General features: G+C 60.0%; 99 protein-coding genes, 2 tRNA genes, 4 rRNA genes and 5 pseudogenes (2 of these 110 cut by a window edge). 46 read left to right on the forward strand and 64 right to left on the reverse strand.

Features of this window, described 5'->3' with window-relative positions:
* The 6 genes from NVV94_RS00305 to zur form a co-directional block, all read right to left on the reverse strand.
* On the reverse strand, positions 1–134 hold the start of the coding sequence (locus tag NVV94_RS00305) for a methionine ABC transporter permease (RefSeq protein WP_258445296.1). 538 nt of this gene lie to the left of the window's left edge; only the first 134 of its 672 coding nucleotides appear in the window; the start codon lies at positions 132–134; the stop codon falls past the left edge of the window.
* Positions 134–1,141: a methionine ABC transporter ATP-binding protein gene (locus NVV94_RS00310; protein ID WP_258445297.1), complete on the reverse strand. Its 1,008-nt coding sequence runs from the start codon at positions 1,139–1,141 to the stop codon at positions 134–136. Before NVV94_RS00310 ends, NVV94_RS00305 begins: the two co-directional genes overlap by 1 nt.
* Positions 1,142–1,313: 172 nt before the next feature.
* A complete protein-coding gene (locus tag NVV94_RS00315; protein ID WP_258445298.1) occupies positions 1,314–2,033 on the reverse strand; it encodes a PA5502 family lipoprotein in 720 nt (239 codons plus the stop codon).
* Between the two features lie 143 nt (positions 2,034–2,176).
* A complete protein-coding gene (znuB, locus tag NVV94_RS00320; protein WP_258445299.1) occupies positions 2,177–2,959 on the reverse strand; it encodes a zinc ABC transporter permease subunit ZnuB in 783 nt (260 codons plus the stop codon).
* Positions 2,952–3,731, reverse strand: coding sequence for a zinc ABC transporter ATP-binding protein ZnuC (gene znuC, locus NVV94_RS00325; RefSeq protein ID WP_258445300.1), 780 nt, complete (start codon positions 3,729–3,731; stop codon positions 2,952–2,954). Before znuC ends, znuB begins: the two co-directional genes overlap by 8 nt.
* Positions 3,731–4,213 carry a zinc uptake transcriptional repressor Zur gene (zur, locus tag NVV94_RS00330; protein WP_258445301.1) on the reverse strand — a complete coding sequence of 161 codons (483 nt, stop codon included), beginning with the start codon at positions 4,211–4,213 and terminating at the stop codon, positions 3,731–3,733. Before zur ends, znuC begins: the two co-directional genes overlap by 1 nt.
* Positions 4,214–4,279: 66 nt before the next feature.
* On the opposite strand from zur, the gene NVV94_RS00335 reads away from it, so the two are divergent.
* A complete protein-coding gene (locus tag NVV94_RS00335) occupies positions 4,280–5,200 on the forward strand; it encodes a zinc ABC transporter substrate-binding protein (protein WP_258445302.1) in 921 nt (306 codons plus the stop codon).
* Positions 5,201–5,317: 117 nt separating this feature from the next.
* Here the strand turns inward: NVV94_RS00335 and NVV94_RS00340 are convergent, their stop codons facing one another.
* A complete protein-coding gene (locus tag NVV94_RS00340) occupies positions 5,318–6,268 on the reverse strand; it encodes a homoserine kinase (RefSeq protein WP_258445303.1) in 951 nt (316 codons plus the stop codon).
* A gap of 64 nt (positions 6,269–6,332) precedes the next feature.
* A complete protein-coding gene (locus NVV94_RS00345; protein WP_258445304.1) occupies positions 6,333–6,620 on the reverse strand; it encodes a DUF2782 domain-containing protein in 288 nt (95 codons plus the stop codon).
* 74 nt (positions 6,621–6,694) lie between these two features.
* On the opposite strand from NVV94_RS00345, the gene polA reads away from it, so the two are divergent.
* The gene (gene polA, locus NVV94_RS00350) at positions 6,695–9,457 is read left to right on the forward strand and encodes a DNA polymerase I (RefSeq protein WP_258445305.1); all 2,763 of its coding nucleotides are present in this window, start codon (positions 6,695–6,697) and stop codon (positions 9,455–9,457) included.
* Between the two features lie 280 nt (positions 9,458–9,737).
* Here the strand turns inward: polA and yihA are convergent, their stop codons facing one another.
* Positions 9,738–10,370 (reverse strand): ribosome biogenesis GTP-binding protein YihA/YsxC, encoded by a 633-nt coding sequence (gene yihA, locus NVV94_RS00355; RefSeq protein ID WP_258445306.1) that lies wholly within the window; start codon positions 10,368–10,370, stop codon positions 9,738–9,740.
* A 193-nt stretch (positions 10,371–10,563) separates the two neighbouring features.
* Here yihA and NVV94_RS00360 point away from each other — a divergent pair, with 193 nt between their 5' ends.
* The 7 genes from NVV94_RS00360 (at position 10,564) to NVV94_RS00390 (ending at position 17,790) form a co-directional block, all read left to right on the forward strand.
* Positions 10,564–10,854, forward strand: coding sequence for a cytochrome c5 family protein (locus NVV94_RS00360; protein WP_258445307.1), 291 nt, complete (start codon positions 10,564–10,566; stop codon positions 10,852–10,854).
* A 46-nt stretch (positions 10,855–10,900) separates the two neighbouring features.
* Positions 10,901–11,506, forward strand: coding sequence for a cytochrome c (locus NVV94_RS00365; RefSeq protein WP_258445308.1), 606 nt, complete (start codon positions 10,901–10,903; stop codon positions 11,504–11,506).
* A gap of 201 nt (positions 11,507–11,707) precedes the next feature.
* Positions 11,708–12,340, forward strand: coding sequence for a thiol:disulfide interchange protein DsbA/DsbL (locus NVV94_RS00370; RefSeq protein ID WP_258445309.1), 633 nt, complete (start codon positions 11,708–11,710; stop codon positions 12,338–12,340).
* 12 nt (positions 12,341–12,352) lie between these two features.
* Positions 12,353–13,234: an endonuclease/exonuclease/phosphatase family protein gene (locus tag NVV94_RS00375; RefSeq protein WP_258447843.1), complete on the forward strand. Its 882-nt coding sequence runs from the start codon at positions 12,353–12,355 to the stop codon at positions 13,232–13,234.
* Positions 13,231–15,207, forward strand: a complete 1,977-nt coding sequence (locus tag NVV94_RS00380) for a diguanylate cyclase (RefSeq protein ID WP_258445310.1) — start codon at positions 13,231–13,233, stop codon at positions 15,205–15,207. Before NVV94_RS00375 ends, NVV94_RS00380 begins: the two co-directional genes overlap by 4 nt.
* 110 nt (positions 15,208–15,317) lie before the next feature.
* Positions 15,318–16,094 (forward strand): N-acetylmuramoyl-L-alanine amidase, encoded by a 777-nt coding sequence (locus NVV94_RS00385; RefSeq protein WP_258445311.1) that lies wholly within the window; start codon positions 15,318–15,320, stop codon positions 16,092–16,094.
* Between the two features lie 76 nt (positions 16,095–16,170).
* Positions 16,171–17,790: an EAL domain-containing protein gene (locus NVV94_RS00390; protein ID WP_258445312.1), complete on the forward strand. Its 1,620-nt coding sequence runs from the start codon at positions 16,171–16,173 to the stop codon at positions 17,788–17,790.
* A 10-nt stretch (positions 17,791–17,800) separates the two neighbouring features.
* Here NVV94_RS00390 and NVV94_RS00395 read toward each other — a convergent pair whose 3' ends face one another.
* On the reverse strand, positions 17,801–19,585 hold the full coding sequence (locus NVV94_RS00395; protein WP_258445313.1) for a KinB sensor domain-containing domain: 1,785 nt from the start codon (positions 19,583–19,585) through the stop codon (positions 17,801–17,803).
* Positions 19,582–20,928 carry a sigma-54-dependent response regulator transcription factor AlgB gene (algB, locus tag NVV94_RS00400; protein WP_258445314.1) on the reverse strand — a complete coding sequence of 449 codons (1,347 nt, stop codon included), beginning with the start codon at positions 20,926–20,928 and terminating at the stop codon, positions 19,582–19,584. The genes NVV94_RS00395 and algB overlap by 4 nt, the downstream gene beginning before the upstream one ends.
* Positions 20,929–21,444: 516 nt before the next feature.
* Here algB and NVV94_RS00405 point away from each other — a divergent pair.
* From NVV94_RS00405 to NVV94_RS00415, 3 genes are all read left to right on the forward strand, one after another.
* On the forward strand, positions 21,445–21,585 hold the full coding sequence (locus NVV94_RS00405; RefSeq protein WP_258447844.1) for a DUF1328 domain-containing protein: 141 nt from the start codon (positions 21,445–21,447) through the stop codon (positions 21,583–21,585).
* A gap of 890 nt (positions 21,586–22,475) precedes the next feature.
* Entirely contained in the window at positions 22,476–23,807 is a 1,332-nt protein-coding gene (gene gltP, locus NVV94_RS00410) for a glutamate/aspartate:proton symporter GltP (RefSeq protein ID WP_258445315.1), read from the forward strand.
* A gap of 104 nt (positions 23,808–23,911) precedes the next feature.
* Positions 23,912–25,141 (forward strand): nucleoside recognition domain-containing protein, encoded by a 1,230-nt coding sequence (locus tag NVV94_RS00415; protein ID WP_258445316.1) that lies wholly within the window; start codon positions 23,912–23,914, stop codon positions 25,139–25,141.
* 36 nt (positions 25,142–25,177) lie between these two features.
* Here NVV94_RS00415 and NVV94_RS00420 read toward each other — a convergent pair whose 3' ends face one another.
* The 6 genes from NVV94_RS00420 to NVV94_RS00445 all read right to left on the reverse strand — a co-directional run bounded on the left by NVV94_RS00420 (position 25,178) and on the right by NVV94_RS00445 (position 32,654).
* Positions 25,178–26,218: a DUF2914 domain-containing protein gene (locus NVV94_RS00420; RefSeq protein ID WP_258445317.1), complete on the reverse strand. Its 1,041-nt coding sequence runs from the start codon at positions 26,216–26,218 to the stop codon at positions 25,178–25,180.
* A 67-nt stretch (positions 26,219–26,285) separates the two neighbouring features.
* Positions 26,286–27,680 carry a pitrilysin family protein gene (locus NVV94_RS00425; RefSeq protein WP_258445318.1) on the reverse strand — a complete coding sequence of 465 codons (1,395 nt, stop codon included), beginning with the start codon at positions 27,678–27,680 and terminating at the stop codon, positions 26,286–26,288.
* 82 nt (positions 27,681–27,762) lie between these two features.
* Positions 27,763–29,421 carry a Na/Pi cotransporter family protein gene (locus NVV94_RS00430; protein WP_258445319.1) on the reverse strand — a complete coding sequence of 553 codons (1,659 nt, stop codon included), beginning with the start codon at positions 29,419–29,421 and terminating at the stop codon, positions 27,763–27,765.
* A gap of 232 nt (positions 29,422–29,653) precedes the next feature.
* Entirely contained in the window at positions 29,654–30,421 is a 768-nt protein-coding gene (locus NVV94_RS00435) for a TerC family protein (RefSeq protein ID WP_258445320.1), read from the reverse strand.
* Positions 30,422–30,517: 96 nt separating this feature from the next.
* Positions 30,518–31,825 (reverse strand): CitMHS family transporter, encoded by a 1,308-nt coding sequence (locus NVV94_RS00440; protein ID WP_258445321.1) that lies wholly within the window; start codon positions 31,823–31,825, stop codon positions 30,518–30,520.
* Between the two features lie 577 nt (positions 31,826–32,402).
* Positions 32,403–32,654 carry a hypothetical protein gene (locus NVV94_RS00445; protein WP_258445322.1) on the reverse strand — a complete coding sequence of 84 codons (252 nt, stop codon included), beginning with the start codon at positions 32,652–32,654 and terminating at the stop codon, positions 32,403–32,405.
* A 165-nt stretch (positions 32,655–32,819) separates the two neighbouring features.
* Between NVV94_RS00445 and NVV94_RS00450 the strand changes: the two genes are divergently transcribed.
* The gene (locus NVV94_RS00450; RefSeq protein WP_258445323.1) at positions 32,820–33,221 is read left to right on the forward strand and encodes a GFA family protein; all 402 of its coding nucleotides are present in this window, start codon (positions 32,820–32,822) and stop codon (positions 33,219–33,221) included.
* Here NVV94_RS00450 and NVV94_RS00455 read toward each other — a convergent pair.
* The 11 genes and pseudogenes from NVV94_RS00455 to NVV94_RS00505 form a co-directional block, all read right to left on the reverse strand.
* Positions 33,218–35,179: a DUF4105 domain-containing protein gene (locus tag NVV94_RS00455; protein WP_258445324.1), complete on the reverse strand. Its 1,962-nt coding sequence runs from the start codon at positions 35,177–35,179 to the stop codon at positions 33,218–33,220. The two genes, NVV94_RS00450 and NVV94_RS00455, sit on opposite strands and share 4 nt — an antisense overlap.
* On the reverse strand, positions 35,176–35,496 hold the full coding sequence (locus tag NVV94_RS00460; protein WP_258445325.1) for a DUF2388 domain-containing protein: 321 nt from the start codon (positions 35,494–35,496) through the stop codon (positions 35,176–35,178). The genes NVV94_RS00455 and NVV94_RS00460 overlap by 4 nt, the downstream gene beginning before the upstream one ends.
* A gap of 26 nt (positions 35,497–35,522) precedes the next feature.
* Positions 35,523–35,675 (reverse strand): annotated as a pseudogene (locus NVV94_RS00465) (DUF2388 domain-containing protein); the annotation flags it as partial.
* Positions 35,676–35,749: 74 nt separating this feature from the next.
* A complete protein-coding gene (locus NVV94_RS00470; RefSeq protein WP_258445326.1) occupies positions 35,750–36,067 on the reverse strand; it encodes a DUF2388 domain-containing protein in 318 nt (105 codons plus the stop codon).
* A gap of 111 nt (positions 36,068–36,178) precedes the next feature.
* Entirely contained in the window at positions 36,179–36,391 is a 213-nt protein-coding gene (locus NVV94_RS00475) for a DUF1127 domain-containing protein (RefSeq protein WP_258445327.1), read from the reverse strand.
* Positions 36,392–36,658: 267 nt separating this feature from the next.
* Positions 36,659–36,874, reverse strand: a complete 216-nt coding sequence (locus NVV94_RS00480) for a DUF1127 domain-containing protein (RefSeq protein ID WP_258445328.1) — start codon at positions 36,872–36,874, stop codon at positions 36,659–36,661.
* 309 nt (positions 36,875–37,183) lie between these two features.
* Positions 37,184–38,677 (reverse strand): acetyl-CoA hydrolase/transferase family protein, encoded by a 1,494-nt coding sequence (locus tag NVV94_RS00485; protein WP_258445329.1) that lies wholly within the window; start codon positions 38,675–38,677, stop codon positions 37,184–37,186.
* Positions 38,678–38,855: 178 nt separating this feature from the next.
* The gene (locus NVV94_RS00490) at positions 38,856–40,292 is read right to left on the reverse strand and encodes an NAD(P)(+) transhydrogenase (Re/Si-specific) subunit beta (RefSeq protein WP_258445330.1); all 1,437 of its coding nucleotides are present in this window, start codon (positions 40,290–40,292) and stop codon (positions 38,856–38,858) included.
* Positions 40,289–40,648: an NAD(P) transhydrogenase subunit alpha gene (locus NVV94_RS00495; protein WP_258445331.1), complete on the reverse strand. Its 360-nt coding sequence runs from the start codon at positions 40,646–40,648 to the stop codon at positions 40,289–40,291. The genes NVV94_RS00490 and NVV94_RS00495 overlap by 4 nt, the downstream gene beginning before the upstream one ends.
* A gap of 15 nt (positions 40,649–40,663) precedes the next feature.
* Positions 40,664–41,785: a Re/Si-specific NAD(P)(+) transhydrogenase subunit alpha gene (locus NVV94_RS00500; protein WP_258445332.1), complete on the reverse strand. Its 1,122-nt coding sequence runs from the start codon at positions 41,783–41,785 to the stop codon at positions 40,664–40,666.
* A gap of 429 nt (positions 41,786–42,214) precedes the next feature.
* Positions 42,215–43,117, reverse strand: a complete 903-nt coding sequence (locus NVV94_RS00505) for a LysR family transcriptional regulator (protein ID WP_258445333.1) — start codon at positions 43,115–43,117, stop codon at positions 42,215–42,217.
* A 157-nt stretch (positions 43,118–43,274) separates the two neighbouring features.
* Between NVV94_RS00505 and NVV94_RS00510 the strand changes: the two genes are divergently transcribed.
* The 8 genes from NVV94_RS00510 to rrf (NVV94_RS00545) all read left to right on the forward strand — a co-directional run bounded on the left by NVV94_RS00510 (position 43,275) and on the right by rrf (NVV94_RS00545) (position 51,644).
* Complete coding sequence (locus tag NVV94_RS00510; RefSeq protein WP_258445334.1) at positions 43,275–44,456, forward strand: acyl-CoA dehydrogenase; 1,182 nt, start codon at positions 43,275–43,277, stop codon at positions 44,454–44,456.
* 15 nt (positions 44,457–44,471) lie between these two features.
* On the forward strand, positions 44,472–45,692 hold the full coding sequence (locus NVV94_RS00515) for a CaiB/BaiF CoA-transferase family protein (protein ID WP_258445335.1): 1,221 nt from the start codon (positions 44,472–44,474) through the stop codon (positions 45,690–45,692).
* 575 nt (positions 45,693–46,267) lie between these two features.
* Positions 46,268–47,806, forward strand: a 16S ribosomal RNA gene (locus NVV94_RS00520).
* Between the two features lie 86 nt (positions 47,807–47,892).
* Positions 47,893–47,969, forward strand: a tRNA-Ile gene (locus tag NVV94_RS00525).
* Positions 47,970–47,974: 5 nt separating this feature from the next.
* Positions 47,975–48,050: transfer RNA gene (locus tag NVV94_RS00530), tRNA-Ala, on the forward strand.
* A 226-nt stretch (positions 48,051–48,276) separates the two neighbouring features.
* Positions 48,277–51,168 (forward strand): 23S ribosomal RNA (locus tag NVV94_RS00535).
* Between the two features lie 135 nt (positions 51,169–51,303).
* Positions 51,304–51,419, forward strand: a 5S ribosomal RNA gene (gene rrf, locus NVV94_RS00540).
* Positions 51,420–51,528: 109 nt separating this feature from the next.
* Positions 51,529–51,644: ribosomal RNA gene (rrf, locus tag NVV94_RS00545) — 5S ribosomal RNA — on the forward strand.
* Together the 16S, 23S and 5S rRNA genes with 2 tRNA genes alongside form the textbook arrangement of a ribosomal RNA operon.
* A gap of 100 nt (positions 51,645–51,744) precedes the next feature.
* Here rrf (NVV94_RS00545) and NVV94_RS00550 read toward each other — a convergent pair.
* The 6 genes from NVV94_RS00550 to NVV94_RS00575 form a co-directional block, all read right to left on the reverse strand.
* Positions 51,745–52,926 (reverse strand): PepSY domain-containing protein, encoded by a 1,182-nt coding sequence (locus NVV94_RS00550; RefSeq protein WP_258445336.1) that lies wholly within the window; start codon positions 52,924–52,926, stop codon positions 51,745–51,747.
* Positions 52,927–53,013: 87 nt separating this feature from the next.
* Complete coding sequence (locus NVV94_RS00555; protein ID WP_408733441.1) at positions 53,014–55,386, reverse strand: TonB-dependent siderophore receptor; 2,373 nt, start codon at positions 55,384–55,386, stop codon at positions 53,014–53,016.
* A 259-nt stretch (positions 55,387–55,645) separates the two neighbouring features.
* Positions 55,646–56,638, reverse strand: a complete 993-nt coding sequence (locus NVV94_RS00560; RefSeq protein ID WP_258445337.1) for a FecR domain-containing protein — start codon at positions 56,636–56,638, stop codon at positions 55,646–55,648.
* Complete coding sequence (locus NVV94_RS00565; RefSeq protein ID WP_258445338.1) at positions 56,635–57,141, reverse strand: sigma-70 family RNA polymerase sigma factor; 507 nt, start codon at positions 57,139–57,141, stop codon at positions 56,635–56,637. Before NVV94_RS00565 ends, NVV94_RS00560 begins: the two co-directional genes overlap by 4 nt.
* A gap of 82 nt (positions 57,142–57,223) precedes the next feature.
* Positions 57,224–57,901, reverse strand: coding sequence for a thioesterase II family protein (locus NVV94_RS00570; protein WP_258445339.1), 678 nt, complete (start codon positions 57,899–57,901; stop codon positions 57,224–57,226).
* Between the two features lie 62 nt (positions 57,902–57,963).
* Positions 57,964–58,671, reverse strand: a complete 708-nt coding sequence (locus NVV94_RS00575; protein WP_258445340.1) for a GntR family transcriptional regulator — start codon at positions 58,669–58,671, stop codon at positions 57,964–57,966.
* Between the two features lie 227 nt (positions 58,672–58,898).
* Here NVV94_RS00575 and lapG point away from each other — a divergent pair, with 227 nt between their 5' ends.
* Together lapG and lapD are read left to right on the forward strand one after the other, a co-directional pair.
* A complete protein-coding gene (gene lapG, locus NVV94_RS00580) occupies positions 58,899–59,669 on the forward strand; it encodes a cysteine protease LapG (protein ID WP_408733442.1) in 771 nt (256 codons plus the stop codon).
* A gap of 9 nt (positions 59,670–59,678) precedes the next feature.
* Positions 59,679–61,625 carry a cyclic di-GMP receptor LapD gene (gene lapD, locus NVV94_RS00585; protein WP_258445342.1) on the forward strand — a complete coding sequence of 649 codons (1,947 nt, stop codon included), beginning with the start codon at positions 59,679–59,681 and terminating at the stop codon, positions 61,623–61,625.
* A 5-nt stretch (positions 61,626–61,630) separates the two neighbouring features.
* Here lapD and NVV94_RS00590 read toward each other — a convergent pair whose 3' ends face one another.
* From NVV94_RS00590 to bcsQ, 10 genes are all read right to left on the reverse strand, one after another.
* Positions 61,631–61,969: a tryptophan synthase subunit beta gene (locus NVV94_RS00590; RefSeq protein WP_258445343.1), complete on the reverse strand. Its 339-nt coding sequence runs from the start codon at positions 61,967–61,969 to the stop codon at positions 61,631–61,633.
* Between the two features lie 38 nt (positions 61,970–62,007).
* Entirely contained in the window at positions 62,008–63,186 is a 1,179-nt protein-coding gene (locus NVV94_RS00595) for an alginate O-acetyltransferase AlgX-related protein (RefSeq protein WP_258445344.1), read from the reverse strand.
* Positions 63,186–64,601 carry an MBOAT family protein gene (locus tag NVV94_RS00600; RefSeq protein ID WP_258445345.1) on the reverse strand — a complete coding sequence of 472 codons (1,416 nt, stop codon included), beginning with the start codon at positions 64,599–64,601 and terminating at the stop codon, positions 63,186–63,188. The genes NVV94_RS00595 and NVV94_RS00600 overlap by 1 nt, the downstream gene beginning before the upstream one ends.
* 18 nt (positions 64,602–64,619) lie before the next feature.
* Entirely contained in the window at positions 64,620–65,285 is a 666-nt protein-coding gene (locus NVV94_RS00605) for an alginate O-acetyltransferase AlgF (protein WP_258445346.1), read from the reverse strand.
* Positions 65,285–65,950, reverse strand: coding sequence for an SGNH/GDSL hydrolase family protein (locus NVV94_RS00610; RefSeq protein ID WP_258445347.1), 666 nt, complete (start codon positions 65,948–65,950; stop codon positions 65,285–65,287). The genes NVV94_RS00605 and NVV94_RS00610 overlap by 1 nt, the downstream gene beginning before the upstream one ends.
* Before the next feature lie 18 nt (positions 65,951–65,968).
* A complete protein-coding gene (locus NVV94_RS00615; protein ID WP_258445348.1) occupies positions 65,969–69,904 on the reverse strand; it encodes a cellulose biosynthesis protein BcsC in 3,936 nt (1,311 codons plus the stop codon).
* A complete protein-coding gene (gene bcsZ / locus NVV94_RS00620; RefSeq protein ID WP_258447587.1) occupies positions 69,880–71,034 on the reverse strand; it encodes a cellulose synthase complex periplasmic endoglucanase BcsZ in 1,155 nt (384 codons plus the stop codon). The genes NVV94_RS00615 and bcsZ overlap by 25 nt, the downstream gene beginning before the upstream one ends.
* Before the next feature lie 109 nt (positions 71,035–71,143).
* Complete coding sequence (bcsB, locus tag NVV94_RS00625) at positions 71,144–73,441, reverse strand: cellulose biosynthesis cyclic di-GMP-binding regulatory protein BcsB (protein ID WP_258445349.1); 2,298 nt, start codon at positions 73,439–73,441, stop codon at positions 71,144–71,146.
* Positions 73,438–75,663, reverse strand: coding sequence for a UDP-forming cellulose synthase catalytic subunit (gene bcsA, locus NVV94_RS00630; RefSeq protein ID WP_258445350.1), 2,226 nt, complete (start codon positions 75,661–75,663; stop codon positions 73,438–73,440). Before bcsA ends, bcsB begins: the two co-directional genes overlap by 4 nt.
* Complete coding sequence (gene bcsQ / locus NVV94_RS00635; protein WP_258445351.1) at positions 75,660–76,877, reverse strand: cellulose biosynthesis protein BcsQ; 1,218 nt, start codon at positions 76,875–76,877, stop codon at positions 75,660–75,662. The genes bcsA and bcsQ overlap by 4 nt, the downstream gene beginning before the upstream one ends.
* Before the next feature lie 592 nt (positions 76,878–77,469).
* On the opposite strand from bcsQ, the gene NVV94_RS00640 reads away from it, so the two are divergent.
* Positions 77,470–78,303, forward strand: a complete 834-nt coding sequence (locus NVV94_RS00640) for a tetratricopeptide repeat protein (protein WP_258445352.1) — start codon at positions 77,470–77,472, stop codon at positions 78,301–78,303.
* A gap of 118 nt (positions 78,304–78,421) precedes the next feature.
* Here NVV94_RS00640 and NVV94_RS00645 read toward each other — a convergent pair whose 3' ends face one another.
* Both NVV94_RS00645 and NVV94_RS00650 read right to left on the reverse strand, forming a co-directional pair.
* Complete coding sequence (locus NVV94_RS00645; RefSeq protein ID WP_258445353.1) at positions 78,422–79,180, reverse strand: slipin family protein; 759 nt, start codon at positions 79,178–79,180, stop codon at positions 78,422–78,424.
* Positions 79,181–79,182: 2 nt separating this feature from the next.
* Entirely contained in the window at positions 79,183–80,568 is a 1,386-nt protein-coding gene (locus tag NVV94_RS00650; protein WP_258445354.1) for a nodulation protein NfeD, read from the reverse strand.
* 239 nt (positions 80,569–80,807) lie between these two features.
* Between NVV94_RS00650 and NVV94_RS00655 the strand changes: the two genes are divergently transcribed.
* From NVV94_RS00655 to NVV94_RS00665, 3 genes are all read left to right on the forward strand, one after another.
* Complete coding sequence (locus NVV94_RS00655; protein WP_258445355.1) at positions 80,808–81,269, forward strand: aminoacyl-tRNA deacylase; 462 nt, start codon at positions 80,808–80,810, stop codon at positions 81,267–81,269.
* Between the two features lie 63 nt (positions 81,270–81,332).
* The gene (locus tag NVV94_RS00660) at positions 81,333–81,572 is read left to right on the forward strand and encodes a DUF2789 domain-containing protein (RefSeq protein WP_258445356.1); all 240 of its coding nucleotides are present in this window, start codon (positions 81,333–81,335) and stop codon (positions 81,570–81,572) included.
* A gap of 66 nt (positions 81,573–81,638) precedes the next feature.
* Positions 81,639–82,274 (forward strand): NADH:ubiquinone oxidoreductase subunit N, encoded by a 636-nt coding sequence (locus NVV94_RS00665; protein ID WP_258445357.1) that lies wholly within the window; start codon positions 81,639–81,641, stop codon positions 82,272–82,274.
* Position 82,275: 1 nt separating this feature from the next.
* On the opposite strand, the pseudogene NVV94_RS00670 reads toward NVV94_RS00665, so the two are convergent.
* From NVV94_RS00670 to NVV94_RS00680, 3 genes and pseudogenes are all read right to left on the reverse strand, one after another.
* A pseudogene (locus NVV94_RS00670) lies at positions 82,276–82,494 on the reverse strand (aromatic-ring-hydroxylating dioxygenase subunit beta); the annotation flags it as partial.
* 29 nt (positions 82,495–82,523) lie between these two features.
* Positions 82,524–82,862, reverse strand: a pseudogene (locus NVV94_RS00675) (Rieske 2Fe-2S domain-containing protein); the annotation flags it as partial.
* A 71-nt stretch (positions 82,863–82,933) separates the two neighbouring features.
* Positions 82,934–83,374, reverse strand: coding sequence for a CBS domain-containing protein (locus tag NVV94_RS00680; RefSeq protein WP_258445358.1), 441 nt, complete (start codon positions 83,372–83,374; stop codon positions 82,934–82,936).
* 306 nt (positions 83,375–83,680) lie between these two features.
* On the opposite strand from NVV94_RS00680, the gene NVV94_RS00685 reads away from it, so the two are divergent.
* Positions 83,681–84,967, forward strand: coding sequence for an FAD-binding oxidoreductase (locus tag NVV94_RS00685; protein WP_258445359.1), 1,287 nt, complete (start codon positions 83,681–83,683; stop codon positions 84,965–84,967).
* Here the strand turns inward: NVV94_RS00685 and NVV94_RS00690 are convergent.
* The 3 genes and pseudogenes from NVV94_RS00690 to NVV94_RS00700 form a co-directional block, all read right to left on the reverse strand.
* Positions 84,964–86,397 (reverse strand): mechanosensitive ion channel family protein, encoded by a 1,434-nt coding sequence (locus NVV94_RS00690; protein WP_258445360.1) that lies wholly within the window; start codon positions 86,395–86,397, stop codon positions 84,964–84,966. The genes NVV94_RS00685 and NVV94_RS00690 overlap by 4 nt on opposite strands.
* An 86-nt stretch (positions 86,398–86,483) precedes the next feature.
* Positions 86,484–87,975: pseudogene (locus tag NVV94_RS00695) on the reverse strand (YifB family Mg chelatase-like AAA ATPase).
* Positions 87,976–88,272: 297 nt separating this feature from the next.
* Entirely contained in the window at positions 88,273–88,533 is a 261-nt protein-coding gene (locus NVV94_RS00700) for an accessory factor UbiK family protein (RefSeq protein ID WP_258445361.1), read from the reverse strand.
* 414 nt (positions 88,534–88,947) lie between these two features.
* Here NVV94_RS00700 and glnK point away from each other — a divergent pair, with 414 nt between their 5' ends.
* From glnK to sutA, 4 genes are all read left to right on the forward strand, one after another.
* Positions 88,948–89,286, forward strand: a complete 339-nt coding sequence (gene glnK, locus NVV94_RS00705; protein ID WP_002555808.1) for a P-II family nitrogen regulator — start codon at positions 88,948–88,950, stop codon at positions 89,284–89,286.
* A gap of 33 nt (positions 89,287–89,319) precedes the next feature.
* The gene (locus NVV94_RS00710; RefSeq protein ID WP_258445362.1) at positions 89,320–90,654 is read left to right on the forward strand and encodes an ammonium transporter; all 1,335 of its coding nucleotides are present in this window, start codon (positions 89,320–89,322) and stop codon (positions 90,652–90,654) included.
* Positions 90,655–90,865: 211 nt separating this feature from the next.
* Entirely contained in the window at positions 90,866–91,291 is a 426-nt protein-coding gene (locus tag NVV94_RS00715) for a secondary thiamine-phosphate synthase enzyme YjbQ (protein WP_258445363.1), read from the forward strand.
* Between the two features lie 103 nt (positions 91,292–91,394).
* Positions 91,395–91,718, forward strand: coding sequence for a transcriptional regulator SutA (sutA, locus tag NVV94_RS00720; protein WP_258445364.1), 324 nt, complete (start codon positions 91,395–91,397; stop codon positions 91,716–91,718).
* Positions 91,719–91,922: 204 nt separating this feature from the next.
* Here the strand turns inward: sutA and NVV94_RS00725 are convergent, their stop codons facing one another.
* The 6 genes from NVV94_RS00725 to lptM are packed head-to-tail and all read right to left on the reverse strand — an operon-like array spanning position 91,923 to position 96,506.
* The gene (locus tag NVV94_RS00725) at positions 91,923–92,618 is read right to left on the reverse strand and encodes an HAD family hydrolase (protein ID WP_258445365.1); all 696 of its coding nucleotides are present in this window, start codon (positions 92,616–92,618) and stop codon (positions 91,923–91,925) included.
* Positions 92,615–93,514 (reverse strand): tyrosine recombinase XerC, encoded by a 900-nt coding sequence (gene xerC, locus NVV94_RS00730; protein ID WP_258445366.1) that lies wholly within the window; start codon positions 93,512–93,514, stop codon positions 92,615–92,617. The genes NVV94_RS00725 and xerC overlap by 4 nt, the downstream gene beginning before the upstream one ends.
* Before the next feature lie 2 nt (positions 93,515–93,516).
* A complete protein-coding gene (locus tag NVV94_RS00735) occupies positions 93,517–94,254 on the reverse strand; it encodes a DUF484 family protein (protein WP_258445367.1) in 738 nt (245 codons plus the stop codon).
* 13 nt (positions 94,255–94,267) lie between these two features.
* Positions 94,268–95,098 carry a diaminopimelate epimerase gene (dapF, locus tag NVV94_RS00740; RefSeq protein ID WP_258445368.1) on the reverse strand — a complete coding sequence of 277 codons (831 nt, stop codon included), beginning with the start codon at positions 95,096–95,098 and terminating at the stop codon, positions 94,268–94,270.
* Positions 95,099–95,102: 4 nt separating this feature from the next.
* On the reverse strand, positions 95,103–96,350 hold the full coding sequence (lysA, locus tag NVV94_RS00745; protein WP_258445369.1) for a diaminopimelate decarboxylase: 1,248 nt from the start codon (positions 96,348–96,350) through the stop codon (positions 95,103–95,105).
* 9 nt (positions 96,351–96,359) lie between these two features.
* Positions 96,360–96,506 (reverse strand): LPS translocon maturation chaperone LptM, encoded by a 147-nt coding sequence (gene lptM / locus NVV94_RS00750; RefSeq protein WP_258445370.1) that lies wholly within the window; start codon positions 96,504–96,506, stop codon positions 96,360–96,362.
* A 288-nt stretch (positions 96,507–96,794) separates the two neighbouring features.
* Here lptM and cyaY point away from each other — a divergent pair, with 288 nt between their 5' ends.
* The 3 genes from cyaY (at position 96,795) to rnk (ending at position 97,918) form a co-directional block, all read left to right on the forward strand.
* On the forward strand, positions 96,795–97,127 hold the full coding sequence (gene cyaY, locus NVV94_RS00755) for an iron donor protein CyaY (RefSeq protein WP_258445371.1): 333 nt from the start codon (positions 96,795–96,797) through the stop codon (positions 97,125–97,127).
* A gap of 4 nt (positions 97,128–97,131) precedes the next feature.
* Positions 97,132–97,374 (forward strand): DUF1289 domain-containing protein, encoded by a 243-nt coding sequence (locus tag NVV94_RS00760; RefSeq protein WP_258445372.1) that lies wholly within the window; start codon positions 97,132–97,134, stop codon positions 97,372–97,374.
* A gap of 133 nt (positions 97,375–97,507) precedes the next feature.
* On the forward strand, positions 97,508–97,918 hold the full coding sequence (gene rnk, locus NVV94_RS00765; RefSeq protein ID WP_258445373.1) for a nucleoside diphosphate kinase regulator: 411 nt from the start codon (positions 97,508–97,510) through the stop codon (positions 97,916–97,918).
* A 19-nt stretch (positions 97,919–97,937) separates the two neighbouring features.
* Here rnk and NVV94_RS00770 read toward each other — a convergent pair.
* From NVV94_RS00770 to NVV94_RS00780, 3 genes and pseudogenes are all read right to left on the reverse strand, one after another.
* A pseudogene (locus NVV94_RS00770) lies at positions 97,938–100,187 on the reverse strand (class I adenylate cyclase); the annotation flags it as partial.
* A gap of 180 nt (positions 100,188–100,367) precedes the next feature.
* Positions 100,368–100,616: a TIGR02647 family protein gene (locus tag NVV94_RS00775; protein ID WP_258445374.1), complete on the reverse strand. Its 249-nt coding sequence runs from the start codon at positions 100,614–100,616 to the stop codon at positions 100,368–100,370.
* A gap of 210 nt (positions 100,617–100,826) precedes the next feature.
* Complete coding sequence (locus NVV94_RS00780) at positions 100,827–101,135, reverse strand: hypothetical protein (protein ID WP_258445375.1); 309 nt, start codon at positions 101,133–101,135, stop codon at positions 100,827–100,829.
* Between the two features lie 124 nt (positions 101,136–101,259).
* Here NVV94_RS00780 and NVV94_RS00785 point away from each other — a divergent pair, with 124 nt between their 5' ends.
* The gene (locus tag NVV94_RS00785; protein ID WP_258445376.1) at positions 101,260–101,919 is read left to right on the forward strand and encodes a glutathione S-transferase family protein; all 660 of its coding nucleotides are present in this window, start codon (positions 101,260–101,262) and stop codon (positions 101,917–101,919) included.
* A 61-nt stretch (positions 101,920–101,980) separates the two neighbouring features.
* On the opposite strand, the gene argH is transcribed toward NVV94_RS00785, so the two are convergent.
* A complete protein-coding gene (gene argH / locus NVV94_RS00790) occupies positions 101,981–103,375 on the reverse strand; it encodes an argininosuccinate lyase (RefSeq protein ID WP_258445377.1) in 1,395 nt (464 codons plus the stop codon).
* Between the two features lie 167 nt (positions 103,376–103,542).
* Between argH and NVV94_RS00795 the strand changes: the two genes are divergently transcribed.
* From NVV94_RS00795 to rsd, 8 genes are all read left to right on the forward strand, one after another.
* Positions 103,543–104,610 (forward strand): sensor histidine kinase, encoded by a 1,068-nt coding sequence (locus NVV94_RS00795; RefSeq protein ID WP_309304291.1) that lies wholly within the window; start codon positions 103,543–103,545, stop codon positions 104,608–104,610.
* Positions 104,607–105,353 (forward strand): LytTR family DNA-binding domain-containing protein, encoded by a 747-nt coding sequence (locus tag NVV94_RS00800; RefSeq protein ID WP_258445379.1) that lies wholly within the window; start codon positions 104,607–104,609, stop codon positions 105,351–105,353. Before NVV94_RS00795 ends, NVV94_RS00800 begins: the two co-directional genes overlap by 4 nt.
* Positions 105,354–105,470: 117 nt before the next feature.
* The gene (hemC, locus tag NVV94_RS00805; RefSeq protein WP_258445380.1) at positions 105,471–106,412 is read left to right on the forward strand and encodes a hydroxymethylbilane synthase; all 942 of its coding nucleotides are present in this window, start codon (positions 105,471–105,473) and stop codon (positions 106,410–106,412) included.
* On the forward strand, positions 106,409–107,176 hold the full coding sequence (locus NVV94_RS00810; protein WP_258445381.1) for a uroporphyrinogen-III synthase: 768 nt from the start codon (positions 106,409–106,411) through the stop codon (positions 107,174–107,176). Before hemC ends, NVV94_RS00810 begins: the two co-directional genes overlap by 4 nt.
* Positions 107,177–107,225: 49 nt before the next feature.
* Entirely contained in the window at positions 107,226–108,350 is a 1,125-nt protein-coding gene (locus tag NVV94_RS00815; protein WP_258445382.1) for a uroporphyrinogen-III C-methyltransferase, read from the forward strand.
* A complete protein-coding gene (locus NVV94_RS00820; RefSeq protein ID WP_258445383.1) occupies positions 108,347–109,585 on the forward strand; it encodes a heme biosynthesis HemY N-terminal domain-containing protein in 1,239 nt (412 codons plus the stop codon). Before NVV94_RS00815 ends, NVV94_RS00820 begins: the two co-directional genes overlap by 4 nt.
* A gap of 203 nt (positions 109,586–109,788) precedes the next feature.
* A complete protein-coding gene (locus tag NVV94_RS00825; protein ID WP_258445384.1) occupies positions 109,789–110,292 on the forward strand; it encodes a disulfide bond formation protein B in 504 nt (167 codons plus the stop codon).
* A gap of 229 nt (positions 110,293–110,521) precedes the next feature.
* Positions 110,522–110,998, forward strand: coding sequence for a sigma D regulator (gene rsd, locus NVV94_RS00830; RefSeq protein ID WP_258445385.1), 477 nt, complete (start codon positions 110,522–110,524; stop codon positions 110,996–110,998).
* A gap of 50 nt (positions 110,999–111,048) precedes the next feature.
* Here the strand turns inward: rsd and NVV94_RS00835 are convergent, their stop codons facing one another.
* Positions 111,049–111,714: an FKBP-type peptidyl-prolyl cis-trans isomerase gene (locus NVV94_RS00835; protein ID WP_258445386.1), complete on the reverse strand. Its 666-nt coding sequence runs from the start codon at positions 111,712–111,714 to the stop codon at positions 111,049–111,051.
* Between the two features lie 238 nt (positions 111,715–111,952).
* On the opposite strand from NVV94_RS00835, the gene NVV94_RS00840 reads away from it, so the two are divergent.
* Positions 111,953–113,062: an AlgP family protein gene (locus tag NVV94_RS00840; protein WP_258445387.1), complete on the forward strand. Its 1,110-nt coding sequence runs from the start codon at positions 111,953–111,955 to the stop codon at positions 113,060–113,062.
* Here the strand turns inward: NVV94_RS00840 and NVV94_RS00845 are convergent.
* The gene (locus NVV94_RS00845) at positions 113,059–113,523 is read right to left on the reverse strand and encodes a TIGR02444 family protein (protein WP_258445388.1); all 465 of its coding nucleotides are present in this window, start codon (positions 113,521–113,523) and stop codon (positions 113,059–113,061) included. The two genes, NVV94_RS00840 and NVV94_RS00845, sit on opposite strands and share 4 nt — an antisense overlap.
* 50 nt (positions 113,524–113,573) lie before the next feature.
* Here NVV94_RS00845 and NVV94_RS00850 point away from each other — a divergent pair, with 50 nt between their 5' ends.
* Positions 113,574–114,344, forward strand: partial view of an ATP-binding cassette domain-containing protein gene (locus NVV94_RS00850; protein ID WP_258445389.1) — the 5' end (the start) only. 1,140 nt of this gene lie beyond the right edge of the window; the window shows 771 of its 1,911 coding nt (coding positions 1–771); it begins with the start codon at positions 113,574–113,576; its stop codon lies off the right edge, out of view.

Below are 114,344 nucleotides of genomic sequence, written 5' to 3' on the forward strand. Positions count from 1 at the left end.
AACAGCAGCACGCCCAGCGGCAAGCCGAGCAGGACGGTAAACAGCAGCGAACCGCCCAGCATCATCAGCGTGTCGAGGGTCGCCAGCCAGATCTCGCTCCAGTCGACATTGGCAAAGAAATTCAGGGCTTCCATCAGCGCAGCACCTCCATATGAACGTCCGCCGAGGTGAAGCGTGCAAACGCTGCCTCCATGTCGCCGCCGGTAATGGCCAGGGTCAGTTGGCCGTAAGGGGTGTCTTTGATCCGGTCGATCCGTCCGGCAAGGATGCTGTAATCCACACCCGTTTCACGGGCCACGGTGCCCAGTAGGGGGGCGTAGGTCGCGTCGCCCTGAAAGGTCAGGCGCACGATGCGGCCTGGCACATGGGCGAAATCGTCGCGCTGCTCGTTTTCGTCGATCTGCTCGTCTTCCTGCACGAAGCGCCGGGTGGTCGGGTGCTTGGGGTGCAGGAACACATCGGCCACCGGGCCTTCTTCCACGATAATACCGGCGTCCATCACGGCAACCCGGTCGCAGACCCGGCGGATCACGTCCATTTCATGGGTAATCAGGACGATGGTCAGTTTCAGCTCGCGATTGATCTCGGCCAGCAACTGCAGGACCGACGCCGTGGTTTGTGGGTCCAGGGCGCTGGTGGCTTCGTCGCACAGCAAAATCTTCGGTTTGGTCGCCAGGGCGCGGGCAATGCCGACGCGCTGCTTCTGGCCACCTGACAATTGCGCCGGAAACTTCTTCGCGTGCTCGGACAAGCCGACGCGGTCGAGCAGCTCGGCAACGCGCCGGTCAATCTCGCTGCGCGACAGTTCACCGGCCAGGGTCAAGGGCAGCGCGACGTTGTCGGCAACGGTCTTGGACGCCAGCAAATTGAAGTGCTGGAAGATCATCCCGACCTGTTGGCGGAAACGGCGCAAGTCATCGGCGTTGAAGGCGGTAACGTCTTCGCCGTCAACGATGATCTTGCCGCCGCTGGGCGCTTCCAGACGGTTGATCAAGCGTAGAAGTGTGCTTTTGCCCGCGCCGGAATGGCCGATCAGGCCGAATACCTGACCGTTTTCGACACTTAGGCTGGTCGAATGCAACGCGGGGATATCTCTACCGGCTACGCGGTAGGTTTTATGGACATTTTGAAACTCGATCACTTAGCGAACCTTGTGGGGCGCAGGAAAGGGGGCAGCGGTTAGCCGACCGCGCATTTTAGCCTGTTCGTATAGAGGTTTTTAGCATTTATTTTGAGTAGAACCAGCCAATGAGTAATAACGCGATCAATGGTCAATGTGATGGAACGGCTCTGCCGTGTGCACCTGTTGGCAATCAGGGTTTGCGCGGGCTGAGCACGACCTGGGCAGGTAGCTGGCGGTGAATTTCACGGCTCAATTGCAACTCGAAATCCGGGTCGAGCTTCGTCACGCGCTTGGTCAGCAGTGTCGACAGCCAAGGGTAATCGTCTTTGCGTGGCACTTGCAGGTCGACGGTACACTGATAGTTCACGACATCGGCGGCAATATCATCGAGTTGTCGACGCAGCTGCGCCATATCGCCAATTTTCAACGCAACAACGGTTCTTTCTGCCGTGGGGTCGATCACTTTTGCTCTGGGTTTGGCTTCCGCCTCCTTGAGCGCCGCTTCGGCCTTGTCCAGTTCGGCCTTGCGGGCCTGGGTGATCGCACCATTGACCCCGCCGGTTAGTGCCGGCGCCTTGGGCATCAGGGCGCGGGCCCTGGCCAAGGCCGTGGCGGCAGCATTCATATCGCCTTTTTGCAGCACGATCTGGCTGCGTTGCAGATAGGCCTCGGCCAACTGCCGCTGGTACTGTACCAGGCGACTGTCGCTTGGCGTTTGCACCTGCAAGGCTTGCAGCTGATCTTCGGCGGTGGCCAGTTCGCCGCTGGCAATGCTTTGTTCCAATTGCTGGTAGGCATCGGGCGTGGCAGGCGCAGTTGCAGTTGCAGTGTCGACCGGGCTGCTTTGGCAAGCAACCAGCAGTAGTGAAAATGCGGCCAGGAGCAGATAACGGGAGGCGAACGGCTTCATTCCTGCGGCTCTCTAATTTGCGCAAAAAACGAGCGAGTTTACACCCGGTCAACCGACTCGAAAATAACTCATCACGCTGAACGAGTGGTTTCAGTGTCGCAGGGTGTGACCGGGATAGGTCGCACCCTGCTCCCATCAAGGCCTCAGCGCCGGGGCAGAGCAAAGCTCAGTAAGAATAGCACCGCGGCTGACACCACGATGGAGGGACCGGCCGGTGTGTCCTTGAACCAGGACAAGGCCAGACCGCTGCAGACGGCCAGAACGCCCAGCAGGCTGGCACCCAGGGCCATCTGTTCTGGCGAGCGGGCATGACGCTGGGCCGCGGCGGCGGGAATGATCAACAAGGAAGTAATCAACAGCACACCCACGATTTTCATCGCTACGGCAATCACCACAGCGATCAGCAGCATCAGGGTCATGCGCAAGGCCGTCACCGGCAAACCTTCGACCGTGGCCAGTTCCTCATGCACGGTGATCGCCAGCAACGGGCGCCACAGGGCGACGATCAGCAGCAGTACCGCAGCGCTGCCGCACAGTATCCAGGTCAGGTCAGTCGGGCTGATGGCCAGGAGGTCGCCGAACAGATACCCCATCAGGTCGATGCGCACGTCATGCATGAAGCTCAGCACCACCAGGCCAAGCGACAGGGTGCTGGGCGCCAGGATCCCCAGCAGCGTATCTGAAGCCAGCGGCTGACGTTGCTGCAGGGTCACCAGCAGGATGGCCAGCAGCAGGCAGCCGACAGTGACTGCCAGGGCGGGACTCACATCCAGCACAAACCCCAGGGCCACGCCGAGCAGCGCGGCATGGGACAAGGTATCGCCGAAATAGGCCATGCGCCGCCAAACCACGAACGAACCCAGAGGCCCGGCCACCACGGCCAGGGCCAGGCCTGCGAGCAGGGCGTAAAGCAGAAAATCAGCCATGCTTGCAGTTTTCCCCGTGTACATGCCCGTTGGACGGCTGTTTGACCACCGAGCCATGCAGGTCGTGGGCATGGTCGTGGTGGTGGTGATAGATCGCCAGGCTCGGCGCGTTCTTGCCGAACAGTTCAACGAAGGCCGGATCACCGCTGACCTGTTCGGGGTGGCCTGAGCAACAGACATGGCGATTGAGGCAGACCACTTGGTCAGTGGTGCTCATCACCAGGTGCAGATCATGGGAAACCATCAGGACGCCACAACCATGGCGGTCGCGTAGCCGAGTGATCAGGCTGTAGAGTTCGGCTTGCCCGGCGACATCGACGCCTTGAACCGGCTCGTCGAGTACCAGCAGCTCAGGCTCGCGCAACAGTGCCCGGGCCAGAAGCACACGCTGCATCTCGCCGCCGGAAATGCCCTGGATCGGGCTGTCTATGACTTGCTCGGCACCGACTTCCTTGAGCGCAGCCAGCGCCCGTGGACGATCGACGCCCGGGACCAGGCGCAAAAAGCGCAGGACCGAGAGCGGCAGCGTCGGGTCTACGTGCAGTTTTTGCGGCATATAGCCGATGCGCAGCCTGGGTTTGCGCCAGACTTTCCCGCTGTCGGGCTTGAGCAGGCCGAGTACGGCTCGCACCAGCGTGGTCTTGCCCGCGCCGTTGGGCCCGATCAGGGTAACGATCTGGCCAGGCTGGACACTGAGTTGAATGTTATCCAGCACATTTTGCCCGGCGAAGGTGACGGCGACCTTTTTCAGCTCGATCAACGCAGTGCTCATCAGGCCTCCCGACAGCTCGAGCAGAGACCCACCACCTCGACGGTCTGCCCCTCGACAGAGAAGCCGACGTCTTGCGCACTGGTGACGATGGCGCTGCTGATGGTTTTTTGTTCAAGCTCGATGGCCACATGGCACTCACGGCAAATCAGGAACTGGCCCTGGTGCGCATGCCCGGGGTGATTGCAGCCGATGAATGCATTGAGCGAGGCAATGCGGTGGACCAGCCCATTGTCCAGCAGGAAATCCAGTGCCCGATACACAGTCGGCGGCGCGGCGCGGCGGCCATCCTGTTCGCTGAGCACGGCGAGGATATCGTAGGCACCCAGCGGCTTGTGGCTTTGCCAGACCAGCTCCAGCACCCGCCGACGCAGCGCAGTCAGGCGCAGGCCCTTGTGAGCGCATAGGGTGTCGGCCTCGGCCAGGGCACTGTGCACGCAGTGAGAGTGGTCGTGGGGAAGATTGGCCAGCGGGGTTTTAGGCATGGGCGGCGACGGTTTCTGTGAGAGACGTTATTATGTTACCTGTTCCTGCCTCCTTGAGTGGTCATCGTGTCTCGACTTTTTGCTCTTTTTGTCGCTTTTTTCTCCTGTGTCGTCGTGATGAACTCCGCTCAAGCCGAGGTTCGCGTGTTGACCAGCATCAAGCCATTGCAGTTGATCGCCGCGGCAGTGCAGGACGGTGCCGGTAGCCCGCAAGTCCTGTTGCCGCCGGGCGCTTCGCCGCACCACTATGCCTTGCGCCCTTCCGATGTTCGGCGGGTTGGCGAAGTCGACTTGCTCTACTGGATCGGGCCGGACATGGAAGGATTCCTGCCGCGTGTGCTGCAAGGCCGCAGCAAGCCTGCGGTGGCGGTGCAGCAATTGCCGGGCCTGCATTTGCGTCATTTTGCCGAAGACAGTCCTTCCCACGACGAGGGTGAGTCGGATCATGACCACGACCATCGCCCCGGTACCGTCGATGCGCATCTATGGCTGGCGCCGGCCAACGCCCGGGTAATCGCCGCGCGAATGGCGGGTGACCTCAGTGCTGCCGACCCGGCCAACGCGGCGCGTTATCAAAGCAACCTGAAAGCGTTCAACGAGCGTCTCGATGCCCTTGATGGGCGCATCAAGGCGCGTTTGGCGGGTATTGCCGGCAAGCCATATTTCGTTTTCCACGAAGCGTTTGATTATTTCGAGGAGGCTTATGGCCTTAAACATACTGGGGTGTTCAGTGTGGCAGCCGAAGTACAGCCTGGCGCGCAGCACGTAGCGGCCATGCGCACCCGCCTGCAGCAAGTCGGCAAGACGTGCGTATTCAGCGAGCCGCCGATTCGCCCGCGGCTGGCTGAAACCTTGACCGCGGGTCTGCCGGTGCGTCTGGCTGAGCTGGATGCGCTGGGCGGCAATGCGCCTGTCAATGCGCAGGGGTATGAGCAGTTGCTGGAGAAGCTGGGGGATGATTTGGCGGGGTGTCTGGAGCAGCTTTAATTGGCAGGTCTGGCCTCATCGCTGGCAAGCCAGCTCCTACAAGTATTGTGTGAACCCTGTAGGAGCTGGCTTGCCAGCGATGGGGCCCTGTCAGGCGACACAGGGCCTGCAGGCTCCTCAGAGCGCGAACGGCAACGGAATATCTATTCGCTGCCGCGCCGCCAATCGCACCTCGAACTCTTTCGGATCATGGATCAACACATCCATGCCGGCAAAGGACTCGGCGGCGATCAGTCGTGACAGCCAGAACCGTACGCACGCCACGCGCAGCATGATCGGCCACAACTCGGCCTCACCGGCGGTGAACGGTCGCAGCGTGGAATAGGCGCCGAGCAGTGCACGGGCGTGAGCCCCATCGATGATGCCGGCTTCATCGCAACACCAGTCGTTGAGGGCGATCGCCAGATCGTAGAGCATCGGCCCGGAACAAGCGTTGTAGAAGTCGATCAAGCCGGTCAGGTGCGTGCCTTCGAACAGCACGTTGTCGCGGAACAGGTCGGCGTGCAGGTTGGCCCGCGGCAACGCGAGGATCTTCGCGTGGTGGTGGGCGATTTCCTCCAGGCTGTCCTGCAGCAGCTTGGCTTGCGAGGGTGCCAGGCGTGGCATCAACCGGGGCCCCTCTTCGAGCATCCAATCCAGACCGCGGTCGGTCTTGCGCTCCAGCACATGCTCGCGCGTGGCCAGGTGCAAGTGCCCGAGCAACTCACCGACCTGGGCGCAGTGCTGGTTGTTGGGTTGCTTGATGTGTTTGCCCGGCAAGCGGGGCTGCAGCAGTGCCGGCTTGCCGGCCAACTCGCGCAGGGCCACGCCATCGGTGGTGCGCAAGGCGTAGGGTACCGGCAGATCGGCGTCATGAAGGACATCGAGCAGTTCGATGAAGAACGGCAGGTCCTGGACCGGCCCACGCTCGACCAGGGTCAGGACATACTCGCCCTGCTCCAGGCTGACGAAGAAGTTACTGTTCTCGGTTCCGGCGGCAATCCCCTGGAAATCACGCAGGCGGCCGAGGCCGTAGGGGGCAAGGAAGGCTTCCAGCTCAGGCCGGGCCAGGGGGGTGAAGACGGACATGGTCAAATATTGCTCATACTGGCACTGCCCGAAGCAAGTGCCGGGTTAAAGTAAGGGTACGCTGTTACCACTCGAAGATTTTCCAGGCCGGAATCAACATGTCCGGCTCGTCCGAACGAATGAAGTTCCCCTCCGAGCCGTCGGCGCGTACCAGAAAATAAGGCTTGCCATTCTTGGGCGTAATCTTGATCGCGTACAGAAACCCATTCTGGCGGTATTCCTGAATGGTTTTGTCGCCTTCCTGGCGAATGGTCACATCCGGATCAGCCGACGGGGCATCGTCCGCAGCAAAAGCCACGACCGGCGCGACCATCAACAAGCTGGTCAGCAACAGGCGATTTAATGTGCGCATGATAACCTTGTCCCTTTGTCGTCAATGTTCCGGTCATTCTAGCGCCGGGCCCGTCGAAAAGGTTGATTCTGCTCATGAGCCAAGCTCCCCTCGTCCTGGTGGACGGTTCTTCCTATCTGTACCGCGCCTTTCACGCGTTGCCGCCGCTGACCACGTCCAAGGGGTTGCCGACCGGTGCCGTCAAGGGCGTGCTGAACATGCTCAAGAGCTTGCGCAAGCAATATCCCGACAGCCTGTTCGCGGTAGTGTTCGATGCCAAGGGCGGTACGTTCCGCGATGAACTGTTTGCCGAATACAAGGCCAATCGTCCGAGCATGCCCGACGACCTGCGCGTGCAGATCGAGCCGTTGCACGAAAGTGTACGCGCGTTGGGCTACCCGCTGCTGTGTGTCGATGGCGTCGAAGCCGACGACGTGATCGGCACCCTCGCGCGCAGTAGCGCGGCAGCTGGTCGCCCGGTGATTATTTCCACCGGTGACAAAGACATGGCGCAGTTGGTCGATGGTCACATTACGCTGGTCAATACCATGACCGGAAGCGTGATGGATGTGGCTGGCGTGAAGGAGAAATTTGGCGTCGGTCCTGAGCATATCATCGATTTTCTCGCGCTGATGGGCGACAAGGTCGACAACATTCCCGGCGTGCCGGGTGTGGGCGAAAAGACCGCTGTTGGCCTGCTGGTCGGCGTTGAGGGTGGTCTGGACGTGCTCTATGCCAACCTCGACAAAGTCCCGAGCCTGCCGATTCGCGGCGCCAAGACCCTGCCGGCCAAGCTGGAAGAGCATCGTCAAGCGGCATTCCTGTCTTATGAACTGGCAACCATCAAGATCGACGTGCCGCTGGATGTGGAAGTGGACGCGCTGGTGTGCGGCGAGCCGGATCGCGAGGCGCTGTTGGCGCTGTATACCGAGCTCGAGTTCAAAAGCTGGGTCGACGAACTGCAACGTGAAGCCAAGCGCGTCGGCCAGGAAATCGTTCAGCAAGAGCCGGAGCCGGTCGCCGAGGTCAAGTATGAAACCATCCTCGACCAGGCTCGTTTCGACGCCTGGCTGGAAAAGCTGAACAAGGCCTCGCTGATAGCCTTCGATACCGAGACTACCGGCCTGGATGCCCAGCAGTCCCAGTTGGTGGGCTTGTCTTTCGCCGTCGAACCGTTCGAGGCGGCCTATATTCCGCTGACCCACTCCTACATGGGCGTCCCCGAGCAACTGGACCGCGATACCGTGCTGCGCGCACTCAAGCCGCTGCTGGAAGATCCGACCAGGCTCAAGGTCGGCCAGCATGCCAAGTACGACATGAACATTCTGGCCAATTGCGCCATCGGTGGTGATCAGGCCAATGGCATAACCGTCCGCGGTGTCGCCTACGACACCATGCTCGAGTCCTATGTGCTCGACTCCACGGCCACCCGCCACGACATGGACAGCCTGGCCCTCAAGTACCTGGGGCACACCACCATCGGCTTCCAGGACATCGCCGGCAAGGGCGCCAAGCAACTGACCTTCGATCAGATCGCCCTGGAGCAGGCCGGCCCCTATGCTGCCGAGGATGCGGACGTGACCTTGCGCCTGCATCAGGTACTGCAGGAAAAACTGGCGAAGACGCCAAGCCTGCAGTCGGTGCTCAATGAGATCGAAATGCCATTGGTGCCCGTGCTGGCGCGGATCGAGCGTCAAGGCGCCCTGGTCGACGCCAAATTGCTTGGCATCCAGAGCGTCGAGTTGGGTGAAAAGCTGGTCGCGCTTGAGCGTGAAGCGTTCGAGATCGCGGGTGAGGAGTTCAACCTGGGCTCACCCAAGCAGTTGGGTGTGATCCTGTACGAGAAACTCGGCATGCCGATTCTCAACAAGACCGCCAAGGGCCAGGCTTCCACTGCCGAGGCGGTGTTGGCGGAGCTCGCCGAGCAAGACTTCCCGCTACCCAAGGTCCTGATGCAATACCGCTCGTTGAGCAAGCTCAAGAGTACCTACACCGACCGCCTGCCGGAACAGATAAACCCGCGCACGGGTCGCATTCATACTTCCTATCACCAGGCCGTGGCCGCCACCGGCCGCTTGTCGTCCAGCGACCCGAACCTGCAGAACATTCCGATCCGCACCGCCGAAGGTCGTCGCATTCGCCAGGCGTTCATTGCGCCGCCAGGCTACAAACTGCTGGCAGCGGACTACTCGCAGATCGAGCTGCGGATCATGGCGCACCTGGCCAAGGACGAAGGGCTGTTGCATGCCTTTCGCAACGATCTGGACGTGCACCGGGCCACGGCAGCTGAAGTCTTTGGCGTTGAGCTGAGCGAGGTGACGACCGAGCAGCGGCGTAGTGCAAAAGCGATCAACTTCGGTCTTATCTACGGCATGAGTGCATTTGGCCTGGCCAAACAGATCGGCGTCGACCGCAAGCAATCGCAAGCCTATATCGACCGCTACTTTGCCCGTTATCCAGGCGTCCTGGACTACATGGAGCGAACCCGGGCCCAGGCGGCAGAGCAGGGCTTTGTCGAGACCCTGTTCGGCCGGCGCCTGTACCTGCCGGAAATCAACGCCAAGAACCCCGCATTGCGCAAAGGGGCCGAGCGCACCGCGATCAACGCACCGATGCAAGGTACTGCGGCCGACATTATCAAGCGCGCCATGGTGGCGGTGGACACCTGGCTGAACGAGTCGGGGCTCGATGCCCGGGTGATCCTGCAGGTGCATGATGAATTGGTGCTGGAGGTGCGCGAGGATCTGATTGATCAGGTTCGCGAGCAGATCCGTCCCCACATGAGCGGGGCGGCGCAACTCGACGTGCCCTTGCTGGTGGAAGTGGGCGTGGGCTCGAACTGGGACGAAGCGCACTAAAATTGTCAAAACAAGCTGCGGCATAGTGTCGCGGCTTACGGCCATTAGTTCCGGTTTTTTTAACGCTATCGCAAATAGTTTTAAGCAACCCGGAACTAAACCTGTGAATCCCTACTCAGATTATCTGAATGGCTGGTGAAGCCCTTCGATGCTCCTATGTTGTGTTAAGTGTTGGCAGATATCTGGACCCCGCCCTAGCGGTCCGGAACCTTAAACCCCGAACTTCCCCCTCCCCATACGAAGTCCGGGGTTTTTTTTGCCTGCAATTTGGCGCAAAGCCTTATTCGGCGGGCTTGTCCGGCAGTTCCATCCAGCGTGCCAGTACCGCATAGGCATCTTCCAGGCCCAGGCGTTTCGGAGCCGAAAACAGCTGGATGCTGACCGCGTCACCCCAGCCCTTGCGGATTTCCGACTGCACCTTGAGCAGCGTGTTCTTGGCCGCACCGTAGGTGAGTTTGTCGGCTTTGGTCAGCAGAATGTGCATTGGCATCTTGCTGGCGACCGACCAATCGAGCATCAATAAGTCGAAATCAGTCATGGGATGACGGATATCCATCATCAGAATCAGGCCCTTGAGGCTTTCCCGGCTGCCCAGATAGGCTTCCAGGTGGCGCTGCCAGTGCTGTTTCAGCGGAATCGGTACCTTGGCATAGCCGTAGCCAGGCAGGTCCACCAGACGCCGTTCTTCGTCCAGGTTGAAGAAGTTCAGCAACTGGGTGCGCCCTGGTGTTTTCGACGTACGGGCCAGGCTGGCGTGGGTCAAGGTGTTCAGCGCACTCGACTTGCCGGCGTTGGAACGCCCGGCGAAGGCGACTTCAAAGCCTTCGTCGTCGGGGCATTGGTCGACTTTGGCGGCGCTGAGCGAGAAGGTAGCCTGTTGGCACAGGCCGAGGATGGGGTTTTTGACTTGCATGTGATTTCCGGTGTGGGCGGTGCCAAGTGTTGACTCGGCAAGCAGTGTCGTTTCCGTTTCGGTAACGGGAGTATATAATGCCGCAGATTTTGTGTGCGCTTTGTCCCAGCGTAGGATGAAGTTCACGGGGGTGTCAGATTTAGATTGCGCATTAGAATGCAGTACACACCCTCAACCCTGAAAAGGTCGTTTTATGACGAAATGGCTGCTAGCTGCTGGTGTCTTGATGCCGTTTTTCAGCGCTCAGGCTACACAGGATCCGGAAGCTGTGTACAACCGCACTTGCGGGGCTTGTCATGCCGGGCAACTGCCGATGGCGCCTAATGTGGGCGATCAGGCCGCTTGGTCGCCTAGGCTCGCTCAAGGCATGGAGACGCTGGTGCAACACGTAACCCAGGGTTTCAAGGCTATGCCGCCGCGTGGATTGTGCATGGACTGCAGTGCCGAGGATTACCGTGCCGTCATCCAGTGGATGAGCCAATAGTCCCGATACATAAATCTTTCACCCTTAGCCGTAGTTGGATTAGCTGATGAACAAAATAATCGTGAGTCTGCTGTTGACCCTGGGCATCACAGGAATGGCCCACGCAGCAGGCGATGCTGCTGCCGGTCAGGCCAAAGCTGCTGTGTGTGGCGCTTGTCATGGTCCGGACGGCAACAGCATGGCGCCGAACTTTCCAAAGCTTGCCGGGCAAGGCGAGCGCTACCTGACCAAGCAACTGCACGACATCAAGTCGGGCAAGCGTCAGGTGCTGGAAATGACGGGCATGCTGACCAACATCAATGATCAGGACCTGGCTGACATCGCCGCGTATTTCGCCAGCCAGAAAGGCAGTGTCGGCGCTGCAGATCCGAAGGTCGTGGCCAGGGGTGAAGCGTTGTTCCGTGGCGGCAAGCTCGAACAGGGCATGCCTGCCTGCACCGGTTGCCACTCGCCTGACGGCACCGGTAACGCCGCTGCCGGCTTCCCGCACCTGGGTGGTCAGCACGCGCAGTACGTGGCCAAGCAGTTGACCGACTTCCGTGAAGGCAACCGCACCAACGATGGCGACACTCAAGTGATGCGCAGCATCGCGGCCAAGCTGAGCAACAAGGACATCGAAGCGGTGTCCAGCTATGTTCAGGGCCTGCACTGAGACCGGCTTGATTGACGTTGCGTGAGGCTTACAACTTTAGCAACGTTAATGTTCGATTAATCCGCCTGTACAAATATAAAAAGGGTAGCTTTGGCCGCCCTTTTTTATGGCGGCTGCCGTTACACTAACGAACTCAAGCCCGTCATGACCTGTCTGATTGCAGGTCGCGCGAGGCGACCTTTTTCTGCTCAGGAGTAAAGCATGCGTAATCTGATTCTCAGCGCCGCGCTCGTTACCGCCAGTCTGTTCGGGGTGACTGCTCAGGTTGCGGCTGAACAGCTCGAAGCCGGTAAACAATATATCGAGCTGAGCCAAGCCGTGCCGGTTTCCGAACCGGGCAAGATCGAAGTGGTGGAACTGTTCTGGTACGGCTGCCCACATTGCTACGCCTTCGAGCCGACCATCAATCCCTGGGTCGACAAGCTGCCCGCTGACGTGAAATTCGTTCGCATTCCGGCCATGTTCGGCGGCATCTGGAACGTCCACGGCCAGTTGTTCCTGACCCTGGAAGCCATGGGCGTCGAAAGCAAGGTCCACAAGGCAGTGTTCGAAGCTGTCCACGCTGGCAAGAAACTGGCGACCCCGGAAGAAATGGCCGAGTTCCTGGCGGGTGAAGGTATCGACAAGGACAAGTTCCTGAGCACCTACAATTCGTTTGCCGTCGCTGGCAAGGTGAAGGACGCCAAGGAAAAAGCTGCCAAATATGACGTCAAGGGCGTACCGGCCATGGTCGTCAACGGCAAGTACCGCTTCGACCTGGGCACTGCCGGCGGCCCTGAGGGCGCCTTGAGTGTTGCTGACCAGCTGATCGCCAAGGAGCGCGCCGCGAAGTAAGCGGCGCCTGCCATCATGCGGCGCTGGAGAACCGAACGTGTCGCTGGCCTGTGTGATCCCCGGGTCAACGAACACCATCTACAGGCAAGCGGCCTACCGCAAGATGGCCGCCTGCGTCTGCTCAGCTTCAATATTCAGGTCGGCATCAGCACCGAACGCTATCGCCACTACCTGACCCGCAGTTGGCAGCACCTTTTGCCGCACACTGGCCGCGCCAGCAACCTGCAAAAAATCGGCGATCTGCTGAGTGATTTCGATTTGGTCGCCTTGCAGGAAGTCGACGGCGGAAGCCTGCGCTCGGGCTACGTCAATCAGGTTGAACACTTGGCGCATCTGGGCGCGTTTCCCTATTGGTATCAGCAGCTCAATCGCAATCTCGGGCATATGGCCCAGCACAGCAACGGTGTATTGAGCCGGCTCAAACCTACGGGGCTGGAAGATCACCCGCTGCCGGGCCCGGCCGGGCGCGGTGCGATCCTGGTGCGCTTTGGTGAAGGCGACGATGCGTTGGTGGTGGTGATGATGCACCTGGCGCTCGGGGCACGAACCCGTACCCGGCAGCTTGCGTATATCCGCGAGTTGATTGGCGGCTATCGCCATCAGGTGCTCATGGGGGACATGAACACCCATGCCACCGACCTGCTGCAACATTCGCCATTGCGTGGCCTCGGTTTGCTCGCGCCACAGCTGGAGGCAACCTTCCCCAGTTGGCGGCCACAGCGGTGCCTCGATCATATTTTGCTCAGCCCAGGCCTGACGCTGGAACGCGTCCAGGTCCTGGCTCAACCGATTTCCGATCATCTGCCGGTAGCGGTGGAGATCCGTTTACCCGATTCCTTTGCGGCCGATGCGTACCCTGCCTTGAGCTCGCCCCCTCGCGGACCCCAGGCATGACCGAAGAAGCCCAGCGCTGGAAAGAAAAGTACCTCAAGAGTATCGAACAGCAAGAAAAACTGGAGCGTCGCTGGGAAGCGCGTCTGGACTTGCTGCGCCAAGGGCTGGTGCGCAGCACCCTGGCCGCCGAGGGCAGCGACCGGGCCGTCGACCAATGCATGAAGGAAGTGCGCGAAGTCATTCGCACCGACAACATGGACGCGGCCTTGTCCGCCTTGATTCCTCGCCTGGAAAAGGCGGTGCTGGATTCCGAGCAGCGTCGCGAGATCCGCATTGGTCAAATCAGCACCGCATTGACCTCGCTGGTCACGCAATTGCAGGCCTTGCCGCTTCCTGGCGACGTCAGCAAACCCCTGAAGAAGTTCGCCAAACAACTGGATAGCCGCGCCAGCCAGCCGCGTGAAGTGCCCTTGTTGCTTGGGGAGTTGAGCGGTTTGCAAGGGCGAGCGCTCGCGTATCTGGAAGAGCCCGAGGAGCCGGCGCGACCGGGTTTGTTTCAGCGTTTGTTCGGAGCCCGCGAGGCCGAGGTAGCCGTGCTCGAAGCTGTAGCCAGCCCGGTGCCGGTGCCGGTGCCGGTGGCAGTGCCAGTGGTTGTCGCTGCGTCGTTACCCGTGATGCCCTCGGCGGCGGTTGCGGTTGCGGTTGCGGTCGATGTGGATGAGTTGGTGCCCCAGCCTGAGTCAGCGACTGAGCCTTCCATACAGCCCAATCAACCTGCAGAGGCTGCGCCGGCGATAGTCGAGGCGTCGGTTGCAAACGAATCTGCCTCGACTCCCATCGACTCGGTCGATAGCGTTGACGCGGCCGAAACAGCGAAAGTGTCGACACCCCCGCCGTTGCCTGCAGTGATAGACGAAACCAACACGCCCGAGCCGCAGCCATCAGCCGAACACGCCCAGTATGCCCTGCCCGATGGCATCGAGCCCTCCTACAGTTCGGTCGCTGAGCATATCGAAGAAACCCTGTTGGGGTTGCTTAACGACTTGACCTTGCCCGAGCGTCATCAGGAGCAGGCCCAGTCCATGCGCGAGCGCCTCGAACACGGGCTCAACTGGTATGAATTATTGCCGATCCTCGACGACCTTGCGGTGTTGATGCTGGCAATCAACGACAGTGGCCAGCATGAGTTCGAGGTCTACCTCAAGCAACTCAATGAGCGCCTGGAGTCTTTTCAGAGCCATTTGCAGGATGCAAGCGAAGGACATGCCGGCAATAGCTCGGCGGCCCGCGACATGGACAACCAGTTACGCGAGCAAGTCGACGGTTTGCAGAGCAGTGTTCAGGATGCGGCAGATCTGGACAGCCTGAAGCACATTCTTGAAAGCCGGCTGGAAGGACTACTCGGCACCATGGACCAGCATCAGCAGCAACGCGATCAGCGTGAGCATGAGGTCGCGGCCCGCCTGCAAAGCCTGGCCGAGCGTGTCGCCAGCATGGAACAAGAAGCGCTGGGTTATCGCGAGCATCTTGAAGAGCAGCGACAGAAAGCTTTGATCGACCCTTTGACCGGCCTGCCAAACCGGGCAGCCTGGTCAGAGCGCCTCGACCAGGAGCTGCAGGGTTGGCAGCAGTCGGGAGGCGACTTGTTGCTGGCCGTGCTTGATCTCGATCACTTCAAGCGCATCAATGACAATTATGGACACCTGGCCGGCGACAAGGTCTTGAAGATTATCGCCAACGAGTTGCGCAAGCGCTTGCGCCCCACGGATTTCATCGCCCGCATTGGGGGTGAAGAGTTCGTCCTGTTGGCCCCGGCCACGCCGCTGGGCACGGGTGTGAAATTGGCCGAGACCCTGAGGGCGGCTATCGAAGCCTGCCCGTTTCACTTCAAGAGCGAGCCTGTCACGATAACGGTGTCTATCGGGATCACTGCATTCAAGGCAGGCGAGCGCAGCGAGCTGGTCTTCAAGCGGGCAGACCAGGCGCTGTACCGGGCGAAAAATGCCGGACGCAATCGGATCGAGGCAGCCTGAACCTGGGGCAGGAACTTTCAGACATCGTTAGCACCGGTTTAATTCGGCACCCGCCGAGACTGTACGTTATGCTATTGCATTACAGCCTACCCAGACGTGTACTTTTTTCCATGAAACGACTCACTAGCGCCCTGCTGCTATTGTTGTTGGCCGGTTGCGCCAGCGGTCCACGCATCGATCGAAGCCACCCCTCGGTCGGTCATGACAATCGCATCCAGTTTGTCGTCCTGCATTACACCAATGCCAACCAGGAGCGCTCGCTGTCCCTGCTGACCCAGGGCGAAGTCAGCAGCCATTACCTGGTCGGTGACAATCCGCCGACAATCTACCAACTGGTCGATGAAAGTCGACGTGCCTGGCATGCGGGCGACAGCGAATGGCAGGGGCGTACCTGGCTCAACTCCAGCTCCATCGGCATCGAGATCGTCAACCCCGGTTTTGACCAGACCCCGAACGGTCGCGTCTGGTACCCCTACCCCGAAGAGCAGATCAAGGCCTTGGTGGTGCTGCTTAAAGACATCGTCAAGCGCAACAATATCCAGCCTCGCAATATCATTGGTCATAGCGATATCGCCCCGTCGCGCAAGCTTGACCCGGGCCCGTTGTTCCCCTGGAAGCGCCTGGCCGAGGAAGGCGTGGGCATATGGCCCGATGCCAATGCAGTGGCCCGGCAGCAAGCGTACTTCGAGGTCAACCCGCCGGGCATCGCCTGGTATCAGCAGCAATTGTCGCGCCTGGGTTACACCATTGCCCACACCGGTGAGTCCGATACGACCACCCGGCATGTGCTGGCCACGTTCCAGATGCACTTCAGGCCTGAGCGTTTCGACGGCGAGCCGGATGCCCAGAGCGCGGCGATCCTGCAGGTTCTGAACACGAGTAAATGATGAACTCCGCCCAACGGGCAGGCTGAATGTTCCGCCAGTTGCTATACCTCATGGGATTCAACTGGATATTTTATTGATGGCATCTGCCCTCCTGCTGCTACGTAGTGTCCTTTATCGTCCTTGGTTGTTGGCGACGCTTGCGGCTGCGGCGAGTGCGACCCTGTTGTTGCTGGCGAGCCTGGGCGTTGCCATGCATCAGTTGCAGCAAGGCGAGAGCGAGCAGATGAATGCCAGGGGCGAGCGTTTTCTCGAGCGCCTGGAGCAAATATTCGGCCAGTTGCGCGAAGGGGTCGACCAACTCCAGGCGCAGCCACTGCGTGGTTGCAGTCCGAGCATGGTGGAAACCCTGCAGCAAATTGGCTTCAATTACCGGTTTGTCTATGAAGCAGCCTATATCGATCGGAGCCAGTCCTGCTCCAACCGGTTCGGCGAGCGGGCGCGAGATCCGGTGCGCCCGCCGGATATCCAGGGGCCAACCTACAGCTACTGGTTGAACACCACCACGCAACCCAACGATAACCTGGCCGCGCTGATGCTCGGGAGCGGTAATTTTCGTGTCTCGACCTCACGCGGGCATCTGACCGACGTAGTCGACCTGCCCGCCAATGGCAGCCTGCTGGTCGTCCTGGACAAGGGCACCCGCGCCGTACCGGTGCTGGGTTCACCGCAGCCCTGGCCGCCGACCAGCGATTGGCCGCCGGCAACGACAGATGCTTTGCTGGCCACGCCCAGCCAGCTGATTTATCGGATGCCGACTCAGTCACCGGATTATCAGTTGGTCCTGATTACCCCGCGAGCCGATTCCCAGCTGAAGATGAACATGGTCCTCTGGCTACTGTTCCCGGGCAGCCTGTTGTTGGCATGGTGTATTGGCTGGCTGGTAATGCAATTGGTGCGGCAGAGGCGATCGCTGAGTGCCGAGTTGCAAGGCGCACTGCGTCGAGGCGAATTGCAGGTTCTTTACCAGCCCATTTTCGAGCTTACCAGCCGACGATGCGTCGGCGCCGAGGCTCTGGTGCGTTGGCGTCGACCAGATGGCACATTGACCAGCCCGGACCTGTTCATCCCATTGGCAGAAAACACCGGGCAGATTCGCCAGATCACTGATTTTGTTCTGCAACAGTTGTTGGAACAACTTGGCCAGATGTTAAGGGCCAATCCGCACTTGTACATTTCCGTCAACCTGGCCGCGTGCGATGTCATGGTGCCGCGCATCGGCCGGGTTGCAGCCCGGTTGCTGGCCTTGCACCGGGTTGCCGCCAGCCAGATCGCCTTTGAAGTCACCGAACGGGGTCTGATAGACGTCGTGGTCGCACGCGACAACCTGCAGGCGTTACGTGATGTCGGGCATCAGGTGCTGATCGACGATTTCGGCACGGGGTACTGCAGTCTGGCTTATCTGCAGACCTTGCCAGTCGATTGCCTGAAAATCGACAAGACGTTCATCGATGCCCTGGGGCATGACGCCGCGAGCAGTGGCGTGGCACCACATATCATCCGTATGGCGCATGCTCTGCAGTTGCGGGTCATTGCCGAGGGTATCGAATATGAAGCCCAGGCCCTGTTGCTCAACAGCGAAGGGGTGAACTACGGGCAAGGCTGGCTATTCGCGCACCCGCTCAATGCCCGTCAATTTACCGAACTGGTCACTCGAGGGCGGCGGATGGCCAAGCGCCGCTTCGACGATGAAGCATGATGGCCGGCAATCAGATCGGCAGCGCCATATAGAACTGGGTGCCTTGCCCCGGTCTTGAATACACCCCCATTCGACCCCCATGCAGTTGCACGATCTCCTTGCACAGCGCCAGCCCCAGCCCTGCCCCGCCTTTTTTCCGGCCCACCTGGACGAAGGGTTCGAAGATACGCCCCTGCTGCCCGTAGGGGATGCCTTCGCCGTTGTCCTCGATGCTGATAATCACCCGTTCGGCATGCCGTCTGGCATGCAATCGAATGCGCCCGGATTTCGGTGTATGCCGGATCGCATTGTCCAGCAGGTTATCCATGACCCGATCGAGTTGGGCCAGGTCGCCCTGGACATGGGGCAGGGGCTCCTCAAGCTCCAGCAGCAGTTCGATGCACTTGTCTTCGATGGTATCACTGACGCGTTGCTCAGCCCGCTTGAGCAGATCATCAATGGCGCAGGGCGCGAGGGTGAGTTTCTGCAGGCCGTTCTGGTAGCGGGAGAAGTTCAACAAGTCGTTGATCAACTGCATCAGTCGCTGCATTTCTTCATTGATGGTATCGAGCAGGTCGGTTTCACGAGATTCGGCAGGAAAGTGCAGCCGCTCGCGCAGTAGGCCAAAGGCCATGTGCATGCCCGTCACTGGCGTGCGCAACTCGTGGGAAGCACGCAGGACGAATTCGCTGCGCACCTGTTCGAAGGCGCGTTGTTCGGTAACGTCGTGCAGTACCATCACCGCTCCCAGAATGGTGCCGTGTGACGGGCTGACGGGAGTAAGGCTGTATGAGAGCAAGCGCACCTCGCCATCGATCTCGAAACTCAGATCTTCCGGTACCCGCTCCAGGGTGCCGCCACGCAGAATCAGATGTAGCTGGTCATCGAGCTCTGGATATTGCAAGGCTTCGCCCAGTCCCATGCCCAGCCGCTCGTCCTCCCAACCGAGCTGACGCTGGGCGACCGGGTTCAGATGCTCCAGCCGGCCCTGGCGGTCAATCATCAGCAGGCCGTCATCGATACTGTCCAATACCGCTTGCAGGCGCTGTTGGCTGGCAAGCAACTCATTGACGTTGATGGCCTGATGCTCACGTAGCGCGTCGGCCATGCTGCCGAAGCGTCGCGTCAATTGGTTGATTTCCACCGCTGAAGAAATTGGCAAGGTGATATCGAAGTTGCCCTGGCCGATTTCGTCGGCCGCTTTGGCCAGGGCTTCGATTGGGTGGCCGAAACGCCGGGCAATACCATGGGCGGTGACAAACCCGATGATCAGGATTGCCAGCCCGACCAGCCCCAGCAAACTGGAAACCAGTAGCGCCCGCTCCCGGACGCGGCTTTGCATTTCATTGATATTGGCCAGGGCTGACTTTTGGGCATGGAGCAACCCAGTGCGTAGCACATTGAAGGCGGCATGCAGTTGGCTGTCTTCGCTCAGGTTGCGGGCCCCCTGAGCGTTTTCGTAAGCCAGCAGAAAGCGCTGGTAGTCGGCACTGGTCTGGTTGAAACCATCATTCACACCATGGTGCTGCTCATGGGCAACACCCTCGGCCAGCAGCTGCTGAAAGTTCGCCTGGGTCGCTTTCAGGGTTGCCGTATCCGCTGACTCAATGAGCATCATCATCAACTGGTCGCCCAGGTTCTGACGCAGCTTCACGCTCAGGTCGAGGGTGATGAAGTTGTCGCGGATCAATGATTCCTGGGTACTGGTCGTTTGCAGGACGCTGACCAGGCTCAGCAACAACCCCAGAAGCGCGACGGTAATCAGCGCCGAAATGCTCAGGAAGAGCCGCGTGCGCAGCTTCATTGCCCATTTCATAAATTGTACTGTTTACGTTTGCGATAGAGCGTCGAGGCATCGATGCCCAGTGTCCTGGCTGCCTGGTCAAGGGTCTCGCTGGCGGCCAGAATGGCGCCGATATGGGCTTTTTCCAACTCGTCCAGGCTCAACGCAGCACCGATGCGGGGTGCATTGTTAACCGACTGCTCGGCCATGCCCAGATGGCTGATTTCCACACGCTCCTGGGTGCAAATGATGCTGGCGCGCTCTATCACGTTGCGCAATTCGCGGATGTTGCCTGGCCAGCGATAGTTGAGCAATGCGGCGCGTGATTCGTCGCTGAAAACCCGTGCCGGTCGTGCATATTCCTTGACGAAGCGGGCTAGGAAACGATCGGCAAGTGTGAGGATATCCTCGTTACGCTCTCGTAATGGGGGCAGGTGCAAGGTGATCACATTCAATCGATAGAGCAAGTCTTCACGGAACCGTCCGTCCTGGACCATATCCTCGAGGTTACGGTTGGTCGCCGCCAGGATGCGGACATCGGCCCGACGGGTCATCGCATCACCGACGCGCTCATATTCCTTGTCCTGGATAAAGCGCAGCAGCTTTGGTTGTAGTGCGAGGGGAAAGTCGCCGATCTCATCGAGAAACAAAGTTCCACCATCAGCCTGGTTCACCCTTCCCAAGGTGCTTTCGCTGGCACCGGTAAAGGCCCCGCGGCTATGACCGAACAGTTCGCTTTCCATCAATTCGGTGGAGAGCGAAGGGCAATTGATGGTTATGCAGGCTTTCTTCGCCCGTTTGCTCCAACCGTGGATTGCACGCGCAAGCTCGCCCTTGCCCGTGCCGGACTCGCCGAGGATCAGGATGTTGGCGTCGGTATTGGCGACTTGTCGCGCGGTTTCCAGCACTACCATCATGGCGGGGCTGTGTGAGTCCAGGCCATCCTTGGGTTTACGGATTTCGCCCTCGAGCGCTTCCAGGCGAGCAGAGAGTTGGCGCATTTCCAGTTGCTTGGCCGTTGCCAGGCGCAATTGATCGGGGCTGCAGGGCTTGACCAGATAGTCGGCAGCACCGGCCTGGATCGCATCGACGGCGGTATCGACCGCCGAATGCGCGGTGACGATCACTACCCGCATCCATGGCGCCTGGATACGCATTTGCGCCAATACATCCAGACCGTTGTCCTCGCCCAGGCGCAGATCGAGGAAACACAGATCGAACACCTGACGTTGCAGCAGTGCATCGGCCTGGGCCGCACTGCTGGCAGTAGCGACGCTATAGCCCGCATCTTCGAGGCAGTAACGGAAAGTGCGCAGAATGGCGGTTTCATCGTCCACCAACAGAATGCGGCCTTGATGCTCCACGGCTAATTCCATTACTTGCGCTCCTTTGAGAGTTGTCTTGGTTAGTCTCGCAATAATCGGGCAAGTTGCATGGTCGATTTTGCTCGATTCGTCGGTTTGCAGGGTGGCTTTGCCCGAAGATATCGATAACAGTTTGAAAAACAACTGGTTTTATTTTTTGAAGTAATGTGCATAAGGCCTGCGATGGTACTTGGTCAACGCAGTGCAAAGGTCAACGGCGCTCGCCATCGTGAGTCGCCGGACGGAATCCGGCAGCGATCGTGCAAAACGCATGGGCTGGTTGGCTGCATCGTGCAGGACGCGTATCTATCAGTTCGATACACTTAAGCTAACTAGATGATTTTAAAAGGTTTTATTTAGGTTTCTGGGCTGGCATGCGCACTGCAGTGACCCTATTGAAAGGCTTACAAAACGATCAACGGAGTGGGAGGAGTTACAGGATGAGTCGTCAACGAGTCGCCCAAAAGCAGCGTTCTCCCCTGCCAGCAAGCCAAGGCCTGTGCGCCACTCTGGCATTGCTACTCATTCCTGATCATCGCCATTGTCGCTGCGGTACTGGGCTTCGGTTGTATCGCTGGCACCGCTACGGGTATCGCGAAGATTCTCTTCATCATATTCCTGGTGCTATTTGTGGCTTCGTTCTTTTTTGGCCGCCGCGGGCGAGGTTGAGTCTGTAGAACATGAACTTCAATGCGTTCGCTACTGCCCTGGTGATGGGTGGTAGCGTGAAGGCGACCAGCGAATATCGCCGAGCAATTGAAGAAGGATCCGAAGGGTGATCAGTGCCTTGGCACACAAGAACCTATATAGAAGCTGAACCTTTCACCGAAACAAGCTTCTATCTGCTGCGCCGCCCGAGGAAGGTGGGCGCATGATCAAGGGGTCGGGACGTTCTGATTGTTTCAGGATCGGAGTGACCTAGGGGTACAAGGAGTGCCCGCGATGAGGGCCGGATCAGGCAAAAGCTACGCCGGAAGTCCGGCCTGGTCAGTCGACGATCCCACCATCGACGCCTGGCTCTCGGACTTCCGGCGTAGCTTTTTTGCAGACAGGATTCAGGACGGGCGTCCACGGAGTCGCAGATTCCACGCTCGCTGTTTTCACACACCCGACGGTAAAACCTCTCCTTCTCGGTGACCGTATATCGAGAAATTTTCCTCCTCTCTTCTACTCCTTTTACCCCTGCCAATGCATTCGGATTGTCGAACGCCGCCTTTTTCCACTCAGCTGGATACGTTCAATTCGGCCGTTAAATGGCGCTTTGGTCACTATCGGAATTCCGAACGGCCGAAATGCCGTCTTCTGAAATGGCTGTTTTAGCTCGAAAACATCATGCCGATTCGGCATAGGGTAGGCACTTACGGCATTAGACGGAGTGCAGGCGCATCGGAATAGTTGCGCCTTTTTTCGCTGGCCAAAGCGTTTCGTCGCTTGCTTGCGGTGACCTTCTACGGCGCTTTTTTCAGGCGGCCAGACGAGTTGGAAAAGAGCTGGAAACAGCTCTGGCTCGCAGGTGTCAGGGAAAAGGTCGTGTCCACTTCGAATAAAAGGGTAATGACATGAAGAAGGCAAAACTGAGCCTCGCCTGGCAGATCCTCATAGGTCTGGTACTCGGGATTGCGATCGGGGCACTGCTGAATCATTTCAGTGCAGAAAAGGCATGGTGGATCAGCAATATCCTGCAACCTGCCGGTGACATTTTCATCCGCCTCATCAAGATGATCGTCATCCCAATCGTGATCTCCTCGCTGATCGTCGGCATCGCCGGTGTCGGCGACGCGAAAAAGCTGGGCAGCATCGGCCTGAAAACCATTATCTATTTCGAGGTGGTCACCACCATCGCGATCCTGGTCGGCCTGGTGCTGGCGAACCTGTTCCATCCCGGAGCCGGTATCGACATGAGCACCCTGGGCACTGTGGATATCTCCAAGTACCAGCAGACCGCCAATGAGGTGCAGCATGAACACGCCTTCATCGAGACCATCCTCAATCTGATTCCGTCCAACATCTTCGCCGCCGTCGCGCGGGGTGAGATGCTGCCGATCATTTTCTTCTCGGTCTTGTTCGGCCTGGGCCTCTCCAGCCTGCAGGCCGACCTGCGCGATCCGCTGGTGAAAGTGTTCCAGAGCGTATCGGAGAGCATGTTCAAGGTTACTCACATGATCATGGGCTACGCGCCGATCGGTGTTTTCGCCTTGATCGCAGTGACCGTGGCCAACTTCGGCTTTGCCTCGTTGCTGCCTCTGGCCAAGTTGGTGATCCTGGTTTACGTGGCCATCGCGTTCTTCGGCCTGGTGGTGCTGGGGCTGGTCGCTCGCCTGTTCGGTTTCTCGGTGATCAAGCTGATGCGCATCTTCAAGGACGAGTTGGTCCTGGCCTACTCCACCGCCAGTTCCGAAACCGTGCTGCCACGGATTATCGAGAAGATGGAAGCCTACGGTGCGCCGAAAGCCATCAGCAGCTTCGTGGTACCGACCGGCTACTCCTTCAACCTTGATGGTTCGACCCTGTATCAGAGCATCGCGGCGATCTTCATTGCCCAGCTGTACGGCATCGACCTGTCGATCGGCCAGCAAGTGATGCTGGTGCTGACCCTGATGGTCACCTCCAAAGGTATCGCGGGTGTACCGGGTGTGTCTTTCGTGGTGCTGCTGGCTACGCTGGGCAGCGTCGGTATTCCGCTGGAAGGCCTGGCGTTCATCGCCGGCGTGGACCGGATCATGGACATGGCCCGTACCGCACTGAACGTGATCGGCAATGCCCTCGCGGTACTGGTCATCGCGCGTTGGGAAGGCATGTACGACGATGCCAAGGGCGAACGCTACTGGAATTCGCTGCCACACTGGCGCACCAAGTCAGAAGTCACGGTCGGCAAGTCCGTCACCGAGTAAGCTGACAACTCAAAAACAAACCCCGACTCGTCGGGGTTTGTTGTTTCTGGCGTCGGGCCGTCCACCCCCGCTATCATTCGCCGCAACTTGAGGGGGAACGACTGATGCTCAACGGCCTTTGGCTTGGCTTTTTCGTAGTGGCGGCGGTGTCGGCACTGACGCAATGGCTGGTGGGCGGGAACGCCGGAATCTTTGCGACCATGGTCGAGAGTATCTTCGCCATGGCAAAGCTTTCGGTGGAGGTGATGGTACTACTGTTCGGTACCCTCACCCTCTGGCTCGGCTTTCTGCGCATCGCCGAGAAGGCCGGGGTCGTCGAGTGGCTGGCCAAGGTGCTCGGGCCGTTGTTCAAGCACCTCATGCCGGAAGTACCGCCCGGCCATCCGGCGCTGGGCTTGATTACCTTGAATTTCGCGGCCAATGGCCTGGGCCTGGACAACGCGGCCACGCCTATCGGCCTCAAGGCCATGCGTGCGCTGCAGGACCTCAACCCCAGCGCGACCACTGCCAGCAACGCGCAGATCCTGTTCCTGGTCCTCAATGCCTCGTCGCTGACCCTCTTGCCAGTGACTATCTTCATGTACCGCTCCCAGCAGGGTGCGCTGGACCCGACCCTGGTGTTTCTGCCGATCCTGCTGGCTACCAGTTGCTCGACCCTGGTCGGGCTGCTGTCGGTTGCCTTCATGCAGCGCCTGCGCCTGTGGGATCCGGTAGTACTGGCTTATCTGGTGCCCGGTGCCTTGTTGCTGGGCGGCTTCATGGCGTTGTTGGCCGGGCTGTCGGCCACGGCACTGGCCACACTCTCTTCACTGCTGGGCAATCTGACCCTGTTCGGGCTGATCATGCTGTTCCTGCTGATTGGCGCGTTGAAGCAGGTCAAGGTGTATGAAGCGTTCGTGGAAGGCGCCAAAGAGGGCTTTGACGTTGCCAAGAACTTGTTGCCGTATCTGGTAGCGATGCTCTGCGCAGTGGGTGTGTTGCGTGCCTCAGGTGCGCTGGAGTTCGGCCTGGATGGCATTCGCCATGCGGTTGAATGGCTGGGGCTCGATACCCGGTTCGTCGATGCGCTGCCCACGGCGCTGGTCAAACCCTTTTCGGGCAGTGCCGCGCGGGCGATGCTGATCGAGACAATGCAAACCCATGGTGTCGACAGCTTCCCGGCGCTGGCAGCAGCCATCATCCAGGGCAGTACCGAGACCACGTTCTACGTGCTGGCGGTGTATTTCGGCGCCGTTGGCATTCAGCGGGTACGGCACGCCGTGGGCTGCGCGCTGCTCGCAGAACTGGCGGGCGTCATCGCCGCCATCTACGTTTGCTACTGGTTCTTTGGCTGAACCTGTCGCTTTCGTAGTGGCCGGCCAGCACCTCGGTTATTTTGTTCGTGCCGCTTGTTCCGCACCTTGACCGGGGTCTGTCACGTTGAAGCGCAGCACCCCGATGACCTGGCCGTCTTCGGTCAGCACCCTGACCTGCCAGCGCCCTGCCGGGTTTTCCGGGAGGTTCTGCTTGTGGGTCCAGGCCCGATAGCCTTCCTTGCGTCCACCATGGATATCCAGGGCAATGCGGTCGACCTCTTTGCCGTTGAACTGCCAGACATGGTAAATCCGCTCGTTCAGGCCGCGCGGCGCGTTGATCGCGGTATAGGCATACAGGCCTGTGCCGCGCACCTGGGTGGTAGTGACTTCCTTCAGTTTCTTGCCAGGGGTGCGATTGACGTTGTCCATCTCGGTGCTGATCGCCACATCGGTCAGCCACAGGGTTGCCGGTGGCACCCAGGAACGCAGCAACCAGCCACTGGCGCCCACGGCCAGGGTCATGACCACCAGCATCACGCCCCTTCGCCAGTGGGCGATGGGGAAGCTGCTGGCCAGGCTCGGGAAGGACAGCAGCATGGCCGTGCCCAGCGCCAGCTTGTAACTCTGCGCGGTCGTCAGGTGCAGAATGATTGGCAGCGCCGTGAGCATGGCGGCGAACAGGGTCAGGGTATGCAGTGCCAGAAACAGCCAGCGCCGTGGTGCCAGCCACTTGTAGTAGAGCGGGTCGACGATCGAGATCAGCCCAGCCAGGGCCAGCAATCCGGTAAACACAAGCTGGCCGCTGTTCCAGGTGGTGGTGATGAAAAAGAACGGCAGTACGAAGAACAGACTTTCCTGGTGGATCATTTGCGTCGCGTAGCGCAATAGCAGCGGTGGTATGTCGCGCTTGAACATGCGACTGAACAGTTTGGTGAAACTGTTTTCCAGCATCAGCCAGACCCAGCTCGCCAGCATCACCACCGCAATCCAGCTGGCCAGGCTTTCCTGGCGATCTACCAACATGAAACTGCCAATGCCGGAGATAAAACCGAGGAGGGCAATCACTCCCGGATAGCGCTTGATCAATTCGAGTATGCGCTGGACGTAGATAGGCATTTGGACAGTTCACAAGGTCGTAGTAAAAACCCTCACACAATACGCCCTTGGCAATCGCAATGCGCGTCTAGCGCATGCCTGTGCGGCGGTGCTGGCGCCAGGCATGCCAGCCCAGCCCGGCCACCAGGATCAGCCCCAGTATCACGGCGATCAGTGGATACAGGTCGTCATAGCTGAACAGTGGTTTCTCGATGCGCAGGTAACCGGGCTGGGCAAACAGTTGGCGCATGGCCTGGTTGGCATCCTTCAGGGTGACCTTCTGCAACAAGCGTGAGGTATTGCTGAAACGGCCGTCGGCATAGTCGTTCAGGGCGCCCCAATAGTAATCCGCCAAGGCGCTGTTACCCTGCGCCGCCCAGGCCTGGCGGGCAATCGCGGCTTGTTTCACGCGGGCAAAGGTGGCGGGATCGAGCCCGTCCTGTTGTAGCCGCTGGATCATATCGCGAAGGATCTGTTCGGCATCCTTGAGCATGTCGCGGTCCAGGTCGGCATTGAGGCTCAACATGCCGCTGTCGCCAAAGGACTCGCGCTGGCTCGAGGGGCCGTAGGACAAGCTGTGCTTGAGTCGCAATTCGCTGTACAGCGCCCATTCCAGGTAGCTTTGCAGCAGATCCCAGGTCTGCTCGTGCTCGTTCTCAAGAGGCGGCTCCAGGAACAGCCAGTGCAGCTTGGCGCTGTTGCCCAGCCAGCCGCGGGTCAACTCGCGTCTGATCGCGGCATCCTTGTGAACGCTATCGAGCGCGCGGTGTTCGATGGGGTCGACGGGATCGAGCTGGGCATAGGTACGCTCCAGGTAGGCTGGCAGCAGCTTGTCCAGGCCGCCGACGATGATCAGGCTCATGTTGTTGGGGGCATACCACTGCTGGTGAACCTCTTTGACCTGTTCCAGGGTCATGTCGTGGAGCGATGAGCGCTCGGCACATTTGAGCCCGAGTTCCACTGCCAGCTGGTCGCTGGCACCGTGCCCGAGATCCTGGCGGTCCAGCCAGCGCTGCAAGGGTGAGTAGTGCCCGCCATCCTCGCGCTCGACGATTTGCCTGGAGAGCGCCAGGGCCGCATCGTCGATACGGGTCTGGGTAAGGACGGCCAGCAGCAGATCGAGGACCTTGCGCTGGTTGCGGGCCGGGGCCTCGATCACGAAGGTCGTGTCGGCACCGCTGGTGTAGGCATTCCACTCGCCACCCAGCGCTTGCATACGTTCTTCCAGGCCGCCCTCGCCGCTTCCATCGATGCCGCTGAACAACACGTGTTCGAGTAGGTGCGGCAATTCCCGCTTGTCGCAGGGGAAATCATCGAGGCCGACGCCGATTACCAGTCGAATCGCGACGTGGTCGCGCTCATGGCCGGGCTTGAGTATGACTTGCAGGCCATTGGGCAGCAGGTACCCCTCGACCTGGAAACGGTCGAGAGCAAAGCTTGGGGTGCAGCCGAGCAACAGGTAGATGAATATCAGGCAACGCATAACAAGCTTCCTTGCGGCGACCGTAAGAGCTTACCCAAAGCGGGCCCTGTCTGAACAACAGACTTCGCTCCGTCACCATTGATCAAGGCGAATGCGCATCGTCAGGGACGCCATCGACCACCAGGGCACCAGTGTCGGCACTTCCCAAAACCACATAGGCGCTGCTGCAGAACAGGGAGTTCAAGCGTTTCATGTCAGCGATCAACTCCAGGTGTAACGAACTGGTTTCGATACTTTGCACCACTTTGCGTTGCAGTCGGCTGACATGGGCGTGTGCCAGGCGCCGTTCCTGAGCACGGAACCGGCGTTTTTCCCGAAGCAGTTGTCGCGCACTTTCCGGGTCTGCACTGAGAAACACCGACAGGCCCAAACGCAGGCTGGCCAGCAGCTGGCTATGCAGACCGGTCAGCTCTTCCAGGCCCACTTCGGAGAACTCCCGGCGCTGGGAGGTTTTCTGCTGTTGCACCTTGCGCAGCATGCGTTCGATCATGTCGCTGGCCAATTTGAGGTTGATGGCCAATTCGATGATTTCTGCCCAGCGCTGGCTGTCCTGGTCACTGAGGTCCTCTCTGGGCATCTGCGCCAGGTACAGCTTGATGGCATTGTAGAGCGACTCGACATCGTCGCTCAGGCTGCGCATTTCCTGGGTCATGGCCGTTTGTGTGCCGCGCAGCACATTGAGCATGGCCGTCAACATGCTGTCGATCAGATCACCCATGCGCAGCGTTTCGCGCACGGCATTGGCCAGTGCCAGGCTGGGCGTGGCCAGCGCCGTTGGATCGAGGTGGCGCGGTCGCGCCAGGCCATTGGTTTGCGGACGCTCGGGCAGCAGCCAGGCACAGAGCCGGGCCATGGGCGTGACGCTGGGCAACAGGACCAGGCAGCGCAGGCTGTTGTAGAGCAAATGAAAACCGATCACCAGGCCTTGAGGGCTGTAGGTCAGGCTGTCCATCCAGCGAACCAGCGGGTCCAGCACGGGGATGATCAGTACCAGCCCGATCAACTTGTAGAGCAGGCTGCCGAGGGCTACCTGCCGACCGGCGGCGTTTTGCATGCTGGTGCTGAGGAAGGCCAGCAATCCGCTGCCGATGTTGGCGCCGATTACCAGGCCGATGGCCACTGGCAGGCTGATCAATTCCGCGCCGGCCAAGGTCGCGGTGAGCAGCACCGCTGCCAGGCTCGAATAGGAAATCAGGGCGAACAGGGCACCGACCAGGGCGTCGAGCAGGATGTCGCCGGTCAGCGATGCAAACAGGACTTTCACGCCTTGTGCATGGGTGATGGGCGTGGCGGCTTCGACAATCAACTGCAGGGCCAGGATGATCAGGCCCAGGCCGATCGCGACGCGGCCCATCTGGCCAACCCGGGTCTGCTTGCGCGAGAGGAAAAAGATCACCCCGAGAAAGATCAGCAGCGGTGACAGCCAGGACAGGTCGAGGGTCAGTACCCGCGCCATCAGGGCGGTACCGACGTCGGCGCCAAGCATGATTGCCAGGGCCGGCGTAAGCTCCATCAGGCCCTGGCCGACGAAGGATGTCACCAGCATGGCCGTGGCGTTGCTGCTCTGCACCAGGGCGGTTACCAGAATGCCGGCGATGAACGCCATCGGCCGCTTCGACATGTTCTGGCTCAACACACGCCGAAGGTTGGAACCGTAGACCCGCAGAATCCCGGTACGAACGATGTGCGTGCCCCAGATCAGCAGCGCGACGGCAGACAGTAGATTGAGCAGGGTCAGCATGAAAAAGGCCCCCTGGGACAAGGCGCCCCAGCGGGGCAAGGTCAATGCTGCAGCGAGACTGAATTGAGTGCAGGAGAGGTTGTTCAGTGCTCACTTAAGCTTTAGTCGGCCAACGGCCTGACCGCCAGCTTCGCACAGGCATTAGCTGCCTTGAAACAAAGCTGTCATGAAAAGTGATCGTGAAGACGAAAAAAAGGGGCAGTCCCCTGCCCCTTTCCTTGCATCGTCTGGCTTACTGCCCAGGAATGTCCTTGCGCAGCTTCAATGGCTCGCTTAGTGTTTTCTTCCTCGCAATGGCGGTACGCATGCGAATGTTGATGGCTTCGACGGCCAGCGAGAAAGCCATGGCGAAGTAGACGGCGCCTTTGGGCACATGAACTTCGAACGATTCGGCGATCAGCACCGTACCAACCACGATCAGGAACGACAGCGCGAGCATTTTCAGCGACGGGTGCTTGTCGATGAAGCTGCTGATGACGCCCGAGCAGAGCATCATGACCAATACGGCCACGACGATGGCTGCGATCATCACCGGAACGTGGGAAACCATACCTACAGCGGTAATCACCGAGTCCAGCGAGAAGACGATGTCGATGATCGCGATCTGGATGATGGTATAGATGAAACTCCCGCCTTTGCCGGTTGGCTGGTCAGCGCTTTCATCCTCGCCTTCCAGGCCGTGGTAAATCTCCTGGGAGCTTTTCCAGAGCAGGAACAGGCCACCGAAGAACAGGATCAGGTCGCGACCGGAAATGCCTTGGTCGAACACGACGAACAGGTCGGCGGTGAGGCGCATGACCCAGGTGATCGACAGCAGCAACAGAATCCGCGTAATCATGGCCAGGGCCAGGCCGAAGATCCGGGTACGCTGCTGCAAATGCTTGGGCATGCGGCTGACCAGGATCGAGATCATGATGATGTTGTCGATACCGAGAACGATCTCAAGTGCAGTCAGGGTAAAAAAGGCAATCCAGATCTCTGGATTGGTCAGCCATTCCATGTGTATTCCTTCGAACGTTTGTCGATCGGCATCGGGCCCGGGCCTGGCGGTGCAGGTCGGGCCGTCGAAGCGATATCGGTGGTTGATACTCTTGCTTTATAGACTGCTGAACAGCGGAAAGATCCCCATCAGCAGCGCAGCGATCATTATGCACACGCAAACCAGAACTGCCCACTTCAGGGTGAAGCGCTGATGGTCGCCGAACTCGATGCCGGCCAATGCGACCAGCAGGTAAGTCGATGGTACCAGCGGGCTGAGCAGGTGTACCGGTTGGCCGACGATCGACGCGCGGGCCATTTCCACAGGTGAGATGCCGTAGTGGCTGGCCGCCTCGGCCAACACCGGCAGCACGCCGTAGTAGAAGGCATCGTTGGACATGAAGAAGGTGAACGGCATGCTCACCAGCGCAGTGATCACTGCCAGGTAAGGGCCCATGGCCTCGGGGATGACGGCCAGCAGGCTCTTGGACATGGCTTCGACCATGCCGGTACCCGAAAGGATGCCGGTGAAGATACCCGCGGCGAAGATCAGCCCGACCACTGCCAGCACGCTGCCGGCATGCGCCGCGACGCGCTCCTTCTGTTGCTGCAGGCAGGGGTAGTTGACCACCATGGCGATACTGAAGGCGATCATGAACAGCACCGGCAATGGCAGCAGGCCGGCAACCAGAGCGCCCATCAGTGCCATGGTCAGGGCGCCGTTGAACCAGAGCAGTTTCGGGCGACGGGCGTCGGGAAACTGGGAAACGCTGATTTCGCTGTGGTCCACTTCATCGCCAGGCAAATGCAGTTCGCCCAGGCGAGCACGCTCGCGCTTGCCGTACATATAGGCAATGGCCAGGATGGCAAGCACGCCGAACAGCATGGCCGGAATCATCGGTACGAAGATATGCGAAGGGTCCACGTGCAAGGCGCTGGCAGCACGGGCGGTCGGCCCGCCCCACGGCGTCATGTTCATCACGCCACCGGCGAGGATGATCAGGCCGGCCATGATCCGTGGGCTCATGCCCAGTCGGCTGTACAGCGGCAGCATTGCCGCCACGCAGATCATGTAGGTGGTTGCACCGTCACCGTCCAGGGACACCACCAGGGCCAGCACGGCAGTACCGACCGAGACTTTCAGCGGGTCACCCTTGACCATCTTGAGGATCTTGCGCACTGCCGGGTCGAACAGCCCGGAGTCGATCATCAAGGCGAAGTACAGAATGGCAAACATCAGCATTACCCCGGTAGGGGCCAGCTTGCTGATGCCTTCGAGCATCATTGGGCCGATCTTGCCGGAAAAGCCGCCGAACAGGGCAAACAGAATCGGCACCAGGATCAGAGCGATAAGCGCGGACAGGCGCTTGGTCATGATCAGGTACATGAAGGTGATGACCATGGCAAAGCCGAGGAAGGTCAGCATAGGAATACTCCAGGCGTAGCGCGACGAGGGAAAGACGAACCGGGCGGATCAGCGCGGGACGGGCGGCGCGTGGAATATTGGCGGGCGTGTAGCAGGAAGGCGGGGGCTGGAAAGCATCAGATTCACCATTGTTGTTGTTTACTGGGCCGGACGCGCGTTGTACGCGGGTGTCCTGGCTGACCGGTCTGTTGCCGGCGGTGAGGCGATGCTAATGGCCGAAGCTTTCAGCCAGCTTTCGCTGGCTGAAAGGCGACGAGATGTGTGTACGCCGAAAGGATGTATCGGTCAGACGCCTTTAGATGTGTCTGGGTCGTGCATTCAAAGTATTGACGCATCAATCAAGGCTTTTGCCCTTTGGGGCAACTGTAATCCCGCTTGGAACAGGGAGTGTACGAGAGGCCGATCGGAACTTGTTGCTTAGACAGTCTCAATTCAAAGCATTGGCTCAGATGTCAGTTCCAATGGCGGCGCTGCACCAATATTGTGGCCTTCTGATTTATTCATTTTGCCAACAAAAGAAGACTTTCATCAAAGTTGATGCTGGGCTTGGGTTTTATTCTGCGCGGAATGCTGTTATTTAATTAAAGAGTTTGACTGCGGCATTGGCCAAGTGCACATAAAACACATCGTCCTGAGCATCAAAAGCCGGGTCCGCTTCATCATCGCCCTTGGCTTGTATTTTGTCATAAACGCCATTTTCCATTGATGCGGACACAAATGCGGAGAAAACGCGCGTCTTATTGATATAGCGCTCAATCAACATTTTTGGACGCCCATCACCATTACGGTCTTCAAAATATAGACGAATTTCTTCTTTATCTACCTTCATGGCGCCTTATCCATCAAGTTCAAGTGAAGGCTGTGCTTCACTAATGGGATGCCGAGAGGCCTAATGTATGTGCATGAATAAATGATCGTCTACTATCAGAACTGACAGGTGTGTATTTAGCCAGTATTTTTATCGAGCCTGGTTTCCCCGGCTGGAGGACAAGACATGGTCGATTTTCATGAGGGCGGTTGCCACTGCGGCGCGGTGCGCTACCGATTTTCTGGCCCCTTGCGTGACATCGCCCACTGCCATTGTTCGATTTGCCGACGCGTCAGTGGCGGCACGGTAACGACCTGGATCACCCTGCTCTCCGGCGCTTTTCAATGGATTGCGGCAAAGCCTGCGCGGTACGCCTCGTCGGCGAGTTGTACGCGCTACTTCTGCCAGAACTGCGGGGCCCAACTGGCCTTGATCACGCAGTTGAGCCCGGAGACGGTCGATGTGACCATCGCGACGCTCGACCACCCCGAACATGCGGTGCCGCAACGGCATATCTGGACCGCCAGCCGCCTGCCCTGGCTGCACCTGGACGAGCATCTTCCAGGTGAGCCCGGCGAAACCCTTTAAGGCAGCTCCAGGCCACCGGCGGCCTTGTGCAATGTGCGCAAGTGTTCGCCGAGCTGCTTGAGGTTGGTTTCGCTGGCGGCAATTTCGGCGGAACGATTGGGGGCGAGCAAGGCCCGTGCTTCCTTGTCCAGGTCGCCGGTCAGTCGTTGGAGCTGTCGCTGGCGCTCGCTGCTCTGTGCTTCCAGCCGCTGCCACTCGCTGGTTTGTGGCAGGCCATAACCGGTGCTGCCGAGCAACTCGGCCGGGCGACTGAGGAAGCCACTTTTGGCGAGAATTTGCTGCAATACATCGTTGGCCTTGTCCAGGCTGGCGTCTTTACTCTCGCGACCACCCAGATAACGCTGCTTGACTTCATCCTGGGCAAGCAACAACTGGCGGCGGAAACTGGCCTGCTCCAGCAGCAGCAACGCGGCACTGGTACGCAAGTCGGCCCGGGCGAACCACTGGCGGCGCTGTTCGGCCGAGAGCTCCATCCACTGCTCGACGGCCGTCTGGGGGATGGGCAGGTGCTTCTTGAGGACATTGAACATGGCCTGGTAGCGATCCCGGTAAGAATCGAAGCGATAGCCCAGGCGCAGTGCTTCGCGCGGGTCGTCGAGCACGCTGACATCGGCCAGGTCACGGGCCTTGAGTACTTCCAGCAGGCCATTGGGCAAGATGTTGTCCAAGCCGATCAGCTTGCTGTTATCGGTACCGCTGCGCATCAACTTCAGGGTTTCCACGGCGCAATTGTTCGACAGGAAGAAATAGTGGCCGTCATAACTCCAGTGCATCTCGGCGGCCTGACGCACGAGGTCTTCGATTTCGCTTCGGCTCAGCTTGAGGGGGACCGATGCAAGGCTGCGAAGCTCGGTCTTGGTGTACTCATCGATAACCTGAGCCAACGGCAGCACGAACAGGCGCGAGGGATAGGCGCCGGTCAGGCCGTCCCAGCTGGAAAGTTGGAGGTCATTGACGAAGGCCCGGTATGACAGCACCAGGTGTTGGTCAAGGTCGAGACGGCAGTCCGGCCCACGCGGCCGCCCGGGGGCGCAGATGACCAGGCGCAACATGCTGTGGCCCCAGCGGCTGACCAGGTTCTGGTTGGCTTCGGCCAGCAGGTAATCGACGGCGTACACCCGCTCCGGGTCAATCTTGCCCAGGGGCTCCTTGGCAAAATCGTTACCGGCATTGAGGAATGGAAACGCCTGCGGGCAGCTTTGACCGGTCGCTGGGGCCCAGCCAAAGTGCTCCTTCAGATAGGCATGCATTGCCGGGCGTCGACAGGCATAGCTGGGGTCCAGCAGGAAGTACTCCATGTTGACTGCCACAAACTCCTTGGGGCTACTGAGTTCGTAGGTGTCCGGGCTGCGGGCGATCTGCCGGTTGTGTTGCTCGCGCTCGCCGCGCCGCCCGACGTACTGCGGCCAGCCGGCCAGGTCCAGAAACCTCGGGTCGTCGCTCAGCGTGAAACGGCGCTGCGCCTGGCCGCGGCATTGGTCCGGCAGCCCGACCTTGCCCATGCTTGCGTTCTGCCGGTCGCAGCGCGTGATCAACTTGCGCTCAGGAGCAGACCAAAGTCGGGCCCGGTCATAGATGTGGGTCAGTTCATGGAGTACGGTGGCGAGCAGCTCCTGGCGCACGGTGCCATGGGGGCGCGTGGTTTTAGTGGTGGCGGCGCTGCCATCGACAAGGCTTGGGAGCAGATTGCTGTTTAGGTCCAGGCTGGAAACCAGAGAAGCCTGGCCGTAGGCGTTTTCCGGCATGTTTGCTGTCCAGCTGACATCGATCCGCCGATCCAGATGCTCGACGAAGCTGGGCGGCAGCGCCCCCATGGCTTCATCGAGCAGCGCCTGACTGGCCTGCTGTTGCGCGGGGCTGAGACTGTCGGCCTTCAGGACCAGGCGCAAACCGGCTGCTGCAGGGTCGCCAAGCAGCAGTAGTGCACAGGCCAGCAGGCAGGCGCATAACTGCTTCACAGAGCGAGAATGGCTTCGGCAAGCACCTGGTCGCTGGCGTCGCGCGCCTCGGGAACACGCTGACGCAACGTTGCGAAGGCGGCTTCCAGCTGTGCCCCGCGAATATCGCCTTCGCTGGCGACGTAACTGGCGGCATCGTCCTTGGCCTGGACGATGATCTTCGAGTCACGGATCGATGTCGTTGTGTCGGACGTGAAGTCGAGCGTGCGGTCTACGGCATTGATGATGATATTACTGGTGGCTCGAAGGGTTTGTGCCTGGCCCACGCCGGCAAACAACAGCAGGCCCAGGGTAACGGCGATCAATGGGGTGCGCATGGAGAGTCTCCAGAAAACGGAATTAATCATTTGACGAGAATTGCTTGCGCCAGTTCAAGGTCGCCGACATGAAGTGCCGGTTGGGTCTGACGCAGATAGTGCAGGGCGACTTCCAGCTTCGCTGCGCGCAGCCGGCCGTCGCTGGCAACGAACAACGCGGCGTCATCGCGAGCGGCAAGGCTAGTGCAATGCGCGGGCCGGAGCCAGCGCAGGCAAAGCGGGCGCAGGGCTGCACCCGACGGTGAAAGAGCGGTCAGATCGCCAGGATCGCCTGGGCGAGCTGTGCGTCGGTTGCCTTGAGCTCGGGAGCTTGCTGGCGAATGTGAGCGAACGCGCTTTCGAGTTTCACGCCGCGAGTGTCGCCCTGGCTGGCAACGAAACTGGCAGCGTCATCGCGGGCCGCGCGCACGATCTTGTCGTCGCGAAAGGACGACGTCACATCGGAAGTTGCATCGGTGGATGCCGCGACGCCACGAACGATCGTATCGGTAGTCACCACGAAGCTGGTGGCGTTGGCGGTCGAAGCGAGGGCAAGCATCAATGCTGCGCCGAGCAAGCGTGGACGGAACATGGTCAATCTCCTTTGCAGACGTAAGGTCACAGTGTTTACGAGTATCAGACGCACGCCCAGCCGTCCAAGTTCCGTAGCCTACCCCGCCTACTTACGGCATTCCATGGCGGCTTAACGCCAGAATGGTCTGTCCAGTTCGGCAATCCGATCACTGTGGCTGATTCCAATGTCCGCCAGTTGTTGATCGGTGAGCTCCGCCAGCTGCTGTCGAGTGCGCGCCCGTTCGAACATCAGGTCGATGCGCGCGACAACTACACGGAACAAGCGCTTTGCAGAGTGGGTATGCAGTCTGGAGCCTGCCTGTACGGCTACGAGACGGTCCATGGTGCTCTCCTTTCGGCTGAGCCGAATCAAGGGACTGGAGACCTATCTTCCCGCGTGCGGCCAGGGTGCAACAGATACAGGGCAGTACAATTGTACTGGTTCAGATTTATTTAATTTGCAACTGTACCTGTGCTTTTTGAGGGGCTCTGTGTCATTCAAAAAGCGACCCTCTGAAACGACAAAACCCGTCACGGTTACCTGTGACGGGTTTTGGGAAATCGAGGCGCTGGTGCCGGACTTAAGGTCCGTAGGCCAGCTAGCGCTGCATCAACGCCAGAACGGCTTGCTCAGCTCTTCGAAGCGTTGTGCTTCGCTGATCCCGGCGTCAGCCAGCAGACGCGAATCCAGACGAGCCAGTTGATGGCGGCTGGAGATGCGGCGCTGCCACAGCATCAGGTTGGCGAACAGGCGCAGAGGCAGAGAAGTGTTCGAGGTTTCAGAGCTGTTCTGGAAAAGCAGGTCGGAACTGAGTGTACGTTCCATGATTGACATCCTTCCGCTTATGGCGGGATTAGGTAGTGGTTTAACTGATGCCAATGATCCTCTTCCGAGGCAAGACTCTCCAGATACAGTTCACCTGTATTGTGATGCTCCAGTTAACTGTTTAGAGGTACTGTTGTGCTAGAATTTGAGGAAACTGTACTGGTAAGCACCAATAAGGTGCATTTATTGGTGGTATTGAGGGTTGAAGGGGTAAAAACCCCGTAAAAATACCAGTACAGAAGTACAGTTTTTGCGTGGTTTGATGCTGAGGGATGTCAGTCGGGCTAAATCAGGTTTCAACTGTATGGATCAGTCGGCGAGCATGCGGCCGGTTTCGTCCAGGTTCATGTGCCAGGCCAGGGCCTCGCGCAGAATATGCGGCGTGTGACCGCCACGGGCGCAGGCAGCGGCGAAGTACTCGTTGAGGGCGTCGCGGTAGGTCGAGTGCACGCAATTGTCGATGATCGCCCGGGCGCGCTCGCGTGGTGCCAGGCCGCGCAGGTCGGCAAGGCCTTGTTCGGTGACGAGGATGTCAACGTCATGCTCGGTGTGGTCAACGTGGCTGACCATCGGCACGACGCTGGAGATCGCGCCGCCCTTGGCGATGGACTTGGTGACGAAGATTGCCAGGTGGGCGTTGCGGGCAAAATCTCCAGAGCCGCCGATGCCGTTCATCATCCGCGTGCCACATACGTGAGTGGAGTTGACGTTGCCGTAAATGTCGAACTCCAGCGCGGTGTTGATGCCGATGATGCCCAGGCGCCGAACCACTTCAGGGTGGTTGGAGATTTCCTGTGGGCGCAGGACCAGTTTGTCCTTATAGCGCTCCAGGTTGCCGAACACGTCGGCGTTACGGCGGGTCGACAAGGTGATTGAACTACCCGAGGCGAAACTCAGTTTGCCCGCGTCAATCAGGTCGAAGGTCGAATCCTGTAGTACTTCGGAGTACATGGTCAGGTCTTCGAACGGCGACTCGATCAGGCCGCACATTACCGCGTTGGCAATGCTGCCGATGCCGGCCTGCAGCGGGCCGAGCTTGTTGGTCATGCGTCCTGCCGCAACTTCTTCCTTGAAGAAGTTGATCAGGTGATTGGCGATGCCCTGGGTTTCGTCATCCGGTGGCAGCACAGTGGACGCTGAATCCGGCTGATTGGTGATGACGATACCGACAATCTTCGCCGGATCGATCGGGATCGCAGTGCTGCCGATACGGTCATCGACTTTCACCAGCGGGATCGGCGTGCGGGTCGGCCGGTAGGTCGGGATGTAAATGTCGTGCAGCCCTTCCAGGTTGGCGTTGTGCGCCAGGTTGATCTCGACGATCACCTGTTTGGCAAAAATGGCGAAGCTGGCCGAGTTGCCCACCGAGGTGGTCGGTACGATATGGCCTTGCTCGGTGATTGCAACGGCTTCGATGACCGCGATATCCGGCAGCTTGAGCTGTTGGTTGCGCAGCTGCTCGACAGTCTCGGACAGGTGCTGGTCGATGAACATCACCGTACCGTCGTTGATCGCCTTGCGCAGTGTGCTGTCGACCTGGAACGGCATGCGCCGGGCCAGCACGCCGGCTTCGGTAAGCTGCTTGTCGAGGTCGTTGCCCAGGCTGGCGCCGGTCATCAGGCTGATTTTCAGGGGCGTCTGTTTGGCGCGTTCGGCCAAGGCATGGGGCACGGCCTTGGCTTCCCCGGCGCGGGTAAAGCCGCTCATGCCGATGGTCATGCCATCCTGAATCAGGGCTGCGGCATCAGCCGCACTCATCACCTTGCTTTGCAGAGAGGGTAAGCGAATACGATCACGGTACATGGGTTTGATATCTCAGGCAGCGGAAGCTAGATGCGCAGTCTAGAGATTTCGAAAATTTTCGTCCCACGACCAAGGTCGTATGCGAGCCCCTGCTTTAGAGCCTTCTGTCGGGTAAGCAGGCAATAAAAAACCCCAGCCTTTATAGCGCTGGGGTTTTTTCGACAGCCTGTTTAAAGGCTTAGTCGACGGCCTTGACCATGTCCTCAATGACCTTCTTGGCGTCACCGAAGACCATCATGGTCTTGTCCAGGTAGAACAGTTCGTTGTCCAGGCCTGCGTAACCGCTGGCCATCGAGCGCTTGTTGACGATGATGGTCTTGGCCTTGAAGGCCTCCAGGATCGGCATGCCGGCGATCGGCGACTTCGGATCGTTCTTGGCGGCCGGGTTGACCACGTCGTTGGCACCAAGCACCAGCACCACGTCGGCCTGGCCGAACTCGGAGTTGATGTCCTCCATCTCGAACACCTGGTCATAAGGTACTTCGGCCTCGGCCAGCAGTACGTTCATGTGCCCTGGCATCCGCCCGGCAACCGGGTGGATCGCGTACTTCACGGTGACGCCACGATGGGTCAGCTTCTCGGTCAGCTCTTTCAGCGCGTGCTGTGCACGGGCTACGGCCAGACCGTAGCCAGGCACGATGATCACGGTGTCGGCGTTGGTCAGCAGGAAGGTCGCGTCGTCGGCCGAACCGGTTTTCACCGGACGAGCCTCTTTGGCGCCCGCTGGGCCGGCTGCATCTGTAGCGCCACCGAAACCGCCGAGCAGTACGTTGAAGAACGAACGGTTCATCGCCTTGCACATGATGTACGAAAGGATGGCACCGGACGAGCCGACCAGCGAGCCGGCAATGATCAGCATCGAGTTGTTCAGCGAGAAGCCGATACCGGCCGCCGCCCAGCCCGAGTAGCTGTTGAGCATCGACACCACCACCGGCATGTCGGCGCCGCCGATCGGGATGATGATCAGCACGCCGAGCACGAAGGCCAGGGCCAGCATCACGCCGAAGGCGGTGAAGTCACCGGTGAGCATGAAGGTAACGCCCAGGCCAAGCGTTGCCAGGCCGATAATCAGGTTCAGCTTGTGCTGGCCGGAGAACTGTACCGGTGCGCCCTGGAACAGGCGGAACTTGTACTTGCCAGCCAGCTTGCCGAAGGCAATGACCGAACCGGAGAAGGTGATCGCACCAATGGCCGCACCCAGGAACAGCTCCAGGCGGTTACCGGCCGGAATCGCGTCACCGAGATTCTTGACGATACCCAGCGACTGCGGTTCGACCACCGCCGCCACGGCGATGAACACTGCAGCCAGACCGATCATGCTGTGCATGAAGGCAACCAGCTCAGGCATCTTGGTCATTTCGACGCGCTTGGCCATGATCGAACCGGCAGTGCCGCCGATCAGCAGGCCGACGATCACGTAGACGATACCGTCCTGGGCGAGCTCGGCACCGAGCTTGTAGATCAAGCCCACGGTGGTCAGGATCGCCAGGCCCATGCCGAGCATGCCGTACAGGTTGCCGCGACGGGACGTGGTTGGGTGTGACAAACCCTTGAGCGCCTGGATGAAGCAGACCGAAGCGATCAAATACAGGGAGGTAACCAGGTTCATGCTCATGCTTTCTGCACCTCAGCCTTGACTGCGGCGGCCTTGGCTGCGGGAGCTGGAGCTTTCGCAGGTGCCGCTTTCTTCTTGAACATTTCCAGCATGCGCCGGGTTACCAGGAAACCACCGAATACGTTCACCGCGGCCAGGGCCACGGCCAGGGTGCCCATGATCTTGCCCAGCGGGGTCACGGTGAGGGCGGCGGCGAGCATGGCGCCGACGATCACGATGGCCGAGATGGCGTTGGTCACGGCCATCAGCGGAGTGTGCAATGCAGGTGTTACGTTCCAGACCACGTGGTAACCGACATAAATCGCCAGTACAAAGATGATCAGGTTGTAGATACTGGGGGAGATGAACTCTTCCATCGACTGAACTCCTGCTTAGGCGTTTTTACGGATGACCTGGCCGTCGCGGCAAATGAGGCACGCGGCGACGATGTCGTCTTCGAGGTTGATCTGGAACTGCCCTTCCTTATCGAAGAGCAGCTTCATGAAGTCCAGCAGGTTGTGTGCATAGAGTGCAGAGGCGTCGGCTGCGACGGCGGCTGCCAGATTGGTCGGGCCGACGATGGTCACGCCGTGCTTGATCACCACCTGGTCGGCCTCGGTCAGCGGGCAGTTGCCGCCTTGTGCCGCGGCCAGGTCGATGACCACCGAGCCCGGTTTCATCTGGGCGACGGTTTCGGCGCTGAGCAGCACCGGCGCCTTGCGGCCCGGGATCAGTGCAGTGGTAATGACGATGTCGGCCTGCTTGGCGCGCTCGTGCACGGCCACGGCCTGACGCTGCATCCAGCTGGCCGGCATTGGCCGCGCATAGCCGCCGACGCCGACAGCGCAATCACGCTCTTCATCGGTCTCGTAGGGCACATCGACAAACTTGGCGCCCAGCGATTCGATCTGTTCCTTCACCGCAGGACGCACGTCCGAGGCTTCGATCACCGCACCCAGGCGCTTGGCCGTGGCAATGGCCTGCAAACCGGCCACACCGGCGCCGAGAATCAGCACGCGAGCGGCTTTGACGGTACCGGCAGCGGTCATCAGCATCGGCATGAAGCGCGGATAGTGATGAGCGGCCAGCAGCACGGCCTTGTAGCCGGCGATGTTGGCCTGCGAGGACAGCACGTCCAGGCTCTGTGCGCGGGAAGTACGAGGCGCGGCTTCCAGGGCGAAGGCGGAAATGCCGCACTCGGCCATTTTGGCGATGGTCTCGTTGTTGAACGGATTGAGCATGCCCACCACAACGGTGCCGCTCTTGATCTGGATGAGTTCGCTGTCGCTGGGAGCCACGACCTTGAGGATCAGCTGCGCACCGAAAGCTTCGGCAGCGCTTCCAATAGTGGCGCCGGCTGCTTCATAAGCACTGTTGGTGATGCTGGCATTGATGCCGGCACCGCGCTGTACAGTGACTTTATGACCCTGACCCACCAATTTCTTGATGGTTTCCGGGGTTGCAGCAACCCGTGTCTCGCCCGTCTGCGTTTCGAGAGGAACACCAATGTGCACGTCAATTCTCCTGCGTGATCTTTTTAGATAAACCAGCGCACTACGGATGGCGCGTCTGGGGCGGCCGATCAGCACGATCCCGCCGAATTACGGACGGGGCGCCGCATTTTGCAGGCGTTCCGGCAAGGCTTCAACCAGTTATGAAAGGTGACGGCAATTAAACTACAAGTCACCCTGTGACCGAATGACGCAAGCAATCGGCTGGAGCCCCCATTCCGCATAGCTTGCAGCGCAATTCGACCTTAGTGGAAGTTTTTTTCCATCGGGTGGCTGAATACGGTGCCATAGAAGGCCGTTTTAGGACGCAGGCCCCGTCACAGGGCGCTTGTAAGGCATTTTGATGGTGTGCAGAACAGTCTGTCAAAATGCGTCATTTATTTATATCTGTAGGGCTTTTGTTTTTCTGACTACGGGGTCAAGATGCGCTCTTCACTCATGTTCAAGTGTGTAGCGCGCGGCCTCGTTCACCAGCCAGTCGCGGAAGGCGTGAAGCGAAGCAGACTCGACCTTGCGCTCAGGAATCATCAGGTAATAGGCCTTGATGCTCGACAGCGCGTGGGGATTGGCAATGATCAGCCTGCCCTCCTCCAGCTCGCGCTGAATCAAAAATGGCGGGATCAGGGCGATACCCATCTCGTGCATCGCGGCCTGGGCCAGCATCGAGAATAGCTCATAACGCGGGCCAGTCATGTCGCGGTGAATATTCAGGTTCTGGGCGTTGAACCATTGACGCCAGGCGTAGGGTCGGGTGGATTGCTGCAGCAACGGCAGTTGCGCAATGTCGTCGGCGCTGAGGCTGGCCTTGGTTCCCAGCAGTGCCGGGCTGCACACCGGCAGCGGGTTCTCCCCCATCAGGCGATGAGATTGGGTGCCCGACCAATCAGCGTCACCGAAGTAGATCGCCGCGTCGAAGGTGGTATCGGCGAACAGGAATGGACGGGTGCGGTTGGTCAGGTTGACGGTGACTTCCGGATGACGCGTCTGGAAGTCTTTCAAGCGCGGCAGCAGCCATTGGGTGCCAAAGGTCGGCACCACTGCCAGCTCGATCACGTTGGCGCCCTGCTGCCCCATGACCGACAAGGTGTCGCGCTCGACCGCGTCGAGCTGTGTCGCCACCCTTCTACTATAGGAAAGCCCGGGTTCAGTGAGCTTGACCCCGCGCCGGGACCGGCGGAACAGTTCGACGTTGAGGAACTCCTCAAGGCTGGCGATCTGCCGACAGACGGCGCTCTGGGTCAACGACAATTCCTGGGCTGCCTTGGTAAAGCTTTCATGCCGGGCGGCAGCCTCGAAGCACACCAGGGCGGCGGTGCTGGGGATTTTTCGGCTCATATACAACAACCTCACTAATCGGCCAGCAAATAAGGAGCTATGGCGATCTCGGAGTGAGAAATTAGCACAACGGCATGCGAAATCCTCGTTTGTCCTATTGTCCGTACAGGCCTAGGATCAATACACGATAAAAATTAACCTTCCCGAGGATTCGCTCATGGCCGGTAAAGCAAGCTTCAACTGGATCGATCCGCTGTTGCTCGATCAACAGCTCACCGAAGAAGAGCGCATGGTGCGCGACAGCGCCGAGCAGTTCGCCCAGGACAAGCTGGCTCCACGCGTGCTGGAAGCCTTCCGTCACGAACACACCGACCCTGCGATCTTTCGCGAGATGGGTGAAGTGGGCCTGCTGGGTGCAACCATTCCGGAACAGTACGGTGGCAGTGGCCTCAACTACGTTTGCTACGGCTTGATCGCTCGCGAGGTCGAGCGAGTCGACTCCGGCTACCGCTCCATGATGAGTGTGCAGTCTTCGCTGGTGATGGTGCCGATCAACGAATTCGGTTCCGAAGCCACCAAGCAGAAGTACCTGCCGAAACTGGCCAGTGGCGAGTGGATCGGCTGCTTCGGCTTGACCGAGCCTAACCACGGCTCAGACCCGGGTTCGATGATCACCCGTGCCAGGAAAGTCGAGGGTGGCTATCACCTGACAGGCAACAAGATGTGGATCACCAACAGCCCGATCGCCGACGTGTTCGTGGTCTGGGCCAAGGATGATGCCGGCGACATTCGTGGCTTCGTCCTGGAAAAGGGCTGGAAGGGCCTGAGTGCGCCGACGATTCATGGCAAGGTCGGCCTGCGTGCGTCGATCACCGGTGAAATCGTGATGGACAACGTCTTCGTGCCCGAAGAGAACATGTTCCCGGAAGTGCGTGGCCTGAAAGGTCCGTTCACCTGCCTCAACTCGGCCCGTTACGGTATCGCCTGGGGCGCTCTGGGAGCTGCCGAGTTCTGCTGGCACACCGCGCGTCAGTACACCCTGGATCGTCAGCAGTTCGGACGGCCTTTGGCTGCCAACCAGCTGATCCAGAAAAAACTGGCCGACATGCAGACCGAGATCACCCTCGCCCTCCAGGGCTGCCTGCGCCTGGGGCGGATGAAGGACGAAGGCACTGCAGCCGTCGAGATCACTTCGATCATGAAGCGCAACTCCTGCGGCAAGTCGCTGGATATCGCTCGCATGGCGCGGGACATGCTTGGTGGCAACGGCATCTCCGACGAATTCGGCGTAGCGCGGCATCTGGTCAACCTTGAGGTGGTCAACACCTACGAAGGCACCCATGACGTCCATGCGCTGATCCTGGGTCGCGCCCAGACTGGCATCCAGGCGTTCTATTAATAGGGAGTCAAGCCAATGGGTGCGCTATCTCATCTGCGGGTGCTGGACTTGTCGCGGGTACTGGCCGGGCCGTGGGCCGGGCAGATACTCGCCGATCTCGGGGCCGAAGTGATCAAGGTAGAGCGCCCGGGCAGTGGGGACGATACGCGCGCCTGGGGGCCGCCCTTCCTTAAGGACGCCGCGGGCGAGAACACCAGCGAGGCAGCCTATTACCTGTCCGCCAACCGTAACAAGCGTTCGGTGACGATCGACTTCACCCAGCCCGAAGGCCAGCGCCTGGTCCGTGAGCTGGCGGCCAAGTCCGATATCCTCATCGAGAACTTCAAGGTGGGTGGGTTGGCGGCCTATGGGCTTGATTATGCGAGCCTGAAGGCGCTCAACCCGAATCTCATCTATTGCTCGATTACCGGTTTCGGTCAGACGGGGCCATACGCCAGGCGCGCTGGCTACGACTTCATGATCCAGGGCCTGGGTGGCTTGATGAGCATCACTGGGCGCCCGGAAGGTGAAGTAGGTGCCGGACCGGTAAAGGTCGGCGTTGCGCTTACCGACATTCTGACGGGGCTTTATTCGACGGTGGCGATTCTGGCCGCCCTCGCCCATCGGGATCAGGGAGGTGCCGGCCAGCACATCGACATGGCGCTTCTTGATGTGCAGGTGGCCTGCCTGGCCAACCAGGCGATGAACTACCTGACTACCGGGGTGCCACCTCGGCGGTTGGGTAATGCCCATCCCAACATCGTGCCCTACCAGGACTTCCCTACTGCCGACGGTGACTTCATCCTGACCGTGGGCAACGACAAGCAGTTTCGCAAGTTTGCCGAGGTAGCCGGCCAGCCGCAGTGGGCGGATGACCCGCGCTTTGCAACCAACAACCTGCGGGTTACCAATCGCGCGCAACTGATTCCCCTGATTCGCCAGGCCACCGTGTTCAAGACCACTGCCCAGTGGGTCGAGCAATTGGAGCAGGCGGGGGTGCCTTGCGGGCCGGTCAACGACCTGTCCCAGGTATTCGAGGATCCCCAGGTGCGCCACCGCGGCCTGGCCATCGAGATCCCGCACGCCTTGGCCGGGAAAGTGCCGCAAGTGGCCAGCCCTATTCGCTTGTCAGAAACACCGGTGCAGTACCGTAATGCCCCGCCGCTGTTGGGCGAGCATACACAAGCTATACTGAGTGACGTGCTTGGGCTTTGTGAGGCAGATATTGCTCGCCTGCGAGAAGTCGGCGTGCTGTGATCTCTGCTCTCTATATAGAAGCGTTCTCTATATAGAGAAGCAAGGCGCCATTTTTGGGCTTTAAGGGCTAATTTCAAGAGCCTTCAAATTAACCCTTGACGCCCCTGTGGATCTCTCTATAATTCGCCCCACTTCCGGCGCAGACGAAACGGAAAACTCCTTGAGAATCAAAGAGTTAACCGAAGTAAGCAGCGAAGAAGCAGCTTCGATCTTCCGATCGAAAGCGGTGAAAAAGGTGGTTGACAGCGGTTTGAAACGCTGTAGAATTCGCCTCCCGCTGACGAGTGATCGAAGCGAGTCAAGTGTTTGAAGTTGAACGAGAAAATCGAAAAACTTCTGAAAATAAACGCTTGACAGAGACAGAGGAAAGCGTAAAATTCGCGCCTCGGTTGAGACGAAAGAATCAACCAACCGCTCTTTAACAATTGAATCAAGCAATTCGTGTGGGTGCTTGTGAGCTCAGACTGATAGTCAGAAAGATTATCAGCATCACAAGTGGCTACATGAGCAATCATATAGTTCATTTTGAGATTGCTGAGCCAAGTTTAGGGTTTTCTCAAAACCCAAGCAGTATTGAACTGAAGAGTTTGATCATGGCTCAGATTGAACGCTGGCGGCAGGCCTAACACATGCAAGTCGAGCGGCAGCACGGGTACTTGTACCTGGTGGCGAGCGGCGGACGGGTGAGTAATGCCTAGGAATCTGCCTGATAGTGGGGGATAACGTTCGGAAACGGACGCTAATACCGCATACGTCCTACGGGAGAAAGTGGGGGATCTTCGGACCTCACGCTATCAGATGAGCCTAGGTCGGATTAGCTAGTTGGTGGGGTAAAGGCTCACCAAGGCGACGATCCGTAACTGGTCTGAGAGGATGATCAGTCACACTGGAACTGAGACACGGTCCAGACTCCTACGGGAGGCAGCAGTGGGGAATATTGGACAATGGGCGAAAGCCTGATCCAGCCATGCCGCGTGTGTGAAGAAGGTCTTCGGATTGTAAAGCACTTTAAGTTGGGAGGAAGGGCATTAACCTAATACGTTGATGTTTTGACGTTACCGACAGAATAAGCACCGGCTAACTCTGTGCCAGCAGCCGCGGTAATACAGAGGGTGCAAGCGTTAATCGGAATTACTGGGCGTAAAGCGCGCGTAGGTGGTTCGTTAAGTTGGATGTGAAATCCCCGGGCTCAACCTGGGAACTGCATCCAAAACTGGCGAGCTAGAGTAGGGCAGAGGGTGGTGGAATTTCCTGTGTAGCGGTGAAATGCGTAGATATAGGAAGGAACACCAGTGGCGAAGGCGACCACCTGGGCTCATACTGACACTGAGGTGCGAAAGCGTGGGGAGCAAACAGGATTAGATACCCTGGTAGTCCACGCCGTAAACGATGTCAACTAGCCGTTGGAGTCCTTGAGACTTTAGTGGCGCAGCTAACGCATTAAGTTGACCGCCTGGGGAGTACGGCCGCAAGGTTAAAACTCAAATGAATTGACGGGGGCCCGCACAAGCGGTGGAGCATGTGGTTTAATTCGAAGCAACGCGAAGAACCTTACCAGGCCTTGACATCCAATGAACTTTCCAGAGATGGATTGGTGCCTTCGGGAGCATTGAGACAGGTGCTGCATGGCTGTCGTCAGCTCGTGTCGTGAGATGTTGGGTTAAGTCCCGTAACGAGCGCAACCCTTGTCCTTAGTTACCAGCACGTTATGGTGGGCACTCTAAGGAGACTGCCGGTGACAAACCGGAGGAAGGTGGGGATGACGTCAAGTCATCATGGCCCTTACGGCCTGGGCTACACACGTGCTACAATGGTCGGTACAGAGGGTCGCCAAGCCGCGAGGTGGAGCTAATCTCACAAAACCGATCGTAGTCCGGATCGCAGTCTGCAACTCGACTGCGTGAAGTCGGAATCGCTAGTAATCGCGAATCAGAATGTCGCGGTGAATACGTTCCCGGGCCTTGTACACACCGCCCGTCACACCATGGGAGTGGGTTGCACCAGAAGTAGCTAGTCTAACCTTCGGGAGGACGGTTACCACGGTGTGATTCATGACTGGGGTGAAGTCGTAACAAGGTAGCCGTAGGGGAACCTGCGGCTGGATCACCTCCTTAATCGAAGACATCAGCTGTCTTATAAGCTCCCACACGAATTGCTTGATTCATTGAAGAAGACGATTAGAGGTCCGCAACCCTGTTATGGGTCTGTAGCTCAGTTGGTTAGAGCGCACCCCTGATAAGGGTGAGGTCGGCAGTTCGAATCTGCCCAGACCCACCAATTATGGGGCCATAGCTCAGCTGGGAGAGCGCCTGCCTTGCACGCAGGAGGTCAGCGGTTCGATCCCGCTTGGCTCCACCACCTCATGTCAAAGCTTAGAAATGAGCATTCCACCGCTTGGTGCCTGAATGTTGATTTCTGATCTTTATCAGAATCGTTCTTTAAAAATTTGGGTATGTGATAGAAAGATAGACTGAACACTACTTTCACTGGTAGTGGATCAGGCTAAGGTAAAATTTGTGAGTTTAATCGCGAATTTTCGGCGAATGTCGTCTTCACAGTATAACCAGATTGCTTGGGGTTATATGGTCAAGTGAAGAAGCGCATACGGTGGATGCCTTGGCAGTCAGAGGCGATGAAAGACGTGGTAGCCTGCGAAAAGCTTCGGGGAGTCGGCAAACAGACTGTGATCCGGAGATGTCTGAATGGGGGAACCCAGCCATCACAAGATGGTTATCTTGTACTGAATACATAGGTGCAAGAGGCGAACCAGGGGAACTGAAACATCTAAGTACCCTGAGGAAAAGAAATCAACCGAGATTCCCTTAGTAGTGGCGAGCGAACGGGGACTAGCCCTTAAGTTGATTTGAGATTAGCGGAACGCTCTGGAAAGTGCGGCCATAGTGGGTGATAGCCCTGTACGCGAAAATCTCTTGTCAATGAAATCGAGTAGGACGGAGCACGAGAAACTTTGTCTGAATATGGGGGGACCATCCTCCAAGGCTAAATACTACTGACTGACCGATAGTGAACTAGTACCGTGAGGGAAAGGCGAAAAGAACCCCGGAGAGGGGAGTGAAATAGATCCTGAAACCGTATGCGTACAAGCAGTGGGAGCAGACTTGTTCTGTGACTGCGTACCTTTTGTATAATGGGTCAGCGACTTATATTCAGTGGCGAGCTTAACCGAATAGGGGAGGCGTAGCGAAAGCGAGTCTTAATAGGGCGTTTAGTCGCTGGGTATAGACCCGAAACCGGGCGATCTATCCATGGGCAGGTTGAAGGTTAGGTAACACTGACTGGAGGACCGAACCGACTACCGTTGAAAAGTTAGCGGATGACCTGTGGATCGGAGTGAAAGGCTAATCAAGCTCGGAGATAGCTGGTTCTCCTCGAAAGCTATTTAGGTAGCGCCTCATGTATCACTGTAGGGGGTAGAGCACTGTTTCGGCTAGGGGGTCATCCCGACTTACCAAACCGATGCAAACTCCGAATACCTACAAGTGCCGAGCATGGGAGACACACGGCGGGTGCTAACGTCCGTCGTGAAAAGGGAAACAACCCAGACCGTCAGCTAAGGTCCCAAAGTTATGGTTAAGTGGGAAACGATGTGGGAAGGCTTAGACAGCTAGGAGGTTGGCTTAGAAGCAGCCACCCTTTAAAGAAAGCGTAATAGCTCACTAGTCGAGTCGGCCTGCGCGGAAGATGTAACGGGGCTCAAACCATACACCGAAGCTACGGGTATCACCTTAGGGTGATGCGGTAGAGGAGCGTTCTGTAAGCCTGTGAAGGTCAGTTGAGAAGCTGGCTGGAGGTATCAGAAGTGCGAATGCTGACATGAGTAACGACAATGGGTGTGAAAAACACCCACGCCGAAAGACCAAGGTTTCCTGCGCAACGTTAATCGACGCAGGGTTAGTCGGTCCCTAAGGCGAGGCTGAAAAGCGTAGTCGATGGAAAACAGGTTAATATTCCTGTACTTCTGGTTATTGCGATGGAGGGACGGAGAAGGCTAGGCCAGCTTGGCGTTGGTTGTCCAAGTTTAAGGTGGTAGGCTGGACTCTTAGGTAAATCCGGGAGTTCAAGGCCGAGAGCTGATGACGAGTGCTCATTAGAGCGCGAAGTGGTTGATGCCATGCTTCCAAGAAAAGCTTCTAAGCTTCAGGTAACCAGGAACCGTACCCCAAACCGACACAGGTGGTTGGGTAGAGAATACCAAGGCGCTTGAGAGAACTCGGGTGAAGGAACTAGGCAAAATGGCACCGTAACTTCGGGAGAAGGTGCGCCGGTGAGGGTGAAGCATTTACTGCGTAAGCTCATGCCGGTCGAAGATACCAGGCCGCTGCGACTGTTTATTAAAAACACAGCACTCTGCAAACACGAAAGTGGACGTATAGGGTGTGACGCCTGCCCGGTGCCGGAAGGTTAATTGATGGGGTTAGCTAACGCGAAGCTCTTGATCGAAGCCCCGGTAAACGGCGGCCGTAACTATAACGGTCCTAAGGTAGCGAAATTCCTTGTCGGGTAAGTTCCGACCTGCACGAATGGCGTAACGATGGCGGCGCTGTCTCCACCCGAGACTCAGTGAAATTGAAATCGCTGTGAAGATGCAGTGTATCCGCGGCTAGACGGAAAGACCCCGTGAACCTTTACTATAGCTTTGCACTGGACTTTGAATTTGCTTGTGTAGGATAGGTGGGAGGCTTTGAAGCGTGGACGCCAGTTCGCGTGGAGCCATCCTTGAAATACCACCCTGGCAACTTTGAGGTTCTAACTCAGGTCCGTTATCCGGATCGAGGACAGTGTATGGTGGGTAGTTTGACTGGGGCGGTCTCCTCCTAAAGAGTAACGGAGGAGTACGAAGGTGCGCTCAGACCGGTCGGAAATCGGTCGTAGAGTATAAAGGCAAAAGCGCGCTTGACTGCGAGACAGACACGTCGAGCAGGTACGAAAGTAGGTCTTAGTGATCCGGTGGTTCTGTATGGAAGGGCCATCGCTCAACGGATAAAAGGTACTCCGGGGATAACAGGCTGATACCGCCCAAGAGTTCATATCGACGGCGGTGTTTGGCACCTCGATGTCGGCTCATCACATCCTGGGGCTGAAGCCGGTCCCAAGGGTATGGCTGTTCGCCATTTAAAGTGGTACGCGAGCTGGGTTTAGAACGTCGTGAGACAGTTCGGTCCCTATCTGCCGTGGACGTTTGAGATTTGAGAGGGGCTGCTCCTAGTACGAGAGGACCGGAGTGGACGAACCTCTGGTGTTCCGGTTGTCACGCCAGTGGCATTGCCGGGTAGCTATGTTCGGAATAGATAACCGCTGAAAGCATCTAAGCGGGAAACTAGCCTCAAGATGAGATCTCACTGGAGCCTTGAGCTCCCTGAAGGGCCGTCGAAGACTACGACGTTGATAGGTTGGGTGTGTAAGCGCTGTGAGGCGTTGAGCTAACCAATACTAATTGCCCGTGAGGCTTGACCATATAACACCCAAGCAATTTGAGCGAAAGCCAGATTGCGGTGTTGTGAAGACGAAACGAACCGAAAGTTTGCGAACACAAATCATCACATACCCGATTCGCTGGAGTGTCTGACAAGACCTTCTGGCTACAGAATTTCTTGACGACCATAGAGCATTGGAACCACCTGATCCCATCCCGAACTCAGTAGTGAAACGATGCATCGCCGATGGTAGTGTGGGGTTTCCCCATGTGAGAGTAGGTCATCGTCAAGATTAAATTCCGAAACCCCATCTGCTCGCGCAGATGGGGTTTTGTCTTTAAAGTAGAAGCATCAAGAATTTCGCTGACACGTCGCCTGACGACGGATCGGCCACAGAATTTCTTGACGACCATAGAGCATTGGAACCACCTGATCCCATCCCGAACTCAGCAGTGAAACGATGCATCGCCGATGGTAGTGTGGGGTTTCCCCATGTGAGAGTAGGTCATCGTCAAGATTGAATTCCAGAACCCCTGTCTGCTACGCAGACAGGGGTTTTGTCTTTCTGGGGAAGCCTCCTCGTTCCCACAGAGTGGAACGAGTTAGCTAGCCCAATCTCAAGCGGTAACCTTCCGAGCCCTGCCACTACGCCGTGCCTGCAACTTGCGCCACCAGATATACACCCCAGTCCCCGAAAACACCGCAATCATCACGCCCAGCACCGCGATCAACACCTGCCCGGTAGTGCCGATGATCCGTCCCCCGTGTATCGGCAGCTGCAGCCTGTAGAAGCGCTCACCAAGCGTTCCTTGCCCGGCGATCTCTTTGCCCAGCAAACGTCCGTCCGTGCCGTGGAAGAACAACCAGGACTTCCCTTGGGCATCGGTATCGTGCTGGCCGAAGCCGGCTCCGTAGAAGTTGTATTCGAAGCTGTAGTACAACTCGCCGATCGCGGCGGTCAGGCCCAGCCTTCGACCCTCTGCCTGCGCCAACTCATAAGCCTGTTGATAACTCAGTCGGGTTTCTCCCAGTTGTTCCTTGGGCAACCGCCCGCGCGCCTCGTAGACACTTGGCTCGACCGGGGAGAACAGCGACACGGCCGGCTTGAACACCTGGCTCGGCAAGTTCATGGCAACACTGCTCACGGCGACGGGCAGCAGCAGTAACCACAGCCAGAGCCCGCCGGCGCGGTGGATGTCCATGTTCAAGCGGTAGGCATGCCCACCCTTGATCTTCCAGGCGGTTGCCCATTTGCTCCAGAAGGGACGAGCGCGTGGCAACGTCAGCAGCACGGAGATGAAGCAATCGATGACCCACAGGATCGCCACCACCCCCATCAGCAACAACCCCCAGTTGCCTGGCAACGTCAGGGTGTAGTGGAACTCGAGCATGAAGGGCATGAAGTTCTCGCGGGAAAAACAGCATTCGCCCCAATAGCGCTGGCCCAGAGTGATGCCGCTGACCGGGTCCAGATAGAACACGGTGTTTTTTTCTGCGAAGGGTTCGCCCGTGGCCGGATCATTGCGCGGTACGGCCGCCAGCAAGGCGGAATGCCCAGGTTCGTCGGGGTACTCCATGTACCAGACCTGCAACCGTGGGTACTGCGCCTGCACATTGTCCACCAGCGTTCCCGGTGGCAGCGCCTGGCCTTGCGCCGGGGCTTGATAAAAGGCGGGGTTGAGCCACTCGTCGATCTCATGCTGAAAAGCCAGGAGACTTCCGGTGATACCCGCCAGCGCCAGGAACAAGGCGATGGCAAGACCGATGTAACGGTGCAGCAGAACGTAGAGGTGGCGCATCAATAGACTCTCGACAAGTAAGTGCCGGATACGACAAAGCCAGCCCCTGGAACAGGGGCTGGCTTTGCTGGATCACGCAGGCTTGAATCAGAATTGGTAACTGACGGTCGCGCTGACGTTGCGCTCTTCGCCCATGTAGCAGAAGTCCAGGCTGGCGCAGGAAGCGATATAGGTTTCGTTGGTCAGGTTATTGGCATTGAGCCGCACATCGACGCCTTTGAGGCCAACCTTGCCCAGGTCGTAACCGACCGATGCATCCACCAGGGTGTAGGCGGGTACCTTCATGGTGTTTTCCGCATCCGCCCAGCTGTAACCGACATAACGAACGCCGCCGCCGAGGCGCAAGCCATCCAGTGCACCCTGGTTGAAGGCGTAATCGGCCCAGACCGAAGCCATTTGCTCGGGTGCCTGGGTGGGCGAGTTGCCCTTGTTCTGCGTGACGCCGTCCAGCGTGCTGATCATCGATTTCGAGTACTCGATGTCGGTGTAGGTGTAGCTGCCCAGCACTCTCAGGTTGTCTGTCACCTGAACATGGGCTTCAAGCTCAAGGCCCTGGGAGCGGACGGCGCCGATGGCACGGTAGAAGTTCTCTTGCGGCAGCTTCGATGCCAGGTTTTCCTGGTCGATGCGGAAGATCGAAGCCGTGAACAGGTTGTCGGTACCCGGGGGCTGGTATTTGATACCGGTTTCCCACTGTTTGCCCTCGGTAGGTGCCAGAGGGTTGCCAGCGCTATCGGCGTAAGAGTTCGGGTTGAACGACTCCGAATAGCTGATATAGGGCGCGATCCCGTTATCGAACAGGTAGAGCGCGCCCGCACGCCCGGTCATCTTGCTGCGCTCGTCACTGATTTCGGTTCCTTCGGGGCGGCTTGCTTCGGCGATGCGGTTCTCCTCCGAAGTCTTGACCCAATCCTGGCGCACGCCCAGCGAAAAGCGCCATTGATCCATCTCGATCAGGTCCTGCAGGTACACGCCTGTCTGCTCCAGGCGACGCAGGTAGCTGGTCGGCGCGAAGTAAGTGATGGTTTCGTTGCCATAGTGCGGATCAAACGCATTGATCGGTGCCAGAGCGCCGCTGGTCCAGTCCACTACGGTCTTGCGCCGCTGGTAGTCGGCGCCCAGCAGCATCGTGTGTTTGGTCGCGCCCGTGAAGAATTCAGCCTGCAGCATGTTATCGACGATGAAGGAGTGCAGCTTCTCGTCGCCACCGGTGAAGTAGCGGTTCAGCTCGTTGCTGGTTGGGCTGGTCCAGCCATAGGCGTAGACCTGGTCAATGTTTACCTTCGAATCCAGGTAGCGGAAGTTCTGGCGGGCGGTGAATACATCGTTGAAGCGGTGCTCGAACTGATAGCCGAAAGACTGTTGGTCGCGCTGAAACTGATCGATGCCAGGCTCGCCTTCGAAGAAGTGATCCGAGATACGCTGGCCATTGCGCTGATGCAGCGCGCCATCGGCCGGCAGGCCGCCGTGATAGCCACCGTCCGGGTCATGTTGCAGATAGGCCTGCAGGGTCAACGAAGTGTCCTCGCTGAAATCGATGCTGATGGTAGGTGCCAGGGCGTAGCGCTTTTCCTTGTTGTGATCGAACTGTGTGTCCGACTTGTCCGCCAGGCCGGTCAGGCGGTAGGCAATGCGCTTGTCATCATCGAGTGGGCCGCTGAAGTCGAAGCCTATGCCTTGTTGGTTTTGGGTCCCCACCATGGCTTGAATCTGATGGTAATCCTCATACAGCGGCTTCTTGCTGGTCAGTGCGACGAGGCCACCCGGCGAGCTGCGGCCGTACAACACCGAAGAAGGCCCTTTGAGAATATCGATACGCTCGAGGAAGTAAGGGTCAACCTGCATGGTGCTGTAGGTCCCGCTGTCGCCCATGGACTTGAGACCGTCAAGGTAGATGTTATCCACAGAGCCGTCATTGAAGCCGCGCATGGCGACGTAGTCGTAGCGGTGGGTGGCGCCATAAGGGTTAGTCAGCACGCCGGGGGTATAGCGCATGGCCTGGGAGACGGTCTGCGAACCCTGGTCGTCCATCTGCTGGCGGGTGACCACCGACACCGATTGCGAGGTTTCCAGCAGCGCGGTACTGGTCTTGGTCGCGACCTGGCTATGGGTGGCGTTGTAGCCTTCCATGCTGCCCAGGGCGTTGCCCAGCGCAAAGCCGCGGATTTCCGTGTTTGGCAGCGCCATGGCTTCGCTCTGAGGCAGTGTTCGCAGCACGTAGCTGCTGCCATCCTGGCTGACGGCTTCAAGGCCGGAACCATTGAGCAGGTGGCTCAGCGCTTGATCGGCCGAATAAGTGCCGCTCAAACCCGGTGATTGCACGCCTCGGGTCAGCTCAGGCGTGCTGGAAAGGGTGATGCCTGCCTGCCGAGCGAATTGATTGAGGACCTCGTCCAGGGGGCCCGGCGCAATTTCATACCGGTGACTCACGCTGACGGCATCCTGCTGTGCCATGGCCATGAGGGGCAGGCTGCCGACACCCAGGGCGGTGCATAGAAAAGCTGCACGAATCGCTTTGGTCAGCAGGCTTCTGGAAGATGAATCTAAGATAGATCGAGAATCATTCGTTTGCGTGGGCTGTAGCGTGGACAAGAAGCAAGGCATTGTTAACTTCCGCTGAGTCGGTAAGGGCAGATAGGGTTGCTTACTGTCCAAGCCGGACTCATGAGAAAAACCCGCCAAATTATTTTTCGTTACCACTGTCTGGGCTCGAAGGCGGTCAGGTCATCCGTTCGAGCCGCACCCACCAGCGGGTGCGGTAATGCAGTTTGACCGGGAGGGTTTGTGGAAGTATCTGCAGCAGTTTTTCGGTGTCGTCCAGGCGGAACACACCTGATAACTGCAAATCGGCAATATCGTCGGCGCAACTCAGATGGCCATTGCGATAACGCCCGACTTCCGCCAGAAAGTCGGCCAGGCGCATGTTACGCGTGACGATCAGGCCATCGGCCCAGGCGCCGGCATCCATGTTCTGGGTCAACAATGGCGTGGCCGCTGTCGCGGTGACCTTGAACGCCTGCCCGGCCAGAACCCACTGCAGGCCGGTGCCGTCACTGTTGCCGGGCGAATGAATGGCCACTCGGCCTTCGCTGACACTGACCCGCGTGCAATCGCGCTCCTGGCGGACCATGAAGCGCCCGTTGAACCCTTCGAACAGTCCGTGTCGGGTACGCACCAGCAACGGGCGCCCAGGCGTTTGCGGATCGGCCCCGCAGGTCAGCATGAGCTCACCCTGTTTTAGCGCGACCAAGCGTTGCCGAGCGTCAAAGGTAAGGTCGGCAGCACTGCGGGTGTTGAGCTCCAGGCGTGACCCATCTGGCAGCTGGAAGGCGCGGCGCTCGCCGGTACCCGTTGCGAAATCCGAAGTCCATTGATCCCAGGGCGTGAGGTCTTTGCTGACCCATGCCGCGGAGCCGACCATCATTACGCCCGCGAGCATTTTCAAGGCCTGGCGCCGGCTCAGTCGCTGGGCGCTGGTCTCCAGGGTTTCAAAGGCAATGCTGGCCCCGGGTACGGCGCGCAAGTTGGTACTCAATTCCCGGTTGAGCGTTTGAACCCGTTGCCAGGCCCACTCGTGATCATGGTGGGCAGCGCGCCAGGAGTCGCATTGCTGGTGCAGCCGGGCATTGTCGCCATTGTTGCGCAGGCGCAGCATCCAATGGATGGCCTGCTTGACCACCAGGTGCTGTGGCTCCTGAGACTGGTGTTTCATTGAGCGGAGTCATAGCGCAGCAGGTAGCAATGGTAGAGCGCGTCGGCCACATAGCGCTCGACCGAGCGCAGGGAGATACCCATCTGCTCGGCGATCTGTTTATGTGTCAAACCTTCGCACTGAGCCAGCAGAAAAGCCCTACGTACTTTTGGTTTCAGGCCTTCGAGCATCCTGGCGATGCTTTCAAGCAGCTCAAGCAGCAGTTCACGGGTTTCCGGAGACGGCACGTCGGCCGGCGGCAGGTGCGCAAGCGCCTCAAGGTAGGCGCGGTGCAATTCTTCACGGCGCCAATGATCAATGACCAGGCCCCGGGCAACCGTACGCAGGAACGCCCGGGGGGCAGTCAACTCCAGGCGCTCGCTGCGTTGCAGTAAGCGCACGAAGGTATCCTGGGCGAGGTCCGCAGCATCGGCAGCATTGCCCAGCTTGCTGCGCAGCCAGGTGTTCAGCCAGCTGTGGTGATGGCTATAGAGCGATTGCACGGCGGACGCTTGAGAGGTCATGGATACGCGCTGCGGAAATGTCACAAATGATAATAAGTCGCATTGTCGAGATGCGCGGCACATTTTGCAACAGTTGATCCGCTCAACGGCCACCGTTGATCTCGATCAGCTCGAACTCACGGCGGGTGAACTCGCGCCAGTTCATCATGCTGGCGACCGTATTGTGCGGATCGTCACTGCCATACAGCGCCGTGAGCGGAACATTGAGCCGTTCGCCCAACCGATCCGACCATAGTTCTGTGAGTTTCAGGTCACAGCGCAAGGTTGGCTCGAGAGTTTGCAGAACGTTCTCTGCTTCTGGAAGAGCGAGCCCCAGGTCTCTGAACGCCTTGTCGAACTCGGGTTGCGGGAGTTCGTGCAGAAAGGGGCGGGGATGTTGGCTGTCAGGGCTGCGACAGGCGGAAACGAACAGATGTCGGGTCTGCCCCGGGTAGCGGACTTCGCACAGCTTGGCAATTTCGTAGGCCAGTTGCCCACCAAGGTTGTGGCCAAACAGGGCGTGAGGTTCGCTCAGGTAACGGCTGAGCAGGGTAAAGGTATCCTGGAGCAGGGGCGTCCATTCAGCGTATGGGGGTTCGTTAAGGCGTGAGCCGTGCCCCGGAAGTTTCACCGTGACCAGTTCGATGTGGTCGCCCAGGTCCTGTGACCAACTACGGAAATTTTCCGAATCACCGCCGGCGTAGGGGAAGCAGACCAGTCGAATTTTCGCCGGTTGACCGGAGTTCACGACCGTCAACCACTTGTTGTCATGAGCATGCACGGCATTTTCCCTGGCATGAGATCAAGCGCCCAAGCCGCTTCACTCCCGAAGGGTCGTCCGACTCAATGGTTTGCGGTGCCATTGTCCGAAAGTTTGTCCAGATAGTTTCTGATGGTATCCAGGCCTTTGTTCAGATGCCTCTTCAGAAGGTCGACGGCTTTATCGACATCCTTCTCCTGGGCGGCATCGGCCAGGGCGCGGTGGTCGTCCTGGGTCAGTTTGCCCAGCCCCATGGAGGAGAGATGAAATCGCAGGAAGCGCTCTTCCTGATTCAGCTCGTCTTCGATCAGGCGTAACAACTTGCGGTTCGGTGACTTTGAGTAGAGTGCCATATGGAACAGGCGATTGAACCGCCCGAGTTCGGCGTGACTGGTCTCATTTTCCAGCAGCTCGATGTAGTGGCGAGCCGCAGCAATATCCTCGGCATCGAGCAGCGGGATCGACTGACGCAAAGCCTCGGTTTCCAGGATGATGCGCAAGGCATAGATGTCCGCGGCATCTTCGCCGATCAAAGGCGCGACAACAGCGCCCTTGTGTGCGACCACCTGCAGCAATGACTGCGCTTCCAGCTGACGCAACGCTTCGCGCACGGGCATGCGGCTGACCCCGAACAGGGTCGCAAGCTCTTGCTGACGCAAAGCCGTTCCACTGGGCAGACGGCCATCGATGATGGCGTTGCGCAGCTTTTCCTCGATCACTGCGCGGGCCAGGTGTGGCTCGAGCTGTTCGCTGGGCAGAATGCGACTCAAGGGGCTGGATTTATCAGTCACGCTGTATCTACCTGAATAAAACGTGCGAAGGCGGATTCAGAGATCCTCTTCACCCTAGTTATTGCGTCAGTTCTTGTCAAAGATCGATAGGAAATCCTACCTGATACCATCGTGAACGAAGTATTTCACGAAAGGAAGCGGCCCGTTGATTCATCTCCAGGGGGTGCGTTTACTGACCGGTACAGGCATTGGTGCTAGCGTTGAGAGGGCGTATCGACGCTGACCGGATGACCTCAAGGCGACATTGTTGCTTGCTGGAACAAGTCCCACCATCCGTTCCCTACCCATCTGGTGGATTGCTCGCTTTGGCGACACATTGGACAGTGTTTTCGACCATTCGCCGGCTTGGTCTGGCCCTGCTGCTCGGCGGCTTGTTGCTGGGTGGCTTGCACGCGGACTGGAATTTCTCGCTGATCAGCGAGCATGCGCAAAAGTTGTACGGGCCGCTGGGTAAAGGCCAGCAGCGCATCGATGCCTGGCAGCGCCTGCTGTCTACCCAGAAGCAGATCTCCGAGCGCGAACAATTGACGGTGGTCAACCAGTTCTTCAACCGCCAGTTGCAGTACCGCGAGGATATCGATCTCTGGCATGAGGTCGATTACTGGTCCACCCCGGTCGAATCGCTCTGGAAGGGGGCTGGCGACTGTGAGGATTTTGCCATTGCCAAGTACTTCAGCCTGCGCCGTTTGGGCGTTCCCAGCGAGAATCTGCGCATTACCTACGTCAAGGCGCTGCAACAGAATCGGGCCCATATGGTCCTGACCTACTATGCAAGCCCCGAAGCCATGCCTTTGGTGCTCGATAGCCTGATCGATTCCATCAAGCCTGCCAATCAACGAACCGATCTGTTGCCGGTTTATGCATTCAACGGCGAAGGTCTATGGTTGACGGGAGCGACAGGCAATAAAAAGGTCGGCGACACAAAGCGCTTGTCGCGCTGGCAGGATCTCTTGAAAAAGATGCAGGGCGAGGGTTTTCCAGCCGAGCCGGTCTATTGAGGAGCACTGATGTCTCTGTTCAAACAGCTATTGATCGCCATCTGCCTGTTTCTGATCGTCGCCTTCAGCGGCAGTTTCATGGTCAGCCTGGAAAGCTCACGGGCTCAATACGTCAATCAATTGCGCTCCCATGCCCAGGACGGCGCCACGGCGCTGGCGCTGTCATTGACGCTGAATATCGATGATCCGGCGATGGTCGAGCTGCTGGTCAGCTCGATGTTCGATAGCGGCTATTACGCCAGCATCCGCGTCATCGACCTCACGACAGACTCGGCCATGCTCGAGCGCAATACGGTACCCGATAGCAATAGCGTGCCGGCCTGGTTCGTGAAATTGATCGGTCTGGAACCTGCCGGGGGCGATGCGATCGTCAGCCGCGGTTGGCAACAGGCTGCACGTGTGGAAGTGGTCAGCCACCCGATGTTTGCGCTGGCCAAGCTCTGGCAGAGCGCCTTGGGCAGCCTTGGCTGGTTGCTGCTGTGCGGAGCCTTGAGTGTGGTGCTCGGGGCGCTGCTGTTGAGGCGTCAGCTCAAGCCGCTCGATTACATGGTCGAACAGTCCCATGCCATTGCCCGCCGGGAATTTCTCAGCCTGCCGGAGCTGCCGCGTACTCCGGAACTGCGGCGGGTGGTGCAGGCCATGAACCAGATGGTCGAGAAGCTCAAGGCCTTGTTTCAGGAGCAGGCCGATCGCAGTGAGCGACTGCGGGTCGAGTCCTTTCAGGATCCGCTCACGGGGCTGGCCAATCGTCGCTATTTCGAGATGCAGCTCACCGCACGCGTCAGCAATCTGGAGGAAACTCGACCGGGTTACTTGTTGCTGCTGCGGGTCAATGACCTGGCCGGGCTGAACGCGCGACTGGGCGCGCAGCGGGCCGACCAGTTGCTGCAGGCTGTGGGTGAACAGCTGCAGCGCACCTGCGCCAGGTTCCCGGAAACCAGGAACCTGATTACCCGAAACCGTGGCGGAGAGTTCGCCGTACTGGCACCGGGCATGGTCCGGGAGGATGCCCTGCAACTGGTCCAGTCGCTGGAAAGTACCCTGGCCAGCCTGCAGGCCACCGGCGCGTCGGATGTGACGCCGGTTGCCTATATGGGGCTTGCGCACTTTAGCCCGCAGGATTCGCCGCAGACCCTGCTTACGCTGGCCGATGAAGCCCTGGCCCAGGCAAACAACCAGGGCGAGCCGAGCTGGCGGTGCCTTGAGGCAAGCCGCGCACCGAGTGTCGGCGATGACCATCATACCTGGCACGATCTGTTGGATCGGGCGCTCGATCAACAGCATTTCCAGCTGTTCTTCCAGCCCGTGGTTGCCAGCGCGGACCTTGAGCGCGTATTGCATTACAAAGTCCTCTCGCGCTTGCTTGACCCGCAGGGCTTTGCCATTCCCGCCGGACAGTTCCTGCCCTGGCTGGAGCGTTTCGGCTGGACCGCGCGCCTGGATTTGCTGGTGCTGGAATTGGTGCTCAAGCAAATGCAAAGTCATGAACAGGCCCTGGCCCTCAATCTCTCGGCTGCGACCCTGAACGATCCGCCGTCATTGCAGCGGGTCTATGAATTACTCGGCCAGAATGTGGGGCTCGGAGCGAGGTTGACCTTGGAGATTGGTGAAGAGCAGCTGCCCGAACAGTCCGTGCTGGAACAATTGACCCGACGCTTGCGCGCGCTGGGTTTTGGCTTGAGCCTGCAACGGTTTGGTGGGCGCTTCAGCATGATCGGCAATCTGACCAATCTGGGGCTGGCTTACCTGAAGATCGATGGCAGCTACATTCGGGCCATCGACCAGGAGAATCACAAGCGCTTGTTCATCGAGGCCGTCCAGCGAGCCGCACACAGCATCGACCTGCCGTTGATCGCCGAGCGTGTGGAAACCGAAGGTGAACTGCAGGTCATTCGTGAAATGGGCATTCAAGGCGTTCAGGGCCGGCTTGTCGGGGAGCCGGCGCCCTGGACCTGATCTGTTCAGAGCAGGCCTTTTTCATCGTCATCGATCAGACGAGTCAGCCCTCCCAGACCTTCGCGGGCCTGGGAGCGGTCCATCAATTTGGCCTGTGCGGCGGGCGGCAGGTCGGTAACCCGGATAACTCCCTTGGCCGTCAGCACCTGAATCAAGTCGTCCAGCACACGGATCATTTCCAGGTCGCTCTGCTTGAGCTGTCGCAGGCTGTTTTCGACCCTGGCATTGGAATACCAGGCCTGGATTTCAGCGTGGTCCGTTGCTAGCGTTTCTGTGAAGCCAGCGTAGGCTGCGGTTTCTACACGAATCAATTGGCCTTGTGCATCGCGTTGCACGTAGAACATCGGACTTCCCTCATGAATATGAACCACCGGCTCTATGCTCAGAGCAGCATAGGCCAATCTGGCGCCTGGTCGATGCCGATATCGTTAGCGTAGGGCGTTTGCAGGTCGCGCTCCGGAATCTCCCAGATAACCAGGCGTGGCGGCGTCTGTTTGAACGCCGGGCTATCGAAGTAGGCCTTGGCAGCGCCTGAAAACTCGCCACCATCCTTGGCGAAGTTACCGACCGGGGCCCCGAGCGCAAGTTGCAGGAACCCGGCAAAGTTGGAATTGCGCGAAAAGGACGTGCCAATCAATGCGGTATTGGGCAGGTTATCGTCGCCAAACAAGTCATCGAGGCTATCCGAACCGCTCGCAGGTGCTTCGATCCGTTCTTTGATCTGGGTCTGCGCGACCACTTCGATTGCCGGCTGCAGCGACAGGGGCAACCAATCGATTCCAGACAACCGAACCAGGTCCCCTGGGCGCGGGGCGGCCGGTGCATGACTGACATCGAAGACTTTTTGCGGGGTTGGCGTGATACCCAATGCACGGGTTTGTTGGACGATGGCGCGGGCGGCGCTCTGGGCCCCGCTTTCACTCCAATGGGTATCGGTTTGCAAGTAGGCCTGTGCGCCCAGCGGTTGCATAACCTGGGTCAAATCGATGTTAGCGACGTCCGCCTTTTGCAGTACCCAGGTGAAGTCGACGATACGCGCTTGCAGTGCGCCGGGACGCCGTAGTGTGCAGCGTTGCGCAGCGGCAATCCGGCTCTTGTCGGGGACCACCGCCACCAGCAGTTCGATGCCTCGCCTGGCCAACTGCTGGCGCAGGCCGATAACCGCCTGGGCCTTGGCGTCGGCATTGCCCTGGGCGCGACGGTGGAGCTTGAGTTCGTCGGCCAGGAACAGCCAGCCAGGGCAGCCTTGGCGAACCCGTGGGCCGGTATCCTGAAACAACAACCAGCTGGCGCCCCGTTCGAGGCTGGCGGCGTATTGCGGCAGTGACGCAGCGGACAGTTCCTTGGCAATGCGATGGGTCACATCACCCTCGAGCAGCGCGTTGGTCGAGAGCTTCGACGGCAGAGCTTCGATCTTGCCTTGCATCGCCAACCAGCCGCATGAGAGCAGCCCGGCGGTAAGCAATACCAGCAAGGTGGCGCCTGCCAGCGGGCTGGTTCGGATTGCCAGTTCGCTGGGCGGCACCGGCGCGGTGGACGGGTCAGGCTTGGTCGTGTTCATCAGAACTGAAAGTACAGGAAGGGCACGGCTTCGCGGCTGGCGATCAGCGCGAACGAGAGCATGAAACCGGCGATGGGCCAAAGGGCGGCGGCCAGCGCGAACAGGGCGTTGCCTCCGAATCGTTGTTCACAGCGTGGTTGCAGCAGCGGTGCGATGATGCACAACACCCCAAGCAAGGCCGCAAGGCCATGCACCGGGCGCAGGGTAACCGCCAGGGCATCGCCGAGCGCCATGCCATGCAGGCCGAACTGGCCGGCATACATGTTCAGCGCCGAGTGAAAATCCGGCGCGCGAAACAGGGTCCAGGCCAGGAACACGAACAACAGGGTCAGGGTATGCGAGAGCACGCCCGGCACGCTGGGAAGCCCGGCCCGGCCCCAGGCTCGGTCGATACACAGGGCCACGCCATGGGCCGAACCCCAGAGCAGATAGTTCCAACTGTCGCCGCCATGCCAGAGGCCGGCGATGGCCATGGTCAGGAACAGGTTGCGATAGGTCTTCCATGCGCCGTTGCGATTACCGCCCAGTGATATATACAGATAGTCGCGCAGCCAGCTGGACAGCGACAGGTGCCAGCGCCGCCAGAAGTCCTGGATGCTGCTGGCCAGGTAAGGCTGTTTGAAGTTCTCCGGGAAATGGAAGCCCAGCATCAGCCCCAACCCGATCGCCATCGAGCTATAGCCGGCAAAGTCGAAAAACAATTGCAACGAGTACGCGAGGCAACCAATCCAGGCATCGACGAAGGACGGGTTATCCAACTGGAACGCGACATCGACCAGCGGCGACAGGGTGTCGGCAACCAGCACTTTCATGCACATGCCGATCATGAACCGGCGTGCGCCCAAGGAAAAGTTCTGCCAGCAGAATTTGCGCTCTATCAGCTCGCGGCGTACCCAGTCGTAGCGAATGATGGGGCCGGCGATGGAGTGACCGAACATCGAGATGTAAGTGGCGTAGTTGATGAAGCTGCGCTCTACCGGCACGGTGCGCCGATGCACATCCACCAGGTAGGAGATCGCTTGCAGGACGATAAACGACAGGCCGGCCGGCAACGCAACGCGCTGCCATTGCAGAGGCATCGCCCCGTAGTAGGTGATCAGCTCGCTCCAGGTGCCGGCCAGAATGTTCGCGTACTTGTACCAGCAGAGCACGGCAGTATTGAAAACGATCAACGATACCAATAGTCGGACACGCCAGGGCGAGCCTTCCCGGGCGCGATCGACCAGCAAGCCGCCGCCCCAGGCGACCACCGTCAGGGCAATGTGCAGCAGCAGGAACAGCGGGCTCAGCCAGCCATAGAACAACCAGCTGCCCAGCAACAGGGTGACGTTGCGCCCTGCCAGGCTGCCCATGGTATAGACCAGCATGAACGCGGGCAGAAACAGCGTCAGGAACTCAAGTGAGGCGAAGACCATGGGCGCAACGCAATCCGATCAGTGAGACAGCTTGTCCGTGGCGGACACAATGTGCGAGCCCGGCAGCAGCAGCACGCTATAACGCTCGCCGGCCTTGAGCTCGCCCAGATCCAGAGGCGTACCGACAATGGCATTGGCGCAAACCAGCTCAACCGAGAGGCTGACCGGATTGATCGAGCGTCGCTGCAAGCTGCCCTCGGCCACGTCCTTGAACAGGTCGGCGTTGCGTCCGGCCGGACGCAGGGTCGCGTTGGCGCACCCGGGGTCGGTATTGAAGAAGGCCAGCGAGGCCTTCAGGCCGTTGAAGTCATCCGGCTGCTCACGTACCACCACCTGCTTGATGCCGTTGGCCGAATCCGCCAGGGCGACCACGGTGGCGAACTCACCGGGGGCGACGCTGAGCTCGAAAGGCACATCCGTGCCATTGCGGCTCAGGGTGCCCTTGATGGCTTTGCCGGCAGGCACCGGCAAGTAATCGGAAACGTCGTTCCGGCCTTCGAGTTCGAGGCGGGCGCTGGAACCGTCGGCGACCAGTTGCAGGGCGCTGTCCGCGCCATTGACGAAGCGCAGGAAGGCAGAGTCTTCACTCGGCCCGGTCGGGTACAGCGGGATATCGGCGGCGTGCACACCCATGCCGAGCAACAGGGCCGGTACCGCCAACAGGCCGCAGGTCATCCGCTTCATTATTTCGCTCCCTTGTTGCTCAGGCTGTCGGCCGGCAGTTTGCTCAAGGCGTTGCCGATAGCATTGCCCCAGGATTTGTAGCCGGCGACGGTGAAATGCTGGCCGTCGGTCGTGACCCACTCACCCGGCCTGGAGAACGTCAGCGAGTCGATGTAAGTGCACGGCGAGACGTTGGCGGCCAGGAACTGCGACATCAGTTGCGTGCGCGCATCGTTCTTCTTGTACATGCCGCCCACCTTGCCCCAGGCCGGGCCGACCCAGGCACACTTGGTCCCGGTGGCGGTGATTTCCTTGGCCAGGCTGGTGACGCTCTGCCAGGCCCAGGCCTTGGGGAATACCGGCTTATCGTAGGAGGCCATGGTGTCGCCGATGACCAGTACCACCAGGTCGGGCTTGTCTGCTGCGATCAGCTCCTTGATGGGCGTGGTGGTCGCATCGCGGCCTTTGATCTGCATCTTGCCCGTGCCTTTGCGTTCGGCGCCGCAATCGACTTTCTTGGTGATCAGCCAGTCAGCCGCGCTGGCGCCGCAGGCACCGATGGAGTGAACCGTGGCGCCTTGTTGGGTCAGGTTATCGTGCAGTGGCTCCATCAAGTGGTTCGCCAGGCTCATGTGACTCTCGCCGAGAACCAGAAGCGTCAGGCCAGCAAGGGCGGAAGAAGGCATTGAATGCTCCTTGTCAGATCAATTTGAATAAGGGGAAAGGTAAGGGCTGACCGGCAGGGACATCGGGCCGTTGGCGTCCTCGAACGTGTACCGCAGGTACATGCCACCGGAAAATTGTTTGTAGTCGCGGGCGTTATCCAGGCCCAGGTTGCCGCCCAGGAAGAAATTCGAACCGAACTTGTATTCGCCGTTGGCCGACAGGCTATAACCCACGCTGGTCTTGTTCTGGCTTTCATAGCTGAGGTCGCCTGCCGAAGCCTGCAAGTCCTTGTCGTTCGGGAAATAGTCGGCGCGGTCCTGCTCGAAGTGCTGAACGCCCACCGAGCCCTTGACCTGATAGGAAAACCGCTCTGTGCGATGGGCCCAGGTTACCGGGACGCCAATGGCAAAAAAGCTTTGCGGGCTGAAATAGCCGCCATGGCCATAGGTGAAAAAGTCCTGGTTCTTGTCGTAGGCCAGGCCCGTCATGCTGACGCCCATGGTCAACTTGTGGTCATTGGTATTGCTCAGGTACCAGTAGACGCCGCTTCCCAGCTCACTGCGGGTGTTGGACTCGACATTGTTGCCCAGCAGCTTGTGCCATGAGCCGTAACCGTAGGCACCGATTTTTTCGTTGTCATAGCTCAGCTGTCCGCGCGCTCCGTTGGCGGTGACTCCCCCCCAACTCTGGCCCGTGCGTTGATCCTTGGTACCGGCAAAGGAGGTCAGGCTGTCGGTGACCGGGCGACGCGAAACGTTGACGCCATAGCGGGCGCTGGGGTTCGATTCGAACGGTCGGTCGATGCTGACGCCGCCTGCCGCGGTGCTGTAGCGAAAGCCCATGGGGGTCGTGCCGATGTCGGCCTTGACCCCGTGATCGGGGCTCTCGAATGCCACCGCTACGCCCACGCCCTGATCTTTCTGCGAGCCGGTCGAATCGCTGTCCGACACGGTCGGCCCGCCACCGAAGCGCTGTTTGGCGTTGGCATTGGCGCTGCCGGCGTTCAGCGAGACCGGTGTCACGCGAACCGCCAGGCGATGGTCACCGACCGGGAAGTTGGCCTCCAGCGGCGTCTGCACGTCAGTCAGCTTGCTCAGGCCCGACTCGCTGTTATTGCTGCGGATGCTCAGCCCTTGGGTGACATAGGCGCTGCGCTCCTGAAGGATTTCGTTCAAGGCGCGCTGGGCAGGGCTCATGTCATTGCGGGGTGCGGCCGCTGCCGAGCGTGCCGCGAAGGGGTTGTCCACCCCGCTGGCGCCGGGTAGGGCGCTTGCGTAGGTTTGGCCGGCATACGCTTCTGATGTGGTATAGCCCTGGCCTGCATAAGCCTGGGTCGACCCGGCAGGGATAGGCAAATCATCCGCAACAGGAGCAGTTGGCGTCATTGCGGCAGGCAGCGGCACCAGCTCGGCAGTGGCCGCTGCAGTGGTCTGACGGCGCTGACCGGGCAAGCCGACGAAGGGGTTGGCCGCCACATTCGGTGAGCCGGCCTGGGCAATCAGTGTGTGACGCTTTTCGCTTTGCTCGATGCTCACCGCTTTGCGCAACAATGCTGCAGCTTCGCCGCTTTTGCCCAGAACTCGATAGATCCGCGCCGCGTTGGTCAATGTGTCGGGGTTGCCCGGTTCCAGCATCACGGCCTTGGCGACGGATTTTTCAGCAAACGCCATGTCTCGCGCCTGGACGGCGGCATCGGCCGCGCCGATCAACAATTGAGCATTGTCCGGATCGCGCTGTACCAAGGGTTTGTACAGTTCGAACGCTTTGGCGGTATCCCCGCTGGCGCTGTACATCCGCGCCAGGGCCGAGACGGCGGTGCTATCACCGGGACGCTGGGCCAAGGCCGGGGACAGAGTGTCGTATGCCGCAACCAGATCGCCTTTTTCGCGCAGTTGTTCGGCCTGGCGCACGCGGTACAGATAGAGCAGATCTTCATACTGCTTGCGTGCCGGAACGCTCATGGGCTGGCCTTGCAAGTCACGCAAAATGCCACTGACTTCGACATCTTCGCCGCTCTTGAGCAGCACACCGGCATATAGCAATTGCAGCTCTGCAGAAGGCGCCGGGCTCTGGGCCAACAGGCTGCGCATCATCACCAGCGCCTGTGCGGTATCGCCGACATCGACATACGCCGACGCGATGGCGGCGAGGCGCTCAGGCGACCCTCCGGCCAACGGCTCGGTGCGCGCCAGCAGCACTTTGGCTTCCTGGCGTTGGCCGCGTTTGGCAATTGCCAGCGCCTGATTGATCTGCGCATTCAGGGCGATATCGGCGGCCAGCTCGTTCATGTCGCGCGTGCGTTCGGAGGCGGGAATACGCGCCAGGGTCGCCTGGGCTTTCTCCCACTCGCGCAGTTCGACCGAGAGCAGGGCGCTGGTGTAGAGCGCATCGGGATTGTTCGGTTGCGACTTCAGCAGGCCATCGATCAGTTCGCGGGCCTTTTTCGCTTCATTGGTTTTCAGGTACAGGCGAGCCAGCGCGAAGCGTGACCAGACGTTGTCAGGATCGCTTCGCAGCGCATCCTGAAGCAGCTTTTGCGCGCCTCGCACATCACCTCGTTGCTCTGCGGCGCTGGCCATCTGTTCGGCGCGCATGGCGCGCAGGCGGCCGGCTTCACCCAGGCGAGACTGGTCGGCGGCAGGCAGGCTGTCGAGCAGATACAAGGCTTCGTCGGCCTTGCCCATCTGCGTCAGCACATTGATCAGGCCCGTGGCAGCATCTACATCCGTTGGATGTCTGGCGAGAATCTGCCGGTAACTGGCTTCGGCGGCCTCCACTTGCCCGGCTTGAGCCTGAACGCCTGCCAGGGCCAATGGCCCGGCCAAAGGCTTGGGGTTCAGGCGCATGGCCTGGCTGATAAGGTCGCGTGCCTGACCCAGGTTGCCCTTGCCCTGGGCATCGCGGGCCTGCTCGAGCAGTTGCCAGTAACGCACATCGACCAGCGCGGCTTTCCAGCGGCTGCCGCCAGGTTGCCGGGCTGCCTGGCTCAGCAGGTCCGCCGCGTCTGCCAGACGGTTCTGCTGCTGGCGGACGACGCCCAGCCCGCCGAGCGCGTCGGCATCCCGGGGGTTTTCCTTGAGGCGCGCCTGGAACTCCCGCTCGGCCGTGATCGTGTCACCTTTATCGAGCGCCTTGAGGCCCCGTGCAATGCCAGGGTCCTGTTGCCAGCCAGCGCTGCCGGAAGAGGCCTTGCCCTTGTTCAACAGGTCCCGGATCTCTTGATCATCAGGGTGTACCTTGAGGAACGCCTCGAACAATGGCGCTTGCGTGGCGGAGGGCGCACCGAGCCAGACCAGCGCCAGGCGCCAGCTCTCATCCGCATCGCCAGCAATATCAGGGCGCGTGGAGAGCCGGGCCAGTGCCTGGATCCCTTCTGGCCGGGTGGCCTCGCGACGTGCCAGGTGCTTGGCCAGGAACAGCGCGATGATCGAATCATCGGGCGTCTCGCGCAACAGGCGCTCGAGCCCCTGGCGAGCCTGCGGCCAGCCATCGTTGGTGAACGCCAGATTGTTGTAGTACTCGAAGGCGAGCTTGCCCTGCGGCTGGGCGCCGTCAAACAGCTTCTGGTAAGCGGCGGCTGCCTTTTCGCGATCTTCTGCATCGGCAAAACGACGGGCATCTTCGAGTTGCTGCTGGCGGTCAGCTGCCGTCAGGGCAATGTCCTGCTCCAGCTGCAGGGCAAGGCGCGGCACCGGGCGGATTGCCTTGAGTTTGCCGAGGTAATCCTGGGCCTGACTCATCCGCTTTTGCTGGACGGCCAACGAGCCCAGGCCATAAAGGGCATCGACCTGGTCGGGCGCCAGGCGCAGCAGCTTCTGCCAGATTTCCGTGGCACGCTCGGCTTTGTTGCGGGCCTGCCAGTAATAGCCTTGCTCGATAAGCAGTGCTTGCGGGTCCGTCGTTTCGGCGAGGGCCGCATGAGTGACCAGCGCGGCCAGAATTGCAATGGCTAGCGATTGGCGGCGCGGGGGCATGCTGTCTCCCAAACTAGTTTCAGGGTTCCGTCATTGAGGAACTGATAGCGTTTTTCGGCCCAACCCAAGGCGAACAGGCTGAGCATGTAGTCGTAATACAACGGTTGCGTGCGCTCGCCGTTTACCTGCTCCAGGGCCTTGCTCAACGCCTGTTCAACCCGACGTTGCTGCTGTTCGGCCAACCAGGGCTGGCCCTTGGCCTGGAAGTAGGGAATCAGCGCGGAAGAGAACCCGAACGGTCCGCTGCCTTCGGTTTTTCCGCTGGTAACCTGGACTTTTTCCGGCGGAATGCCGGTTGAGGCGATGCTGGCGGCCATGCCGTCGAGATGCGCAAGAATCGGTGCTGCCAGCGGGTCCGACTTTGCCGTCATGCCCGCCCAGAGATAGACGCGGATAGCATCGTAGCTGCCCACTTCACCCTTGATCGGATCGACCACGAACAACCCCGAGTTCGCCGACGTGCCACGGTAGCCGATCCAGTCGGCGACAAAGCCTTTGGGGCTTGAGGCGCGCAGCATTTTCGCGGTGTTCTCGACGATTTCTTTCCACGGCCCGCTGGGTGACTCTTTGGCCAGGCGCCGCAGCAACGGGACGGGCAGGTAGCTCGCGTTCAGGCGCCAGAGGTGATCGGGCTGAACGAAGCCTTCAGGCCCGGGCAGGACCATTTTGCCCAACCCCGGCAAGCTCACCACCTGACGCGCCTCGATATTGGCCAGCAAGCGCTTGGCATCGGCACGGTATTCGGGCCGCTGCCAGATCCGTGCTGCCTCGAGAAGCGCATAGGCAAACCAGAGGTCGGCATCGGAGGCCGAGTTGGCGTCCTGCACACCCCACAGGTCATCCTTGCCGCGGCCCCACAGCCATGCCGGGAGACGGTTGGCAATGTCGCCACCGGCCAGATTGGAAGATGACCAGCGCCAGAGTTTGTCGAAGGTGGCCTGGTCATTGCCGATCAAGGCAAAAAGCATTCCGTAGGACTGGCCTTCCGACGTGCTGTGCTGGGGATCCATGGCCGACTCCAGCATCCTGCCGTCGGCTTGCACGAAGCGCTCGGCATAGGTCTGCCACAGCGGCCAGGCCGCAGCCGGGCAGGTGTCGGCCTGCGCGGCTGCCGGCATCAGCACGACCATGGGCAGCAGGCTCGCCAGCCGCCGCGCAACCTTGTGCCAACGGCTGAGCAGACGTGGCTGGCGCAGGGCGGTCTTGGGCGGGTTCATCAGACTTTGCTCCATTGCTCGATCAATCGCCCAGGCGTCGTCGGGCACGGCTGCGAAGGGACAGGTAGACCAACACGCTGATCAACAGGATGCCCAGGGCTGTCGCCAGCAGCATCCACGACAGATGCTGAGAAAATATCCACTGGACGTATTTGAACGGGCCCAGATGGCCCACGTAGTATTCCTGCTCGGCGACCAGAGACTGGATGCGCTTGCCGTTGACCACGGCCAGGCTGCCCTGAAGCGCGCCGGCGTTTTCATCGCTGCCCAGCAGTGCCGCGGTCGCGTCGTTGAGCCCTTGAGTGTCGGCAGCTGCAATCAGGACGACACTGCGTCCGCTTTTGAGCGGTGACTCGAAGCCTGTCAGATAGGTATTGGCACCCTCGCCCGAGAAGGTGAAGGCGCTACGGGTCTGGCGCAGGTTGGCTTGCGGATCCGGGCTGACCCATTGGCGCACTCGTAACGGCAGGTCGGAAAGCTCGAAACGCTGCTGGCCCTCCTCGACGCTGGCGGGCAAGCGGTCGGCCCATTGTTTGAGCAAGGGTTGGTTGGCGCCGGAGGCGATCACCAACAGGTCCTTGTCAGCCAGCGCCGCGACGTGCTGTGCCTGGGCTACGGTTACGCCGCTGGCGGGATAGCCGGTGGAGTCGCCCAAGCGTCCCAACAGTGTCAGATAGGCACTGAACTCGGCAGGGCCTGCATCGTCCGGCAGCACGACGGCCGTTTCCGACAGATCGGCCATGCGCGTGAACGGGAACCCGCTGTCCTTGAACACACCCAGGTTCGGCATGGCCATGAAGTGGTCATAGTGGCTCAGGTCCAGGGTCGAGTCCGGGTCTATCGCGCCACGCATGTTGTCGATGATGATGTCCCGGCATTCGCCCTGCTTGATGTAGTCGTACATGAAGCGCAGTTGCAGGCGCGACTGCAGCGCTACCGAATTGAGCGGCAACACCGCCGTGGTTTCGCGGGCCAGGCTGTCGTCTTTTTTCAACAGGCTCAGCAGGCTCTCGCCGCCACCGAGTTTTTCCACCGAGGGCAGGTCGATGGACTTGATGAAGGTGTCGTTGAAACTGACCAACAACGACGAATTGGTCGAGACCGGCTGTGGTGTGTAGCGGTATTTCAAATTCAGTCGGGCACCGCTTTCCTGCCAGTTGAACAAGTCTGGCGGCAGGCGCATCGCCAGGCTGATGGCGCCTGGGTTGTAGCCCGATACATTCAGTTGTTTGGCTTCGGCCAGTTCGCCAAGTCGGACCGGGCGATCGCTGGGCAGCCAGTTCGGGGCGTCATAGGGTTTGCGCGGCTGCAGGTTGTCCAGGTTTTCGATGATCACGCTGTCGCCGGCCAGGGCCTGACTGCCGAGGGCGAGAGCGGCGGCGGCGCGCTTGAGTTCGGCGCTATCGCGGCCGGTAATCAGCAGCAGCTTGCCATGGGCATCGTTGGGGTTGCCTACCAGGGTGATGGTTGGCCCCTTCGGCGCGGGAACCTCCAGGCCAGCCATGCGCTGGGCTTCTGCGCCGCTGACCAGAACGATAGCGTTGCCCTGTTCCGGCAGCTGGCTCAGGAGGGTCGGGAAGCTTGCGCTGCGGTAGCTGGCCTGGGCACCGAACCAGGACGACAGCGTACCCGCTGCTTCCAGCGTGGCGTTGTCCGGGGCGCTGATGAAAACGAATGGCAGCGACAGCGCCCGCGAGTCGCGACGGTCGAAGAACGGCAGCGGCAGAATCGCCAAATCATTGGGCAGGTTGATCGCCTTGGTTTGAACGCTCAGCTGGCTCTCGTTGCTGATCCGCGCCCACAGACTTGAATGCAGCGGGTCTTCGCACTGCATCGTGTAGTGCCCGATGAGTTGCAAGCTCAAGCGGTTGAATTCGGTGATCAAGTGCGGCGGAATCTCGATGACCTGCTTCTGCAGCGTGCCAGCGTTCTCCTTGGGCAGCGGCAGGCTTGCGGCCACCTCATCATTGACCATCACGTTGATCTGCGAGAGGTCGGCGAGCAGTGCCGGCGAATAGGTGTACTGCAGCGCCACCTGTGCGCCGGTGACGATTTCGTCCGCACGGACGTTGAAGTTGACGCTGTCGGTGGCTTCCACACCTCGCAGGTTCATGGTGTAGCCCTTGCCCAACTGTTTGAGGGTCAAGGCATAGCCCGCTTCGGCAACGCTTTGCGCCTGGGCAACGACGGGCTCGACGGGCTCGTCCTGCGCCACGGCCGCCTGGAAGGTTCCGCTCAGGCACAGCAGGGACATAACCAATGGCACGAGCACGGGGTGCCGGCAGCGCGCGCCGCTGCGAAGGGAAGACATCGAATTCATTTCTTGTCCAGGAGGGGGTCTAGAGATGTTGGAGACGTGCGTCGGGCTTCAAGGCGGTGGCCGATTTCCAGGGACGCCGCTTTGAACAGCGCGTATATCCCGCGCAGTCCGATCGCGCTGACATCGCGCAAGGCCGCCAGCGGTGTATCGACCTGGCCGTTGCCCCAGGTCGAGGCCCAGGTATCGGCGCGCGAGAAGGTCAGGCGGACCAGCTCGCTTTGCTGGCGCAGGGTCAGCGGGTCGAACTGCGCACCGATCAACTGGCCTCTGCTGAAGACCACGGTGGCCGGAAACAGGCTGGTCTGGGTGTTGCGATACAACGCAACCTGGAGCTGCTCGCCACAGGGAATCCCGACATCGGCGGGCAGCTTGATACCCAGGCCTTTCTGTGAAAAATCCTGGGTCGTGCCGTGGATCTCGCTTCCGTCGGGGCGCAGTACCTTGACCGGCAGCTCGGCACGTACGCGAGGCTCGGAGCGGACCTGTCGGGTTTCACTGGCAACCGCCACCGAGGCACTGGTGATGACAATGTTGTAGAGCGTCCAGGCCAGGTTGATCAGCACGGTAATGGCCGTATCGCTATCGCCCCGGCTCAACTGAACCACACCGAACACCAGCCCGGTCAGGTTCAACAGCAGCAGGATGATGTAGGGACGCGCCAGCTTCCACTCGAAGTAGTGCTTGTCGATGATGCCGCCCTTGTCGGTCACGTTGAAACCACCGAACTTGGGATTGACCAGAGCCATCAACACCGGGCGCATGATGTACCAGGCCAGCACCGTCTCGTAGACTTCGTTCCAGAACGAGTGGCGGAAACGGCCCTGGATGCTGGAGTTGGTCAGGCTGGCATGGAGAATATGGGGCAGCACATAGGCGGTAATCATCAACGCCGAGGCATGGAAAATCTGGGCGCCGAAAATCAGGTAGGCCAGGGGCGCGGTGAGAAACACCAAGCGAGGCAAACCATAGAAAAAGTGCAGCATGGCGTTCACATAGCACACACGCTGGCCGAAGTTCAGACCCTTGCCGAACAGGGGGTTGTCGGTGCGGAAAATCTGCGCCATGCCTCGCGCCCAGCGAATCCGCTGGCTGATGTGGCGTGACAGGCTTTCGGTCGCAAGGCCCGCAGCCTGGGGAATGGCCAGGTAAGCCGTGTTGTAGCCGGCACGATTGAGCTTGAGGGCGGTGTGGGCATCTTCGGTCACGGTTTCCACCGCCACGCCGCCGACTTCCAGCAGGGGCGTGCGGCGAATGACAGCGCACGAGCCGCAGAAAAAGGTCGCGTTCCAGAGGTCATTGCCGTCCTGCACCAGCCCGTAGAACAACTCGCCTTCGTTGGGAACGGAGCGGAAGGTGTCCAGGTTTTTCTCGAACGGGTCCGGTGAAAAGAAGAAATGCGGCGTTTGCAGCATCGCCAGCTTCGGGTCCTTGAGGAACCAGCCCAGGCTGATTTGCAGGAACGAGCGGGTTGGCACATGGTCTGCGTCGAAAATGGCGATGTACTCGCCATCGGTGACCTTCAGCGCTTCGTTCAGGTTGCCGGCCTTGGCATGGCGATTGTTGTCGCGCGTGATGTAGTTGACCCCAATCTGCCGGCAGAAGCTGCGAAAGTCCTCCCGGCGACCATCGTCCAGCACATGCACGCGCAACTTGTCCTTGGGCCAATCGATTGCCTGGGCGGCAAAAATCGTCAATTTGACGATGCTCAACGACTCGTTGTACGTCGGGATGAACACATCGACAGTCGGCCACTCGCCAGGATCCCCCGTCAGCAGGACAGGTTTGCGTTGCAGCGGCCAGGCGGTCTGCAGGTAACCGAACAGCAGCACGACCAGGGCATAAAATTCCGCGAGCACCAGGCCATATCCAAAGAACATGTCCAGCCATGTGTCGAAGCCGAGCGTCGAGGTGACCCGCCAGTAGATGTAGCGCAATGAAGCGACCAGCGAGAGCACGATCATTGCCATGATGGCCAGCCTGCCCGGCGCTTTGCGCAGCAACAGGGTCGCCGCGAAGCAGGCCAGGGCAAAGGCGCATTGGCGGTACAGGTCCAGGGGTGTGGCGATGATGCCGATCAGCAACAGGCCACCGATCAGGCAGATAGCGAGGGTGATCGCAGTTTGCACAGCTTGCGGCAGCTGGTTGATTCGGGCCAGCACGGCATCCAGCCGCTGGCCGAGACGCGGCCCGTTGGGTGGCGTCTGAGTCGCTTGTGAGGTCATGACACGCAGGACTCTTGTAGGCTCCGTGCGATGAACTGTCGCGAAAGCGCGGCGGCAATGCGCGCTATGTCCTCGCAGCCTTGGCTGCGTGGCAGGTGCTCCATGGGATTGCGCTCATAGGCCAGCGATTCGCTGAGGAAGTGATCCAGATGAATCGTGCCTACTAAACGTTTGCCCAATCGCCGGGAAAGCACTGCGCTCATGTCGAGGCTGAACTGCCGCGAGGCGTCCAACTGATTGATCACATACAAGCACTCCGGCGGCTGGGCAGCGGCCAGGCGCGGTGCAAGGATGCGGTCCATCTGCTCAAGCGCCAGGTAACTGGCGGCATCGGCCAGGGTGACGACCATGATCACATCGGCTATGGCAAGCACCTGGTGCAGCCAGGCGCTGTTGCCCGCCGGGGTATTGATGATCAGCACATCCTGCTCGCCAAGGTTCATCCGCGCGACCCGATGTGCCAGCCAGGCGCTGTCCTTGCCCAGGTTGTGCTCGAGGTGGCGTTGCTCCTCTTCCCCCGGCCTGCCATAGGGCAGGAAATGCGAATCAGAGAACCCTTGCATGCTCACGGTGCGCCAGTCGCCGTCGCCGCTGGCCTGGCTGATGCCGGGAATCGGTTGGCTGACGCCCAGGTGATATTGCAAGGTATTTTGCGAATCGAGCTCCAGCGCAATGATCCTGCCGCCTTCCGGCGCCACCAGCGTGGTCGCCAATGCGGCCGTTAACGTGGTCTTGCCGACGCCGCCCTTGGTCGATACCAGCGCAATGATCCTGGCCTTGATGTCGGGCGGCGCGGTTATGGCGAGGGAGTTTTCCAGGGCAGCATTGTTGCGGGCAATGGCTTCACTCTTGCGGGCCTTGGCCAGGTCTGCAAGCAGTTTGTGCAGAGGGGCAGGGGCGGGCTTCTCCAGCGCAATCGCAGCGACGGGTACAACAGCGATGGCCACCGCAGCGGGCTCGGCCTGAGCGGGAGGCTCGGCACTCGAATTCACAGCAGGTGGTTGGGCAACCGAGCTCCGCAAGAAGCGTGGGGCAGCAGGGCCGGACGCGTGCGCAGACGATGCAATGGAAGGCACAGAGGCGACTGCTGGATGGGCGGCGTGTTCTACCTGCTCTTCTTCCAGATAGTTATAGACCGGTTCGACCTCTAGATAGCTGTCCGCACTTGCCCCGAATCTGTTGAACAGATTCGCTATGTCATCTGCACGAGTCATGTCTGAAATTCCTGCCTACAGCAATCTGAAATTCTGGGTGCAGATAAGGCTAGATATCGAAAGTCGTACCGCACAAATCCCCTAGTTTTAAGAAGGGTAATGTGTGATATCACTATGATAGTGTCAATATTCTGTTGGTTATATTGTATTATTTTCTGATGGGCGGTAAATTATATTTTCACGCCATAAAAATGACGCGGTTGAAATGACGATTGCCTTGAAAGTCGGAAGAATACGGCTATAACGTCAAGGAACCCACTATTGGGCCTGTTTGACGTCGCTTTTCCTACGGTTTTTTCCGTTTTTCCGACATGAGGAATGCCCGTTTTTCGAAAATAGGACAACCGTCATCCTCCAGGCGGCCGACTGAGCGTTTGGCAATGCAATTCCCATGCAAGAGTCTGGGCTTTGGCAGATGGCAACAAGGGCGTCTTTACTAGTATGGCGATGGCGGGCGTGGCTGATGGCTCTGGCAGGCGCGCGTCGGGCCAATGCATGGATTTGCATGCGACAGGTTCTGTCGCCGGCTTGGGCAGAATTCTGTCCTGCCACCCTCGGTGTCTATACCGGGGGCGAGCCATTAAGGATGATCATGATCGTTGCCACCAATATCTACCCGCTGCTCGAACGTCTGTTGCCCGAAAGCATCACTCTGGCACCGGGCAGACCCGGTTATTTACAGCGCTTGTATTCAGGCGTCGGCGTGCCTTCGCAGAGGGCGGTGACGGGGGACTCGTTCGCCCTGGTCGCCCGCCTGGACGAGGCGTCATGCCTGCAGACGGTCTATCGCGATCTGCGCCAACAGGCACTGGACGGCAGCATCACGGCCCTCAACGACCTGGGCTGGCTCTGGCTCAACGGCAAGTACTGGGTTGCCGATCATGAACTGGCGCGTCATCTGCTGCGCATGGCAGCGGTGCAGGGCAGTGCAGTGGCGTGTTTCAACCTGGGGCAGCAGCATTACTTCGGCAAGGGCGTGCCCGTGGACTATCCCCTCTGCGCCGAGTATTACCAGCAAGCCTTCGCCTTGGGTTTTGTGCCTGCGGCGGCAGCCCTCGGCGATTTGTACGAGGAAGAGGTCTGCGCCGACGGCATTGTGCGGCCCTGGCAAGTGGACCTGCAGCAGGCCTTTCAATGGTTCTATCAAGGTGCACACAAGGGCGATGCCCGTTGCCGGTACGAAATCGGCTGTCGCCTGCTGCATGGGTTGCAAGTTGCAGCCGACAGCAAGGCCGGCGTGTATTGGCTCGAGTTGGCGGCGGTCGCGGGTGTCATGCCGGCGGCCGAAGAACTGGCCGTGCATTTCAGCATTGCGCAGCCGGCCTTGCGCTATCTGTTCTGGCGGGATCAGGCCATTGCATTGGGCAGTGAACTGGCCTTGGCCATGAAGCTCGATGACCAGGTACGCCCCCAATCGGGAAAATGACAAACGTCCTGGGGGCCGCTTGACGAGAAGCGGGTTGAACGGAGAATATAGATAGTTAGCAAGCTAGGAATAGCTGCGATTATCCCTCCCGATGACTCCGCGTGGGAACGAGTGCCGGTCAACTTTTCTGCGACAAGTCCGCCATTCCTTTCAAAAACTCAATCGGCAACGGAAACACAATGGTCGAGCTCTTGTCCCCGGCGATCGCGCCCAGGGTCTGCATGTAGCGCAGCTGCATGGCGCCGGGCTGGCGCCCGAGCATCTCGGCGGCCTGCATGAGCTTCTCCGAAGCCTGCAATTCACCTTCGGCGTGAATCACCTTGGCCCGCCGTTCACGCTCGGCTTCGGCCTGCTTGGCGATGGCGCGGATCATCGACTCGTTGAGGTCGACGTGCTTGATCTCGACGTTCGCCACCTTGATCCCCCAGGCGTCGGTCTGGGCATCGAGTACTTGCTGGATATCAGTGTTGAGCCGTTCGCGCTCGGCGAGCAGTTCGTCCAGCTCGTGTTTACCGAGTACGGCCCGCAGGGTGGTCTGTGCCAACTGGCTGGTGGCCATGAGAAAGTCTTCGACCTGAATGATCGCCTTCTGCGGGTCGAGAACCCGGAAGTAGAGCACGGCGTTGACCTTGACCGAAACGTTGTCGCGGGTGATCACATCCTGCGGTGGTACATCGAGCACCACGGTGCGCAAGTCCACGCGAACCATCTGTTGCACCATCGGAATCAGCAGAATCAGCCCCGGCCCCTTGACCTGCCAGAAGCGCCCGAGCTGGAACACCACCCCGCGTTCGTATTCGCGCAAAATCCGGAAGGCGGAGAGCAACAATGCCAGGAACAGCGCCAACAGCGCGCCAAAGCCCAATTCGACGAACATGATCAATCTCCTTGCGGTGGCGTTTCATCCAACGTGATGACGTCCAGCAGCACGCCCTTGCGCGCCACCACCCGGACCTGTTGGCCCAGGCGCAGGGGCGAGTGGCTCTGCACTTGCCATTTTTCGCCCTGCAGTTGCACCCAGCCGCTCATCGGCAGGCCCGGCATCAGCCCGGTCACCGTGGCCAGGCTGCCGACCAGGCCCGCGTCGCCACTCACCAGGGCGCGCCGTCGAGCCTTGAGCGCCATGCCGACCAGCGTCATCAGCAACAGTGCACTGATCAGTGCCATGCCGATGATCAGGGTCAACGGAATACCGAAGCCCGGTACATCGGTGTCCATCAAAATCACCGCGCCGACGACAAAGGCCACCACCCCTCCGAAGCCGATTACACCGAAACTCGGTAGAAACGCCTCGGCGATCATGAAGGCCAGCCCCAGCAGTATCAGCCCGACCCCGGCGTAATTAACCGGCAACAGTTGCAAGGCATACAGCCCCAGCAACAGGCAGATGCCGCCCATTACCCCACCGACACCCGACCCCGGGTTCATGAATTCGAACATCAAGCCATAGACGCCGATCATGATCAGCAGCAACGCAACGCTAGGGTTGGTGATTACTGCCAGCAGTTGGGTGCGCCAATCAGGCGCATGGTCGATCAGTGCAGCCCCGGCGGTACTCAGTTTCAGCGTTTGGCCGGCGACATTCAGGCTTTTGCCGTCCAGTTGCTTGAGCAGGTCTGCCACGTCATTGGCCACATAATCGACCACCTTGAGTTTGAGCGCTTCGTCGGCAGAGAGGCTGACCGATTCGCGTACCGCTTTTTCCGCCCAGTCGGCATTTCGCCCGCGCAGTTGCGCAAGACCACGGATGTAGGCCGCCGCATCGTTGATCTGCTTGCGAGTCAGGGTGTCCAGCGGCTCGGGCGGGGCGTTCTTGTCGGTGGTGGGTGCGGCGGGTGGGCGTGGGGGTTCGGGTGCGATCCCTGGCAGGCCGCCGATCTGCACAGGCGTAGCGGCACCCAGATTGGTTCCCGGGGTCATCGCGGCAACGTGGCTGGCATACAGGATATAGGTGCCGGCACTGGCCGCGCGCGCGCCACTGGGGGCGACGAAACTGGCCACCGGCACGGGGCTGGCCAGGATCGCCTTGATGATCGAGCGCATCGAGGTGTCCAGCCCGCCGGGGGTATCGAGGTTGATGACCACCAACTGTGCGCCCTCGGTCCCCGCCCGCGTCAGGCCGCGCACCACGTAGTCGGCACTGGCCGGGCCGATGGCATCATTGACGGTCAGGACCACGACGCTGCCGGCAGCAGTCGCCGAACCCGTCGGCAAGCCGACCAGTATCAGCAGCAAGAGCAGGCGACACCACCAATGACTGTTCACGGGACCTCCCGGTTGCAGGTTCGACAGCCTGCAATCTTCCACTTAAAGCGTAGTTGAGCCAGCCGTGGGCGATGCAGGTGCGGCGGTTAGTTCATTCTCGACTATCGGCGTCACGGTATAGCTTCAACTGTTACAGCCGTCGGGCCGCGTTGGGGCGCCGAACTGCCTAAACTTGGACACAGGGGGAACGACTATAAAGCAGTTGCCTTGTCGATCCCGGCAGGGCATGGAGGTGAATCATGCGTATGGCACAAACAGTCGAACGCAGCCTGAAACAAGCGCGTTGCGATTTCGACATAGTGGCCCACCCACATTCAGCGACAAGCCTGGAATCTGCGCGGGTGGCCAGCGTTCCGGCAGAGCGAGTGGCCAAATCGGTCATTCTCGATGACCGGCACGGTAACTACATCATGGCCGTGCTTCCGGCCAACAAGCATCTGGACCTGAGCAAGATCCAGAGCCTGGGTAACTGGCAACTGACCCGCGAAAGCGGTTTGCCGCATCTGTTCGGCGACTGCGAGCGTGGTGCCATTCCGGCACTGGGTGAGGCCTATGGCATGAAAATGCTGCTCGACCCGACGCTCACCCGTCAGGGCGATATTTACCTGGAAGCCGGCAATCACAGCTACCTGGTCCATATGAAAATGGACGAATACCTGAAACTGGTACCCCATGCCGAAGTGCGTGAGGTTTGTCATTAATGAAACGCGAACCGAGTGCCAGGTCGTGGCCGTTTGCAACCAACCTGGCGCGAGGAGTCACTCATGGAATCACCGATCCATAGCCTGCCGTCCTTGTTCAAACAGTTGGGCCTTGCGACCGATCCGGTCGGCATAGACGCCTTTGTCGCCAGCCATTCGCCGCTCAAGCCCAACCTGGTGCTGGCCGACGCGTTTTTCTGGACCAAGGCCCAGGCGGACTTCTTGCGTGAGGGTATCCAGGATGACGCCGATTGGGCCGAGGTGGTCGACCAGCTCAACCTGATGCTGCGCAAAATGAGGTGAATGGGGGCCTTGCGTAACCCGAAGCGTTGCTATGCTCAGGAAAACAAGAAGAGGGGGATTGTGGCGATGAAAGATCCCTACGCACCCGGTTTCTGGTGCGCCATCACGGCGCTGACCCTGCTGACAGGGACCTATTTCTATGGCGTGTCCCAGGCCTATCAATTCGACAAGGCTCTGGTCTTTCTCTACAGCGTCTCGGCGTTGATCGCCGCCATGGCGCTGTGCGTACTGGCATGGGCTGCGTACCAGAACGTGCAACTCAAGAAGCGTCGATTGGCCCAGGGCAAAGCCCTGGTGGCGATCTGGGATACCAAAGTGGCCTTGCGCCGGGTCGAAACCGTCTTCGATCGCTACTTCTGGGGCAGCTATTGGCAGCCGGGCCGCACCTTCCAGGAAGTCATGGGCGAACTGACCGGAACCCCGCTGGAAAAAAGCCTCGAAGCCCTCAAGGTGCAATGCCGGGTACTGGATCAGGAAATCCACAGCAGTGGCTGGCATTGGCTGAACAACGCCCGAGAGCTCTCCACCGTTGCGGTGGCCATGGCCCGAGAGCGTTATCAACTGGATTTGTGCGATTCCCAGGAAAGCTCGATGGGCGGGGCGGTGATAAATCGTGACCTGGAAGTGCTGGTGTACACCTGGTCGGCACGGTTGCGCAGTTTCGATCATCAACTCGATGAGTTGGAGGGGGAGTATCTGTAGCGCCCCCTTCGCGCTCGGCGAAGCGCACGTTGCTGATTATGTGCAGGGTGCGAGGCATCGGGATGGTCGAAGCGGCCTTGCCAGTACGAATGCGGAACACGCGATCCTCAAGGCCTGAACGGCTGGGGTAATAGATCAGCGACATGCCGCGCTTCGGGTCGGTGGTGTAGACGTGTTCGGAGTCCCACTGCGGCAAGTGGAATTCGCTGTTCTCGTCGAACAGGTCGTTGAAGAAGTCCTCGAACTGGCGTAGGTCGATTTGCCCGGCAGCACTTCCAGCTCGCCGGTTGGCGACTGGGCGACCACCATGTCGAAGAACACTTTGGTGTCGCCGAGGAACGCTTCCAGGCTGTCGCTGCCATTGATGTCCAGACTGATGAAGACGAAGCCCTTGTAGCTTTCGATGCGTGCTTTCTTCAGGCCACGGGTGGCCTTGTCGAAACCTTCCGGATACTCGCCCGGTGCCTTGACCTTCACCAGGCGGCCGTCGCTCCTGTAGCACCAGGCATGGAAGGGGCAGGTGAAGGTGGACTGGTTGCCCTTGCCCACGCGGGTCAGGGTGGTGCCGCGGTGCTGGCAGGCGTTGATATCCCGGCAGAACAACTCGTTCTGATGCCGTTTGCTCCAGGCCGTTGCATTGATCACTCCAGGCGGCAGCCTTATTCGCCGCGAATGTATTTCTCAAGCTGCTGGATCAGGCTGGCTTGTTCGGCAATCGCCTCTTTGACCAGGTCACCAATGGACAGCAGGCCCACCAGTTGGCCGTTTTCCACGACCGGCAAATGGCGCAAATGGCTATCGGTCATGATGGCCATGCAGGCCTCGACGGTTTGATGAGTGCCCACCGTGATCACTGGGGCACTCATGATGGCGCTGACGGGCGTTTTGGCCGAGGAGCGGCCCTCGAGGATCATCTTGCGCGCATAGTCGCGCTCGCTGACCACGCCGACCACCTGGCCGTGGTCGACTACCGGTAGCGCGCCGACGTTCTTGTTGGCCATTTCTTGAAGCGCTTCGAGCACCATCTGGCTCGAGGCGATGGTGTGGACTTGCTGGTGTTTCTCCGCCTTGAGCTTAAGCAGTTCGGCAACGGTCTTCATGCGGGGCCTCTCCAGTAAGGTGCATGGGGCGTCTATACAGAATCGTAGAGAGCGGCCTGCAGGGCAAGGATGAAAGCGGCATGCACACTATAGAAAAACGTCATTGCCGTGTTTTTTCGCACAAAAACTGGGTATAAGTCTGCGCGAGGTGGTTCGGTGGTTTGATTTGTGGAGGCCCGTCAGGGCCTCATCGCTGGCAAGCCACACACAAGGGAACGCAGGAGCTCGCATTTCACTGTGGAAACTGGCTTGCCAGCGATGCAGGCGCACCGTCGAAGCAGGCAGAAACACGGAGCCATTGGGGTCATGACAGAACTGCGTCAAGAATGTCTGTGGGAACATGTGACACCACAAGCGCCAACAGCCGTTGCGCTGGCCAGTGATGTCACGGCGGATGTATGCATCATCGGTGGCGGCATCACCGGCTTGTCCGCCGCTATTCACCTGCTCGAGCAAGGCAAGCGGGTCATCCTGCTCGAAGCCTGGCAACTGGGCCACGGCGGTTCGGGGCGCAACGTCGGGCTGGTCAATGCCGGTACCTGGATTCGCCCCGACGACGTCGAGGCTACCCTTGGCCAGCAGCAGGGCAGCCGTCTGAACAAAGTGCTGGGCGAGGCACCCGCCGAAGTCTTCGCCATGATCAAGCGACACGGCATCGACTGCCAGGCCCGTAACGAAGGCACGCTGCACATGGCGCACAATGCCACGGGCGTCGCCGACCTGCAGGCGCGCCATGAGCAGTGGACCCGACGCGGTGCCGATGTCCAGCTGCTGACCGGTGCCCTCTGCCAGGAATTCTGCGGCACCGACAAAGTCTCCGTTGCGCTGCTCGACCGCCGCGCCGGCACGATCAACCCAATGGGCTACACCCTGGGGCTTGCGGCAGCGGTCACGCGACTGGGCGGCCAGATCTATCAACATTCCTCAGTGCAGGGGCTGGAGCGGCAGGATAGCGGCTGGCGCGTGAAAACCGCCAAGGGCTCGGTCAGCGCCGACAAGGTGGTGATCTCCACGGGGGCCTATACCGAAGGCGACTGGACCGACCTGCAGAAGCATTTCTTCCGAGGTTACTACTACCAGGTCGCGTCAGTGCCCTTGAGTGGGGCCGCAGCGGACAGCGTGCTCAAGCATGGCCAAGGGTCCTGGGATACCCGCACTGTATTGAGCAGCATCCGTCGCGACGATCAGGGCCGCTTGTTGCTGGGCAGCCTGGGACGAGTCGACAACAAGCCGGCCTGGTTCATTCGCAGTTGGGCCGACCGTATCCAGGGCCATTACTTTCCACAGTTGGGCAAAGTCGACTGGGAAATGCACTGGACCGGCTGCATCGACTTCACCCCCGATCACCTGATGCGCTTGTTCGAGCCAGCGCCGGGCATCGTTGCGGTGACCGGTTACAACGGTCGTGGCAACACTACCGGTACGGTCATCGGCAAAGCCTTTGCGCAATACCTGATCGAAGACAACCGCGATCAATTGCCAATTCCATTTTCGCCCATGAAACCGGTGGCGGCAGCGGCACTGCGGGCCGGCCTCTACGAGACGGGATTCTCCCTGTACCACGCCGGGCAATGTCTGCGCGTGGTGCTCTAGACCTTCTTGTGCAGCCAGTTCAGAAAGCCGCCTTTTTTGATGGCGACCGGCTTTTGCAATAACAGGGACTGGCTGGCCTGTTGGCGGAAGCGCTGCAGTTTGCTCAGCGCCGCTTTCACTTCCGTGCGCTGTTCCAGGCAGTTGCGCACGGCACTCTTCTCGATGCGATAGAGGGTGCAGGTGGTCAGGCTGCGGAACTCTGCCCGGGTGCTTTCGCCTTCGATGATGCCTTCTTCCCCGAGAATTTCTCCGGGCCCCATGCGGCCGGCCTCGATCAGCGCATTGCCATCGGCTATGGATGCCGAGACGACTCCTGTACCGATTACCAGAAGATAGTCCGACACTTCACCGACCTTCAGGATGACCTGGTCGGCTGGATACTCAACCGGCGTCATGCTTTGGCTGAGCATGTCCTTTTCTTCGCGGGTCAAGGAGCGGAACACCCGCACCTCTTCCAGCAGGCTTCGCTGGCGTGTCCAGGGCTCCTGGGAGGCATCGCCGTTCCAGACCACGCCCGAGGCTTCGAGGTGGCGGTGGGCGAGATCGAACAGCAGGTTGCGCACTTCGGTCTTCTTGTCCATTGATGCGACGAAGCCGCTGGCCTCGTATTCCATGGACTCCAGCCCCGAACTCTTCACTGTTGCCCTGGGCTTTGGAAACGACAACAGGGCGCTGCTGCCTTGCAGGGTTTTCTCCAGCGCATCGAGTACTCGCCGTGGCCGCACCCTGGCCGGTACCACCACGCTGATCGAAACACCGTGGACATCATTCGGGCGGCTGTAGTTGAGAATCTTGGCTTTGGCCGCAACCGAGTTGGGAATCACCGCCATGCTGCCCTGCCCGGTCAGCAGGTGAGTCGCGCGCCAATCGATATCGACCACTTTGCCCTCCGTGCCGTCGATAGAGATCCAGTCATCGACCTGGTAAGGCTTGGTGGTATTGAGCACGATCCCGGAAAACACATCGCTCAACGTGCTTTGCAAGGCCAGGCCGACAATGATCGCCATGGCCCCCGAGGTCGCCAGCAGGCCCTTGACCGGCAACTGCATGACATAGGCCGCCGCAGCCACGATCGCGATCAGGAAAATCACTGCCCCCATCACATCCTGCAGCAACCGCCCGGTATGACCGGTGCGCGGGATCAGCATCATCGCCAGTACCACCGTGAGCGTACGCGCGCCGAACAGCCACCAAAAAATCTCCAGCACCGTGGCGACCAGGTTGTGCGAAACATCCTCGGGCCAGGGTGCCGGTTGCAGCGGACTCATCCCTGCGCTGATCAGCACCCAGCTGAACAACAGAAAGACGCTGAGCTTGGCAGAAATACGCCATGACTTGTGCTCGGCCGGGATCACCCGCCAAACCAGCAGGTCGAGCACCAGCAAGGTGGCACCGATCACCAAGGGGTGATTCTGGATAAATGTGAGCATGCCGTCCTCTGGTCTGGATCTGACGCCGAAGGTGCTCAGAATCCCCGCAAATGTAGTTCGTTACAAGGTGGGGTGCATTTGGGCTTTCACTGACTCGACGGCCGATACTGCAGCGCCTCCGCCACATGGCCTCGACCAATCGTTTCGGCCTGTTCCAGGTCCGCCAGTGTGCGCGCGACTTTCAGCAAGCGATGCGCCGCACGCAAGGACAGGGTCAGCCGCTCGCAGGCGGTTTCCAGCCATTTCTCATCCTCGGTGGATAACTGACAGTGCTGGCGCAGGCCGGGCAGGTCGAGGAAGGCGTTGGCGCAACCCTGGCGCTTGAGTTGCAGCTCGCGGGCCTCGGCGACGCGTGCGGCGGCATTGGCGCTGTTATCTGCGCTGGGTTCAGTGGGATTCAAGGCGGTGGCTTCACGGGCGACGGTCAGGTGCAGATCGATGCGATCGAGCAAGGGGCCCGAGAGTTTGTTGCGATAGCGCTGGACCTGGTCGCTGCTGCAACGACAGCGGCCGCTGGGCTCGCCCAGATAGCCACAGGGGCAGGGATTCATTGCCGCAACCAGTTGGAAGCGGGCAGGGAAGCGGACCTTGTCGCGGGCACGGGCGATGACGATTTCGCCGGACTCCAGCGGTTCGCGCAGGACCTCGAGGACTTTGCGGTCGAACTCCGAGCTCATCCAGAAAAAGCACACCGTGATGGGCCAGGGTGATTTCGCCCGGCTGCGGGCGACTGCCGCCGCCAACCAGCGCTGCGCCGGAAGCGGAGTGGTGTGGATGACGGAACGGGCGCTGCGGCCAGCTGCTCAGCGGCACATGGCTGGCGACCGACTGGATGGCGGCGACCTCAAGGGCTTCACGCTCGCCCAGCGGTGGCAACAGGCCGGGCAGGCGGCTTGCGAGCAGGGTCTTGCCGGTGCCGGGCGGGCCGCTGAAGAGCAGGTTGTGCGCTCCTGCCGCGGCGATCAGCAAGGCGCGTTTAGCAGCAAGCTGCCCCTGGACTTCACTCAGATCGGGGTAGGGTTTGCTGATCAGCAACAGACCATTGGCCTTGTACGGGCTGATCGGGTTCTGGCCGTTGAAGTGGGCGACCAGCTCCAGCAGATGTTCTATCGCATAGACAGTAAGGCCCGATGCCAGGCAGGCTTCTTCGGCATTTTCACGCGGTACCACAAGCGCGCGCCCGGCATCCCGGGCGGCGAGGGCGGCAGGCAGGACGCCCTGCACCGGGCGCAAGCCGCCGGACAGCGCCAGTTCGCCCAGACACTCGACGTTGTGCAATGCCGTGGGCGGCATCTGCCCGCTTGCCGCGAGGATGCCAAGGGCGATGGCCAGGTCGAAGCGCCCGCCGTCCTTGGGCAGGTCGGCGGGGGCGAGGTTCAGGGTGATGCGCCGGGCGGGAAAGTCGAGCCGGGAGTTGAGGATCGCGCTACGCACCCGGTCCTTGCTTTCCTTCACGGTGGCTTCGGGCAAGCCAACCAGCGTCAGCGCCGGCAGGCCGTTGGCCAGATGGGCTTCGACCGTGACGGCCGGGGCCACCACGCCGACCTGGGCGCGGCTGTGGACGATGGCGAGGGACATGATTGCTCCATGATGAGGTGAACGCCGCATCCAGCGGCCTTGCAAGAATAGTGGAGCGAGATGGGCGGCGAGATTGAAACGCTCGCCTTTTGTGCGTCATGGTGTTGCCTGTGTTGCTCGATCTGACCGGGTCATGTTGCGCTCGAGCATCAGGGTTTCGAAGACCACCATCAGGTTGATGTCGGCCTTGCGCAGTTCATTGCGATTCATCGGCAGCTGCCCCACGCCATCAGTGGCTCAATGGGGGCAGTGTAGGGAGGCGTGCAAGGCGCCGCCAGGGGTTGGTGCGGCGCTGGCTTACTCGGCGGGTGGCGTCAGCCGTGCTTCGAGCTCGGCGACTTTCGCTTCCAGGCTTTCCAGGCGGGCACGGGTGCGGGCCAGGACGACCATCTGGCTGTCGAATTCTTCCCGGCTGACCAGGTCCAGTTTACTGAAACCGCTTTGCAGCAGGGCTTTGAACTGGCTCTCCAGTTCAGCGCGAGGCTGTGCGGTATCGCCACTGAACAAACGGGAGGCGTGGTCGCTCAGGGCGTCGAGAAAGGCTTTGGGCGCGAGCATGGTCAAGTTTCCAGAATCAGATGGGCGCCAGTGTACCACGCGGTGTCTATAGTCTTGGGGAGCCTGCTGCATTGCACGCTTTTCGCGCATCAGGACGAGCGGTAGCGCACCGTTGTTGTGCGCAATTGGACGACTTGCCTGCAAAGTCCTCCGCAAGAAACAGCCAAGTCACTGTAATCACAGGATTTGTTGGTTATGGCAAGGTTTCTGCTTACACGCTGATGACCCCTGCACTGATGTAGTCATCGTGACGAATCCAGTGCGCAACGCAGGGGAAGTGTTTCGACAGGAGCAGTGATTGGCGTCGGTCGCGGGGATGCAAGACCGACGATGCGTTACAAAGCCAGACACTGCGCTTAGACTTGAGCTGGGTTTGTTTCCTGGGGCAAGTCCACCAATTCGGGAGAGAGTTTCATGAAGCTAGTCACTGCCATCATCAAGCCGTTCAAGTTGGACGACGTGCGCGAGTCACTGTCCGAAATCGGCGTGCAGGGCATTACCGTTACCGAAGTCAAAGGCTTCGGTCGCCAGAAGGGCCATACCGAGCTGTACCGTGGCGCAGAGTACGTAGTCGATTTCCTGCCCAAGGTGAAGATCGACGTCGCTATCGACGACAAGGATCTTGATCGGGTCATCGAGGCGATCACCAAGGCGGCCAACACCGGCAAGATCGGTGACGGCAAGATTTTCGTGGTCAATCTGGAACAGGCTATTCGCATCCGTACCGGCGAAACCGATACCGACGCAATCTAAGCCGCCAAACCCAACGCCCCAGGAGATAACAATATGACTCTGCGTCGCTTCGCAGGGCTAGGAGCCCTTTTGTCCCTAATAATGCCTGGCCTGGCCATGGCAGAAGAGGCGGCAGCCCCTGTGCTCAACTCCGGCGACACCGCCTGGATGTTGACTTCGACAGCCCTGGTGCTGTTCATGACCATTCCCGGCCTTGCCTTGTTCTACGGCGGCATGGTGCGTTCCAAGAACGTTCTGTCGGTGATGATGCAGTGCTTCGCAATTACCGGTTTGATCAGCGTGCTGTGGGTCATCTACGGCTACAGCATGGCGTTCGATACCACTGGCATGGAACAGGGTGTCGTCAATTTCAATTCTTTCGTCGGCGGTTTCTCGAAAGCCTTCCTCAGCGGTGTGACGCCTGCCAGCCTGACCTCGGCAACCGCACTGTTCCCGGAAGCGGTGTTCATCACCTTCCAGATGACCTTCGCGATCATCACCCCGGCCCTGATCGTGGGTGCCTTCGCCGAGCGGATGAAGTTCTCCGCGATGCTGATATTCATGGGTATCTGGTTCACCCTGGTCTACGCGCCGATTGCACACATGGTCTGGAGCGGCAACGGCGGCCTGATGTGGGACTGGGGCGTTCTCGACTTCGCTGGCGGTACTGTGGTGCACATCAACGCCGGTGTGGCCGGCCTGGTTGCCTGCCTGGTACTGGGCAAGCGCAAAGGCTTCCCGACCACCCCGATGGCACCTCATAACCTGGGTTACACCCTGATGGGTGCGGCCATGCTCTGGATCGGCTGGTTCGGCTTCAACGCCGGCTCGGCAGCTGCCGCCAACGGCACGGCCGGCATGGCCATGCTGGTCACCCAGATAGCAACAGCTGCAGCTGCACTGGGCTGGATGTTCGCCGAGTGGGTAACCCACGGCAAGCCAAGCGCACTGGGTATCGCTTCCGGTGTGGTGGCGGGTCTGGTTGCGGTAACCCCGGCAGCAGGCACCGTAGGCCCGATGGGCGCCCTGGTGATCGGCCTGGCGGCCGGTGTGATCTGCTACTTCTGCGCCACCAGCCTCAAGCGCAAGATGGGCTACGATGACTCGCTGGACGCCTTCGGCGTACACGGTATCGGCGGTATCGTCGGCGCAATCCTCACCGGTGTGTTCGCAGCCCCTGCACTGGGTGGCTTCGGCACTGTCGAGGACATCGGCGCTCAAGTCTGGATTCAAGTCAAAGGCGTCGGTTTCACCGTCATCTACACGGCCATCGTGACCTTCATCATCCTCAAGGTGCTGGATGTGGTCATGGGCCTGCGGATCAACGAAGAGGAAGAAGCCGTCGGCCTCGACCTGGCGCAGCACAACGAGCGTGGTTACAACCTGTAATCGCGGCGAAAAAAATGCCCGGCTTGCCGGGCATTTTTTTGTCTGGAGTTTGTCATTTGCATTATACGCAAACGGTTTCTACGAGCCGATTCAAGGCGTGTCGATACAGTCGGCAAATGTGGGTCGAACACTTACAGCCCGCAGAGAAATATAGCCTCTTTGCTTTTTCCCAGAGCGCGCTAGAATGCGCGCCGAAGCTGTGGAGAACGGTATGTGGCAGCAGACCCTGATTACCTTGCGGGCACGACCCCGGGGCTTTCATCTGGTGACTGACGAGATACTCGCCGGTTTGCCGCAATTGAGCGAATGTCGAGCCGGCTTGCTGCATTTGTGGCTGCAACATACCTCTGCGTCGTTGACCATCAACGAGAACGCCGACCCGGCGGTTCGTCGTGACTTCGAACGATTTTTCAACCGGTTGGTCCCACAAGGATCAGAGGGTTACGAACATAACGACGAAGGTGCTGACGACCTGCCTGCACACTTCAAGGCCAGTTTGCTAGGCTGTCAATTGAGCTTGCCGATCATGGCCGGGCGATTGGCGTTGGGCAGCTGGCAGGGTGTTTATTTGGGCGAGCATCGCGATCATGGCGGTGCTCGCAAGCTCCTCGCCACGCTGCACGGCGAGGGCGCTTAAGCCGCTGGTTACCAGTGGATGTTGAATTTTTCCTGGCAGGCCTTCGACAGTGGGTGAAGCTGGGCTATAACTAATCTGCTTTTCGCAAGTCATGAGGTAGAACATGAGCGACGATGATCTGGAAAATGATGACCTCGAAGTAGGTGACGATGACGAAGCCGAAGAAGGTCTTGAAGCGGCCGTTGAAGATGTCGCGGAAGACGATGGTGGTGATGCACCTGTCCCTACTGCCAAGGGCAAGGCCAAAGCTGCGGTCTCGGTCGATGAGCTGCCCAGCGTAGAAGCCAAGAACAAAGAGCGCGATGCGCTGGCCCGGGCGATGGAAGAATTCCTCGCGCGCGGAGGCAAAGTGCAGGAAGTCGAGCCGAATGTGGTGGCCGATCCACCCAAGAAGCCTGACAACAAGTACGGCAGCCGCCCTATTTGACTGTCCGCATGCCATGAAAAAGCCCGCCGTCGCTGCGGGCTTTTTCATGGGCGCTTCGCGGTGTCGGGTAGTGTCGACTTGTAGCCGCTGCGACGCTCACGTGCGAAGCAGGCGCGGGATCTCAATATCGCCGGGGAGCCCCTGCGGGACTCCAGCTGGTGCGCCACTGCGACAGCCTAACGGCAGCGGCTACAACAGATTGCATCACGCCCAGCGGGAGAGGAGCTCGGGCAACTGCCTCAGGCTCTGAATCTCCGCATCCGGCGCGCGGTTGGCCTCCCAGGGCTTGCCCTGGGGGTTGAACCAGATCGCCCGCATGCCCGCCTGTTGGGCGCCGGCGATGTCGTCACCGGGGTGGTCGCCGATATGCACCGCAGTGCTGGCATCCGCCTGGCCGCGGCTGAGGGCTTCGCGGAAGAGTTCAGGAGCGGGTTTGCCAACACCCAGGTCTTCGGCGCAGAGCGTGAACTTGAAATAGTCAGCCAGGCCCAGGCGCCGGACATCGGCGTTGCCATTGGTGAGCACGCCGAGGGTGTAGTGCTGGCAGAGTATTTCCAGTGTCGGCTGGACCTCGGGAAAGACCTCGATCTGATGGCGGGCGTGGAGGAACACCTCGAAGCCCATGTCGGCCAGTGTCTGTGCCTGGGAAGGATCGTACCCGGCATCTTCCAGGGCATGGAACAGCACCCGGCGGCGCAGAGCACTGATCCGGTGCTTGAGGCCCGGGTCGGCCTGTACCAGTCGCTCACGGATTGCATACAGATGCTCGACCGGTACCGGCCCGAGATTCGGGGCGTGCTCGGCCAGCCAGTCGCGCAGAATGGCTTCGGCGCTGACAATCACCGGTGCGGTGTCCCACAGGGTGTCATCGAGGTCGAAGGTGATCAGCTTAATGGTCATGAATCAGTGCCCTTACTGCGTTTGGCTCGAGGATGAGCACTATCGTATACCGTTGCCAGGTGCTGGAAGTCCAGATGGGTATAGATCTGGGTGGTGGCGATGTCGGCATGGCCGAGCATTTCCTGGACCGCACGCAGATCCTGGGACGACTCCAGCAAATGGCTGGCAAACGAGTGCCGCAACATGTGCGGATGCAGGTTTTGCCCCAGCTCGCGCTCGCCCGCGGCGCGTACCCGCAACTGGATCGCACGCGGGCCCAGGCGACGGCCTTGCTGGCTGACAAATACAGCGTCGTCCTGCGGGTTGCTCATGGCACGCAGTGGCAGCCAGAGCTGCAAGGCTTCGCGGGCCTTGCGGCCGATGGGCAGCACACGTGTCTTGCTGCCTTTGCCGTGTACCTGAACCAGCCCGTCGGCCAGATCCAATTGTTCGAGGTTAAGCCCGGTCAGCTCACTCAAGCGCAACCCGGATGAATAGAACAGTTCGAGGATGGCCTGGTCGCGATGGGCCAGAAAGTCGTCTTCGACAGCACCATCGAGCAATTGCAGCGCTCGGTCGGTGTCGAGGGTTTTGGGCAGGCGCCGCTCGCCCTTGGGCGGGCTCAGGCCATTGGCCGGGTCGTGACTGCAGAGCCCTTCGCGGTTTAGATAGCGGTAGAAGCCGCGTACGGCTGACAGCAGGCGGGCCAGGCTGCGCGAGGATTGGCCCTGCTGATGCAGGCGCGCAACCAGGCGGCGCAGATGCTGGATTTCCAGGGCGTCCCAGCTGCTCACCTGCTCCTTGGCGCAGAAGGCGAGCACTTTGTTCAGATCGCGCCGATACGCTTCCAGGGTGTGGGCCGACACTTGACGCTCGCTGCGCAGGTGCGCGCAGAAAGCCTCCAGGTGCGCCTCCATGGTTAGCGAGCCGGGCGCAAGGTGCTGGTGAAGCGTGGCACGATACGCCCGAGGACCTCGGCGATGTAAGTGAGGAACAAGGTACCGACCGAACTCTTGTAGTGCTGCGGATCACGGCTGCCGATCGCCAGCACGCCATGCAGGCCTTGATGGGTCAGCGCCACCACGGCGCTTGAGCCGACCTGCTTGCGTTGTTCTTCGCCAAAGAGGAAATCCAGCTCATGATCGCGCAGGGTGCCGCTGACGGTCTTGCCGCCCGAGAGCAGCCCGCCGATTGCTTGCTGGGCTTCGCTGCTGTTGACCCAGCGCCCGACCGGAGTGGCGGTCTCGCTGAACAGGATCAGGCTGACAAAGGGCACCTGGAATTCCTGGCGCAAGCTGTCTTCCACTGCGATCACGACTTCTTCCAGGCTGGTGGCGTCGAGCAGGTCGAGGATCAGGCGGCGGGTCTTCTCGAACAGGCGATCGTTGTCCCGCGCCACGTCCATCAACTGCGAGAGCCGATGGCGCATTTCGATATTGCGTTCGCGCAGCAGTTTCAGCTGGCGCTCCACCAGCGAGACGGTGTCGCCGCGCTGGTGAGGGATGCGCAATTCCGGCAGCAGGTCGTCGTGCTCGACGAAAAACGAAGGATGGGCGCGCAAATACTCAGCGACGGCATCGGCCTCCAGTACTGGCGTCAAGCTTTCAGAGGGTTGCTCGCTGGGCTTATCGGCTGGGGCTTGAGGCTGATCGGTCATTGGTTTTGCTCACTCATAGACGAACCTGTCCTTCATAGACCCGCACGGCGGGGCCTGTCATAAGCACCGGCTGGCCGGGGCCCGCCCATTCGATGGACAGGCGTCCGCCAGGCAGGTCGATCAGTAGCGGTGAATCCATCCAGCCCTGGCTGATGGCGGCCACGGCTGCGCCGCAAGCGCCGGTGCCGCAGGCCTGGGTTTCCCCGGTGCCACGTTCCCAGACGCGCAGTTGCGCACGCTGACGGTCGATCACATGAAGGAAGCCGACGTTGACCCGCTGCGGGAAGCGCGGATGGTTTTCGATCTTCGGCCCCAGCTCATGCACCGGCGCGTTGTTGATGTCATCAACACGCAGCACGGCATGCGGATTTCCCATCGACACGGCCGCCAGCTCTACCGCCTGGCCGTCGACATCCAGCCAATAACTCGGGGCCTGGGCGTCGGCCTGGAACGGAATCTCTGCCGGAATCAGGCGCGGTGGCCCCATGTCGACGCTGATCTGGCCGTCGCTGCGAACTTCGAGCTCGATAATGCCGCTTTTGGTCTCGACCCGGATGCGCTTTTTCGCCGTCAGGCGCTTGTCCAGCACGAAGCGGGCGAAGCAGCGGGCACCATTGCCGCACTGTTCGACCTCCGAGCCATCGGCGTTGAAAATCCGATAGCGGAAATCGACATCCGGGTTGCTCGGTGCTTCGACAATCAGCAGTTGATCGAAACCGACGCCGGTGTGTCGGTCACCCCATTGCTTGGCATGCTTGGGCAGAATGTGTGCATGCTGGCTGACCAGGTCCAGGACCATGAAGTCATTGCCCAGCCCATGCATCTTGGTAAAACGCAGCAGCATGGGGTCACTCCGGCAGCAGGCTTTCGCCAGCAAACAGCTCGGCCACGGTTTCACGACGGCGCACTTCGAATACCTGTTCGGCATCGACCAGCACTTCGGCGCAACGGCCACGCGTGTTGTAGTTGGAGCTCATCACAAAGCCATAGGCGCCGGCCGAATGCACGGTCAACAGATCGCCTTCGGCCAGGGCCAGTTGACGGTCCTTGGCCAGGAAGTCGCCGGTTTCGCAGATCGGGCCGACCACGTCATAAGCGCGAGGCTCTGCATCGCGGGGTTGCACGGCCTTGACGTCCATCCAGGCCTGATACAGTGCCGGACGAATCAAATCGTTCATGGCCGCATCGACGATGGCGAAATCCTTGTGCTCGGTATGTTTGAGGTACTCGACGCGAGTCAGCAGCACGCCGGCGTTGGCCACGATGTAACGACCCGGCTCGAAGACCAGTGCCAGGTCGCGATCGCCCACGCGCTCGCGCACGGCTTTGATGTAGTCGGCAACCAGCGGCGGCTCTTCATCGCGATAACGCACGCCGACACCGCCACCCAGGTCCAGATGGCGCAGATGAATGCCACAATCACCCAGGCGATCGATCAAGCCCAGCAGGCGATCGAGTGCGTCCAGGAAGGGTTCGAGGGTGGTCAGCTGCGAGCCGATGTGGCAATCGACACCGACCACTTCCAGGTTCGGCAGCTGCGCGGCACGAACGTACACGTCCTCGGCATCGGCGATGGCGATACCGAACTTGTTTTCCTTGAGGCCGGTGGAGATGTACGGGTGCGTGCCCGCGTCCACGTCCGGGTTGACCCGCAGCGAGATCGGCGCGCGAACGCCCAGCTCGGCGGCCACGACCTGCAGGCGCTCGAGTTCATCGGTGGACTCGACGTTGAAGCAATGCACGCCGACTTCCAGGGCGCGGCGCATGTCTTCGCGGGTCTTGCCGACGCCAGAGAAAACGATCCGGTCGGCACGGCCGCCAGCTGCCAGAACACGCTCCAGTTCGCCGCCGGAAACGATGTCGAAGCCAGCGCCCAGGCGTGCCAGGACGTTCAGCACGCCCAGGTTGGAGTTGGCCTTGACGGCAAAGCAGACCAGGCTGGAAACGCCTTCCAGGGCATCGGCGTAGGCGCGATACTGGGTTTCGATATGCGCGCGCGAATAGACATAGGTCGGGGTGCCGAAGCGCTCGGCGATGGTCGACAAAGCGACACCTTCCGCGAACAGTTCTCCGTCGCGGTAGTTAAAAGCGTCCATGGTGTTCCCTTAGTAAGACTTGTGCGATTGCGACTTGGCTTGTTCTTCAGGAGTTTTGCTGTCATCGGGCAGGTACAGCGGACCCTTTTGACCACAGGCAGAAACAAGGCAGGCGACCGCGAGGAGCGCAGCAAGGGAGGAGATCAGGCGCTTCATGGCGAAATCCTTTGAATATGCAGTAATTGCGCCGAGTATACCCAGCCCCCGGCGGATTGCCTATGCGGCCTGCTGGCCGTCCGGCGGGGCCTCGAGCGCTTCGCGCCTGGTCGATCTTCTGTGGGAGCTGGCCGGGCGGCGCTCCGCGTGCCAGCGATGAGACCATGACAGGCAACATCGATTTTCCTGTCATGACTCGGCCTATGGTCGGTATCCTTTGCATTCGTCACGGCACACTCGTATCGTGCGGCGCTGCAGCGTGAACAGACACTTTTCGAGGTTCTTGCAATGAGTTTGACCGAAGCCCGTTTTCACGACCTGGTCGATGCCACCCAGCAGACGCTGGAGGATGTTTTCGAAGAGAGCGAACTGGATATCGATCTGGAAAGTTCGGCCGGTGTGCTCACCGTCAAGTTCGAGAACGGCAGCCAGGTGATTTTCAGTCGTCAGGAACCTCTGCGCCAGTTATGGCTGGCTGCGCGTTCCGGTGGCTTCCATTTCGATTACGACGAAGAGAGCGAGCGCTGGATGTGCGACAAGAGCGAAGAGCAGCTCGGTGAAATGCTGGAGCGCATCGTTCTTGAGCAGGCCGACATCAAGCTTGAGTTCGAGGGGCTCTGAAGTCGTGACCAAAACCGCTTCAGACCGTCCCGCCAAGCCGCTGTACAGCAATGTCAGCCCGGCCGTGCCTTCACCTTGCGTGAGCTTGTGTCGCCTGGACGAGCAGAAGGTCTGCCGCGGTTGTTTCCGTCACGTCGAAGACATCCGTCAGTGGCGCTCGGCAGACGACGAGCAGCGCCGGCAGATTTGTCGCAGCGCTCTGCAACGGCGTCAGGCGGCAGATGGCAGGAGTAGTGATTCTCTGTAACAACCTGACCGCTTGTGTATTTGCAGGTCTGTGTTAGTGTCAGAATTACATTGCATCGCGAAGCCTGTAAAACCCCGCCTTCTGGGCGGGGTTTTTCTTTATGTCGCCCAGAAAAAAGGAGTCCGCCTGGATCATGAACACCGCACCTTCACTCACCCTCACCCGATTGGACGTGCAGCGTCTCGAGCGCCTGATCGGCAGCCTCGATGAATCGGCGCCGGGCGTCAAAGCCCTGCAAGCCGAGCTGGACCGCGCCGAAAAGGTCGTCGGCCACGATGAAGTTCCGCCCGGTGTCGTGACCATGAACTCGCGCGTGCACTGCCGCGAGGAAAGTAGCGGCAAGGACTATCACCTGACCCTGGTCTACCCGCAGGATGCCGGTGGCGAAGGCAAGGTCTCGATTCTCGCACCGATCGGTTGTGCCTTGCTCGGGTTGTCGGTGGGCGAGCAGATCGACTGGCCGGCCCCGGGTGGCAAGACCCTCAAGCTGACCCTGATCGAAGTCGAATACCAGCCGGAAGCCGCGGGCGAGTACCACCGCTGAGATTCCGTCCTCAGACCTGCAGAATCAGCGCCAGGTCATGTTCTTCCAGCGCGTTGCTATCCAGGTGCAGTGGGCTATGGCTGGCCCGCTCTTCGCACAGGTAGTCGAGCAACGCTGCCTGGCTGGTCAAGGCAACATGCTTGATCTGGCCCGGGATCAGTTCCAGTACGTGATAGTGCTTCTGAACCTGGAGCAGGTAACGGTGATTGCGGCCCTCGGCCAGCAATGCCTGGGCTGTGTGGATGACCTCTTCGACCCGCAAGGCGATGGCCTGTGCGCGGTTATGGCAAAAGCAGCGGACCCGCAGCCGGGGAGGTGCGTGCGGGTTGGCCAGGCTGTTGAGGTAGTCGCGCAGGCACTCGAGCAAGGCATGCTCGCCGTCATAGCGATGGACCTGCAGTTCATTCCAGCTGTTGAGTGTCACCTGGTCGAGCGTCAGCACCAGGTTTTCCCGCACGCCTGCATAGCTCAGGGAATCAGTGCGTTCGGTGGTCATGAGAATGTTCAAGTCACGATGATGCTTGAGCGGGTCGACACCGACGTTGATCAGTAACAGCACTTCGCCGGGCTCGCTGGGGCGCATCAGTTGCTCCTCGGCGACCATGGGCAGGGGGAGGGGCACGGACTGTTGCAGGCTGCCGAGCAGATTGAACAGCTCATGCTCGCTCAAGTCGCTGTTGCCTGGATGCAAGGCCAGCCGTGTGCTGCTGTCGATCACCCCGTTGCGATGGCTCCAGGCGAGCAGTTCCAGCAGTTCGCGGCAGCGCTTGATCGGCGCAAAGTGTTCCCACTCATGGCTGTTGAGGTTGCCGCTGTAGAGCCCCCAGTGGGTATGCCCCGGCTCCTTGCGATTGGGCGATTGAACCAGGGTCAGGGTGTCTTCGGCCAGGTCCGGGGCGATGCCGGGGTTGATGAACTCGATTTTGCCGGACTTGCGTTCAAACGCCGCATAAAGGCGCCGCCCCAGCACATTCAGGTCGCGCCGGGTGATCAGGCTGGTGGCTTCCTGCTCGCGGGCGAACCGGGTCAGGAAGCGATAGCTGTAATTCAGCGCGTTGACCAGCGCACGGCGTTCAGTGCCGACCTGGCGGACTTTCCACTGGCTGCGGCTGTCGAGCAGGGCAAGCTGGCGTTCATCCCAGCCCCATTCGTGCGCCAGGCGCTCAAGTAACCGGCGTTGCCAGCTGGCAGTGCGCTGGCGTGACGGACTACTGAGTTTCCTGTTGACCTTCAGGTACAGGCAGCGGCGCACCAGTTCCAGGCGTTCGGGTTCGGCGCGAGCAACCAGGTATTCTTCAAGTCTGCGGTACACCACCATATACGGGTCGAGTTCGTCCAGATCGAGCCGATTGGCAAACACTGCCTGCTTGAAACGCAGGCTCAGGCACTGCACCTGGGGGTGTTCACTGGCGTAGACCTCCGTCAACAGTAGTTTGAGCACGGATTTGTAGGGCGACTCGATGCCCTTGAACAATTGCCAGAGTCCCGCACCAACGAATTCCCCTGGCGGGATGTGCGCCAGATGGCCGAGGTCGAGGGCCTCATCGGCGCGAATGAAACGCTTGGAAATCAGTGCATGAGTGTACTCGGCATAGCGGGCCTCTTCGTAGGCCGGCACCAACCACCACAAGGGTGTACGGCCCGCGAGCCAGATTGCGGTCCGGTAAAACTCGTCCAGCAGCAGGTAGTGCTGGGTGGTTCCACAGTCTTCGGCGCTCAGCGTGGCATCACGCTCGCCTTGCACGAACCGGCTTGGCTCGATCAGGAAGAAGTGCGCTTCGGCACCCTGACTGGCCGCCCAGGCTTCCAGGAGCTGGCATTTGCGGCGCAGTTCTGCCAGCTCATCATGGCTCAGCCCCGCGGCATGGCAGACCCAGACGTCCATGTCGCTTTGCTCGGCCTGGGCCAGGGTGCCGAGGCTGCCCATCAGAAACAGGCCGTGAATCGGCCGAAGTCCGTTGCTTTGGCGTGATTTGTAGGCGAACGAGCGAGTCAGGCGCTGGGCTTCGGCCAGAACCTCTGAACCAGGCTCGAAATTCGACACGCCGGCGGGTGTCACGCCCGAGACATAGCCTGGCAGCAGCGGGTGGTTGACGTGGTAAAACAGTGGCAGCAGGTTCAGAACCAGTTGCTGGCGTGTAGACAACCCCTCAATGGCCCGGTCCAGACGTCCCTGGTTGAGTTTCAGGAAGCGCGCGCGCAATTGGCCGAGGACCTTGCGGTCAATGCCAGCATCCAGATCGGGGCGAATTTCGTGGGTGCGCGTCATCTCAAACTCAAACAGGCCATCCTGGTCCGCAGTGGTCAGTCATCGTGCGAGGCGCAGTTTACAGCCGAAGGCTGACCCACCTTAAGTTGAATTTGATTTTTTGACGTCAGATTTCTATCGCGCGGCGATAGTGTGCCCTCGGAATCCTGTCAAAAGGGATCCCGTGGGCGATATGGGGGGCTACGCGGTTTCTTTATTGGTGGCCAGGATAGTCAGCAGCCCTTGGGCATGCTCGGCGGCGTCCCGACCCAGGCTGGTCAGATAGCCGCCATCGGGCTGACTGATCAGATCCTTGTTGTACAGGCGTTGTGCAGCGGCAATGGCAGTTGGGGCAGCGGTCTGATGAATTTTCAGGCCTTCCTGGGAATTATCCAGGTTGAAGAGTGCAAGGATTTCCAGTTCGGCAACCAACTCAGGGGTATACGACATAAGGACTCCAGACTTTCTAGGAATTAGGCGACAGCGCCCCTAAGGTGACCGCACTTTGTCAGCCTGTCCAGTGTTCACTGAACGCTTTTGCTGTCCTGGGTGGCGGCCCGTCGTGGTAACCCCGCAAGTCTTGCGGCAGCGGGGTGCTTCCAGTGTAGATAGGCTCTGGAAGATTTGCTGCAGATTGTTTCCCGCGCCGCGTCAGAACTGCTACTTCTCTGGAGGCAACTCTGGCAGTGCACGCAGCGCCGCTTCGTACCACTCGGTGTTGAACGCGCGGTCTTCTTCGAGGATCGCGTCGATCTCGACGGCCAGAACGTGGGCCATCAGTTGCAGAATTTCTTCACGCTCGTAGCCGACCAGGGTCAACTTGTTGAAGGTCGCCTTGGCCGCCGGCGGGTTGTCGCTCTCGATCTGATTTTCGATGGCTTCGATCAAGGTGTTTTCGGCGAACGCTTCTTCGTCGTTGTCGTTGTCGTTGTCGTTGTCTTTGTTGGTGCCGGGGGTTGGCTCGCTCATGGCAGGCTCCTCAAGGAAAGGCAGCCAGTTTACCTGCATTCAGGCCGATGATGCTGCTGGTCAGATCCGGTTCGCCGTTCTATAAAGAGTGCTGCCAACCCCTGCACGGCCTGGAGGCTATGTGATGCTCAAGCTTTATGGATTTGCGGTCAGCAACTACTACAACATGGTGAAACTGGCACTGCTGGAAAAGGGACTGCCGTTTGAGGAAGTGCCGTTTTTTGCCGGCCAAAGCCCGGAGGCACTTGCCATCAGCCCACGCGGCAAGGTCCCGGTGCTGGGCGTCGAACAAGGGTTTGTCAACGAAACCAGCGTGATCCTGGAGTACCTGGAGCAGACCCAGAGCGGCAAGGCGCTGTTGCCGATCGAGCCGTTCCAGCGGGCTCAGGTGATGGCGTTGGCCAAAGAGATCGAGCTGTATATCGAATTGCCCGCTCGCGCCTGCTATGGCGAGGCGTTTTTCGGCACGCCGGTGCCCGAGGCGATCAAGGAGAAGGCCAAGGCCGAATTGCTGCAGGGGTTCGCTTCGCTGGGGCAGCACGCCAAATTCGCACCGTATGTGGCAGGCTCCAGCCTGAGCGTGGCGGATTTGTACTTCCTGTATAGCGTCGACCTGGCCTGTGCGGTCGGGAAGAAGCTCTTCGATCTGGATTTTCTTGCCGGGTTGCCTGCAGCCAAATCACTGCTTGAGCGCCTGGGACAGAACCCGAACGTGCAGCGCATTGCCGGCGACAAGGACGCGGCGATGCCGGCCTTTCTTGCAATGGTCAGCGCCAGGAAGTAAGTACTGAGTCACAAGCCTGAAGCCCGATGGCTGCAAAAGCGGCGATCGGGCTTCAGCGTTTTTAGCGGCTGGCCAGCAACGCCTGGCCGCGGACTACCGCTGCCTTGACCTGTGCCGGGGCAGTCCCGCCGATGTGGTTGCGTGCATTGACCGAGCCTTCCAGGGTCAGTACGGCGAATACATCCTGCTCGATCTGGTCGCTGAACTGACGCAGCTCGTCCAGGGTCATCTCCGCCAGATCCTTGCCCGACTCCACACCGTACTTCACCGCATGGCCGACGATTTCGTGGCAGTCACGAAATGGCAGGCCGCGACGCACCAGGTAGTCGGCAAGATCGGTGGCGGTGGAGAACCCGCGCAGCGCCGCTTCACGCATGATGGCGTGCTTCGGCTTGATCGCCGGGATCATGTCGGCAAAGGCCCGCAGCGAGTCGCGCAGAGTGTCGGCGGCGTCGAAAAGAGGTTCCTTGTCTTCCTGGTTGTCCTTGTTGTAGGCCAGCGGCTGGCCCTTCATCAAGGTGAGCAGGCCCATCAGCGAACCGAATACGCGACCGCTCTTGCCACGCACCAGCTCGGGAACGTCCGGGTTTTTCTTTTGCGGCATGATCGAGCTGCCGGTGCAGAAGCGATCAGGCAGGTCGATGAACTGGAACTGCGCGCTGGTCCACAGCACCAGCTCTTCGGAGAAACGCGACAGGTGCATCATCGCCAGGCTCGCGGCCGCGCAGAACTCGATGGCGAAATCGCGATCGGAAACGCCGTCGAGCGAATTGCCACCCACGGCCTCGAAACCGAGCAGTTGGCAGGTCAGTTCGCGGTCGATCGGATAGGTAGTACCCGCCAGCGCAGCGCTGCCCAGTGGCATGCGGTTGGTGCGCTTGCGGCAATCGACCAGGCGCTCGTAGTCGCGGCTGAGCATTTCGAACCAGGCCAGCAGGTGGTGGCCGAAGGTGACCGGCTGAGCCGTCTGCAGGTGAGTAAAGCCGGGCATGATGGTTTCGGCTTCACGTTCGGCCTGTTCCAGCAGGCCCTTCTGCAGGCGGGTGATCTCGCCCAGGATCAGGTCGATCTCGTCACGCAGCCACAGGCGGATATCGGTGGCGACCTGGTCATTGCGGCTGCGTCCGGTGTGCAGCTTCTTGCCGGTGATGCCGATGCGATCGGTCAGGCGTGCTTCGATATTCATGTGCACGTCTTCGAGGTCGACGCGCCAGTCAAAGGTGCCGGCTTCGATTTCGGACTCGATGGTCTTCAGGCCATCGATGATGGTGTCGCGCTCGGCATCGGTGAGGACGCCGACCTTGGCCAGCATCGTGGCGTGGGCAATCGACCCCATGATGTCGTGGCGATACAGGCGCTGGTCGAAGTTGACGGAGGCGGTGAAGCGGGCGACAAAGGCGTCGACGGGCTCACTGAAGCGGCCGCCCCAGGACTGGTTGGTCTTGTCAGTGCTCATGGATTCGCTCGTTGAAGGCGTGAACGGGAAATTGGCACAGATGATAACAGGGTTGCCAATGGCGTCGGTGTTCAGTGGTCGGTGGTTTTTTGTTGCGAGTTGCCCTGGCTCACCCGCTTGCTGCTGTCCGCGCAGCTGCGCAGACTGGGACGATGTCGAGAAAATGGATGGAACCGGGGCGTGCGTCTGCGCCCACCGCAACGTTTTTCCTGCCGCAACTGTGTCAGCCGCAGGCGTTGCTGGTGCTTGTAGTGCTGGCTGAATTGCTGGTGCTGGTGCTGGAGTTGTCGCAACCGATGCAACCTGGCTTTGATTGGGTGCGCCTGGGCCTGACCTCGCTGTTCGTGCAATGGCTGGTGTTGCTGTCGGCGGCGCTGCTGTGTGGTTTGCGCCGCTGGTTGGCGCGACTGAGCGCGGGCCTTGCCGGTACCTTGTGTTGTGCACTGGTCATTGCCTTGACCCTGGCCTGTACCGCGATTGCCGATTACTTCGGGGTGGGCGCAGGAAACTCCGATGCAGGTCGAGCCCAGCGATATCTTCGTCATGGCTTGATGAGCCTGATCATCGCTTCACTGTTGTTGCGCTACTTTTATCTTCAAAGCCAGTGGCGAAGGCAAGAGCAGGCCGAGTTGCACGCCCGGCTCGAAGCACTTCAGGCACGGATCAAACCGCACTTGTTGTTCAACACGCTCAATAGCATTGCCAGCCTGGTGGCGAGCGACCCGGGCAAGGCCGAACAGGCGGTGCTCGACTTGTCCGATCTCTTGCGAGCGAGCCTGGGCAAGCCCACAAGCCTGGTTTTGTGGAAGGAAGAAGTTGCGCTTGCCAAACGATATTTATCGATTGAGCAATATCGTCTTGGCAAGCGTCTACAGTTGGACTGGAGGATCAACACAATTCCCGATGATCTACCGATTCCACAGCTAACCTTACAACCGTTGTTGGAGAACGCCCTGGTCCACGGAATAGCGCCACGAATCGACGGTGGCGTGGTCAGGGTTGAAGCGGACTATAAAAAGGGAGTGTTCATATTGTGTGTCAGCAATCCCTACGACGAAGCTGCGGTGCTGCAGGCTTCGAGCGGTACTCAGCAAGCACTGCTAAATATTGGTGCTCGGCTTGCGGCACTTTTTGGGCCTCGCGCGAGTCTGAGCGTGGATCGCCGTGACGGTCGTCACTTCACCTGTCTACGCTATCCTTGTGCGAGACCCACGCAGGAATCCAGCGCAATATGAATGTCCTGATCGTTGATGACGAACCCCTGGCCCGCGAGCGCTTGAGCCGAATGGTCAGCGACCTCGAGGGCTACACGGTCCTGGAGCCCAGTGCCAGCAATGGTGAAGAGGCCCTGGCCTTGATAGAAAGCCTCAAGCCGGATGTGGTCTTGCTCGACATCCGCATGCCTGGCCTCGATGGCCTTCAGGTTGCAGCGAAACTGTGCGAGCGCGAAGCGCCGCCCGCCGTTGTGTTCTGTACCGCCCATGATGAATTCGCGGTGGACGCCTTTCAGGTCAGTGCTGTCGGCTTCCTGGTCAAGCCGGTGCGGGCCGAGGATTTGCTTGATGCCTTGAAAAAGGCCGAGCGCCCCAATCGTGTGCAGCTGGCAGCCCTGACGCGCCCGGCGGCCGAAAGTGGGAACGGGCCGCGCAGTCATATCAGTGCGCGTACCCGCAAAGGTATCGAATTGATTCCGTTGGATCAGGTGATCTATTTCATCGCTGACCACAAATACGTGACCCTGCGCCATGAAGGGGGCGAGGTCCTGCTGGATGAGCCTTTGAAGGCGCTGGAAGATGAGTTTGGTGATCGTTTTGTACGAATCCACCGCAACGCTCTGGTGGCACGCGATCGTATCGAACGCTTGCAACGGACACCGCTGGGGCACTTCCAGCTGTACCTCAAGGGGCTCAATGGCGATGCCTTGATCGTCAGCCGCCGCCATGTGGCGGGCGTGCGCAAAATGATGCAGCAGCTTTAGGGCGGGGCGTGGAGGCAGCGTGGGCCAGGGACGGCCACCCCCTTTCACAGAGAATTTCAAGCTGCTTCGGCCGAGCTGTTATTATCCGTCTTAAATCTATTGAGTACGGATTGAACCATGTCCTCTCGCGAAATCCGCATTGCTACCCGCAAAAGTGCCCTGGCCCTGTGGCAGGCCGAATACGTCAAGGCGCGCCTGGAGCAGGCTCATCCTGGTCTGATCGTAACGCTCGTGCCTATGGTCAGTCGCGGCGACAAGCTACTCGACTCGCCATTGTCGAAAATCGGAGGCAAGGGCCTGTTCGTCAAGGAGCTGGAGACCGCGCTGCTCGAGCAGGAGGCCGACATCGCCGTGCATTCGATGAAGGATGTACCGATGGACTTCCCCGAAGGCCTGGGCCTGTTCTGCATCTGCGAGCGCGAAGACCCGCGCGATGCCTTCGTTTCCAATACCTACAGCAGCCTGGATGCCTTGCCGGTCGGCAGCATCGTCGGCACTTCCAGCCTGCGTCGCCAGGCGCAATTGCTGACTCGGCGCCCAGACCTGCAAATCCGTTTCCTGCGTGGCAACGTCAATACCCGCCTGGCCAAGCTCGACGCCGGCGAATACGACGCGATCATTCTCGCGGCTGCCGGCCTGATCCGTCTGGGCTTCGAAGACCGCATCGCGTCGACCATCAGCGTCGAAGACAGCTTGCCGGCCGGTGGCCAGGGCGCGGTCGGCATCGAGTGCCGCACGGCCGATAGCGAAATTCATGAGCTGCTCAAGCCACTTCACCATCACGACACCGCCGTGCGGGTCACTGCCGAGCGGGCGCTGAACAAACACCTCAATGGTGGCTGCCAGGTTCCGATTGCCTGCTATGCCGTTCTCGAAGGTGATCAGGTCTGGCTGCGCGGGCTGGTCGGCGCGCCGAGCGGTGGCCTGCTGCTGACGGCCCAGGCACGCGGTCCGCAGGCCGATGCCGAGGCGCTTGGCGTGCAGGTCGCCGAAGATTTGCTGGCCCAGGGCGCCGATAAAATTCTGAAGGCGGTCTACGGCGAGGCGGGTCACGAGTGAGTGGCTGGCGTTTGCTGCTGACCCGGCCGGCGGACGAAGCCACCGCACTGGCGGCCACGCTTGCCGAGACGGGCATTTTCGGCAGCGTTCTACCGCTGCTGGAGATCGAGGCAGTGCCGGTGAGCGCAGCACAGCGCAGCCGGATTCTCGATCTGGATCGCTATTGCGCAATCATCGTCGTCAGCAAGCCGGCAGCCCGCCTGGGGCTGGGCCTGGTCGGCCTATATTGGCCGCAACCGCCGCAGCAGGCGTGGTTCAGCGTTGGCGCGGCGACCGCGCAGATTCTTGAAGAACACGGCCTGGCCGTGACCTGTCCGGCCGTGGGTGACGACAGCGAAGCACTCTTGCAGTTGCCACAGTTGCAGGCGGCCATCGCCAGGCCCGATGCGCGAGTCTTGATCATGCGCGGAGAGGGCGGCCGGGAGTTGCTGGCCGAGCGTTTGTGCGAGCTGGGTGCTAGTGTCGACTATTTGGAATTGTATCGCCGCCACCTGCCGGAATATGCTGCTGACGCCCTGCTGCACAAGGTCCGGGCGGAGCGCTTGAACGGCCTGGTGGTCAGCAGTGGGCAAGGGTTTGAACACCTTCGGCAGTTGGCCGGCGATGATTGGCCGCAACTGGCGCAGTTGACGTTGTTTGTACCAAGTCCGCGTGTCGCCGGGGTGGCCCGAGCTGCCGGCGTGCGCAATGTAGTGGATTGTCGTGGTGCCAGCGCCGCGGCGTTGCTGGCAGCGCTGCGGGAATACCCCGCACCGGCCCTCTAAGGCACGACCGATAAGGTCGGTCGAACGCCTCAATGCAAAGGATGGATACGTGAGCGAAACAGCCTTGCCTAAAGATGATCTGGTTCCACCGGCCGATGCGCCCGCCGAAACACCAACCGCACCCGCGCAACGCAACGGCAATGGCTTGGCAATCGTCGCCTTGCTGCTTGGCGCTGCCGGAATTGCGGCAGGGGGTTGGGGGGTCTGGCAGGTTCGTCACCTTGAAGCCGGGCATCAAGCGCAGTCCGGGCAGCTGGAAGCCTTGAATGCGCAATCGCAGATTCTCAAACAAAGCGAGCAGCAGCTGGCGGCGCGCCTGGCCCAGATGCCGGCGGCCGATGAACTGGAAGAACGGCGGCGCCTGGTGGCGCAGTTGCAAGGCGATCAGCAGCATTTGAGCCAGCGCCTGGAAACGGTGCTGGGCGCCAGTCGCAAGGACTGGCGCCTGGCCGAAGCCGAGCATTTGCTGCGCCTGGCAAGCCTGCGTCTGTCGGCGCTGCAGGACATCAGCAGCGCCAGGGCCCTGGTGCAGGGTGCCGATGAAATTCTCCGCGAGCAGAACGACCCGGGCGCTTTCGCTGCACGCGAGCAATTGGCCAACAGCCTGGCGGCACTGCACAGTGTGACGCAGCCGGATCGCACCGGCCTGTACCTGAAGCTGGCCGCCCTGCGCGAGCAAGTTGTCCAGCTCAATGCACTGGCACCCGAGTTCCAGAACCAGGGCGAATCGCTGTTCGGCCTGACGGCCGACGGCGATGGCCCCAGTCGCTGGTCGCAATGGTGGGAACAGATTTCGCGGTACTTCCGCATCGATTTCAATGCCGACAAGAACGTTCGCCCGTTGCTGGCCGGCCAGGCGCTCAACCAGGTGCGCCTGACGCTGAGCCTGGCCCTGGAACAGGCTCAATGGGCCGCGCTCAATGGCGAGCCGAAGGTGTACACCCAGGCGCTGGATGAAGCGCTCAGCGTGCTGCTCAGTAACTTCAACCGGGACAACCCGCAAAGCAGGGTGATGGTCGAGCAGATCGACGAACTGGCGAAGCAACCGGTCTCGGTCGTCACTCCGGATCTGGCCGGCAGCCTCAGCGCGGTCCAGGCCTACCTCGAGCGGAGCCACCTGCCTGCCGAGGAGGCCAGGCCGGCCGCACCGGCCAGTGAGGAGACCAGCCCATGAAGCGTGTCTATGTGGCGGTCGTGATCGCGATTGCAGTGGCTGCCGTACTGGGCATGGCGATTGCGCAACATACCGGTTATGTACTGATTGCCTACAAGAGTTTCCGCTACGAGTCGAGCCTCTGGGCGACCTTGGCATTGCTGGTGCTTGCCTGGCTACTGGTCCTGGTCACCAAGGCATTGATCGGCCTGGTGACGACCTCCGGTGGCGTGGTCAACCCCTGGTCGCGGCGCAACCGCAGCCGGCGCGTGCAGTTGGCCATCGAGCAGGGGCAACTGGACCTGGCCGAGGGGCGCTGGGCCGCTGCACAGCGGCATTTGCACAGGGCTGCCGAGGCTGAGCGGCAACCCTTGCTGTATTACCTCGGTGCTGCGCGTGCGGCAAACGAGTTGGGGCGTTACGAAGAAAGCGACGGCTTGCTGGAGCGGGCATTGGAGCGACAACCCCAGGCCGAGTTGGCCATTGCCTTGAGCCATGCCCAGCTGCAAGTGGATCGAGGTGATACGGAAGGTTCGCTGACTACCCTGCAAGCCATGCATGAGCGCCATCCTCGCAATGCCCAGGTGCTGCGCCAACTGCAGCGCCTGCATCAGCAGCGGGGGGATTGGCCGGCATTGATCCGCATGTTGCCGGATTTGCGCAAGGACAAGGTCTTGCCAGCGGCCGAACTCGCCGAACTGGAGCGCCGCGCCTGGGGCGAGAGCCTCAGCCTGGCGGTGCAACGGGAAGAGGAGGGCGAAGCCGGGCGTCAGTCATTGGAACGAGCCTGGCAGCAGCTGACAGCGGCTCAACGCCAGGAGTCGCAGTTGGTGCTGGCCTATGCCGAGCAATTGCGTCAGCTGGGGGCTGAAGGGGAGGCTGAGGATGCCTTGCGCACGGCACTCAAACGCAAGTACGACAGCCACCTCGCGCGTCTCTATGGCCTGGTGCGCGGGAGCGATTCGGCGCGTCAGCTGCAAACGGCCGAAGGTTGGCTCAAGCAGCACCCCGAAGACCCGAGCCTGCTGCTGACGCTGGGTCGGCTGTGCCTGCAAAATCGCTTGTGGGGCAAGGCGCGCGACTACCTTGAGAGCAGCCTGCGCTTTGAACGTAATCCGGAGGCTTGCGCCGAGCTGGCTCGCCTGCTGGCTCAGCTGGGCGATACCGAGCGCAGCAATCAGCTGTTTCAAGAGGGGCTTGGCTTGCTCGACGAGCGCCTGCTGGCATTGCCGCTACCTGACAGCGTACGAACCTGATCGTACTTCGGGCTTCTCCACAACGGAAAAGCCCGCTTCGCCTTACCGATCGTTCGCCGGCTCATTGCGCCACCTTTCTGAATCGTCTTCTTTCTGTCGGCTTTTCCCTACAGGATTAAGGAGTTGTCCGGTTCACCTCGCCTTGTAAGGGGGCGGGGCTTTCCTCTACCGTTACGTATTGTCTACTCCGCTCTGGATTCACCATGTTTCTGGCCCGTTCGCGCTCATTGTTCTTTCTGGCTTTCATGGCATCGCTGCTGGTCATGGGGGGAGTCTTGTACCTGGAGTTCGGGGTCGGTCTCCAACCTTGCCCGCTGTGCCTGGTGCAGCGGTTTTTTCTGGTTGCCTTCGGGGCTGTCTGCCTGGCAGCTTTCATCCACGCTCCCGGCAGAGCGGGGCAGCACGTTTATTGGGGCCTGGCAGTGACATGCGCCTTGCTCGGTGCGCTCGCGGCAAGCCGCCAGGTTTGGCTGCAGAGCGGTACGCAGGCGCCACAAGCGTCCTGCCAGCCTCCTCTTGGGCAAATGCTGCGTTCAATGCCGTTCAACGAGGTGGCTGAAACCCTGTTGCTGGGGACCCCGGACTGCGTGCGGATCAAGTGGACGCTGCTGCAAATGAGCCTTGCCGAGTGGAGCTTGCTGGCGTTTGCGGGCATGGCGGTCTTCGCACTCATCCAGCTTCTGTACCGATATCGTCAAGCATTTTGAGCCAAGCCAGTCTGGGGCGGACTTGACTTGTGTCATATCGGACAGAGATTAAACACTTGTATGAACTTTATCTCCTGAGTACCTTGAAGCCATAGGCGTGGGGGCATAATCTCCCAGCACGCACTACAGAAAAACAGGCTGCTCAATGCCGCTTGGCTGGTACAGGCCTTGTTCCTCGATGTCGAGGAGCGGGTGGACGGCGGCATTACCCAGAAGGGAAGAGATCACCATGCTCGAAAGTTGTCAGAATGCTCAGGAACGCTGGGGTGGAGTTCATCTGCTTATCGACCGCTGGCTGCAGGAGAGACACGAACTGGTGCGGGCTTTCGATAGCCTCCGCGAGATTCCGCAAAAAAATGGCGGCCAGCGCAAGGAGCTGTTGAAGTTCTGCGCGATTCTGGTCGACTACGTTTCTGCAGGACATTTCGAGGTCTACGAACAGCTGACCAATGAAGCCAAGGCGTTTGGCGACGAACGTGGTCTGGAGCTGGCCAAGACGATCTACCCGCGCATCGACTTCATTACCGAGAAAGCGCTGGCTTTCAATGACCTCTGCGACAAGGGCGACTGTTCGGATACCGAGAAAGTCGAGACGGCACGCAAGGAGCTCGGCGAGCTGTTGCATGAGCGCTTCGAACTGGAAGACTGCCTGATCGAAGTCTTGCACACTGCGCACAAGGAAGTAGACGCAGCAGAGCAAGCGTGAAGCAGTAGCGATACGGTGTTTCACAACACCGTATCGACCCTCTCTGGTGCTCAGTCACCAATCCCCAGCAACTCGATCTCGAATGTCAGCGGTGTATAGGGTGCGATCAGGTCACCGGCACCTTCTGCGCCATAGGCTTGCGCCGATGGAATCACCAGTCGCCATTTCGCGCCAACCGGCATTTGCGGCAACGCTGATTGCCAGCCGCCGATGACGCTGTCCAGACGAAACCACTGGGCCTCGCTGCTCTGATCGAACACCGTGCCATCGGGCAATTTCCCCACGTAGCGCACCTGCACTTTTCCCCCGCCAGCGGGTCTTGCGCCCGCCCCCGGCTTGAGCTCGGTCAGCAGGATGCCGTTGGCCAATTCGCGAACGCCTGCCCGAGCTTTTTCATTGGCCAGAAAGCGTCGCTCGGCCGCCAGGAGATTTTCGGCCTGGCCGTCGATTGCGGCTTGGTTGGCAAGTGCCTCGTGCTGGCGTAGCACTTCTTCAATACGGGCGTTGCTCAACGCCAGCGGCTTGTTCTGATAAGCCTGTTGCAGCCCGTCGAGCAGTGCTTGCAACTCCAGGTCGGGCACCTCCTGACGCAGGCGTTCACCCAGGCTTGCACCCAGGCTGTAGGCGAGGTCGTGAGGGCTTGCGGCATTCATTTTTTCGTCTGCATGCGCCAGGGGCAGCAGCAGGAAAAACGACAACAACAGGTGACGCGACATGGGCACGCTCCGTGTTCAGAGGGACGCGATTATGCCAGTGCCGCAACAGCTTGCGTGGGCTGGCTTTCAAGCTTTGCCGACAGTTGCCCAAGCGGGATCTACACTGGTGTGCAGCTGCAGCGAAATAACATTTGCCCAGGCATGCAACGCGGCGCATTCGATACTGTCAACATGCCCTAGCGGCGGTAGCAGCAGAGGTCTAGTATGAGCCGCATTCACTTCAGCCAGGAGGTATGCCATGTCGGCCAATAAGAAGCCTGTAAACACTCCGTTGCATCTGCTCCAACAGCTTTCGAGTAGTCTGCTCGAGCATCTGGAAAGTGCCTGCTCCCAAGCGATGGCTGATGCTGAAAAACTGCTCGCCAAGCTCGAGAAGCAACGAGGAAAGGCTCAAGAAAAACTGCACAAGTCGCGGACTAAATTGCAGGATGCTGCAGCGGCAGGCAAAGCCAAGGCACAAGCAAAAGCCAAGGGTGCGGTGAAGGAACTTGAAGACCTGCTTGACGCACTGAAAGATCGTCAGTCGGAGACCCGCAACTATATCCTCCAACTCAAGCGCGATGCCCAGGAAAGCCTGAAGCTCGCCCAAGGCATTGGTCGCGTGAAAGAGGCTGCGAGCAAAGCCCTGACTCTGCGCACCGCGAAACCTGCTGCTGCCAAGCCGGCTGCGGCGAGCAGTGCCGCCAAGCCAGCTGCGACGAAACCGGCTGCCAAGCCTGCCGCGAAGCCGACGGCCAAACCTGCGACCAAAACTGCAGCAGCGAGCAGCGCCAAGCCGGCTGCTAAACCTGCAGCAAGAGCAGCCGCTGCAAAACCTGCCGGCAAGCCGGCTGCGAAACCCGCTGCCAAACCTGCAGTCAAAGCGGCTGCCAAGCCTGCCGCCAGCGCTGCTGCGAAACCCGCTGCCAAGCCCGCGGTTAAAGCAGCGGCCAAACCTGCCGCTGGCGCTGCCGCGAAACCGGCTGCCAAGCCGGCAGTTAAAGCGGCTGCAAAACCTGCTGCAAAACCCGCAGCCAAAGCTGCTGCCAGCAAGCCTGCCGCCGCCAAGCCAGCAGCCAAGCCAGCTGCGGCCAAGCCTGCAGCAAAACCTGCCGCTAAACCGGCGGCCAGGCCTGCAGCGAGCAAAGCACCGGCCAAGCCTGCAGCAAGACCTGCGGTGAAAAGGCCGGCCGCTACGGCTGCCAAACCAGCGCCCGCCAAGCCGGCAACGCCGACAGCAACTGCGTCCATGGCTCCTGCGTCCACGGCGCCAGCCGCGACCCCGACGAATGCGCCAACCGCAGCCCCGCAAGCCAGCACGCCAGCGACACCGGTCATCAGCGGCCTGGGTCCAGTGTCAGCTACCTAAGCCCTGGCCACCGCGGCGCGCAGCACCTGCAGCGCGCCGTGGGGGAGGCTTTGCCCTGCGGGGGCCAGCCTTTGCAACCAGTCCGACACATGCTCGGCCTGCCCTGCGGGCCATTCGCTGCTCAACCCTTCGAGCCGCATCAGCAATTGCCGTTCGGCCTCCAGTTCCAGCGTTTTGACCTGCTTGCGCAGCGCGTTCAGCCCGGCGTCCTGCAGCGCGGCCTCACGCCATTGCTGGCGCAATTGCCGCAACGGTTGCACGACGTCGGTTTGCCATGGCCCGGCCATCTGTTGCAGTTGCTTCACACGCTCGGCGGTCGGAGCCACGCCCCGTTCCGCCAGCCAGGCACCGCAAAGCAGCAGGCAAACATCGGCACCGGCTGCTTGAAGATCAAGGCAGGCCGTTTCAACACCCGGACGGGAATACAGCGCCAAGGCAAAGCTCCACAGGTCGGTATACATAGTCCTACTCGCGCCAGTTGCCAGCGAAACTGGTAGACTCCGCCGCCATTATGATTCGACTACAGAACCTCACTTTACAGCGTGGCCCGCAACGTCTGCTAGAAGACGCCGAGCTGACGCTGCACGCCGGCCAGAAAGCCGGTCTGATCGGTGCCAATGGCGCCGGTAAATCCAGCCTGTTCGCCATGCTGCGCGGTGAGTTGGTGCCTGACGCCGGTGACTGCCTGTTGCCCGCCGACTGGCGCATCGCCCACATGCGCCAGGAGGTCGACACGCTCGAACGCATTGCGGTCGACTATGTGCTCGACGGCGACGTGCGCCTGCGCAAGGTCCAGCGAGAGCTGGCCGAGGCTGAGCAGATGCACGACGGGACGGCTCTGGCACGCCTGCATATCGAGCTCGACAGCGCCGACGGCTACACTGCCGATGCGCGAGCGCGCAAGCTGCTGGCGGGGCTGGGCTTCAGCAACGAGCAAATGGACCGTCGGGTCGGGGACTTCTCCGGTGGCTGGCGGATGCGCCTGAACCTGGCCCAGGCACTGATGTGCCCGTCCGATCTGTTGCTGCTCGATGAGCCGACCAACCACCTGGACCTCGATGCCATCCTCTGGCTGGAAGAGTGGCTCAAGAGTTATCCGGGCACTTTGTTGCTGATCTCCCACGACCGGGATTTCCTCGATGCCGTGGTCGATCAGATTGCCCATGTCGAACAGTGCAAGCTGACGCTTTACCGTGGTGGCTACACCGCGTTCGAACGCGCCCGTGCCGAGCGCCTGGCGCAGCAGCAGCAGGCTTACGAGAAGCAGCAGGCCCAACGCGCG

This window comes from Pseudomonas sp. LS1212 (assembly GCF_024741815.1).
GTDB lineage: Bacteria > Pseudomonadota > Gammaproteobacteria > Pseudomonadales > Pseudomonadaceae > Aquipseudomonas.

What these genes read in the sequence shown, in the direction of transcription:
- NVV94_RS00315 (WP_258445298.1), bottom strand. Translation starts at nt 2,033, where the DNA reads ATGAAGCCGTTCGCCTCCCGTTATCTGCTCCTGGCCGCATTTTCACTA.
- znuB (WP_258445299.1), bottom strand. Translation starts at nt 2,959, where the DNA reads ATGGCTGATTTTCTGCTTTACGCCCTGCTCGCAGGCCTGGCCCTGGCC.
- znuC (WP_258445300.1), bottom strand. Translation starts at nt 3,731, where the DNA reads ATGAGCACTGCGTTGATCGAGCTGAAAAAGGTCGCCGTCACCTTCGCC.
- zur (WP_258445301.1), bottom strand. Translation starts at nt 4,213, where the DNA reads ATGCCTAAAACCCCGCTGGCCAATCTTCCCCACGACCACTCTCACTGC.
- NVV94_RS00340 (WP_258445303.1), bottom strand. Translation starts at nt 6,268, where the DNA reads ATGTCCGTCTTCACCCCCCTGGCCCGGCCTGAGCTGGAAGCCTTCCTT.
- NVV94_RS00345 (WP_258445304.1), bottom strand. Translation starts at nt 6,620, where the DNA reads ATGCGCACATTAAATCGCCTGTTGCTGACCAGCTTGTTGATGGTCGCG.
- polA (WP_258445305.1), top strand. Translation starts at nt 6,695, where the DNA reads ATGAGCCAAGCTCCCCTCGTCCTGGTGGACGGTTCTTCCTATCTGTAC.
- yihA (WP_258445306.1), bottom strand. Translation starts at nt 10,370, where the DNA reads ATGCAAGTCAAAAACCCCATCCTCGGCCTGTGCCAACAGGCTACCTTC.
- NVV94_RS00360 (WP_258445307.1), top strand. Translation starts at nt 10,564, where the DNA reads ATGACGAAATGGCTGCTAGCTGCTGGTGTCTTGATGCCGTTTTTCAGC.
- NVV94_RS00365 (WP_258445308.1), top strand. Translation starts at nt 10,901, where the DNA reads ATGAACAAAATAATCGTGAGTCTGCTGTTGACCCTGGGCATCACAGGA.
- NVV94_RS00370 (WP_258445309.1), top strand. Translation starts at nt 11,708, where the DNA reads ATGCGTAATCTGATTCTCAGCGCCGCGCTCGTTACCGCCAGTCTGTTC.
- NVV94_RS00380 (WP_258445310.1), top strand. Translation starts at nt 13,231, where the DNA reads ATGACCGAAGAAGCCCAGCGCTGGAAAGAAAAGTACCTCAAGAGTATC.
- NVV94_RS00385 (WP_258445311.1), top strand. Translation starts at nt 15,318, where the DNA reads ATGAAACGACTCACTAGCGCCCTGCTGCTATTGTTGTTGGCCGGTTGC.
- NVV94_RS00390 (WP_258445312.1), top strand. Translation starts at nt 16,171, where the DNA reads ATGGCATCTGCCCTCCTGCTGCTACGTAGTGTCCTTTATCGTCCTTGG.
- NVV94_RS00395 (WP_258445313.1), bottom strand. Translation starts at nt 19,585, where the DNA reads ATGAAATGGGCAATGAAGCTGCGCACGCGGCTCTTCCTGAGCATTTCG.
- algB (WP_258445314.1), bottom strand. Translation starts at nt 20,928, where the DNA reads ATGGAATTAGCCGTGGAGCATCAAGGCCGCATTCTGTTGGTGGACGAT.
- gltP (WP_258445315.1), top strand. Translation starts at nt 22,476, where the DNA reads ATGAAGAAGGCAAAACTGAGCCTCGCCTGGCAGATCCTCATAGGTCTG.
- NVV94_RS00415 (WP_258445316.1), top strand. Translation starts at nt 23,912, where the DNA reads ATGCTCAACGGCCTTTGGCTTGGCTTTTTCGTAGTGGCGGCGGTGTCG.
- NVV94_RS00420 (WP_258445317.1), bottom strand. Translation starts at nt 26,218, where the DNA reads ATGCCTATCTACGTCCAGCGCATACTCGAATTGATCAAGCGCTATCCG.
- NVV94_RS00425 (WP_258445318.1), bottom strand. Translation starts at nt 27,680, where the DNA reads ATGCGTTGCCTGATATTCATCTACCTGTTGCTCGGCTGCACCCCAAGC.
- NVV94_RS00430 (WP_258445319.1), bottom strand. Translation starts at nt 29,421, where the DNA reads ATGCTGACCCTGCTCAATCTACTGTCTGCCGTCGCGCTGCTGATCTGG.
- NVV94_RS00435 (WP_258445320.1), bottom strand. Translation starts at nt 30,421, where the DNA reads ATGGAATGGCTGACCAATCCAGAGATCTGGATTGCCTTTTTTACCCTG.
- NVV94_RS00440 (WP_258445321.1), bottom strand. Translation starts at nt 31,825, where the DNA reads ATGCTGACCTTCCTCGGCTTTGCCATGGTCATCACCTTCATGTACCTG.
- NVV94_RS00445 (WP_258445322.1), bottom strand. Translation starts at nt 32,654, where the DNA reads ATGAAGGTAGATAAAGAAGAAATTCGTCTATATTTTGAAGACCGTAAT.
- NVV94_RS00450 (WP_258445323.1), top strand. Translation starts at nt 32,820, where the DNA reads ATGGTCGATTTTCATGAGGGCGGTTGCCACTGCGGCGCGGTGCGCTAC.
- NVV94_RS00460 (WP_258445325.1), bottom strand. Translation starts at nt 35,496, where the DNA reads ATGCGCACCCCATTGATCGCCGTTACCCTGGGCCTGCTGTTGTTTGCC.
- NVV94_RS00470 (WP_258445326.1), bottom strand. Translation starts at nt 36,067, where the DNA reads ATGTTCCGTCCACGCTTGCTCGGCGCAGCATTGATGCTTGCCCTCGCT.
- NVV94_RS00475 (WP_258445327.1), bottom strand. Translation starts at nt 36,391, where the DNA reads ATGGACCGTCTCGTAGCCGTACAGGCAGGCTCCAGACTGCATACCCAC.
- NVV94_RS00480 (WP_258445328.1), bottom strand. Translation starts at nt 36,874, where the DNA reads ATGGAACGTACACTCAGTTCCGACCTGCTTTTCCAGAACAGCTCTGAA.
- NVV94_RS00485 (WP_258445329.1), bottom strand. Translation starts at nt 38,677, where the DNA reads ATGTACCGTGATCGTATTCGCTTACCCTCTCTGCAAAGCAAGGTGATG.
- NVV94_RS00490 (WP_258445330.1), bottom strand. Translation starts at nt 40,292, where the DNA reads ATGAGCATGAACCTGGTTACCTCCCTGTATTTGATCGCTTCGGTCTGC.
- NVV94_RS00495 (WP_258445331.1), bottom strand. Translation starts at nt 40,648, where the DNA reads ATGGAAGAGTTCATCTCCCCCAGTATCTACAACCTGATCATCTTTGTA.
- NVV94_RS00505 (WP_258445333.1), bottom strand. Translation starts at nt 43,117, where the DNA reads ATGAGCCGAAAAATCCCCAGCACCGCCGCCCTGGTGTGCTTCGAGGCT.
- NVV94_RS00510 (WP_258445334.1), top strand. Translation starts at nt 43,275, where the DNA reads ATGGCCGGTAAAGCAAGCTTCAACTGGATCGATCCGCTGTTGCTCGAT.
- NVV94_RS00515 (WP_258445335.1), top strand. Translation starts at nt 44,472, where the DNA reads ATGGGTGCGCTATCTCATCTGCGGGTGCTGGACTTGTCGCGGGTACTG.
- NVV94_RS00550 (WP_258445336.1), bottom strand. Translation starts at nt 52,926, where the DNA reads ATGCGCCACCTCTACGTTCTGCTGCACCGTTACATCGGTCTTGCCATC.
- NVV94_RS00555 (WP_408733441.1), bottom strand. Translation starts at nt 55,386, where the DNA reads ATGGCCATGGCACAGCAGGATGCCGTCAGCGTGAGTCACCGGTATGAA.
- NVV94_RS00560 (WP_258445337.1), bottom strand. Translation starts at nt 56,638, where the DNA reads ATGAAACACCAGTCTCAGGAGCCACAGCACCTGGTGGTCAAGCAGGCC.
- NVV94_RS00565 (WP_258445338.1), bottom strand. Translation starts at nt 57,141, where the DNA reads ATGACCTCTCAAGCGTCCGCCGTGCAATCGCTCTATAGCCATCACCAC.
- lapG (WP_408733442.1), top strand. Translation starts at nt 58,899, where the DNA reads ATGACCTCAAGGCGACATTGTTGCTTGCTGGAACAAGTCCCACCATCC.
- lapD (WP_258445342.1), top strand. Translation starts at nt 59,679, where the DNA reads ATGTCTCTGTTCAAACAGCTATTGATCGCCATCTGCCTGTTTCTGATC.
- NVV94_RS00590 (WP_258445343.1), bottom strand. Translation starts at nt 61,969, where the DNA reads ATGTTCTACGTGCAACGCGATGCACAAGGCCAATTGATTCGTGTAGAA.
- NVV94_RS00595 (WP_258445344.1), bottom strand. Translation starts at nt 63,186, where the DNA reads ATGAACACGACCAAGCCTGACCCGTCCACCGCGCCGGTGCCGCCCAGC.
- NVV94_RS00600 (WP_258445345.1), bottom strand. Translation starts at nt 64,601, where the DNA reads ATGGTCTTCGCCTCACTTGAGTTCCTGACGCTGTTTCTGCCCGCGTTC.
- NVV94_RS00605 (WP_258445346.1), bottom strand. Translation starts at nt 65,285, where the DNA reads ATGAAGCGGATGACCTGCGGCCTGTTGGCGGTACCGGCCCTGTTGCTC.
- NVV94_RS00610 (WP_258445347.1), bottom strand. Translation starts at nt 65,950, where the DNA reads ATGCCTTCTTCCGCCCTTGCTGGCCTGACGCTTCTGGTTCTCGGCGAG.
- NVV94_RS00615 (WP_258445348.1), bottom strand. Translation starts at nt 69,904, where the DNA reads ATGCCCCCGCGCCGCCAATCGCTAGCCATTGCAATTCTGGCCGCGCTG.
- bcsZ (WP_258447587.1), bottom strand. Translation starts at nt 71,034, where the DNA reads ATGGTCGTGCTGATGCCGGCAGCCGCGCAGGCCGACACCTGCCCGGCT.
- bcsB (WP_258445349.1), bottom strand. Translation starts at nt 73,441, where the DNA reads ATGAATTCGATGTCTTCCCTTCGCAGCGGCGCGCGCTGCCGGCACCCC.
- bcsA (WP_258445350.1), bottom strand. Translation starts at nt 75,663, where the DNA reads ATGACCTCACAAGCGACTCAGACGCCACCCAACGGGCCGCGTCTCGGC.
- bcsQ (WP_258445351.1), bottom strand. Translation starts at nt 76,877, where the DNA reads ATGACTCGTGCAGATGACATAGCGAATCTGTTCAACAGATTCGGGGCA.
- NVV94_RS00640 (WP_258445352.1), top strand. Translation starts at nt 77,470, where the DNA reads ATGATCGTTGCCACCAATATCTACCCGCTGCTCGAACGTCTGTTGCCC.
- NVV94_RS00645 (WP_258445353.1), bottom strand. Translation starts at nt 79,180, where the DNA reads ATGTTCGTCGAATTGGGCTTTGGCGCGCTGTTGGCGCTGTTCCTGGCA.
- NVV94_RS00655 (WP_258445355.1), top strand. Translation starts at nt 80,808, where the DNA reads ATGCGTATGGCACAAACAGTCGAACGCAGCCTGAAACAAGCGCGTTGC.
- NVV94_RS00660 (WP_258445356.1), top strand. Translation starts at nt 81,333, where the DNA reads ATGGAATCACCGATCCATAGCCTGCCGTCCTTGTTCAAACAGTTGGGC.
- NVV94_RS00665 (WP_258445357.1), top strand. Translation starts at nt 81,639, where the DNA reads ATGAAAGATCCCTACGCACCCGGTTTCTGGTGCGCCATCACGGCGCTG.
- NVV94_RS00680 (WP_258445358.1), bottom strand. Translation starts at nt 83,374, where the DNA reads ATGAAGACCGTTGCCGAACTGCTTAAGCTCAAGGCGGAGAAACACCAG.
- NVV94_RS00685 (WP_258445359.1), top strand. Translation starts at nt 83,681, where the DNA reads ATGACAGAACTGCGTCAAGAATGTCTGTGGGAACATGTGACACCACAA.
- NVV94_RS00690 (WP_258445360.1), bottom strand. Translation starts at nt 86,397, where the DNA reads ATGCTCACATTTATCCAGAATCACCCCTTGGTGATCGGTGCCACCTTG.
- NVV94_RS00700 (WP_258445361.1), bottom strand. Translation starts at nt 88,533, where the DNA reads ATGCTCGCGCCCAAAGCCTTTCTCGACGCCCTGAGCGACCACGCCTCC.
- glnK (WP_002555808.1), top strand. Translation starts at nt 88,948, where the DNA reads ATGAAGCTAGTCACTGCCATCATCAAGCCGTTCAAGTTGGACGACGTG.
- NVV94_RS00710 (WP_258445362.1), top strand. Translation starts at nt 89,320, where the DNA reads ATGACTCTGCGTCGCTTCGCAGGGCTAGGAGCCCTTTTGTCCCTAATA.
- NVV94_RS00715 (WP_258445363.1), top strand. Translation starts at nt 90,866, where the DNA reads ATGTGGCAGCAGACCCTGATTACCTTGCGGGCACGACCCCGGGGCTTT.
- sutA (WP_258445364.1), top strand. Translation starts at nt 91,395, where the DNA reads ATGAGCGACGATGATCTGGAAAATGATGACCTCGAAGTAGGTGACGAT.
- NVV94_RS00725 (WP_258445365.1), bottom strand. Translation starts at nt 92,618, where the DNA reads ATGACCATTAAGCTGATCACCTTCGACCTCGATGACACCCTGTGGGAC.
- xerC (WP_258445366.1), bottom strand. Translation starts at nt 93,514, where the DNA reads ATGGAGGCGCACCTGGAGGCTTTCTGCGCGCACCTGCGCAGCGAGCGT.
- NVV94_RS00735 (WP_258445367.1), bottom strand. Translation starts at nt 94,254, where the DNA reads ATGACCGATCAGCCTCAAGCCCCAGCCGATAAGCCCAGCGAGCAACCC.
- dapF (WP_258445368.1), bottom strand. Translation starts at nt 95,098, where the DNA reads ATGCTGCTGCGTTTTACCAAGATGCATGGGCTGGGCAATGACTTCATG.
- lysA (WP_258445369.1), bottom strand. Translation starts at nt 96,350, where the DNA reads ATGGACGCTTTTAACTACCGCGACGGAGAACTGTTCGCGGAAGGTGTC.
- lptM (WP_258445370.1), bottom strand. Translation starts at nt 96,506, where the DNA reads ATGAAGCGCCTGATCTCCTCCCTTGCTGCGCTCCTCGCGGTCGCCTGC.
- cyaY (WP_258445371.1), top strand. Translation starts at nt 96,795, where the DNA reads ATGAGTTTGACCGAAGCCCGTTTTCACGACCTGGTCGATGCCACCCAG.
- rnk (WP_258445373.1), top strand. Translation starts at nt 97,508, where the DNA reads ATGAACACCGCACCTTCACTCACCCTCACCCGATTGGACGTGCAGCGT.
- NVV94_RS00775 (WP_258445374.1), bottom strand. Translation starts at nt 100,616, where the DNA reads ATGTCGTATACCCCTGAGTTGGTTGCCGAACTGGAAATCCTTGCACTC.
- NVV94_RS00780 (WP_258445375.1), bottom strand. Translation starts at nt 101,135, where the DNA reads ATGAGCGAGCCAACCCCCGGCACCAACAAAGACAACGACAACGACAAC.
- NVV94_RS00785 (WP_258445376.1), top strand. Translation starts at nt 101,260, where the DNA reads ATGCTCAAGCTTTATGGATTTGCGGTCAGCAACTACTACAACATGGTG.
- argH (WP_258445377.1), bottom strand. Translation starts at nt 103,375, where the DNA reads ATGAGCACTGACAAGACCAACCAGTCCTGGGGCGGCCGCTTCAGTGAG.
- NVV94_RS00795 (WP_309304291.1), top strand. Translation starts at nt 103,543, where the DNA reads ATGGAACCGGGGCGTGCGTCTGCGCCCACCGCAACGTTTTTCCTGCCG.
- NVV94_RS00800 (WP_258445379.1), top strand. Translation starts at nt 104,607, where the DNA reads ATGAATGTCCTGATCGTTGATGACGAACCCCTGGCCCGCGAGCGCTTG.
- hemC (WP_258445380.1), top strand. Translation starts at nt 105,471, where the DNA reads ATGTCCTCTCGCGAAATCCGCATTGCTACCCGCAAAAGTGCCCTGGCC.
- NVV94_RS00820 (WP_258445383.1), top strand. Translation starts at nt 108,347, where the DNA reads ATGAAGCGTGTCTATGTGGCGGTCGTGATCGCGATTGCAGTGGCTGCC.
- NVV94_RS00825 (WP_258445384.1), top strand. Translation starts at nt 109,789, where the DNA reads ATGTTTCTGGCCCGTTCGCGCTCATTGTTCTTTCTGGCTTTCATGGCA.
- rsd (WP_258445385.1), top strand. Translation starts at nt 110,522, where the DNA reads ATGCTCGAAAGTTGTCAGAATGCTCAGGAACGCTGGGGTGGAGTTCAT.
- NVV94_RS00835 (WP_258445386.1), bottom strand. Translation starts at nt 111,714, where the DNA reads ATGTCGCGTCACCTGTTGTTGTCGTTTTTCCTGCTGCTGCCCCTGGCG.
- NVV94_RS00840 (WP_258445387.1), top strand. Translation starts at nt 111,953, where the DNA reads ATGTCGGCCAATAAGAAGCCTGTAAACACTCCGTTGCATCTGCTCCAA.
- NVV94_RS00845 (WP_258445388.1), bottom strand. Translation starts at nt 113,523, where the DNA reads ATGTATACCGACCTGTGGAGCTTTGCCTTGGCGCTGTATTCCCGTCCG.